This is a genomic window from Flavobacterium suzhouense, assembly GCF_042684765.1.
GTDB classification, from domain to species: domain Bacteria; phylum Bacteroidota; class Bacteroidia; order Flavobacteriales; family Flavobacteriaceae; genus Flavobacterium; species Flavobacterium suzhouense.
This window is the reverse complement of sequence record NZ_JBHUMD010000026.1, coordinates 1-115,343: the sequence shown is the minus strand read 5'-3', so window position 1 is coordinate 115,343 and position 115,343 is coordinate 1. Positions and strand designations below refer to the sequence as shown.

At 40.8% G+C, this 115,343-nt stretch carries 92 protein-coding genes and 1 pseudogene (1 of these 93 running past the window's edge); 61 read left to right on the top strand and 32 right to left on the bottom strand.

All coding sequences use genetic code 11. From position 1 onward, the window contains the following. Positions 1-1,434 carry the 5' portion of an SIR2 family protein gene (locus ACFSR3_RS11320; protein WP_379821076.1) on the bottom strand. It extends 123 nt beyond the left edge of the window, so the window shows 1,434 of its 1,557 coding nt (coding positions 1-1,434); it begins with the start codon at positions 1,432-1,434; the stop codon falls past the left edge of the window. Positions 1,435-1,802: 368 nt separating this feature from the next. Here ACFSR3_RS11320 and ACFSR3_RS11315 point away from each other — a divergent pair, with 368 nt between their 5' ends. Beyond that, positions 1,803-2,873, top strand: a complete 1,071-nt coding sequence (locus ACFSR3_RS11315) for an HNH endonuclease domain-containing protein (RefSeq protein ID WP_379821075.1) — start codon at positions 1,803-1,805, stop codon at positions 2,871-2,873. A 213-nt stretch (positions 2,874-3,086) separates the two neighbouring features. On the opposite strand, the gene ACFSR3_RS11310 is transcribed toward ACFSR3_RS11315, so the two are convergent. From ACFSR3_RS11310 to ACFSR3_RS11295, 4 genes are all read right to left on the bottom strand, one after another. Next, entirely contained in the window at positions 3,087-5,006 is a 1,920-nt protein-coding gene (locus ACFSR3_RS11310) for an AAA family ATPase (protein ID WP_379821074.1), read from the bottom strand. Next, entirely contained in the window at positions 4,987-5,532 is a 546-nt protein-coding gene (locus tag ACFSR3_RS11305; protein WP_379821073.1) for a hypothetical protein, read from the bottom strand. Before ACFSR3_RS11305 ends, ACFSR3_RS11310 begins: the two co-directional genes overlap by 20 nt. A 1-nt stretch (position 5,533) precedes the next feature. Continuing rightward, complete coding sequence (locus ACFSR3_RS11300; RefSeq protein ID WP_379821072.1) at positions 5,534-6,736, bottom strand: hypothetical protein; 1,203 nt, start codon at positions 6,734-6,736, stop codon at positions 5,534-5,536. Positions 6,737-6,871: 135 nt separating this feature from the next. Further along, the gene (locus ACFSR3_RS11295) at positions 6,872-7,159 is read right to left on the bottom strand and encodes a helix-turn-helix domain-containing protein (RefSeq protein WP_379821071.1); all 288 of its coding nucleotides are present in this window, start codon (positions 7,157-7,159) and stop codon (positions 6,872-6,874) included. Between the two features lie 631 nt (positions 7,160-7,790). On the opposite strand from ACFSR3_RS11295, the gene ACFSR3_RS11290 reads away from it, so the two are divergent. The 3 genes from ACFSR3_RS11290 to ACFSR3_RS11280 are packed head-to-tail and all read left to right on the top strand — an operon-like array spanning position 7,791 to position 14,819. Beyond that, positions 7,791-10,799, top strand: a complete 3,009-nt coding sequence (locus ACFSR3_RS11290; protein ID WP_379821070.1) for a SusC/RagA family TonB-linked outer membrane protein — start codon at positions 7,791-7,793, stop codon at positions 10,797-10,799. A gap of 16 nt (positions 10,800-10,815) precedes the next feature. After that, complete coding sequence (locus tag ACFSR3_RS11285; protein ID WP_379821069.1) at positions 10,816-12,186, top strand: RagB/SusD family nutrient uptake outer membrane protein; 1,371 nt, start codon at positions 10,816-10,818, stop codon at positions 12,184-12,186. Next, positions 12,186-14,819: an alpha/beta hydrolase family protein gene (locus tag ACFSR3_RS11280; protein WP_379821068.1), complete on the top strand. Its 2,634-nt coding sequence runs from the start codon at positions 12,186-12,188 to the stop codon at positions 14,817-14,819. Before ACFSR3_RS11285 ends, ACFSR3_RS11280 begins: the two co-directional genes overlap by 1 nt. Positions 14,820-14,877: 58 nt before the next feature. On the opposite strand, the gene ACFSR3_RS11275 is transcribed toward ACFSR3_RS11280, so the two are convergent. The 4 genes and pseudogenes from ACFSR3_RS11275 to ACFSR3_RS11260 all read right to left on the bottom strand — a co-directional run bounded on the left by ACFSR3_RS11275 (position 14,878) and on the right by ACFSR3_RS11260 (position 17,157). Next, positions 14,878-15,153: a DUF6520 family protein gene (locus ACFSR3_RS11275; RefSeq protein ID WP_379821067.1), complete on the bottom strand. Its 276-nt coding sequence runs from the start codon at positions 15,151-15,153 to the stop codon at positions 14,878-14,880. A 55-nt stretch (positions 15,154-15,208) separates the two neighbouring features. After that, a complete protein-coding gene (locus tag ACFSR3_RS11270; protein ID WP_379821605.1) occupies positions 15,209-16,255 on the bottom strand; it encodes a hypothetical protein in 1,047 nt (348 codons plus the stop codon). 78 nt (positions 16,256-16,333) lie between these two features. After that, positions 16,334-16,726, bottom strand: a pseudogene (locus tag ACFSR3_RS11265) (MauE/DoxX family redox-associated membrane protein); the annotation flags it as partial. 143 nt (positions 16,727-16,869) lie between these two features. Then, positions 16,870-17,157 carry a hypothetical protein gene (locus ACFSR3_RS11260; protein ID WP_379821065.1) on the bottom strand — a complete coding sequence of 96 codons (288 nt, stop codon included), beginning with the start codon at positions 17,155-17,157 and terminating at the stop codon, positions 16,870-16,872. Between the two features lie 640 nt (positions 17,158-17,797). Here ACFSR3_RS11260 and ACFSR3_RS11255 point away from each other — a divergent pair. The 8 genes from ACFSR3_RS11255 (at position 17,798) to xseB (ending at position 27,931) form a co-directional block, all read left to right on the top strand. Further along, positions 17,798-20,053 (top strand): hypothetical protein, encoded by a 2,256-nt coding sequence (locus ACFSR3_RS11255; protein WP_379821064.1) that lies wholly within the window; start codon positions 17,798-17,800, stop codon positions 20,051-20,053. Between the two features lie 4 nt (positions 20,054-20,057). Beyond that, positions 20,058-21,221 (top strand): hypothetical protein, encoded by a 1,164-nt coding sequence (locus ACFSR3_RS11250; protein ID WP_379821063.1) that lies wholly within the window; start codon positions 20,058-20,060, stop codon positions 21,219-21,221. Positions 21,222-21,347: 126 nt separating this feature from the next. Then, entirely contained in the window at positions 21,348-21,743 is a 396-nt protein-coding gene (locus tag ACFSR3_RS11245) for a plasmid mobilization protein (protein ID WP_379821062.1), read from the top strand. Beyond that, on the top strand, positions 21,731-23,014 hold the full coding sequence (locus tag ACFSR3_RS11240) for a relaxase/mobilization nuclease domain-containing protein (RefSeq protein ID WP_379821061.1): 1,284 nt from the start codon (positions 21,731-21,733) through the stop codon (positions 23,012-23,014). The genes ACFSR3_RS11245 and ACFSR3_RS11240 overlap by 13 nt, the downstream gene beginning before the upstream one ends. 11 nt (positions 23,015-23,025) lie before the next feature. Then, entirely contained in the window at positions 23,026-25,011 is a 1,986-nt protein-coding gene (mobC, locus tag ACFSR3_RS11235) for a conjugal transfer protein MobC (protein ID WP_379821060.1), read from the top strand. A 16-nt stretch (positions 25,012-25,027) separates the two neighbouring features. Then, entirely contained in the window at positions 25,028-26,014 is a 987-nt protein-coding gene (locus ACFSR3_RS11230; RefSeq protein WP_379821058.1) for a PDDEXK nuclease domain-containing protein, read from the top strand. Then, positions 26,007-27,722, top strand: a complete 1,716-nt coding sequence (xseA, locus tag ACFSR3_RS11225) for an exodeoxyribonuclease VII large subunit (protein WP_379821057.1) — start codon at positions 26,007-26,009, stop codon at positions 27,720-27,722. Before ACFSR3_RS11230 ends, xseA begins: the two co-directional genes overlap by 8 nt. Next, the gene (gene xseB, locus ACFSR3_RS11220; protein WP_379821056.1) at positions 27,704-27,931 is read left to right on the top strand and encodes an exodeoxyribonuclease VII small subunit; all 228 of its coding nucleotides are present in this window, start codon (positions 27,704-27,706) and stop codon (positions 27,929-27,931) included. The genes xseA and xseB overlap by 19 nt, the downstream gene beginning before the upstream one ends. Before the next feature lie 5 nt (positions 27,932-27,936). Here the strand turns inward: xseB and ACFSR3_RS11215 are convergent, their stop codons facing one another. Further along, entirely contained in the window at positions 27,937-28,707 is a 771-nt protein-coding gene (locus ACFSR3_RS11215; protein ID WP_379821055.1) for an XRE family transcriptional regulator, read from the bottom strand. Positions 28,708-28,794: 87 nt separating this feature from the next. Between ACFSR3_RS11215 and dinB the strand changes: the two genes are divergently transcribed. Genes dinB through ACFSR3_RS11195 form a run of 4 tightly spaced genes read left to right on the top strand, consistent with a single transcriptional unit; the run spans position 28,795 to position 35,094 of the window. Then, positions 28,795-29,952, top strand: a complete 1,158-nt coding sequence (dinB, locus tag ACFSR3_RS11210) for a DNA polymerase IV (protein WP_379821054.1) — start codon at positions 28,795-28,797, stop codon at positions 29,950-29,952. Positions 29,953-29,971: 19 nt separating this feature from the next. After that, positions 29,972-33,052 carry a DNA polymerase III subunit alpha gene (locus ACFSR3_RS11205; protein WP_379821053.1) on the top strand — a complete coding sequence of 1,027 codons (3,081 nt, stop codon included), beginning with the start codon at positions 29,972-29,974 and terminating at the stop codon, positions 33,050-33,052. Positions 33,053-33,057: 5 nt separating this feature from the next. Further along, entirely contained in the window at positions 33,058-34,440 is a 1,383-nt protein-coding gene (locus tag ACFSR3_RS11200) for an exonuclease domain-containing protein (RefSeq protein ID WP_379821052.1), read from the top strand. Positions 34,441-34,470: 30 nt separating this feature from the next. After that, on the top strand, positions 34,471-35,094 hold the full coding sequence (locus ACFSR3_RS11195; protein ID WP_379821051.1) for an alpha-ketoglutarate-dependent dioxygenase AlkB family protein: 624 nt from the start codon (positions 34,471-34,473) through the stop codon (positions 35,092-35,094). A 32-nt stretch (positions 35,095-35,126) separates the two neighbouring features. Here ACFSR3_RS11195 and ACFSR3_RS11190 read toward each other — a convergent pair whose 3' ends face one another. The 4 genes from ACFSR3_RS11190 to ACFSR3_RS11175 are packed head-to-tail and all read right to left on the bottom strand — an operon-like array spanning position 35,127 to position 41,900. Further along, positions 35,127-35,966 (bottom strand): hypothetical protein, encoded by an 840-nt coding sequence (locus ACFSR3_RS11190; protein WP_379821050.1) that lies wholly within the window; start codon positions 35,964-35,966, stop codon positions 35,127-35,129. Then, the gene (locus ACFSR3_RS11185; protein WP_379821049.1) at positions 35,966-39,187 is read right to left on the bottom strand and encodes an RNA-directed DNA polymerase; all 3,222 of its coding nucleotides are present in this window, start codon (positions 39,185-39,187) and stop codon (positions 35,966-35,968) included. The genes ACFSR3_RS11190 and ACFSR3_RS11185 overlap by 1 nt, the downstream gene beginning before the upstream one ends. Next, the gene (locus tag ACFSR3_RS11180; RefSeq protein WP_379821048.1) at positions 39,156-40,175 is read right to left on the bottom strand and encodes a CHC2 zinc finger domain-containing protein; all 1,020 of its coding nucleotides are present in this window, start codon (positions 40,173-40,175) and stop codon (positions 39,156-39,158) included. The genes ACFSR3_RS11185 and ACFSR3_RS11180 overlap by 32 nt, the downstream gene beginning before the upstream one ends. Before the next feature lie 30 nt (positions 40,176-40,205). Beyond that, positions 40,206-41,900, bottom strand: a complete 1,695-nt coding sequence (locus ACFSR3_RS11175) for a UvrD-helicase domain-containing protein (protein ID WP_379821047.1) — start codon at positions 41,898-41,900, stop codon at positions 40,206-40,208. 331 nt (positions 41,901-42,231) lie between these two features. On the opposite strand from ACFSR3_RS11175, the gene ACFSR3_RS11170 reads away from it, so the two are divergent. The 8 genes from ACFSR3_RS11170 to ACFSR3_RS11135 are packed head-to-tail and all read left to right on the top strand — an operon-like array spanning position 42,232 to position 47,428. Beyond that, the gene (locus ACFSR3_RS11170; protein WP_379821046.1) at positions 42,232-42,651 is read left to right on the top strand and encodes a single-stranded DNA-binding protein; all 420 of its coding nucleotides are present in this window, start codon (positions 42,232-42,234) and stop codon (positions 42,649-42,651) included. Positions 42,652-42,679: 28 nt separating this feature from the next. After that, a complete protein-coding gene (locus tag ACFSR3_RS11165; RefSeq protein WP_379821045.1) occupies positions 42,680-43,723 on the top strand; it encodes a DUF932 domain-containing protein in 1,044 nt (347 codons plus the stop codon). Between the two features lie 47 nt (positions 43,724-43,770). Further along, positions 43,771-43,959 (top strand): hypothetical protein, encoded by a 189-nt coding sequence (locus ACFSR3_RS11160; protein ID WP_379821044.1) that lies wholly within the window; start codon positions 43,771-43,773, stop codon positions 43,957-43,959. Positions 43,960-43,964: 5 nt separating this feature from the next. Further along, a complete protein-coding gene (locus ACFSR3_RS11155) occupies positions 43,965-44,612 on the top strand; it encodes a prtrc system protein e (RefSeq protein WP_379821043.1) in 648 nt (215 codons plus the stop codon). Then, entirely contained in the window at positions 44,557-44,775 is a 219-nt protein-coding gene (locus tag ACFSR3_RS11150) for a PRTRC system protein C (RefSeq protein ID WP_379821042.1), read from the top strand. Before ACFSR3_RS11155 ends, ACFSR3_RS11150 begins: the two co-directional genes overlap by 56 nt. Beyond that, positions 44,747-45,979 carry a hypothetical protein gene (locus ACFSR3_RS11145; protein ID WP_379821041.1) on the top strand — a complete coding sequence of 411 codons (1,233 nt, stop codon included), beginning with the start codon at positions 44,747-44,749 and terminating at the stop codon, positions 45,977-45,979. Before ACFSR3_RS11150 ends, ACFSR3_RS11145 begins: the two co-directional genes overlap by 29 nt. Next, a complete protein-coding gene (locus ACFSR3_RS11140; RefSeq protein WP_379821040.1) occupies positions 45,948-46,649 on the top strand; it encodes a PRTRC system protein B in 702 nt (233 codons plus the stop codon). The genes ACFSR3_RS11145 and ACFSR3_RS11140 overlap by 32 nt, the downstream gene beginning before the upstream one ends. Next, complete coding sequence (locus ACFSR3_RS11135; RefSeq protein WP_379821039.1) at positions 46,649-47,428, top strand: PRTRC system ThiF family protein; 780 nt, start codon at positions 46,649-46,651, stop codon at positions 47,426-47,428. Before ACFSR3_RS11140 ends, ACFSR3_RS11135 begins: the two co-directional genes overlap by 1 nt. 246 nt (positions 47,429-47,674) lie before the next feature. Here the strand turns inward: ACFSR3_RS11135 and ACFSR3_RS11130 are convergent, their stop codons facing one another. After that, a complete protein-coding gene (locus ACFSR3_RS11130) occupies positions 47,675-48,052 on the bottom strand; it encodes a hypothetical protein (protein ID WP_379821038.1) in 378 nt (125 codons plus the stop codon). A 216-nt stretch (positions 48,053-48,268) separates the two neighbouring features. On the opposite strand from ACFSR3_RS11130, the gene ACFSR3_RS11125 reads away from it, so the two are divergent. Next, positions 48,269-49,339 (top strand): hypothetical protein, encoded by a 1,071-nt coding sequence (locus tag ACFSR3_RS11125; protein ID WP_379821037.1) that lies wholly within the window; start codon positions 48,269-48,271, stop codon positions 49,337-49,339. 110 nt (positions 49,340-49,449) lie between these two features. Here ACFSR3_RS11125 and ACFSR3_RS11120 read toward each other — a convergent pair whose 3' ends face one another. Further along, on the bottom strand, positions 49,450-51,003 hold the full coding sequence (locus ACFSR3_RS11120) for a hypothetical protein (RefSeq protein WP_379821036.1): 1,554 nt from the start codon (positions 51,001-51,003) through the stop codon (positions 49,450-49,452). 354 nt (positions 51,004-51,357) lie between these two features. Between ACFSR3_RS11120 and ACFSR3_RS11115 the strand changes: the two genes are divergently transcribed. Both ACFSR3_RS11115 and ACFSR3_RS11110 read left to right on the top strand, forming a co-directional pair. After that, positions 51,358-51,687 (top strand): nucleotide pyrophosphohydrolase, encoded by a 330-nt coding sequence (locus tag ACFSR3_RS11115; RefSeq protein WP_379821035.1) that lies wholly within the window; start codon positions 51,358-51,360, stop codon positions 51,685-51,687. Next, positions 51,684-53,543 (top strand): DNA/RNA helicase domain-containing protein, encoded by a 1,860-nt coding sequence (locus ACFSR3_RS11110; RefSeq protein WP_379821033.1) that lies wholly within the window; start codon positions 51,684-51,686, stop codon positions 53,541-53,543. The genes ACFSR3_RS11115 and ACFSR3_RS11110 overlap by 4 nt, the downstream gene beginning before the upstream one ends. A 38-nt stretch (positions 53,544-53,581) precedes the next feature. On the opposite strand, the gene ACFSR3_RS11105 is transcribed toward ACFSR3_RS11110, so the two are convergent. Beyond that, positions 53,582-54,889: a site-specific integrase gene (locus ACFSR3_RS11105; RefSeq protein WP_379821032.1), complete on the bottom strand. Its 1,308-nt coding sequence runs from the start codon at positions 54,887-54,889 to the stop codon at positions 53,582-53,584. A gap of 246 nt (positions 54,890-55,135) precedes the next feature. After that, positions 55,136-56,284 carry a tyrosine-type recombinase/integrase gene (locus ACFSR3_RS11100; RefSeq protein WP_379821031.1) on the bottom strand — a complete coding sequence of 383 codons (1,149 nt, stop codon included), beginning with the start codon at positions 56,282-56,284 and terminating at the stop codon, positions 55,136-55,138. A gap of 194 nt (positions 56,285-56,478) precedes the next feature. Here ACFSR3_RS11100 and ACFSR3_RS11095 point away from each other — a divergent pair, with 194 nt between their 5' ends. From ACFSR3_RS11095 to ACFSR3_RS11060, 8 genes are all read left to right on the top strand, one after another. Then, positions 56,479-57,102: a DUF6088 family protein gene (locus ACFSR3_RS11095; protein WP_379821030.1), complete on the top strand. Its 624-nt coding sequence runs from the start codon at positions 56,479-56,481 to the stop codon at positions 57,100-57,102. Beyond that, the gene (locus ACFSR3_RS11090; protein ID WP_379821029.1) at positions 57,080-57,859 is read left to right on the top strand and encodes an 8-oxoguanine DNA glycosylase; all 780 of its coding nucleotides are present in this window, start codon (positions 57,080-57,082) and stop codon (positions 57,857-57,859) included. Before ACFSR3_RS11095 ends, ACFSR3_RS11090 begins: the two co-directional genes overlap by 23 nt. 97 nt (positions 57,860-57,956) lie before the next feature. Then, entirely contained in the window at positions 57,957-58,205 is a 249-nt protein-coding gene (locus tag ACFSR3_RS11085; protein WP_379821028.1) for a hypothetical protein, read from the top strand. Positions 58,206-58,255: 50 nt separating this feature from the next. Further along, positions 58,256-59,416, top strand: a complete 1,161-nt coding sequence (locus tag ACFSR3_RS11080) for a PfkB family carbohydrate kinase (protein WP_379821027.1) — start codon at positions 58,256-58,258, stop codon at positions 59,414-59,416. After that, complete coding sequence (locus ACFSR3_RS11075; RefSeq protein ID WP_379821026.1) at positions 59,409-59,999, top strand: 7-cyano-7-deazaguanine synthase; 591 nt, start codon at positions 59,409-59,411, stop codon at positions 59,997-59,999. Before ACFSR3_RS11080 ends, ACFSR3_RS11075 begins: the two co-directional genes overlap by 8 nt. Then, a complete protein-coding gene (locus ACFSR3_RS11070; RefSeq protein WP_379821025.1) occupies positions 59,999-60,652 on the top strand; it encodes a hypothetical protein in 654 nt (217 codons plus the stop codon). The genes ACFSR3_RS11075 and ACFSR3_RS11070 overlap by 1 nt, the downstream gene beginning before the upstream one ends. A 168-nt stretch (positions 60,653-60,820) precedes the next feature. Beyond that, positions 60,821-62,833: a hypothetical protein gene (locus ACFSR3_RS11065; protein ID WP_379821024.1), complete on the top strand. Its 2,013-nt coding sequence runs from the start codon at positions 60,821-60,823 to the stop codon at positions 62,831-62,833. A gap of 87 nt (positions 62,834-62,920) precedes the next feature. Continuing rightward, a complete protein-coding gene (locus ACFSR3_RS11060; protein WP_379821023.1) occupies positions 62,921-64,780 on the top strand; it encodes a DUF4365 domain-containing protein in 1,860 nt (619 codons plus the stop codon). 119 nt (positions 64,781-64,899) lie between these two features. Here ACFSR3_RS11060 and ACFSR3_RS11055 read toward each other — a convergent pair whose 3' ends face one another. The 6 genes from ACFSR3_RS11055 to ACFSR3_RS11030 form a co-directional block, all read right to left on the bottom strand. Beyond that, positions 64,900-67,239, bottom strand: coding sequence for an AAA family ATPase (locus tag ACFSR3_RS11055; protein ID WP_379821022.1), 2,340 nt, complete (start codon positions 67,237-67,239; stop codon positions 64,900-64,902). 822 nt (positions 67,240-68,061) lie between these two features. Beyond that, a complete protein-coding gene (locus ACFSR3_RS11050; RefSeq protein WP_379821021.1) occupies positions 68,062-68,424 on the bottom strand; it encodes a heavy-metal-associated domain-containing protein in 363 nt (120 codons plus the stop codon). Positions 68,425-68,467: 43 nt separating this feature from the next. Then, the gene (locus tag ACFSR3_RS11045) at positions 68,468-70,378 is read right to left on the bottom strand and encodes a heavy metal translocating P-type ATPase (RefSeq protein ID WP_379821020.1); all 1,911 of its coding nucleotides are present in this window, start codon (positions 70,376-70,378) and stop codon (positions 68,468-68,470) included. An 18-nt stretch (positions 70,379-70,396) separates the two neighbouring features. Further along, entirely contained in the window at positions 70,397-71,740 is a 1,344-nt protein-coding gene (locus tag ACFSR3_RS11040; RefSeq protein ID WP_379821019.1) for an efflux RND transporter periplasmic adaptor subunit, read from the bottom strand. 10 nt (positions 71,741-71,750) lie between these two features. Further along, positions 71,751-76,091 carry a CusA/CzcA family heavy metal efflux RND transporter gene (locus tag ACFSR3_RS11035; RefSeq protein ID WP_379821018.1) on the bottom strand — a complete coding sequence of 1,447 codons (4,341 nt, stop codon included), beginning with the start codon at positions 76,089-76,091 and terminating at the stop codon, positions 71,751-71,753. Between the two features lie 84 nt (positions 76,092-76,175). Then, positions 76,176-76,502 carry a DUF6660 family protein gene (locus tag ACFSR3_RS11030; RefSeq protein ID WP_379821017.1) on the bottom strand — a complete coding sequence of 109 codons (327 nt, stop codon included), beginning with the start codon at positions 76,500-76,502 and terminating at the stop codon, positions 76,176-76,178. An 83-nt stretch (positions 76,503-76,585) separates the two neighbouring features. On the opposite strand from ACFSR3_RS11030, the gene ACFSR3_RS11025 reads away from it, so the two are divergent. The 11 genes from ACFSR3_RS11025 to ACFSR3_RS10975 all read left to right on the top strand — a co-directional run bounded on the left by ACFSR3_RS11025 (position 76,586) and on the right by ACFSR3_RS10975 (position 85,044). Then, positions 76,586-76,918, top strand: a complete 333-nt coding sequence (locus tag ACFSR3_RS11025; protein ID WP_379821016.1) for an ArsR/SmtB family transcription factor — start codon at positions 76,586-76,588, stop codon at positions 76,916-76,918. Positions 76,919-76,936: 18 nt separating this feature from the next. Further along, on the top strand, positions 76,937-77,413 hold the full coding sequence (locus ACFSR3_RS11020) for a DUF6428 family protein (RefSeq protein ID WP_379821015.1): 477 nt from the start codon (positions 76,937-76,939) through the stop codon (positions 77,411-77,413). An 11-nt stretch (positions 77,414-77,424) separates the two neighbouring features. Next, positions 77,425-78,054: a protein-tyrosine-phosphatase gene (locus tag ACFSR3_RS11015; protein WP_379821014.1), complete on the top strand. Its 630-nt coding sequence runs from the start codon at positions 77,425-77,427 to the stop codon at positions 78,052-78,054. A gap of 2 nt (positions 78,055-78,056) precedes the next feature. Then, the gene (gene arsB / locus ACFSR3_RS11010) at positions 78,057-79,139 is read left to right on the top strand and encodes an ACR3 family arsenite efflux transporter (protein ID WP_379821013.1); all 1,083 of its coding nucleotides are present in this window, start codon (positions 78,057-78,059) and stop codon (positions 79,137-79,139) included. Positions 79,140-79,676: 537 nt separating this feature from the next. Then, positions 79,677-80,780 carry a fatty acid desaturase family protein gene (locus tag ACFSR3_RS11005; RefSeq protein WP_379821012.1) on the top strand — a complete coding sequence of 368 codons (1,104 nt, stop codon included), beginning with the start codon at positions 79,677-79,679 and terminating at the stop codon, positions 80,778-80,780. Positions 80,781-80,788: 8 nt separating this feature from the next. After that, the gene (locus tag ACFSR3_RS11000; protein WP_379821011.1) at positions 80,789-82,042 is read left to right on the top strand and encodes a cation:proton antiporter; all 1,254 of its coding nucleotides are present in this window, start codon (positions 80,789-80,791) and stop codon (positions 82,040-82,042) included. Positions 82,043-82,257: 215 nt separating this feature from the next. Further along, positions 82,258-82,569, top strand: a complete 312-nt coding sequence (locus ACFSR3_RS10995; protein ID WP_379821010.1) for an RNA recognition motif domain-containing protein — start codon at positions 82,258-82,260, stop codon at positions 82,567-82,569. A gap of 231 nt (positions 82,570-82,800) precedes the next feature. Then, positions 82,801-83,916 carry a DEAD/DEAH box helicase gene (locus ACFSR3_RS10990; RefSeq protein WP_379821009.1) on the top strand — a complete coding sequence of 372 codons (1,116 nt, stop codon included), beginning with the start codon at positions 82,801-82,803 and terminating at the stop codon, positions 83,914-83,916. Positions 83,917-83,977: 61 nt separating this feature from the next. Beyond that, positions 83,978-84,202 (top strand): hypothetical protein, encoded by a 225-nt coding sequence (locus ACFSR3_RS10985; protein WP_379821008.1) that lies wholly within the window; start codon positions 83,978-83,980, stop codon positions 84,200-84,202. Between the two features lie 49 nt (positions 84,203-84,251). Then, entirely contained in the window at positions 84,252-84,443 is a 192-nt protein-coding gene (locus tag ACFSR3_RS10980) for a cold-shock protein (RefSeq protein ID WP_379821007.1), read from the top strand. A gap of 313 nt (positions 84,444-84,756) precedes the next feature. Beyond that, positions 84,757-85,044: a hypothetical protein gene (locus ACFSR3_RS10975; protein WP_379821006.1), complete on the top strand. Its 288-nt coding sequence runs from the start codon at positions 84,757-84,759 to the stop codon at positions 85,042-85,044. Positions 85,045-85,628: 584 nt separating this feature from the next. Here the strand turns inward: ACFSR3_RS10975 and ACFSR3_RS10970 are convergent. The 3 genes from ACFSR3_RS10970 to ACFSR3_RS10960 form a co-directional block, all read right to left on the bottom strand. After that, positions 85,629-86,477: a helix-turn-helix transcriptional regulator gene (locus tag ACFSR3_RS10970; RefSeq protein WP_379821005.1), complete on the bottom strand. Its 849-nt coding sequence runs from the start codon at positions 86,475-86,477 to the stop codon at positions 85,629-85,631. Between the two features lie 974 nt (positions 86,478-87,451). Next, positions 87,452-88,042, bottom strand: a complete 591-nt coding sequence (locus ACFSR3_RS10965) for a hypothetical protein (protein ID WP_379821004.1) — start codon at positions 88,040-88,042, stop codon at positions 87,452-87,454. A gap of 18 nt (positions 88,043-88,060) precedes the next feature. After that, a complete protein-coding gene (locus ACFSR3_RS10960; RefSeq protein ID WP_379821003.1) occupies positions 88,061-88,483 on the bottom strand; it encodes a hypothetical protein in 423 nt (140 codons plus the stop codon). Positions 88,484-88,866: 383 nt separating this feature from the next. Here ACFSR3_RS10960 and ACFSR3_RS10955 point away from each other — a divergent pair, with 383 nt between their 5' ends. After that, positions 88,867-89,376, top strand: coding sequence for an ankyrin repeat domain-containing protein (locus ACFSR3_RS10955; RefSeq protein WP_379821002.1), 510 nt, complete (start codon positions 88,867-88,869; stop codon positions 89,374-89,376). A 6-nt stretch (positions 89,377-89,382) separates the two neighbouring features. After that, the gene (locus ACFSR3_RS10950; RefSeq protein ID WP_379821001.1) at positions 89,383-91,563 is read left to right on the top strand and encodes a catalase; all 2,181 of its coding nucleotides are present in this window, start codon (positions 89,383-89,385) and stop codon (positions 91,561-91,563) included. Between the two features lie 96 nt (positions 91,564-91,659). Here ACFSR3_RS10950 and ACFSR3_RS10945 read toward each other — a convergent pair whose 3' ends face one another. The 5 genes from ACFSR3_RS10945 to ku all read right to left on the bottom strand — a co-directional run bounded on the left by ACFSR3_RS10945 (position 91,660) and on the right by ku (position 96,830). After that, positions 91,660-91,788, bottom strand: coding sequence for a hypothetical protein (locus ACFSR3_RS10945; protein WP_379820999.1), 129 nt, complete (start codon positions 91,786-91,788; stop codon positions 91,660-91,662). Between the two features lie 152 nt (positions 91,789-91,940). Then, a complete protein-coding gene (locus ACFSR3_RS10940; RefSeq protein WP_379820998.1) occupies positions 91,941-92,321 on the bottom strand; it encodes a hypothetical protein in 381 nt (126 codons plus the stop codon). 121 nt (positions 92,322-92,442) lie between these two features. Next, the gene (locus tag ACFSR3_RS10935) at positions 92,443-93,240 is read right to left on the bottom strand and encodes an SDR family oxidoreductase (protein WP_449267419.1); all 798 of its coding nucleotides are present in this window, start codon (positions 93,238-93,240) and stop codon (positions 92,443-92,445) included. 239 nt (positions 93,241-93,479) lie between these two features. Next, positions 93,480-96,041, bottom strand: coding sequence for a DNA ligase D (ligD, locus tag ACFSR3_RS10930; protein WP_379820996.1), 2,562 nt, complete (start codon positions 96,039-96,041; stop codon positions 93,480-93,482). Positions 96,042-96,044: 3 nt separating this feature from the next. Further along, positions 96,045-96,830 carry a non-homologous end joining protein Ku gene (gene ku, locus ACFSR3_RS10925; protein WP_379820995.1) on the bottom strand — a complete coding sequence of 262 codons (786 nt, stop codon included), beginning with the start codon at positions 96,828-96,830 and terminating at the stop codon, positions 96,045-96,047. Positions 96,831-97,752: 922 nt separating this feature from the next. Here ku and ACFSR3_RS10920 point away from each other — a divergent pair. From ACFSR3_RS10920 to ACFSR3_RS10860, 13 genes are all read left to right on the top strand, one after another. Next, positions 97,753-98,415, top strand: a complete 663-nt coding sequence (locus tag ACFSR3_RS10920; protein ID WP_379821588.1) for an IS3 family transposase — start codon at positions 97,753-97,755, stop codon at positions 98,413-98,415. A gap of 26 nt (positions 98,416-98,441) precedes the next feature. Then, on the top strand, positions 98,442-98,672 hold the full coding sequence (locus ACFSR3_RS10915; protein WP_379820994.1) for a transposase: 231 nt from the start codon (positions 98,442-98,444) through the stop codon (positions 98,670-98,672). 151 nt (positions 98,673-98,823) lie between these two features. Next, positions 98,824-99,456: a response regulator gene (locus ACFSR3_RS10910; RefSeq protein WP_379820993.1), complete on the top strand. Its 633-nt coding sequence runs from the start codon at positions 98,824-98,826 to the stop codon at positions 99,454-99,456. A 144-nt stretch (positions 99,457-99,600) separates the two neighbouring features. Continuing rightward, positions 99,601-99,846 (top strand): hypothetical protein, encoded by a 246-nt coding sequence (locus ACFSR3_RS10905; RefSeq protein ID WP_379820992.1) that lies wholly within the window; start codon positions 99,601-99,603, stop codon positions 99,844-99,846. A gap of 12 nt (positions 99,847-99,858) precedes the next feature. Continuing rightward, on the top strand, positions 99,859-100,101 hold the full coding sequence (locus ACFSR3_RS10900; protein WP_379820991.1) for a hypothetical protein: 243 nt from the start codon (positions 99,859-99,861) through the stop codon (positions 100,099-100,101). 98 nt (positions 100,102-100,199) lie between these two features. Continuing rightward, positions 100,200-100,439: a hypothetical protein gene (locus tag ACFSR3_RS10895; RefSeq protein ID WP_379820990.1), complete on the top strand. Its 240-nt coding sequence runs from the start codon at positions 100,200-100,202 to the stop codon at positions 100,437-100,439. A gap of 120 nt (positions 100,440-100,559) precedes the next feature. Next, on the top strand, positions 100,560-101,549 hold the full coding sequence (locus ACFSR3_RS10890) for a hypothetical protein (protein ID WP_379820989.1): 990 nt from the start codon (positions 100,560-100,562) through the stop codon (positions 101,547-101,549). Continuing rightward, positions 101,542-102,492 (top strand): grasp-with-spasm system ATP-grasp peptide maturase, encoded by a 951-nt coding sequence (gwsG, locus tag ACFSR3_RS10885; RefSeq protein ID WP_379820988.1) that lies wholly within the window; start codon positions 101,542-101,544, stop codon positions 102,490-102,492. Before ACFSR3_RS10890 ends, gwsG begins: the two co-directional genes overlap by 8 nt. A gap of 23 nt (positions 102,493-102,515) precedes the next feature. After that, positions 102,516-102,644, top strand: a complete 129-nt coding sequence (locus ACFSR3_RS10880; RefSeq protein ID WP_379820987.1) for a hypothetical protein — start codon at positions 102,516-102,518, stop codon at positions 102,642-102,644. 107 nt (positions 102,645-102,751) lie between these two features. After that, positions 102,752-103,699 carry a hypothetical protein gene (locus ACFSR3_RS10875; RefSeq protein WP_379820986.1) on the top strand — a complete coding sequence of 316 codons (948 nt, stop codon included), beginning with the start codon at positions 102,752-102,754 and terminating at the stop codon, positions 103,697-103,699. Positions 103,700-103,704: 5 nt separating this feature from the next. Then, positions 103,705-105,918, top strand: coding sequence for a peptidase domain-containing ABC transporter (locus ACFSR3_RS10870; RefSeq protein ID WP_379820985.1), 2,214 nt, complete (start codon positions 103,705-103,707; stop codon positions 105,916-105,918). Beyond that, positions 105,911-107,236, top strand: a complete 1,326-nt coding sequence (locus tag ACFSR3_RS10865) for an HlyD family secretion protein (protein ID WP_379820984.1) — start codon at positions 105,911-105,913, stop codon at positions 107,234-107,236. Before ACFSR3_RS10870 ends, ACFSR3_RS10865 begins: the two co-directional genes overlap by 8 nt. Before the next feature lie 1,618 nt (positions 107,237-108,854). Then, positions 108,855-115,343, top strand: a 6,489-nt coding sequence (locus tag ACFSR3_RS10860) for a choice-of-anchor L domain-containing protein (protein WP_379820983.1), incomplete at its 3' end; no start/stop codon positions are given.

The following is a 115,343-nucleotide window of genomic DNA, read 5'->3' as shown; positions in this document are numbered from 1 at the left end:
GTTAAATACTAGAGTCGAATGTTTATTGGATGTAGCAATAGTTGAATCTTTATAAATATCTTCAATAGATATATGTCTTGTAAAATTCTTTGGTGTTTTCTTGACAAATTTATCTAAGATATCTCTTTGTATCTGCTCAATTTTTGATGAGTACTTTAATTTAGAATATATTTTTTTAAAACCTAAGATTGGAAAGTAAACGTTTTTTGCAATTGTCAAACGATCAATTACTTTTATTCTTTCTCTATTTTTTTCATCTATTATCTCAAAATAATTGTTTATAAAGTCGCTTACCGACATATGTTCAGGTATTAGCTTTTCTTTAAAAACGGTCTGCTTAATCGTATTAGCGGTTTCCCTGTTACCATATGTTATCACTAGTACCCGATCCTCATTATTAATTTCTTCATGAGAATCGACAACTATAACTTCTCGTATTGATTTTTTATCCGAAGACTTTGCTGTCGTAATAATGTCCGACATTATATTCTGAACTTTACGTATATCGACTGCAGATATTGGGTACTTAGCTTCAATTAGTTCTTTATACAGCGAAGAATATTTGTCTGTTTGAAGTTTCTTAACTTGTATTGGAATATCTTCGATTTTTAAATGATAATCAGATATTTCTTCATTCTGAGAATTAGCCTCATACTCGACAATAAGAAAGTTTTCCTTAATTTTTCTGAAAGCATCAGTATTGTACTCAGTATATTTAAAAACAGTTTTTAAAATATTATTCACGTTTTCATCCTGCGCTCCATACCCTAGAAAAATAACCGGATTATGTATAAAAAGAGAAAGTAGTTGAGCCCTTATAAGTTCATCCTGGCTTTTTGACCTACTATAATCTTCATTAGATATAATTATTTTAGAAGGATCTGATACACAACCGTGAATTTTATATAATGCACCATAAGGATTTGATAGCAAAATATCATTACCTATTAGTGGTTTGAATCCTATTATGTTTTCAAGAAGAGTATCATAATTGGTGGTGATAACAGCAGATATATTATTTTTAAGCTGTTTTAAAAGCTCTATTTCTTCTTTTTGTGCCGATTTAATATCCAAACTCTTTAAAACGGAAGCTATATATAATTTAAACCGGCTGATAGGTTTACCAGATTCGATCGATTTATAATATTCATCATTAATGTCCTTTAAAGAACCATTTCTATTCTCTGTAAGAAACTGATTAAAAAGCTGCTCTACATCAGACCCTATCTTGGGGAAATTAAAGACCCCGTTATCTACAATATGTTTGGCTTTAATATCTAAATATTTTTCCTCGTTATCATTAACAATTTTACATGCACTTTTTAATAACTCATCCCAATTGAAAGCATTATTTAAATATCTTAAACTCAAACCTGTTCCCACAAAAAGAACTGGATGGGTTTTAAACCCGCTAACAAATTCTCTAATATTCATATGCTAGTGTAATTAAAGGAAATAGAAATATCTTAGAATGTATACATTACTACAATCTAAGGAAACTCTCTGAAAATAATATATTAACAAGATTATTTTGGCTAAAATAAAAAATATAAATGAATAAGCGTTGTACGTAAAAACACCTGTTTTTATTAATAAGTACTTTTACTTATAGAAAGATTTTTCTTTTTCATTGCAGTTGTTTAAGTTACAACCCAAATCTCTAACTGAATTGGGCTAATTAAGTAAATCAAGCTAAACTAAAATTGAGTACAAGCTTTAATTAGTTTCCACCTATCCAAACAGTTTATTGTCATATTATCATAGTAAAACTTCTATTTCCAAAAAAACTTTAATTTTGGTCTATGGAGCTACCTTACGAAAACAATCTTGATATTGGCAGGCTTGCCGGTGTATTCAACAATACCTCTGCCACCTATAAATTTTATTGGTTATTATCCGTAATTGAAGTCTGTGAGGAAGGTAAAACCGATATTTCAAAAAAAGAACTCTTTGCAAGGATGCTTTGCAGTGCTTGGTATACGGTAAACTACTTCCATATTTCCTTCGGAAGCCAGGATCTAATACAAAGGGCCATACAGGCCATTACAGCTATAGAGAATATTCCGGTAAACATTCGTAAGGAAAACCTGCTACAGATACTTCTAAATACTCAAAACCCTAACACATTAAATCTGCTGAAACATTTTGATAAGAATGTTCCCCACTGGTTCCTGACCCCATGGATATCACGGAACCGGGGTGAAAACGACAACTCCTATAAAAATAGGATTTACAAAGAATCACAACAGTTCTCAAATCAGATGCCCTATGCCCTGTTTTCCGATAGTATCGCGATAAACCCTGTTTGGATATCTTACCTGCAAACCAATTCGAGGATACTAAAGGACTATTGCTATTGGAACCTTTCCCTGTTTCTTCAGGTACGAAATCCTAATGTGCCGAATATTCCGGGCAAGCTGATTAAGCCACCACTCCGCAACACTTTGGTAAAACAACGCAGGGACTACTGGGATATCGCTATTAATGAACTGGATGGTGTGGACTGCATATTTACCAATACCCGCCTTACAACCGGGAAATATGCTCTGGATCATTTTGTCCCCCATGCCTTCGTGTCGCACGACCTGATATGGAACCTGGTACCAATCGAAAGCACATTTAATTCGGTTAAAAGTGATAAGCTGCCAAGCATGGATTTACATTTTGATGGTTTTTACAGCTTGCATAAATCAGCATTTGAGATTATTTCGCACCACAGCCCAAAGTCTAAATTACTGGAGGAGTATTGGTATTTATTTCCATCGGATAATAACAGTGTAAATTTTGAATATCAGAAGTTCAGGGATGTAATCGCACCCCTGATAGCGATTGCTGCGAATAATGGGTTTCAAGAAATGACACGAAACCATTAATTTTCTTATTTGAAAGTAAATCTACTATCTTTATCTATTTAATTACACCATCTAATCTCCTTTTTAAATTCAATAGAATCATAATTACGAAAAAGCTCACTAGTATATTACGATGATTCTTAATGCTGTTTAAATATTCTCTAATAAAGTCAAGAATTATATATCTATATTTAGCTCCAAAAATTTTTCATAATATTTAAGCATATTTTTTTCTTAAGCTCCAATGTCGAATGCGTTCTTAATTAGCAATTTATTTTTCTTGTCAATTGTCTGAAAAATATATTCTTTAAATTGATCTGGATATTTATTTAATCCCGTAGTTACGATGATTTGTCCTTTATTAATGCTATTCCTTTCATCACCTAACTCATTAATTAAAAGCATAGCAGAAATAAAATTATCATTATCAATACCCATATTTTCTGGTGTATCTATTAGTAAAAATTTTGGAAACTTGATTTTGTCTACCAATGACAAATGGAATAGTGTAAGATAGTACATTAACCTTTTACTAACATTTGAACTCGCCTCTTTGTAGGTTCCACCATTGATAATCGGCATATAATCATCACTAGAAATTCGCGCTGAATTACAGTCATGTAAAGCCTTACTCATTAGCGATAAATATTTATTGCTGAATGACTTTACAATATCATCCATACTTTTACTCGCTTCAATCTTTTTCTCATCCATAATTCTTTTAGCATCCTCAACCTTAACTCCAAATGATGTCCGTTTGGATTCTAATTCTTCTCTCTTTAATTCAATTTTAATTTGTTGCCTAATTTGTGAAATTTTCTTTTCCAGCTCTAATATCTTGTCATTAACCTCCTTTAGTTCAATATTTTTTATCACTCTTCTACCTTTTGTCAGCTGACTAATTTCGCCTCTTATTTCTTCTAGTTTATGTTCGAATAATGAAATTTTATCACTCAAATATTTAATATCATCTTCATAACCTTTTAAAGCGATATCCAGAGTTTCTATGTTCTTTTGTTTACTCTTTAAAATATTAAAGTATTCTTCCTTGGTATAGAAAAATTTCTGGTATTGTTCATCTGTTACTTCATTGCCGCAGATACATCTTTCAGGTTCTCTATTTGCATTTTTAAGACAAATTGGACATGTATCAGGTGAGAATAAATTAAGATTTTCGTTAGTAATTATAATCTTTTTTAAATGCGTCACTTCTAACACTACATTTTCACGAACTCTTTTTACCTTCGAATATTCCAAAACAATATTTGATTTATCTTTTTTAAAACCAAAAACCTTCTCTTCATACTCAGAAAATTTTTGCCTTTTTTGGCTTAAAACCTCGGTACTAGTTTTTATTGAAGTAACATTATCGTTTATTGATTCTCGATAAGTTTCAAGTTTTTCAATCTGAGAAAGCAATTCATTTAAATCTAAATTCAAATTATATGAATTTTTCCCTTCGAACAATGTACTAGAATCCACATTTAAGTACTCAAAATTCTGGACAAGTGATTTCATCGTAGCTTGCTCATCCAATGCTTTTCTATAATTAGCTATCGAATTATAGTATTCTTCAAATGAATTGCCGGTAAGTATTTCAAAAATTGCTTTACGAATAATACCCGAGTCCGACATATAATTTTCATTATCAGGCCTTTTATAAATCTTATCAACGGGAGTTATTTGGTCATGATACATCAATCTAAACAAATCAAGAAAATTTAATTTGTAAAATTCAGAGCCTTGATATATTTCTACAACAGTAATATTCAATTTTCCCAATAACCAATCGGAAAATGTAAATGTATTATTAATACTTCTATTAATTGGCAGTGTAATTACATCTGTTGGACTAACGATATTTACTTCGAATTTATAAATGTAGCGAGTTACAATGTAGAGATGATCATCTATAATAATAGTTATCTCCACATAATTCGATTTATCGCTTGTTATTTCAATATGTTTTTCACTAGTATCTTCACGAAACCATTTAACATTTCCACCTAAACCAAAATAAAGCAAGCTCGAAAAAGTAGTCTTACCTGCTCCGTTCTCACCTTCAAGGATATTAATACCTGAAGTTAAGATCGGTGATGAATAGGAGTACTTCTCTCCAAAATATTTAACTTGTTTAACTAATAAATTGCTCATCCGGAATCCCGTTGTTATAATAGAGGCTTGACAACATAGTTGAAATATCAAGTATTGATATTCTTTGGACTAAAGCCTTTAATCTATTTATATTGCTTCTTTCTATTTTAAATATTTCTCCTTTTAAAAATTCTTTTCCAATAAGTTTCCTATCTAAACAAATATTAAGCTTGTCTAACTTCCTATCAGTAACTACAATAAAACCTTCATTTGCCAAAGTGAAAATAAGTTGGTTTATAGTTCTAATTCTTAGCAATGAATCTGTAAAGGATTGGCTTAATAACTCTCTATCAACTTCATTAATCTTCGATTTTGGATTTTTTAACTGTCTTTCAATTATATCAATAAGTTTTCCATTAGATATAAAATCAATAAGGAACGATATTTTTCTATGATCTCTCAAACTACTCTTTCCCTGAACACAATTAAGTCCATTCAGAATAATGAATATATTATAAGTGAGAAAATTATAATCTTCACTTTTGATGAACATCATCCTTCTTTTAGTCAGATCGTTTTCTTCCATTTTAGTCAAATGCTAAATAACAGCTGTCGATAAATTCAATAAAGAGCTCGGTAATTATACTATTTCTTTCTACCCCATAAGAAAAATCTTTTTTTAGATCTTCAAATTCCTTAATACAATTGATAGTTATTTCATTAATTATGGTTTCTATTTCTTCTTGACAAAATATAGATTTAGATTTACTTTCTGTTTTAGTAAATAATTCCGTTTCACAAAAATTGAATACTCTATATTTTAAGGCAAGATATTGAGAGGAAGATTTATGACCACTCTCAAAAACTTTAGCAATAGCAGCTTGGCGATTTAATTGTTTTAATCTTTCTTTATTAAAATCTGGACAAACTTGCAAAATTTTATCATTTAGATTTCTAAAATCTGTGGGCTTTTCTATTGTGTCCCACAAAATATGAACCTCATCTATTTGAAGAGATTTCGCCGTGTAAATGGCATTTTGAAAACTTATTTGTACATCTGCCTTCTGAACAAGCTTAAATAGCCTATCTTTTTCCAATGATTTCTTTTCAATCAATTCCATCAACTTGGATTTAATCGTTTCCTCCTGATTATTGTCCAAACTACTATAATATGAACAACTTCTAATTTTATCAATCACCGATTTTTCGACTTCATTGACTTCAGGAAAACCAAATATCCATGTGATTTGCATCAGAAAATTAACCCAGCTATCAAATGACAATTTACTTAAAAATTCAATTGTAGATTTTTCCTCACTATAATTTTCCGCATAGAAATCAGCTACCAAATCTTTGACTATTTGGGCAACTGTCTTAATTCTTCCTTCATCTAGAGATGCCAGTTCTTCTAGTAAAGGTTCTTTTGGTAAGATTACTCCGGTTTTTTTTGTTCTAGTACTTGAGCTTTCTTTACCTATTGAATTAGTACTTAAAAAACAAAATTTAATGTCAGGTGAAAACTCGTTAAATGTCCAAATATCTATGAAACTACAAAATGACTTTAAAATTTCTTCACTATTAAGAGTAAATTTACTATCGGGATCATAATTTTTGTTTTGCTCAAAAATTTCACCATCTTCGTTTTTCTGATAAACATCTTCATATAGCTCGATAGCTACTGCAACATTTTTCTCTATGTTTGCATTTATATTAGCTAATAAATATTCAATAGCTCTAAGTTTCTGTAATCTAAGGGCCTCAATTAACCCCGATGCCTCTCTATCAATCATAATGAAAGTTTACTATCCAAATCTTAAAAAAATCTATAAATTAACATTAAAAACTATAATCTTAAATATGACAAAATACGCTATCTGCATAAAATTGGAAGTGGTCTAACTCCAAAAAGATACTATCACATCTTTTCATTTTTTTATTTTCTTTGAAGCAACATAAATTTTGTTGTCTTTCATGTATTCAGAATAATTAAATTTAAAATCAAATAGTACTTTAGGTTCAATTCCCGCAGCCAAACTAATTTTAATCAATGTGGACAACATTGGTACATTTTCTTTATTTAATAATCTATATACTTGCTTCCGATTAACATTTGCTCCTGCTGCGATATCGACAATATCAAGTCCTTTAGCATCTATTAAGGTCTTAAGATGCTCTGCAAGTGAAATAAAATATTTATCCTCAACTTTCTTCATTTGTTAAAATTGACACATATGTCACATTTTTCATTGACAAATATGTCACGCAAATAAAATTTTACTATTTTTACTTAATATTCTATTATTGAATTTATATTTGCGATACTTCAGATTATAATTGAAGCATTCGCTTTGAAACCTGCTCACAAAAACTGGTAATTTTTAGCACGCGGGATGATAAGTGCCAATGCTCACGCCATACGGCGTGGGCTCACTTATTTGCGTGTGGGTATACCAGTACCTTGTGAGCGATAAGCTGAGTTGAAACCCACGCCTCCTTTTTTGGGATGGTTTTCATTTGTATTCAGCTTACTTCTCAGCAATGTTTCCCCAGTGTCGCGCTAAGCAATACTATAGTATGGGTGCGTGTTTAAAAATTCATTGTTTTTCTTTCTTTGGTCCTTATGCTTTGGACCCCAACACTCACGCCACAATACCTGGAGAAGGCTCCGGAACTAATGGAAAGAGAATAACTAGCCTGAATACTAACCTACAAACCATTTTTTGCCCATGACAGACCAGTAAACTATTGGACCAAACACAAATAAAAAGCCCTCTGCAGTTACTTGGCGGTGCTTGCAGAAGGCCGTGATAACAAAACTTTTGTTTCATTTAACAATTCAAAATTATGAAAATAATTTCATTGGATAAGGGCTGTTTTGCCTTTATTTTAGGGCTGCTGCTCTGGTGCAGCCACATGCATGCCAATTATCTTAGTCACGATATAACTATCTCCTACTGGCAGTCAGCCGTCTCGGGTACGGTATCCGACGCTGCCGGAACGTTGCCCGGTGTTACGGTTTTTGTAAAAGGGAAATCTATTTCCACCATAACGGACGAAAAGGGACAGTACAGTATAAATGCAGCCATTGGGGATACGCTGGTATTTTCATTTATAGGTTATAAAGAGATCGAATACGTTGTGAACGGTACAACACTTAATGTGGAGCTGGCAGAGGATTCTGCCGAGCTGCAGGAGGTGGTCATCAATGCCGGGTACTACTCGGTAAAGGAAAAAGAAAGTACGGGCAGTATTGCCCGTATAACCGCTGAGGAGATACGCGATCAGCCGGTGGCCAACGTACTCGGCACCATGCAGGGGCGTATGGCAGGGGTGGATATTACCCAGGATAACGGTATGCCCGGAGGAGGCTTCCAGTTAAGGATCAGGGGCACAAACAGTCTTAGGGCTGACGGCAATGAGCCGCTGTACCTTATCGACGGGGTGCCTTTTTCATCCGAAAGCATCGGTGCCCCCAATACATCCGGGGTATTCATTACCATGACAAATCCGCTCAATAGCATTAATCCGGCGGATATTGCAAGTATTGAGGTGCTTAAGGACGCGGATGCCACAGCCATTTACGGTTCACGTGGAGCCAACGGTGTGGTCCTTATCACCACCAAAAAGGGAAAAGCGGGTAAAACAACCTTCAGTACGGAAGCTTCGACGGCTTTCGCTAAAGTGGGCCGCTTTGCAGAACTGCTCAACACACAGCAATACATTGCCATGCGGGAGCAGGCAGTCGCAAGTGACGGACTGACAGAAATTCCCGAATGGGCGACGGATATCAACGGTACATGGGATCGGAACCGCTATACCGACTGGCAAAAGGAACTTGTCGGCGGCACGGCAAGGATTACGGACCTTAGGGCATCGATGTCAGGCGGTTCTGCCGGTACGCAATTTCTTCTAAGCGGGAATTACAGGACGGAGACCACCGTAATGCCGGGTGATTTTCAATACGACAAAGGTGCTGTACATTTTACCGCAAAACATAGGTCACAGGATGAAAAGTTTAGTATATCATTCTCGGGAAATTATGTTTTTCAGAAAAACAACCAGGCTGCCACTGACCTGAGCGGCGTGGCACTTACCCTTGCCCCCAATGCCCCGGCACTGTATGATGGCCAAGGTAACCTGAATTGGGAAAACGGCACCTTTGAAAATCCGCTTGCCGCCTTAAATTCAAAATTTTTGGCACGCACCAACAGCCTGACGGCAAATACTGTACTGTCCTACAAGCTGTTCAGCGGGCTACAGTTAAAAAGCAGTTTCGGGTATAACGAGATCCTCAATGAGGAGCGGCGAACAACGCCTTCCACGGTATTCAACCCTGCATACGGCCTCGACAGCAGTGTCTCGGGTTTGAATATAAGCCAGACTGCGCTGCGCTCGTGGATTATTGAGCCGCAGGTAGACTACAACATGAGGATTGGAAAAGGAACCCTGACGGCCCTGGTAGGAACATCGTTTCAAAGCCAGCGGACCAACAGGCTTTTTGAAAGCGGAAACGGCTTTTCCAGCAACAGCCTCATTAATGACCTTGCATCGGCTGCCAGTATCTCCGTATTGCGAAGCGACGAGACCATCTACAAATATCAGGCGGTATTTGCAAGGTTAAATTACAATTTCGATTCACGCTACATTGTAAACATTACCGGCAGACGGGACGGATCCAGCCGTTTCGGGCCGGGCAGGCAGTTTGCCAACTTTGGTGCTCTCGGCGCAGCATGGCTATTCTCGAACGAAAGCTGGCTGAAGGATAATACTATCCTTAGTTTTGGAAAATTAAGGGGAAGCTACGGTATTACTGGAAACGACCAAATTGGTGACTACCAGTTCCTCGACACCTATACCTCCACCGGTGTGGCCTATCAAGGTACAAACGGGCTGGAGCCTTCAAGGCTGTACAATCCGGCATTTGGATGGGAAACAAACAGGAAACTTGAGCTGGGGCTGGAAACCGGTTTTTTTAAGGACCGTATTTTTATGACAGCCTCATTTTATACGAATCGCTCCTCAGACCAGCTCGTCGGGATACCCCTTCCGGGGACAACCGGGTTTACTACCCTGAATGCCAATCTTGGTGCCACCGTGGAGAACCGCGGTGTTGAATTTACCCTGAGGACTGAAAATCTTAAATATGACGGCTTATCGTGGACCACTACTTTTAATATCTCGGCAAACCGCAATAAGCTGCTGTCCTTTCCGGGGCTGGTAGCATCTCCGTATGCCAATACCTATGTTATCGGTGAGTCGGTGAACATAAGGAAGCTATACCACTATACGGGTGTTGATCCCCAGAGCGGGATTTACACCTTCGAGGATGTAAACGGCGACGGGACACTGAGCTCACTGGGTGACAGGAGCAGGATCGTTGATTTTGCTCCGAAATATTTCGGAGGGCTCTTGAACCAGTTCACCTGGAAGGGGCTTCAGTTGGATGTCTTTCTGCAATTTGTAAAACAGGAACGTTTTGAGTTCAATGCAGGTGCGCCGGGTACTTGGGTAAACCAGCTCCGCGGCAACCAGACGGGATGGCAACAGCTTGGTGATGTGTCCTCACAACAGATACTGACCCTTGGGTATAACGGTGCCGCCATGGAAGCCTATGATCGGTATACCTCTAGCGATGCCGCGGTAGTTGATGCATCCTATTTAAAATTAAAGAATGTATCCCTTTCCTATGACCTGCCACTAAACGATGTAAAGCCCCTTAAGTGCCTGATTTTTGTTCAGGGCCAGAACCTCCTGACATTCACAAAGTATAAAGGAAGTGATCCTGAGTTTAAATTTGCGGGCCAGCTCCCTCCCCTACGCACAATATCCTCAGGGGTTCGTCTAACCTTCTAAATTTAAAAACCTGTTAATGATGAAAAATCGAATATATATTCTACTATTTTTAATTTGCTGTTACGGTTGTGAGGATTTTGTGGAAGTCGAACTTCCGGATTCACAACTGACAGGAACTACCGTATTTAATGATCCTAACACGGCAAATGCGGCACTCGCACACATCTATACCAGATTGCGCGATACGGGGTTCCTTACCGGGTCCAGCCTCGGAAGTACCACTGCCATGGGGCTCTATGCCGATGAGCTGAAGTATTTCGGGGGAGCGGGCACACCTAACTTGGAACTCTACAACAATGCGTTGCTGCCATCCAGTTCGGTTGCGTCGCAACTGTGGAATGAAAGCTACTATCTCATTTACTGCTCCAATGCCGTAATTGAAGGTGTTGAACAATCACAGGCTCTTGAAACCGAGGACCGAAACCGCTTTAGCGGAGAAGCCCATTTCCTTCGTGCGCTTGTTCACTTTTGCCTGCTCAACGCCTATGGGGATATCCCTTATGTTTCAACGACAAATTATGAGCAAAACCGTCTTGTCTCGCGCATGAGTGCTACAGAAGTTTATACACGGATTATAGCTGATCTGGATACTGCAATAGCTTTACTGCCAATTGAAGACCTTACAGGAGAGCGGGTAAGGCCGAACAAGGGTGCTGCCTATGCGATAATGGCAAGGGTTCGGCTGTATTTAGGGCAATGGGCTGAAGCAGCCGATGCAGCATCGGCTGTAATTAATGATTCCCAATATGCTTGGGAAACAGACCTTGACTTTGTATTTCTCAGGCAAAGCACGTCTACAATTTGGCAGGCAAAGCCGCTGCAGGAAGGTGATAATACCTATGAGGCTCGTGCTTTTATTTTCCTGGAAGGTCCGCCACCCACCATGTCTTTAACCCAGGAACTCATCGATTCTTTTGAAGCGGGTGATCTGAGGAAATCGCATTGGATAGGTTCCGTTACCGACGGGACTTATACATGGTACTACCCGTATAAATATAAACAGAATACAAATACGGGGACATCTGTAGAATACTCCATACTGTTACGCCTGGCCGAACAATACCTTATCCGCGCAGAGGCCAGGGCAAGACAGGGGGAACTGATCGGGGCTGTTACGGACCTCAATAAAGTCAGGGCACGGGCAGGACTGGGCGCTACCGGAGCAACAACAGCTGAAGACATCGTTACGGCCATTCTGGAAGAACGAAGGCATGAACTTTTTACCGAGTACGGGCACCGCTTCTTCGACCTGAAGCGTACTGGCGGGCTGGATGCTGCCTTATCGGAGGTAAAGCCCGGATGGGATACCCATGACAGGCTATGGCCGGTACCCGAAACCGAAATACTGGCAAACCCGAACCTGCTTCCGCAAAATACAGGTTACTGATGAACCGGTCTGTATCACCTTTAAAAGTTGTGTACAGCACTTTGGCTGTACTCATTTTTGGGTTAGTGTCCTGTCCCCTGTGGGGGCAGGCTCTTCTCAAAAAAAAGCTTACCGACGCAGATTACCACCTTTGGGGTACCTTACAGCCGGAGGCTGTTTCAGCCACCGGAAAATGGGCAAGCTATTATATGACCAATGACCGTGGAAACGATACCCTGTTTGTGAAAAGCACTTCCTCAGCAGCAAAATATGCCTTTCTGAATGCGACGCAGGGCTGCTTTAATGGCGATAGCCAGTTCTTGTTTACGGTAGCTGCCGGTGGTATGGAATTGCTTGATACAAATACGGGAAAATTAACGATGATGCCAGATGCAGAATGCGGTTCCTTTACTTGCAACCAACGGTATTTGGTCACTTATGAGAAGATGGATAAAAAAGAGAGGGCGCTCCTGATACGGACTGCCGGGGGAAGTGTACGCGATACAATCCGCAATGTAAGCTCTTATGCGTGGAATACTGCTAAAGATGCTCTTGCATATGTTGTTAAAAATGCAAAAGAATCTCGGATTTATATCCTTCCGTTTACGGGAAGGAAGAAAAGTATTACTGTGATGGAGGCTGGGACCTACAAAATCCATACGTTGACCTGGAGCAGTGATGACAATTGTTTACTATTTTACGGGGATGCCGATACCTCGACAGCGCAGGAGAATATCCTATGCAGCTACCAATTGAAAAACGGTCAGTTATTCCGGCTTACGCCTTCTCATGCAAAAGGTTTTCCAAAAGGCATGGCCATCGGTAAAGACCGGTTAAGAGCCCTGAAAATCTCTGATGATGGAAAGAAGGTGTTCTTTGGACTGAAGGGGCATAATGATATGCCATGGGTTGAAGATGAGTACGTGCAGCTATGGAACGGTAATGATAAAAGATTATATCCCGAGGCGAAAGCATACCGGTCGGATGAATTTTATGAACTTGCAGTATGGTGGCCCCTGTCAGGAAAAGTGAGGCAGATTACCGGTAAGGACGACTCGTTTGTAATGTTTGCGGGCAATCAGGATTATGCTCTCACGGGAAGCAGCGTAAACTACGATCCTCAGTATAAAGGCGTAAAGGACATGGATCTTTACCTTACCGAACTGTCTACCGGAAAAACAGAACTTCTGCTGCGAAAGCAGCCGACGGCTATATCACAGCTCAGGACATCACCCAATGGAAATTTCATTTACTACTACAGAGGGTCTGACTGGTGGTCGTATTCCGTATCCATGAAAAAACATTTTAATCTGACCTCAGGAATCGCTACCGTATTTGACACCGGCAGTATGGACCCTGCGAATCAACTGGAAGTCTATGGCATGGGAGGATACACAAAAGACAAGGAACTTCTTGTATATGATTACTATGATATCTGGGCATTGTCATCGGATGACAAGGCTTTCAGGAGGCTTACCAAAGGAAGGGAGAATAACATGCAGTACAGGTTAGTTCCCGAAAACCAATGGCAGGTTCCTTACAACTATTCAGGTGCCTCACTGGAAGATATAGACCTTTCAAAGCCAGTATGGCTGCGGACCTTCGATATAAACACGGGCGTTTGGGGTTACTCCGTACTTCATAAGACAACAACAAAAACACTTACCGACGGTTTTTCTTCAAGTCATTTGATTACTGCCGAGGATGACAGTTCATACATTTTTATCAATCAGAGCTTTGACTTACCTCCCCAATTGATTTATGGCGACCGTACAGGCCGGCATTCGATGGTATACCAATCGAACCCGCATCATTTTAAATACAGTTGGGGAAAATCCGTACTTATCCAATATAAAACTCAGAGTGAAAAAACATTGAATGCAGCATTGTATTATCCTGCAGATTATGATGAGAATAAAAAGTATCCCATTATTGTGTACATCTACGATATTGTATCTAGGGACATCAACTCATATGTAAATCCTGCACTACGAAATAATTACGGATTTAATATTGCACACCTTACCGCCAATGGATACTTAGTGCTGAAACCGGATATAATGTATGGAAAGGGAAACACCGGCAAATCAGCTGTTGAATGCGTAGAAGCTGCAGTACATGCAGCACGGTCCTGGGCTAACATAGATACTTCCGGGATTGGCCTCTTCGGGCATTCTTTCGGGGGTTATGAAACTAATTTCATTGTTTCCCATTCCGATATTTTTGCAGCGGCAGTCAGCGGCTCGGCTGTTTCCGATGTTGTCAGCGCTTACTTTTCAATTCATACTGACTCCAACACAGCGGATATGTGGCGGTATGAAAGGCAGCAATACCGGCTTGGCAGTATGCTCTACGATAACCCCGATATATATCTGGATAATTCTCCGATCTTATTTGCCGATAAGGTTAAGACTCCCTTACTTTTATTTGCGGGTAAAATGGATGGCAATGTCAGGCACGAGCAAAGTATAGAAATGTATTTGGCCCTGAGAAGGCTGAATAAAACAACGGCACTGCTCCTCTATCCGAAAGAGGGCCATGTTCTTTTCGATTCGGCTGCCCAGGAAGACCTTACGATAAGGGTTGGAGAGTGGTTTGATTACTTTTTAAAAAAGGAGTATTCCCACGACTGGATAACGAAAGGTGTAAAGTAAAAAATGATGCAGCTCTTCTAAAGAACTGCATCATTGCTTCCGTCGCTTTCACGGTATACTATGGAATTACCTTCCATAGCAGCTCTGCACACTGATTGGTACCGGTCAGTCTGTAAACATTCTGTTCAGGCGTCAGTGCCTTGCAGATTTGACCATTGTTCATGGTCTGGCAGTTTACAGAAACCTCAAAACACGGATTGGAAGTCTGGTGGACATATCCGGTAATGTTCAGCGCACCTTCTTTACTGTCTTCAACAGCCTTTGTACCCACAGCACCTGCACTTGCCAGCATAAACGCCGCTACAGGTAAAATCAATTTTGCAATTGCTTTCATAATATAAGAAATTAAATTAAAGATTTGATCTACTCTTTTTTACAGGTTTTCGATCTTACTTCCTGGTTTTATTAAATGATTTATTTATTTCGTAACGTTGCAACTCATGCCCCACAAGTACAAATAAATTGGAATTGAAAGGCATCATATCCCGGAGTTTGGACTCCTGTCCGTTATAGATATAAAAACTAAAAAGGTATTCCCCCTCGACAAAATCGTAGACATCTATAATGCTCGCAATTTCCCACATTCGATCGGCTTCAAACTTTCCCCTGGCAGTTGAATTGACAAGTAGTAAATTGTCATAGGTAGCTGCAATCTTATTGATTACGAGTCCGGGTGATGAGAGCTGTCGTTTACCTGAAATACGGTCATATGAAGTCTTTATACCTGCAATCCTGTTAGTATCAATAGTATTCCCACGATGGGATAATTGCAGCTTGTGATTGGTAACCGTAAACTGGTTCCGATAGTAATACAGGTATATAAAACTTTCGGAGCTTTTATTATAGAGCATAGTGCCATCAACATCAAACAGACCATCAATCTGTTTCTGCAGGATGTCATCTCTGTAGCGAACCGCATTCCTGTCATTAAGATCTATGCTTCCAATTACAGTCCTTTGATTGCCCGGCTGATACTGTTTGAAAATGATTTCATTTTCACTTGTTGCTAAAGCGTTAGTGAAATAAATATCGTTGGGCTGCATTACGATTTTAGCCTTCCAGTCCGATATACTTCCCTTAAAAATAACAGGTACCGTTCCATCGTACACGTAAAAGTTTTTTCCTTTAACCTGCACCTGTATGCGGGTAAATGGCAACTTGTCATTCTCAAGTTGAATAACATGTTGCTTCCTGCTCTTGAGCATGGTGTCAACCTCGAATATGTGCAGTGGCGCACGGCTGTCGCCAAGGTATAGTTGAGTATTATCAGTTCCGGCGAAGTAGAGGGAAGCAGTATGCAGTTTCATCTCACCTGACCGCTCTGCATATCCTGTAACATACTTTCGTATGAATGGATTATCTTGGTGCATCCTGCGCTCTGAATTTCCATACATGACTGTAAGTGCTGCTATACTCAATACAGAGATGCTTAACATGAAGACTAGTTTTTTGCCTGGATTGGATAATTTCGCTACCGAATCCGACCGGGATCCAGGATAAAATAGTATTGCAAGCAGAGCCAAGAGAACAAAACAACAATTAAATATGAAATGTTCCTTCCATCCCATTTTTTCAAGGATTCCACCACAGGAACAGGGAATGTCCGAACTGTAATTTAGAATGATAAAAATGTATACAGTAAATAATATCATTAATGTAAATGCCCCATAGAGGCCTCCCAGCCTGAACCGTTGAAAACATAAAAGGACGGCAAGGATAATTTCAAGCAGTAAAACACCGTATGAGATAATTCCCGCATAGATACTCAATAGTGGTGACTGACCAATCTGAGCCTGAAAATTTTGAAAATCAATGATCTTGCTTACTGCCGCGTAAACAAACAGAATGACATAGAGGTAACAGACTATTTCTATGAAGGCAGACCGAATTAAACATTGGATTTTCATTTGCTGTAATAATTTAGCTTTGTGTACTGGCTAAATTACTGTCATATAATAAAAAAGAGATTGCTCAAACCGTTCCGGAAATTATAAAAAGCAGGCTTTTTTAAAACAATAGGGCTACCGTAAAAAAGGTAGCCCTTAGTTGTTTACTTGGTACTGGCAAGGCTCTTCAGTTTTTCACTGAGTTCAGTCAGTCCTGCCTTGTCCAGAAAATCTTGGGAAATATCCCTGAGTTCCTGGCGGGACTCTTCCGGGGCGGAAGCAAACAGGCCGCCCTTGCCCTCCCCTTTTTCGGTAAGCCCCTGTTCAATGACATGGGTCAGTAGTAATACATTTTTTCTTGAAATGCGCATGTCGATTCGTACGGCATCATTCATCCCGGGGCTGCTTAAGATGGTATCAAATACCTGCCCCACTTCATTTGTTGTCAGCATACGTCCTGGTTTTTAATTAGACTTCTAAAAAACAAATTTAGAAAAGGGGCTTTGAATTATCATAGTCAAAATTTACACATCGTTATATAGCCTCCCGCTTCACTACACATTTAATTTATCTGCCCTTGCTAGCAGGATTATAGGTAACAGGATACGCAGCTAAAAGATGATATTTTCAACGGGTGCACAAACCTTCGGACCCGTCCTCAGTACAGTGCCCCTTAAGGTTGGAAGGGGCGAAAAAAAATCAACTCCGCACGCTCTATGGATTTACTTTCGCAAAGCCTTTCTTAGCTTAGAGGGATACCGAATAATTCTTTTTTCCAAATCTTCTGTATCCTCATATACTACTCTGACTATAATGGAAACAGTATTTAAAAGTGGACGTTCCTAAGGAAGATTGCCTCCTCTGTTGCAATCGGCAAGATGAACGGTTGTATCACACAACCGGGATCTTGCTGCCCTAGCCTCGGAACTCGGGACAGCAGAATATTTCATTTAGGTAGAAAAAAGAGTTGTAAAATTACCCTGAGTTGGCTTAAATATTATAATTTACGGCTCTCTATTTGGAATAGTAGTTAGTAAGTCCCAACATAAGCTAGCGACGAGTCAATTATTTATAAACCAATTTAAATTAATAATGCATACAACTTCTGTACCTCTATATGAATTTAAAATTTTAGCAGTTCGGCCGCATACAGATTGTAGTAAAAACATATCTAAAGTTTTACGCAACGGTATGCTTTATCAATTCTATAATCATTATACTTTTCTTAATTCAGAAGGCAATGCCGTTACACCTAACGATGAGATTGTTGCATATGAGCCTAACGATCTTGTGCCTAACGACCTTTATACTATAGATAACCTTCAAATCAATATTTCAGCGATAGTAGGCAAAAACGGTTGCGGAAAAAGTACGTTAATTGAATTGATACTTTATTGTACTTATATTTTGGGAATAAACCTAACAGATACTGATGGGAACACGCTCCTGCCGACACATTTCCAACAGCTTGAAAAGTACATTGGTGAAAAGAAATATTTGCTGCGCAAACAGAGAGAAGAGAAACGCAAAATATTGGATGCGATTTCACAAAATAAAGCAGATTCAGCAGATTTTGAAAAGAAATTAGACACCCTGATTAATCTTCCTGGAAAACCTTTAGATTTATTAAGGGATATAGACGATATGGAGAAGCAGCAAAGAGATGCTGAAGAAGAACATAAATCAATAATTGCAGGCTTACATTGCAGTATTTACTTTGAGATCAATGATGTTGTCTGGGAATTCAATACAGATACATTTAATCAAAAAATCACATCTGATATAAACGAAAATGACCTTGCGGGAAAAATTAAGGCTATAAATATTCATGATTTGGACAGCCAGGGTCTTCTTAATAATTTCTTCTACAATATTGTTCTTAATTATTCACATCATGCACTTAATTCCCGCTTTCTTGGATATTGGGTCAATACATTATTTCACAAAAATGATGGTTATAAGACTCCTGGGGTAATTAATCCTATGCGTACGGAAGGTGATTTTGAAATAAATACCGAAATTCACCTTTCCAAATATAGGCTACTAGGAAATCTTTTAGCTGAGGCTTTGCATAATAAGGGAAAAAAATTACTGGTAACAGAAAAGCAATATTTGCATAAGGTTCGATTCACCCACAAGCCTACAGGTGATAAAAATAAAATAAGTTTAGGAACTCCCGGGTCTCCGATAAAACAGGAAGATTTTATTATTGGAGGTCCTAGTGACCTGGTGAATGTGATTCTGAAAATACTTCCCTTATACTTTGAAGGTTCCTTCGATGATGTAGCTGTTCTTGACAAAGATCAACCCTATACGGTTGAACTTATCAACTATTTGGGAAAAAAAGTCTTAAAGATCTTTAAGAACTATCCGGAGTACAATCCAAAAGAAGAATTTACGAACATACTTGACTTTTTTGAAAAAGCATTGCCTATAATTAGGGAAGACGAATCACATGTAACTTTTAAGGTGCACAGGACTGCTTTTTTTCTGAAAAAAAACCTTTATTCCACAAATAAGGCCAAATGGGGAGAGGATAATAATTCAATTGAATTTACCCTGGATGAACTTCTTGATTGGATGGAGATAGAAAGTCCTGAAGATTCGCTCTCGATTTTTGAAACAATGCCTCCTTCAATTTTTGATATTGATTTTATTCTAGATGAATCCGACAACTACAAAGAATATGAAAAGGATGCAGAAAAGGATTTACCTCTACTGACTAGCTTGAGCTCTGGTGAACAGCAAAAGCTCTATATTATCAATACAGTAATCTATCATTTGAACAACTTATACTCTGTTCACTATTCAAGTAAAAAAGTCCAAAGGCTGAAATACAGTTATGTAAATATTATATTTGATGAAATTGAATTATACTTTCATCCGGACATGCAGCGTAGATTTATTGACTATTTACTTACCACCCTAAAACGCTATTCTTTTATCACTCAGGAGAGTGAAAAATGTATTAAAGCCTTAAATATTCTATTTTCAACACATTCACCATTCATATTATCCGACATACCACGTCAAAATATACTATTGTTGGAATACGATGTGGAGCTTAAACAGTCGGTGCCCCAAACTATCGACAAGCAGACCTTCGGTGCGAACATACATGAGTTGCTGGCAAACAGTTTTTTCTTTAATGACGCTAGCTTTATAGGAGAAAAAGCCGATAAAATATTAAAATCACTTATAAAAAGAATTGTTGAGCTTAGGGAAAATAAAATTAGAATAGGTGATGAAGAATTTAAGTCGCTCACTGAAAAGATTGCTATTATTGGTGAACCTTTTTTTAGAGAAAAATTGAAGGAAATGTTATGGGATGTTTATAATGTAAAATGATAAGATGATAAAGATAACCCATCAAGAATTAAGCCGCATAAACAAAGATTATACGGATAAGATATTGGAGCAATTCGAGGAGAAGAAAACCAATATTTTCAAAATTATCTCTCTGATGCAATCCAAGGACCCTGTTACAGCGGTTGATGTGAAAGGGAATGTAAAGGCATTGCTTAAAGCCTTAAAAGTAGTACTAAATTCTAAAGAGCTTAAAACACCGACCTTACAAACTAAAGAAACCGATTTCCTTGTTCATCACATAAATGAAAATAGGATTTTTGATGCAGAAACAATTAAAACTAAAACTACTCGCCTATTGGATGTTAGCAACCAGGTTAATGCAATATTTAATTCGGGATATCTCCGACCGTTGATCTCAAAAGCGGCAGTAGGTCTAAAGGATCTCAATCAGTACTTTACCAAGTATTGTGTTCTTGATACATTGATATACCTCTACTTTTTTGATTACGAGGATTATTATGGCATTTTAAATTCACACATTGCAAATAAACTTGGTATAAAATGTTGTCCCTATTGCAATCGTAATTATATAACATCGGTACAGAATATTAAAGGTAAACGAATCATAGGTCCAACATATGATCACTATTTTCATAAAAAAATATATAAATTTCTTACTCTGAGTTTTTATAACCTAATACCAAGTTGCTATATATGCAATAGCAACCTCAAAGGACAAATCGACTTTGGTCTTGATACGCATTTGCATCCGTATTATGATGAATTTGGAGCAGATGCTACATTCGATTTTAATCTTGATTTGGTAAACAGCGGAAATACTCCTGAAAAAATATTTGAACCTAAAATTAAAATTAATACAACAAGTCCTGCGATTATTCTAAAACTGAAGGGACTTGATAAAGATGCCAAAAACAAAAAAACAGGCAGTCTTAAAGTTTTCCAATTAGAAGAAATATACAAATCACATTTTGACACTGTGGAAGAAATCCATACGAAATTCGACAGGAACAGTCCATATTACATTAACTCCATAAAAGATAATCTAGATGCATTAGGCGTTCCCGAAGGCGAATTTTACAGATTTCATTTCCATAATTATTATAATATTGAAGATTTCCATAAAAAGCCCCTATCCAAATTAATGAGGGACATCTATGATAAAATGAAACAACTGCAATCGAAATAAAAATATTATTTACTGACAATTCATAAGGTTTTCTATGCATGATTTTATCAAGGTAACTTGAGCATAATTTGCCCATGATTGCCTCCTTTGTATTTCTACCCTAATTTTGATTAAAATGAAGGAGTGATGCAAAAGAAAGCGAAAAGTAAGAAAACTAGAATAAAATGGTTACATCTCAGATTAACAGAGAGTGAGCACAGGCTTTTGGCATCCCGCCGCAAGGGTACACAATGCCGTAATCTCAGCGAATATTTACGCTCAGTAATTTTTAATTTACCAGTAACGGCTACGTATCGAAATCTGACTCAGGATAGTCTATTACAGCAAATGGTTGTAACCAATCGAGAGCTTAATGCGATTGGAAAAAATCTCAATCAAATTACCAAAAAACTTCATCTTTTAAGTCCTGAAAAAGTTCCTGATTGGTATAAAAACTTTGAACCATTGCTGCAGATACTGGTACATAAGATTAATGAAACGAAAGAAAATCTAATACTTATTTCCACGAAATGGTTGCGGTGATTAAGGTAAGTAGTTCCATTAACCGTATCCTGAACTATAATGAAAATAAGGTGAGCCAGGAAAAGGCAGTGTACCTGGGCGGCAACAACTTTCCGGGGGAAGCTGCTGATTTACCATATACCGCACGGCTGAACTATTTTACAAGGCGTATGGAACTCAATACCAATACAAAGCGCAACAGCCTGCACATCTCCCTGAATTTTGATACCTCGGAAAAGGGATTGAGCGATAAAAAGATGGCCGAAATTGCACATTCCTATATGAAGGAACTGGGCTTTGGGGAGCAGCCCTACCTGATGTACCGCCACCACGATGCGGGGCATCCGCACCTGCATCTGGTTACCACTAATATACAGGTAGATGGTAAGCGTATCGACCTGCACCATTTGGGGATACGGAAGTCCGAGCCGGCACGCAAAAAACTGGAAGAGCATTTTGGGCTGGTTCGCGCAGAGGATCGTAAAAACAAAAAAACGCTCCCTGAGAAAATACTCCGCCCTATTAGTTATGGAAAAACGGAAACACGCGCAGCCATCCAGAACGTACTGGAGGCTGTACTGGACCGCTACAAGTATACCAGCCTGCACGAGCTGAATGCCGTATTAGGCATCTATAACGTAAGTGCCGAGCGTGGCAGTGAGGGCTCTCGAATGGAACGGCACAAGGGACTTCAGTATCGTATACTGGACGATAGTGGCCAACCTGTCGGCGTACCCATTAAGGCAAGCCTATTTTACAGCAGGCCTACACTGCAGCGACTGGAAGGCAAGTTTGCCCGGAACAAGATCACAGGCAAGGGACAGATACTCCACATAAAGAATAGCATTGACCGATTGGAAGCCAAAAAAAAGGGTGCCGGGATCGCGGATGTGGAACAGGCTCTGGCCAGGGAGGGAATTAGCCTTGTAACACGCCGCAACAGCGAGGGTTTTATTTATGGGCTCACCTATGTGGATCATAAGATGGGTGTGGTCTGCAACGGCAGCAGCCTGGGGAAACCCTACAGTGCTAAGGCCATGCAGGAACGTTTTACCTTGGATGCTAGTGCGGGTCAAACAAGGTTATCATCATTAGAATTAAAAGAACAGAGGCTGAATAAAATTGCTTATGACCTCTCCCTTCGTGACCCAGAGGACTCTTCGTCAGGGATTATACGTGAGATAGCCAAGCTGCTGGATAAGCTAATGGCTATGGAGCGCGCACCGGAATACGTGTCGAAGCATTATACCCGAAAAAGGAAAAAAAGAAAAAGGCGTGGGCCTTTGCATTAAATACTGCCGCTATGAATACAGGAGAAAATGAACAGGCATTGCGCAAGATTCTGGACATGACCCGGCTGATCAGCCTGGTACTTCTTTTTTTGCATTTCTACTACGAGTGCTATGGCTTTTTCAGCCACTTCGGGCTATATAGTGAATTTACCGACAGGATATTAGGCAATGTCCGTGCTACAGGATTGTACGGATGGTTTCACAAACCCAAACTGATTGCCCTAGGCTTTTTAGGTATATCCCTTTTGGGAGCGAAAGGCCGGAAGGATGAGAAGCTGAAAGTGAAGCAGGCACTTTGGCGTATAGTTATCGGTTTGGGACTGTATTTCGGTGCCATGGCAGTGATGGTTTTAAGTTTTGGCAGTATGGCTAGGGCCGTGGTGTATATGACGGTTTGTACTGCTGGATTTCTGCAGGTACTATCAGGAGGCATGCGGCTCTCGCGTATCATCACCCGCAAGCTGGATGGCAGGGACATCTTCAACGCCCTGAACGAGACCTTCCCGCAGGAAGAACGGCTATTGGAAAACGAATACTCGGTTAACCTTCCCTCCCGCTACCGCCTGAAAGACAAGGTGCGTAAAAGCTGGATCAACATCATCAACCCCTTCCGTGCCCTGATGGTGCTCGGTACGCCCGGCTCGGGCAAATCCTATTTTGTCATCCGCCATGTCATTACCCAGCATATCACCAAGGGGTTTACCATGTTCGTGTATGATTTTAAATTCGATGACCTCTCGCGAATTGCGTATAATGCCTGGCTCAGTAACAAGGACAACTACCCTGTACCTGCCCGGTTTTACGTGATCAATTTCGATGACCTGAGCCGTTCCCACCGGTGCAATCCGCTGGAGCCTTCCTCCATGACCGATATTACCGATGCGGCGGAATCGGCGCGTACCATCCTAATGGGGCTGAATCGGGAATGGATTAAAAAACAGGGTGATTTTTTTGTGGAATCACCCATAAATTTCCTGACCGCAGTGATCTGGTACCTGCGTAAATACAAAGACGGGCAGTTCTGTACCCTGCCCCATGTCATCGAACTGATGCAGGTGGACTATGACAATCTTTTTACCCTTTTACGTACCGAAAAAGAAATCGAAGTGCTGATTAATCCCTTTGTCAACGCCTACTTAAATGATGTTATGGAGCAGCTGGAGGGACAGATTGCCTCGGCTAAAATAGCCCTGGCCAGACTGTCCTCCCCACAGCTGTACTATGTGCTCTCGGGTAATGATTTTCTGCTGGACATCAACAATCCCAAGGATCCCAAAATAGTTTGTATGGGTAATAACCCTCAAAAGATACAGATTTATGGGGCAGTACTATCCCTATACGTGACACGTCTTGTCAAGCAGGTCAACAAAAAGGGGAAACTCAAAAGCAGCCTGGTATTCGATGAATTCCCTACCATCTACCTTAATAATATGGACAGCCTTATTGCCACTGCGCGGAGCAATAAGGTGGCTACCTGCCTGGGCATACAGGATTTCAGCCAGTTGCGTAAAGATTACGGTCGCGAACAGGCCGATGTGATCATGAACATTACGGGCAACATCATCTCAGGGCAGGTCACCGGGGATACCGCCAAGCAGCTCTCCGAGCGTTTTGGCAAGATCATGCAGGACCGGGAGAGCCTGTCCATCAACAGCAACGATACCTCCATCAGCCGATCCAAACAGCTTGAGTCAGCAATACCGGCCTCAAAGATTGCCGCCCTGAGTTCCGGGGAATTTGTGGGTATGGTGGCCGATGACCCCCTGAATAAAATTGAACTCAAGGCCTTTCATTGTGAAATACTGAATGACCATGAAGCCATTAAAAAGGAAGAAGCAGGTTATGAGGAAATCAAACCGGTACGCAAAATAGAACCATTGATGGTACAGCAGAACTATATGCAGGTAAAACAAGATGTGCAGGAGATCATTCAGTCGGAAATGGAGCGGCTTTTAGCTGATCCTGCACTATCACATCTGGTAGTACATAAGCAATAACTAAATATACAGGAGCATGATACAAAGACAGTTTGAAGAGGTTGCAGGACTCATAAATGCAGCCCGTAACAATGCGATTAAAGCCGTTAATAAGGAAATGATTGACCTTTACTGGACTATCGGCAAATATATAAATACAAAGATTGAAAGTGCAGAATGGGGAGAGTCAGTAGTAGCAGATCTGGCAACATGGCTGAAATCCAACCAGCCCGATCTCAAAGGGTTTTCCGGTTCCAACCTTTGGCGAATGAGGCAGTTTTTTATCACTTATAAAGATTTTCCAGTTCTCGCACCACTGGTGCGAGAAATTAGCTGGACGCATAATCTGGTAATTTTTTCCCGTTGTAAAACCCCGGAAGAACGTGAATTCTACATCCGTCTCTCAAAAGAGGAACGTTATAGCAAACGGGAACTGGAACGCCAAGTATCATCGGGACTTTTTGAACGTACGATGCTTGGCAATGTAAAACTCGCACCGGTGGTGCGAGAATTTCATCCTGAGGTTATTAATGCTTTTCGGGACAGCTATATATTTGATTTCCTAAATTTGCAGGAGCCTTATGATGAGAGTGACCTGCAGCAAGGGCTTCTGCGTCAGATGAAGAACTTTATTCTGGAATTAGGTAAAGATTTCTTATTTTTCGCAGAGCAATACAAACTTCAGGTAGGCAGCAGCGATTTTTATATCGACTTGCTTTTCTATCACAGAAGCCTGCAGTGCCTGGTCGCTTTGGAGCTCAAGGCCGATAAGTTCAGGCCGGAGCATCTGGGGCAGCTTAATTTTTATCTCGAGGCTTTGGACCGGGATGTAAAGAAACAGCACGAGAATCCAAGCATCGGCATTTTGCTATGCAAAGACAAAGATAACGAGGTTGTGGAATATTCATTAAGCAGGAGCCTTTCGCCTACCATGGTAGCCGAATACCGCACGAAGCTGCCCGATAAGGCAATGCTGCAAAGGAAGTTCAACCAAATAATAAAAGAGCAGGATACAGGTGAGTAATACACATCAGATTAACCCTATAAGGTTGTCCCAGTTAACAGGAGACATTGCCAGGACCATGGAGGATGCCTTCAGGGACATGCGTTTTTGGGTTATTGCCGATGTGACAAACCATACTTTCCGTCCTGATAAAGGGTACCACAATTTTGAACTGGTGGAAAAAGATACTGCTTCATCTGTCGTAATAGCAAAGATTGCCGGCAAAGCGTGGGGCAATGGAAGTCAGAAGATAGCTGCTTTCGAGCAGGCGACCGGTCAGCGTTTTACCAGCAATATTCATGTACTGGTAAATATTGCCGTTGAGTATCATCCCGTATATGGTATGAGTGCCAGTGTTTTGGAAATCGACAGCAGTTTTACACTGGGACAACTAGAACAACAACGGGCCGCAACCCTTGAAAGACTTATTGCGCAAAATACATTTATCCGTAAAGTAGGCGATGAATACCATACAGCAAATAAAGAGCTTCACCTGAATCATGTGATCCAGCGTATAGCTTTACTTTCTTCCTCTATTTCAGCAGGAGCTGAAGACTTTCGCCATACTCTCGAAAATAACGTTTATGGATACCGTTACAGGGTTGATGATTATTTTGCATCAGTCCAGGGTGACCAGAATGCAGGAAAGCTTATCGACCAGCTTATTGAAATCTATAATTCAGGAACACCCTATGATGTAGTCGTAATATTAAGAGGAGGAGGCGCACAAACCGACTTCCTTATCTTTGACAATTACCGCGTGGCAAGGGCTGTGGCAAAATTTCCTATACCGGTCATTACAGGCATCGGACATCAGAAGAACCAGAGTATAACGGACTTAATGGCGCACACCCAGACCAAAACCCCTACTAGGGCAGCCGAACTGATTATAGCACATAACAGAAATTTTGAAGAATTACTCTCGGGGTTCCAAAAAAGGATTATCATTAAAGCCCAGCAGCGAATAGCAGCTGGCAGCAACACTATTGCATCTCTGCGTTCGGAAGTAATTAATTATACTCAAAGAATATTATCGGAACGTAAACAGGATATGACAGGGTCCAGACATGCACTGGTTTCCCTGCAACGACAATATTTTGCCGATATAAAAGAAAAGCTATCCGCTAATAGTGTACTCTTGCTTACCAGGCCAAAATTATTGTTGACCAATGTGGAAAATGAACTTACGATCCTGAAAAAAGAAATCAGCCGCAGCAGTAATGATTTCTTAAATACAAAGAAAATATCCCTCAACCAAAATAGCATAGCCAATGGGCTTAGCTTAAATGTCCTTGTTAACAGGCTCACACAGCTTAGGGATACACTGCGTCAAAATAGCCAAAGACTGGCAAGAAATACCGACAAAGTATTAACCAATAAAGAAAAGGAACTGATTGATTTAAGCATTGAACTGCGTAGTGGTCCGAGAATAAGCCTAAACAATCACCGCAATGCACTTGCTGATAAGCTCCGTATCCTTGAAACTGCTGCCTACAGGCAGTTAGCAAATCATAAAGGCAACCTTGAAAGCCAATCGCTTGCCGTGCGAGTGATGGCTCCCGAAAATATACTACGCAAGGGATATGCTGTCTTGAAAAAAGGCGATGAAATAATTAGCGATCCGGCTAAAATACTGGCAGGTGACACCATCGAAATCATCATGAAGGAGGAAACAATCACCTCTATTGTAGAATATAAAAAAAACAACGAATGGAACAAAACCAAATAACCTATGAACAGGCTTATAATGAGCTGACTGAAATAACACGTGAGATTGAAAATGAATCAATCTCTGTGGATGAACTGGCCCTTAAAGTGAAACGCGCCTCTGAACTCATAAGCATCTGCCAGGCCAAACTGCGTGCTGCAGAATCAGAGGTCAGCAATATCATAAGCCAGATGAATGGCAGCCATCAGAAAGAAACAGGTCAGGAATAAGATAATTATCTTGAATTTATCTGTTTTAATGCCTTCACCTCTTCACGAATACCTAGCAGTAATTCGCGGATGGTCTGCGGGTTTAAATCCTCTGGTTCATATTCCTTAGTAGCAATACTACAGGCATATTCCCATATTTCAAGTACATCGGAAGCCTTTACTTTATAAGGTTCGTAGAAAGTATTATCGGAAATAAGCATAAGGCTGTTCTTGCCGTTTTTGTTCAGCCGTTTATAGACGATACCTTCATCCTTAGTTAGTAATATGTAGGTTTTCCCATCCCTTACTTCTCCAAGGCTCTCCAAATAACGGCCAATGATAAAAGACCCCTCCTTATGAGGAGGCATGGAATCCCCCGTCACTGGAAAAGCACGAAATTTTCCATTACTTAGGAACGGCAGGGTAATATGCTGAAGCCCTTCAATGAACTCGGGGTCGCTGTAGCCATTCAGGTAACCAGCCCTTGCCTTATGGGGAATGATCTCAATAGTGTTCTCCCCTTCCCTGTCTACAGTGATGGGCAAAAGGATACGGTTATCTTCTAACTGCATCAAACCATCAATATCTATTTTTCGAATATCGGCCGTCAATAAAAGATCAATACTGACATGGTAATAATGTGAGATTTTGATCAGTATCTCAAAGGGCGGCTGGGACTTGCCTTCCTCGTACTTGGCAAGCCTGTCACGTGTTATGGCAAGGTTTTCTGCCACGATCGCCTGGGAAACCTCTTTTTTCATCCTGAGGTGCCTGATATTGTCGGAAAATAAAGACATAGCGTTTTTGGGATTATTTATCGCAACAAATATAAAACTTTTTGGGAATATCTATCCTAATTTTGTTCAGTACAAATATGAATAGTTATGGTGCGATCGATTGTACATATGGATCTCGATACTTTTTTTGTCTCCTGTGTGAGGCTGCAGAACAGTGATTTGGAGGGGATTCCCCTGATTGTAGGGGGTGGTGACCGTGGGGTGGTGGCTTCCTGCTCCTATGAGGCCCGCCGCTTCGGCGTGCACTCGGCCATGCCGATTAAAATGGCGCTTCGCCTCTGTCCTGAGGCGCGTATTGTCAAGGGGGATATGGAACTCTTCTCGCGTTATTCCCATACCGTTTCCCAAATCATCGAGGAAAAGGCGCCCGTAATGGAAAAGGCTTCCATCGATGAGTTTTACCTGGATATTACCGGTATGGACCGTTTCCATGGCTCCTACAAATGGACCCATGAACTCTCCTCAATGGTCACCCGTGAGACCGGGCTGCCCATCAGTTTTGCCCTCTCGGTCAACAAGACCGTCTCCAAAATCGGGACTGGGGAAGGCAAGCCCAAAGGCAACCTGGAAATACCCCAGGCCATGGTACAGCCGTTTCTGAACCCTTTATCCATACGAAAGATTCCCATGGTGGGCAACGCCACCTTTACCCTGCTCTCCCGTATCGGTATCCGCAGTATCGGTACCCTGGCCGAAATGCCGGCAAAGGTGCTGCAGGAAATGATCGGCCTTAACGGGTTGGAGCTTTGGAAAAAGGCCAATGGTATCGACCATACCCCGGTAGAACCCTACCGCGAGCGTAAGTCACTCTCCACCGAAGATACCTTTCATCAGGATACCACCGATATGGTATTTTTGCGTGCTGTACTCTCGGGTATGGTGGAAAAGCTGGCCTACCAGCTGCGCAGTGAGGGCTGGCTGACTTCCAATGTGACGGTGAAGATTCGCTATTCCAATTTCGATACCGAAACCCGTCAGGTGACCATCGCCTATACCTCAGCAGATCATACCCTGACCCGTGCCGTACTGGAGGCTTTTGAGAAGCTCTATCAGCGCCGCATGAGCTTACGCCTTGTGGGGGTGCGTTTCGGCAGGCTGGTACGGGGTTCCTACCAGATCAACCTCTTTGAGGATACCCAGGAGATGATGTCCCTGTACCAGGCGATGGACAAGATCAAAAACCGCTTCGGGGCCAACGCCGTGATGCGCTGTAGCGGTGCATTTGTGAAACCTAAGGTGAATTAATTTATTTGTTAGTAGTAGTATGTACCTGAACTGTCATTCCTTTCACTCGTTACGCTACGGTACCATCCCGGTAACTGAGCTAGTTACCCTGGGAAAAAGCCTGGGTGTAACGGCTATGGCGTTGACCGATATCAACACGGTAACAGGCATCTATGAATTCTACAGGCTTTGCCGGGAGGCGGGTATCAAACCGCTGGTCGGGATGGAATTTCGGGAAGGGAATCAGTTACTGTATATCGCCTTGGCAAAGAATCGCTCGGGTATAGCGGAGATCAACCGCCACCGTACCTATCATAATCTGGAGCAAGTTCCTGTGCCTGCTCAGGCACCAGATTTTAAGAATGTAGTGGTTGTCTATCCGATGGATAAGGCGCCGGATACCCTTCGTGAGTTCGAATACATCGGGGTGCGCAGCGGGGAACTGTCCCAATTGATACAGCCGCATTGGAAAAACAGAATAGACAGTATGGTCGTAATGCAGCCGGTTACATTCCGTGACAGAACTGAGTACAACCTGCATCGTATCCTGCGGGCCATTGACCTGAATACCCTGGGTAGTAAGCTCACCCCTTCGGATTATTGCGGGCCGGAGGAACGGATGCTGCCACCCGAAGAGCTTATGGTGCGCTTTAGCTTCTATCCCAAATTGCTGGAGAACACCTTTGCCCTGATCGGGCAATGTGATTTTCACTATGAATTTAGCGTGCCCCGCAACAAAAAGCACTATACCGGAACTCGGGAAACCGACCGGAAACTGCTTACGAGTTTGGCCGAGCAGGGATTGGTACGAAGATATGGGAGTAATAATGAGGCTGCCCGCCTGCGCGTGGAAAAGGAACTGAAGGTTATTGATGAGCTGGGCTTCAGCGGGTATTTCCTGATTACCTGGGATATTGTCCGCTACAGCAACTCCATGGGCTTTCTGCATATCGGGCGCGGCAGCGGAGCCAACAGTATCATTGCCTACTGCCTGGGCATTACTGATATTTGTCCGCTCGAGCTGGATCTGTATTTTGAGCGGTTTTTGAACCTCAACCGTAAAAGCCCGCCGGATTTTGACATCGACTGGTCCTGGAAGGAGCGCGATGTGATACTGGAATATATATTCCGACGTTACGGGGCAGACCATGTGGCCTTCTGCGGTACCAATGTGGAGTTCAAATACAAATCCATATTCCGGGAGGTCGGCAAAGTATTCGGTCTTCCGAAGGAGGAACTCGATGCCCTCTCGGGTACTTCGATGGACCAACAAGATACCAATGAGGTGGTAAAATTAGTGCACCGTTACGGGATGCTGTTGGAGAAATACCCCAACCAGCGATCCATGCACTCCTGCGGGATACTGATATCAGAAGATCCCATTACGGATTTTACGGCACTGGAGCTGCCACCCAAGGGCTTTCCGATCGTGCAGTTCGACATGCATGTGGCCGAAGAGATCGGTTTTGACAAGTTCGATATCCTCTCCCAAAGGGGTATCGGGCACATTGACGAATCGGTACGGCTCATTAAAAAGAACCGCGGAATTACCGTGGACATACGCGATACCTCCCTTTCCAAGGACGAACAGGTATGTAATACCTATCTGGCACAGGGAAAGACCATCGGCTGCTTTTATATCGAAAGCCCGGCCATGCGGGGATTGCTCCGCCGATTAAAGTGTGATAATTACAAAACGCTGGTGGCAGCCTCTTCTATCATACGCCCGGGTGTGGCCCAGAGCGGGATGATGAAAGAATACATCTTCCGTCACAACCATCCCGATAAGTTCGAGTATTTCCATCCGGTCTTTGAGCAACAATTAGGTGAAACCTATGGTATCATGGTCTATCAGGAGGATGTGATCAAGATCGCCCTCCATTACGGGGGACTGGCCGCAGCCGACGGGGACATCCTGCGCCGTGCCATGAGTGGCAAGGGGCGTTCCAAAGCGGCGCTACAGAGAGTAAAGGACAACTTCTTTGCCTCCTGTGCCGCCAAAGGGCATCCTGAGGAGCTGAGCGCGGAGATTTACCGCCAGATCGAGTCCTTTGCCGGGTACTCCTTCTGCAAGGCGCATTCAGCCTCCTATGCCGTAGAAAGCTATCAAAGCCTTTACCTGAAGGTGCACTACCCCATAGAATTCATGGTGGCGGTCATCAACAACCAGGGTGGTTTCTACCGTACAGAGGTGTATGTCCATGAGGCTCGGATGTCCGGGGCAATTATCCATCCCCCCTGCATCAACAAAAGCGAGGTGGAAACCACCCTGTACGCAAAAGACGTTTATCTGGGTTTTATGCACCTGCAGGGGCTTCAGGGGGAGACTGCCCGTTGTATTGTATCCGAACGTCTTGAAAATGGAGACTATAGTTCCTTAGAGGATTTCATTAACCGGGTGCCGATAGGGATTGAAGGCCTGCAGCTGCTGATCTATATCGGGGCCTTCCGCTGTACAGGAAAGAACAAAAATGAATTGCTTGTTACCGCCCGACGTATCATGATGCATTTTAAGCCCACACAGCGTCAGCCGCAATTGCTTCCTGAACCGGTACAGCAGTACAGGCTCCCTGAACTGAAACGCTCCCCTTTTGAGGATGCCTTTGATGAGATTGAGCTTTTGGGTTTCCCGGTATCGGTGACCCCGTTCAACCTTTTGAAAACCGGCTACCGTGGGGATGTCATGGCACGGGATTTGGTGCAGTACCATAAAAGGCAGGTGAAGATGCTGGCCTATCTGGTCTCGCGCAAGCACGTACCCACCAAGATGGGGGCGATGTATTTCGGGACGTGGATCGATGCCAACGGGGAATTCTTTGATACCGCCCATTTTACCGGCAGCCTGAAACAGTACCCCTTTAAGGGCGGGGGCTGTTACCTGCTCTTGGGTACCGTGGAGGTGGATTACCACTTCCCTACCATCACCATAGCCAAAATGGAGAAGCTGCCTTTCATTGCCGATCCGCGCTACAGGGAAACAGAAGAGGAAAGTACCCGTACGGCGCAGCGATTGCGTGAGGATGTTTCGATGACCCATCGTGCCCCTTACCCGCAGGAACAGGAAATCGGCCTGCCAAGGCATAAGATGAATACAGTAACAACTCAGAAAAAGACAGGATAAGCAGGATGAGAAAGAACGAGTACGCTATAGTAGATATCGAGACCACGGGCGGTAATGCCTCGGGGAGCCGCATCACGGAAATCTGCATCATTATCCATGACGGGATAAAGGTGATCGACCGCTGGGAAACCCTGGTGAATCCCCGAAAGGAAATACCCCTGCCGATTTTTGCCCTGACCGGGATTAATAACGAGATGGTGGCCTGCGCGCCTATTTTTGATGACATCGCCGAAAAGGTACTGGAGCTGCTGGAAGGCCGGATATTTGTGGCGCATAATGTGAATTTCGATCATTCCTTTGTAAGGCATGAACTGGAGCATGCCGGGCTGAAATGGACCACACGTAAGCTCTGCACCGTGAGGGCTGCCCGTAAGGTACGACCGGGATTGCCCTCCTACAGTCTGGGCAACCTGTGCCGCGCTTTGGATATACCCCTTACACGTGCCCACCGTGCCGGGGGGGATGCGGATGCCACGGCCATCCTGCTCTCCCGATTACTGTTATGGGATGAGGCTGGGGAAATAGCAAAGATGATCAAGCGGAATTCGCACGACCAGAACCTGCCTCCCAACCTGCCTCAATCCGAATTTGAGCAATTGCCCGAAAAGCCCGGGGTATACTATTTCAATAATCAGGTGGGGAAAGTGGTATATGTCGGGAAGGCCAAGAATATCAAAAAAAGGGTAGCACAGCATTTCTCCGGACATAAGATTACACCCCAGCGCCAGAACTTTATGCGTGATATCCACTCCATCTCCCACGAGGTCTGCGGGACCGAGTTTATGGCACTGCTGCTCGAATGCTGCGAGATCAAAAAGCTGTGGCCGGAGCACAACAGGGCATTGAAGAAGTTCGAGCCGAAATTCGGGCTGTACCACTATGAGGCACGTAGCGGGTATAAGTACCTTGGCGTCGGGAAACTGGCCAAAGGACAAACTTGTGTGGAACACTTCTTTTCCCTGCATGAGGGGGTGAACCTACTCCTATCCCTGGCCGGGGAGTTCGGTATCGATCACCGGTTCTGCCACTACGGGACACCGGATACATGGGATTTCGTTATTAAAAAAGGTACTGCCAATCTGCCCGATATAAAACAGCACAATGCTAAAGTGGAACAGGCTTTGGAGCATATTGTGGGAGGCAAATCGAGTTTCGGTATTGTCGACAAGGGGCGCTCCGGTGAGGAACGCAGCTGCATCTGGGTGGAAAACGGGCATTTCTATGGTATGGGCTATATATCATCGGATGTGGGGATTACACAAGCTTTGGAGCTAAAGGAGTATGTAACTCCTTACCACAGCAATCGCTACATCATGCAACTCATTACAGGCTTTGCAGAGAAATATCCCGGAAAGGTTTTGCGCGCTGAAGTACCTGTCGAAGAATAAAGAGTAGAAAGAAAAGGAAGAAAATGAGATATGATGACACTATTTGAAGATACGGAATTGTTTACCACAGGCAGTGCCCCAAAACGCTATTACGACCTGCCGGATATGGAGCTGATGCAGTATGATGGTTTTGTACCGAAAGCGGAAGCGGATATTTTTTATGAAAAATTACTCCATAATACATCATGGCGGGAATATCAGATGCCGATGTACGATAAGATTGTTACCGCTCCACGTATGATTGCCTGGCATGGCGAACCTGAAGAGGCCGGTGAAGGCGCCCTGCCCTGGACTCCGGAGCTTCTTGCACTTCGAAAAAAGGTGGAACAGGAAACTGGGCTGTCCTTTAATGCGGTATTACTGAACCTGTACCGCAACGGCAGCGACAGTGTTGCATGGCATTCGGATAACGAACACCGCATCGGCAGCAATCCCAATATTGCTTCCGTGACCTTCGGACAGACAAGACCGTTTAGGTTTAGGCACAAGCGCGACAAATCGGTATCCCAGGTTGAGATACCTTTGAATCACGGAACATTGTTACTTATGTCGGGAACTACTAATACTTTTTGGGAGCATCATATACCGAAATCGGCTAAAGAGATGTTGCCGAGGATTAATCTTACTTTCAGGCAAGTAATTAATGGGAACTGATCCTATACCGTTTGTAATATTTTGGCATAGTCTTAGAACTTTTTCTTTTCATATCCCGGAGGGCGGCTCTTAAATAATACATTTTTAATCCCTTTATCTTGTTCCTTATCAAGTGAATCTACAGGCAAACTAACCACCTGACTAGAGAATAGCCCTGGCCCCTTATGCCTATACAAAATTCTATTCCAGGAATCTTTAGCCGGAGTAAATGCTATTGAGTCTCCAAATTCTCCCGTATTACATATTATTACATTGCAATAGACAAGCCTTGCAATTGCCTCTGCAAGAAAGTAATAAGAATCCGTATCCTTATTGTGTGATATTATTATTAGATGATGGATTCTTCCCTTATAGACCACAAATCTTTCAATATCGAAAAAATCAGAGCATATTGCTACACCGATATTACCGAATTCTCCCGCGCTTAAAATGTAAATCTCAGGGTGCTGTAACAAATTTGAACCTTTGAACATTTCCTCTTCTTCGTTTGAATAAAATGTTTTACCGAAATAGAAATGTGAACATGTACGTGAAGGATTCGATAAAGGCCATTTATCAGGAACAATAACTGTAGCACGATTGGCAACATCTTTACCATTTATAAAAAAATCAATGCCTGCAATCACGATTGTTGAGGATGAGTTTGCAAGCCTGCGTAAATCCATCTCATATCCGTGGGGAACAGAAAGTTCAGGTATTACGATTATATTAGGCCGTTCATAGCCATTCATCAGGTCAATGAACCCTTTTTTTAGTTCAGCCCACACCCTCTCTTCACTCTCGACGCTCATCTGAAACGTCCCTGCAGGCCATGCCACGCTACCTTCCACAACGGTCTGGATAAAGCCGATATTAATAAAGTCCCTTAGCATTATTCTACAGTATTTATCTTTTCTTCCATATCAAAAAAATCCTCCTTTTTCATTTGCACCAAGCTCACAGGCGTTAGCTGCCTCGGCTGTTGGCTAGATACCAGTAATTGTTGGTTCTTAAGTCTATCTAACGCATAATTTACCAAGCTGATGAAATCATCAATATTCTTTAATGGTGGGGGGTCAAACTTTGTATCATCATCAATCTTGAAATTGAGTTGAGGTAATCCTAGATTAAATCGGGTCTCAATATTCCTTTTCGAAAAGCAGGAACTAATTATAGTACGGGTATAGGTTGAGACTGCAATGTTTCGTAATTTATATCTTGCCAATTCAGACCACGCCTGCTGAAATCCTATTGGATTCCATTTGTCGGGCAAAATTGCATCTTTTGATAAAAGTGATACAAGCATATTTCCTAATGTATAAAGCAAGGACTGTTGAGGCTCAAAATTTTCTTCAAATGCAGGAATAAACCTGTTTTCAATAATCATATTTTCTTTGGCACGCATTTGAACTAGTACTTTCCCGCCCCCGAAGAGATTTCCTAGTTTCTCCCAAGTCAAGTTCTCTCCATCGTCGATCCAAGAGGAAGGTATTTTAAAATTATGGGGATGAACAAAAGTCATGAAATCACTATCATCATTAATGAATGCTTCAATGCTTTCATTCTTTTCCTTAATATTTATTGCAACTTGCCTTATAATCTCGAGAGCAGCCCACTCGCCAAGCCTAGGATCGAAAATGGGAACACCATTTTTTGCAGCCTTGTGCGAGTTTGCCTCTATAGCTGACCAAAGAATCCAATCATAGAGTGTATAGTTATTCTTAAACTTCTTGTCTTTTTTTATTATCCTAGTGAAAACAGGAATCTTAAGCGCTTTCTTTCGTTCGATATCTTTGTAAGCATCAAACAAAACTGCCTCATTTGCAAGAACGTCAAAATCTGCATTTGCTCCCATTTTTCTATATACCTTATATGGAATATTCTTTGGATTTAAAAGAACAATATTAAAATCCCTCGAATCCAATAACGAAAGTTCATCGACAATCCTATCTCGTAAAATAGGAATATTGTTTGAATCTTTCGGCAGCCTATTGAATAGCCACCAAGCCCAAACGTTTGAAGGGTAGTCATGATCGGTGATTATCTTGTTTTGACCTAACGTATCTTCAATATTAATAGCTTTTAAATCTTCATTTTTAGAAATTGATAACAAACCATCCTTAATAATATAGCTGATTGCCTTGTTTACAGTAATAAATTGATGAAAGGATACTTTTTCATAAAACTTCATTTCCCTCGTATCAAAATCTTTTTCAAGATATCTCAGTAAATCCCCGTTTAACATAGTAATGATGAATTTCCTCGCTCTATCTTTTTTCTTTGAGGATGAATTAATGCTAATTATGATACGAAGTGCTTCAAATAAAAGATTTGTAACAACTTGGAGGATGAGGGCATTTATAAATGTTTTTGATAATTCGCTTAGTTCTTTCCGCTCCGTCAACTTATCAATTTCCCCTATTAAAGCCTTTGGAGTACCAACTCCAGCCCTAAGCATAAATTCAACATACCTTCCCCATAACCGTACCTTATCATGATTATCCTGGATCGCCTTGGATAAGAGCTTCATTGTACCATTAGCTATTCTTTTTTCTTCATTACTTAGCATTTTCTTCTCTATCGCCAAGGATTTCTCATACTCATTTTTTTCCGAGATGAGTTGTACAGCGGTCGCTTTTACCTCAGGGTCATGAGACCTCTGCGCCTTAGATATAGCTATATTCTTTAAGCATATATTTTTATGTAGTCTGTATTCTTCATTACTATCTAATTTAATTTGCGGAACTAAGGTAGTCAGTATCCTTGCAGCAAAAGAAACCCTAGTGTCTTTTCGTAGTTCATGATCTGGAAATTCCGTAACTAGCAAATGCTCGACATCCGCAATTACATTTTTTTCCTCTTCAGGCCCAAGCAAATTAAATGCCGTACCGGCAATTTTAGAAACTTTGGACAACGTCTTGGTCATTAGGGGACTTGGAAAATCGGGATCTAATCTACATTCATCTTTAGCTTTTTCGAAAGACTCTAATTTGTCATCAGTATTTTCTTGGGCTTCTAAGTACTGCGCAAGTGCCTTTGGTTCGGTTTTGCTTGGATTGTACTTGACACCAGTACCGGACTCCTCAATTATCTTTTCATACTTTTTGATCCATGCTGTAAGTTCATCAAAAGAAGTTGCTAAGATCACATGGTCATCTACATATCTAAAATGGGCAATATTACGATTTTCCATTAGTTCTCGCTTTACCAACTCATCTATTTCCAATAAGGCTACGTTTGCGAGGAACCCGGCTACAAATAAGCCTGTAGGTACATGTGGAAACGAAAGATTAACCTGCTTTAACCCCACATCTTCCAACTCCCGCTCCGACCAACCGGAATAATCAAGAGTAAAATTTAGCAACTGATTTACCAGAGCCATTAATTCTGAAGAGATTATGCTTTCGGGCAGATAAGCTGCGAGGTTGCGCCTTATGGCCTCATTATCAATGCTGGGATAAAACTTCTCCAAATCTATTCCAGCCCAATAAAGCTCGTTTGTTCCCTTTTTCCAATAATTTTGATCAAGATAGGGAGACTTAAGTGGATGATTTGATAAGCTTTCATTTATTTCTACAATCTTTTGCTCGAAAGGATCTAGGTCTTCTATAAAGTCAGCCTCTCGTGTCATGTACTTTGTAGTGAGATTTACATGCCTTCTATATAATGGCCAGCTCTGTGACCATTTCCTGTAGGTAGCACTATTAGTATTCCTATAATAACCAAACTTTAAGGTCTCATCATAGAACATTGCTATGTATAATCTGTTACCATAGCTCCATGCCGGCATTTGAGAATCCAGATAGCGTCCAATTATATTTACAACTGCTGTCCATGCAACCTGATCCCGGACTGAAATCCAGAATGCTTGCCTAGTTCTTGGTCCATTATCTCCTTTACTTTTTGGAAAGGCAACAGGCTTGATCGGAGCCAAACTATAGCACCCTTGTTTAATGTCATTATGTATAGATCCCAACTCGTTTGATAGATCCAGTTCAAACTGCGCTACTTCTAATTCGTTGACCCATATGTCTCCTGGTTTGTAGAAGCTTTTTACTTTAAGCCATGCCCAATAAAGGTTGTTATGGTCTGTTATTTTGTTTAAGATATTCATTTAAATCTTTATATGGTCCCAAATTTATCTTTTGTACGCTCTTACCTATTGATGCAAAAGCACTAACAACACTTTTCATAAAAGTTTCACCGCCTTGGTCGCCGTCAGGTATTATATTAATCTGGTAATCACTTAACATATCTAAGTAATCCTTTCGAAAATTAGTTGCTCCTAATACGCCTATAGCCGTTTTGTGAAGCTGAATCGCTGAGATAGTGTCAGGAACCCCCTCACAGAGGAAAATTTTCCCTCTGGGCTTGGCTTCTATTAGTGCTGGAAGATTATACAGCTGTGGTTGGACACCTTTTAAGTTAACATATTTAATATTTATTTTACTGAGGTCTAATCTTCGTCCTTGAATGTAGGTAATCCTATAATTGAGGTCGATAAAGGGGAAAATTATTACATAATCCCACCAAATGAATTTATATTTTCCATTTTCATGCTTGCATAGACCGCATTTTTCAAGTGCAGCAAGACCCCATTTTTGACTGAGATCTTCAAATACAGTTTTTGGATTATTAATATCCTTTATCTCAAGTCTCGAGATTACTTCTGGCTTAAACCCCCTGTCTATAGTGAGATATTCTTTACCTCGTTTACTAAGATCTAGTGAATTCATTAGATATTCATAAATCTCCGAATTTGGTTCAAAGTCATTATTTGCTTGCTTTATAACGGAAGTTACCACTCGTAATTCACTCTTTTCTGATAAATAAGTAGAATACTGAAGATTATAGGTCTGAATGAACCACTTTAGAGCATTCTTGAAGTCTATGTTATAAAAAAGCTGAACCAGCGCAATTTGATCCCCTTTAGCTTCACAACCAAAACATTTAAAAAACCCATCCTTATCATTAAAACTCAAACTTGGATTCCTATCATGTCCAGTGAAGCATAGGGCTTTTTTTCCCTTAACTTCAATACCGAGTCTCTGAGCAATATCCAGTATTGAAATATCTTTAATTTTTTCTTTAAGTCTAGTCATTGTTTTTACAACCGTGAGATATAAACTATTTTAAATTGGCATTGTATCGAACAGGCTTCCCTCTTCCTCTATAGCTTGCTTATTGTTGCTTTCGATAAGAAATAGTTCGTGAAGTGACCTGGTGATGGCAACATACTTGAGGTTCAGTTCCTGGATTTTTTCCCAATCTTTATGATATAGCCTCTTAAATGGAAGCTGGTCATATCCAAGTATGAATACCCTTTCATTTTCAAGCCCCTTAGCCCTGTGGATAGTTGATAGCTTTATGGAATTGCTTGGTGCGGATATGAATTCCTTAATTTTCTTTAAGATATCCACCAGTGTCCTGCATTCCTCCTTCCAAAACTCATATTTCTTATTTAAGAACCGTAGCTTTTGCTCCAGGATGTCCTTTTGCTCTTCTATGTAAAGGTTGCGCTCCTTACTATCAATTATGGGTGCCGCGTTCTTATTTATAATAAACATCCATCGCTTAAGAACAGCCTCGGAAATGGACTCAAATTGCTTTGGCTGATGGGTGATGATTGCATTAAGTTCTTCCTGCTTAAAAATATTCTTTATTTCATTGATGATTTCCCTTGCCTCATCTTCGTGGATATAGACTTTAATATTCTCATCAATAAAATTAAAAACAAGGACAATGATCGGATCTCTAAATCTTGATATAATGAGATTACCGGGCTTTGCCAGTTTTACAATCTCACCGAAAGCAATTTTATGAATCTTACCCGCCTCCGGTTTGTTTCCTTTGATGTCGCTCCTTATTTTTTGTGCCAATGCCACGATATCTGCCGGACAGCGAAAACATTCTGTCAGGGGAAGTGCCTTGGCTTTTGTGATTTTTTGTATGTTATAGAATGATTCTATATCTGCTCCTGTAAATCCATAAATAGATTGGCGTGGATCTCCAACTGCCAGAATACGTCCTGACCGCTTTCCGTATTTCATAGCAATAGCTAACTGTGACCTGGACAAATCTTGACACTCGTCGATAAATAGAAAGCTGTATTTCTTTGAAGGTTCTAATTTCCAGTGGTATGGCAGGTACAACATATCCGTAAAATCGATAATCATTGTCCTTTCAGAAAGATCATTTCCCTCATTAAGGATGATACGGTGTGCCTCAAAATAATTGAGAGCCTCTTTATGAAAATCTTTTTTCTTTATATCAATGTCATTGAACAGGTTATAATGAATAGCCATCTCTTTAAAGCTCTCAATGTCATCTTTTGTCAGAGTGGCCCTATACTTCTGATTTATCTCCAGCAACTTACTCCTGATAGTAGAATATAAATTATTTAAAGCAAACTTAGCCTTATCATCAAAGGGTGTAATATCATAGTCGTTAATGGTAGCAATATTTTCAAAAAAGGGCCTGATCTTTTCCAGGAGTTCTTCATTTTTAAGGAGTTCACGGTATTTGTCTTCCCGAAGGTTTATCGGATGCCCTGTTCCGTTATTTTCATGAAGGATACTTCGTCCTAACGAGTGCATGGTCTTCACAACTACTTCAGGAAACCCTTTTTGGCTGAATTTATAGGCGATTTCATTGGCGATACTGTTATTGAACGCGCAGAATAAAATATCATTCCTGTTAGGAACAAACTTGACGCACTCCATAATCGTGGTAGTCTTACCGGCTCCGGCAACCGCATCTATAATACCATGTCCATCATCATTCTTTACAAAATCAAAAATCTGCAGTTGTTCCGCTGTATGCTTCATAAGGTGTTTATTAATTGGATTATAAAAATAAATAATTTTTAACACTATTGCCCATATTCCGAAAGTACTTCAAACATAATAGGCGGCGGAAAAGAACATTTTCAATGCGAAAACGGCCAAAAAGGGCAGCTAAGCTAGCAGGCGGCGGTTGCTCCGTGCGCATAATGGCTCCGGCTGCCGCGCGGGCCACCCTCCGGGACTTATAGCACGCCGCGCCCTTACCGCCCGCTTTGGGCTGGCTTTCTTTTTTTCCGTTTTTTCTTTTGGAAAATGTTATGCGGGATTGGGGAAAGCAGATTGAACATTTTGTCAAACTTAAAATCTTTCGATTATGGAAATTACAGGACGACTGACAGCGGATGCCCAGGTGCGTACGCTGTCTGACAACAGGCAGGTGGTGAACTTCTCGGTGGCGGTCAGTGACAGCTATAGGGCAAAAAGCGGGGAACGTATCACACAGACCGAATTCTTTGACTGTTCCTACTGGATAGCCACAGGCATAGCGCAGTACCTCACCAAAGGAACTATTGTAGAACTCTCAGGGCGTGTAAGTGCACGGGCTTGGGTGGACAGCGAAGGCAACGCTAAGGCGGGGCTGAACTTCCACACCTCCAAAATTACCCTGCACGGTGGCGGGGCAGCCACAGATAAAGGGCAGCCTGTAAACCAGACCGCAGCAGGCGAAGCACCCGTGTACGAAGCCGAAGTAGTACCCAATGGTACAGCCCCCGACGATGACCTCCCGTTTTAAAACCGTTTAACCTTTAAATTGTAATATCATGGCACATAATATAAATTTCAATGAAGCAAGAGGGCAACACGCCTTTATGAGCGTAAAGCAGCCTGCATGGCACGGGCTTGGGCAGATAGTGGAAAGCTACCCTACAAGCCGTGAAGCGATAGCCGTTGCAGGCTTGGACTACGAAGTAATCAAAGCACCGATATTCACAAGGGGTGCAAGCGGTTACGAGACATACCCCGTACCCGACCAGTTCGCCACCATGCGCACCGATACCAAAGCCGTTTTTGGTATGGTGGGTAAAGACTACCAAATCGTACAAAATGCCGATGCGTTTGCCTTTTTCGATGCTATTGTAGGCGATGGAGACGGTATATTGTATGAGACCGCAGGTGCACTCGGCAACGGGGAACGCATTTTTATAACCGCAAAGCTGCCCGGCTATATCCGTGTGGGTAACGGGGACGACATGACCCAAAAGTACATATTCCTGACTACCTCCCACGATGGCAGCGGAAGCATTACGGCAGCATTTACGCCTGTACGTATCGTCTGCCAAAATACCCTGAACGCAGCCCTGAAAACCGCCACCAACGTGGTGCGCATACGTCATACCGCAGGGGCTAAAGAACGTTTGGAGCAGGCGCACAAAGTGATGGGCGTTGCCGATACCCTGTCGTTGCAGTTAGAGGGTATTTTTAACGAGTGGGCTAACGTGCGTATTGAAGATAAACAGGTAAAGCAATTGATACAGTTGGCACTCTGCCCGAACAAAGAAACCTACAACCTTTTAAAGAAAGGGGCTACCGAAGAACTTTCAACAATGTACAAAAACGCCTGTGATACGGCATTCGAGTATGCAATGGCAGACGATACCCAAACGATGGCGACCACTAAAGGCACTTTGTTTGGTGCCTACAATGCCGTTACGGGCTACTACCAAAATGTACGCAGCTTTAAAACGGATGAGGACAAACTAAAATCCATCTGTTTGGGCGGTACGGCACAGGCAAGGGGACAAAAAGCCTTTGACCTGTGCGGGGGCTTTGCCAAAAACGGGGCGGTTGCCCTGCAATTTAACTGATAGTTAACCGCTGCACCGCCAAGCGGTGCAGCATAAAATTTATTATTATGAGCATATTAGCACAAACCACAGAACGCAAGGCAGTAACCACCCTAAAAAAAGTACTGCCGATTATGGAAAGGCTTGACCATGTTGCCATGAGCGCAGCGGATGCCTTTGACACCGCAACCGCCCTGAACCTGATTAGGCGCGTTATTGAAAGCAACCCCGAACCGAAAAGTAAACCCACAAAATAAACGTTATGCCAGTTACCAATTTTTTCGCCCATATCGCAGCCATCCCGTTCGAGGGCTGCCTGAACATTACCGTTAAAAAGGACGGGGAACAACTGACTACCTCCGTACTGCTGCAAAATGACGGTTGTGGGGATGCTGCCAAAAACCATATACCGCCCCTAATTTTAAGGGGCAGTGCAAAGGAACTTTGTGAGGGCTTTTTTGATGCTGTCAGCGCACCGCTAACTGAAACCTCAAAACTGCTCGTGAATATGGGGCAGTTTCTTAAAGGGCAGGAAGCCGCCAGGAAAAATGCAGCGATGGAAAAGAAGAAAACCGAAAAGGCGGACAAAGCCGATAAATCGGACAAGCCCGCCACGCCCGAGGAAATCAAGGAAATGAAATACAAGGGTATTATGGCGGAAGTCGATAAACTCGAAGCAGCAGGCAAATACAGGGAAGCGTGGTTAAAAGTTCCCAAAACTTCCGAGTTCCCCGACAAATCCGAGGAACTGCGCAACCGCAGGTCGAGCCTGTCGGCTCAGTTCAGCCCCGACCTGTTTGGCGCAGAACAGCCTGCTACCGATATAACGAATGTTGAACCTAAAACCGAACAAGATGCTACAGACCACACTACTGCCGAGGGTGTTCCTGATGAAAGACAAGGGGAATGAGTTTACCCTGACCGACCCCGACCCGAAATGGAGCGTGGAAGCCGTGATGCATTTCTACGCCAATACCTACCCGACACTAACGACTGCCAAGGCGGTCGGCCCTGAAATTACAAACGATACCCTGCAGTACCGTTTTGAAACCACTATGGGAACAAAGGGATAATGTAAAATTTAATGTTATGGATTATGCAACAATTAATAGCGGGGCAGTTACGGCTGCCCCTAAACAAAAGGCAAAAGCTGCTGCACAAAAACGCAGCCGAGTTCCTGACGGGCTTGCAGCGCAGGAAAGACACCGCAGAAGTACTTGCCGACCGCCCAACCTCAGCCCCTGTGGGGCTGCTGCCTATGGTTTTCTGAAAACCCGTTTTTTGCCACACTACACAGGGCAGGCAATCGCAGGCAGCAGCGAAAAAGAGGACTTTTACCGGAGTTTTAAACTGCTGTGTGAACATTACAAAATAACCCCTGTAGATACCGCAGCGTTTGCCTATCCCTACGGGAGGGAGGTTGCCCTGCACGAAGCAGGCAGGCTACTGAACCAAAAATTTCCACAGCATATCGGTTTGGAACTGTTAGAGGATAACAGCAGGGTTACGGTTCAGGCAACAGAAACCTGTTATACGGGCAACACGCTATTCTATATCCCTGTGCTGCCCCTGCATTATATGATGCAGGACAAAAAGCACCGTAAAGGCGCACGGCTGTTACTTTGTATATTCAGCTATCTGTTTCATACCGTAAATATTCCCTACTACACCGAGGACAGTTTTTTGTATTGGCAGTACGAAATGGTTACCGAATGGGTAACCAATGACCCCGATGATTGGGAGCAAACAGATTACAACGACTATGTAAGTCAGTTACGGGCTGCACAGCACTACGGGGAAATCATGCTCCGCAGGATATGGAATACGGTACACTTTGACCATTTTGGGGAATGGCTCAAAAGTTTTACGTCCTGTGATGATTTTGATAGGGAATGCCACCAAATCACCCAAAAATTTTACACCCTGTGGCAGGACTACCCTGAAACCTCCATCTACAAACACGCAGATACGAGCTCCCTGCCCGACTATGAAAACGATGACTTTGATGATTACGAATGCATTACGATGGAAAAATACATCGGCTTTGTCGCCTGTACTGATGGGTGGCTGTATGAAAACGTACAACAATCGGTTAACGCCTGTTTTAATGAAAGCACCTCCAAACAGGAACCTATTTTAAAACGCTTCTTTAATGGGCAACCGCAAGATAATGACACCCTTGATTTTGAATGCCGTTTGTTCCCACTTTTAAATGAATTGTGCTACCTCTTAAACAACTACGATTATGACACCAAACATCCCTCTATACCAACCTAAAGCCGCCCTTGTAGTTTTTACTGCAAGCGGTTTTACCGCCCCCTATATTGAGTATTACGACATGGACGAAACGGGCAGTCCCGTAAACCCGCACCCTTTAACCGTAAGGGAAGCACAAAGCCTTGCCAAAGCCCTTGATACACGAGAACAGGCAGGAAAGGCATTCCTGCGCCCCGAGGGCATACTGCCTGCTAACGTTTTACATATCGACCCCTCCGCTAACGGTAGCGTGGTATGGTATACCAAAGCCCAACGTCAAAAGATGTACTTTACCGAAAGCCTGGGATTGCAAAACGGCACGGTTGCCCTGCCTGCGCTCGTGTGGAAAGCCACTAAAAAGGAACTGCAACTTTTTGCGCTCAAAAGCAAGACCAAGCCCAAAGCAGAAACCCCGTTGTACCATGCCCCGTTCTTTAACCTGTACCAAAAGGGCAACGTGTGTATGGGTAATGTAAACGTTGCCATTAAATCGGCTGCCACCTTAGAGGAATTCATTACGGCATGGCAGGGGTATTTCTTTGAAAGCTATTTTTCCCACCACATCAATGACCACAACCCCGTAGGTGTTAACCTGTTTAACCTCTACAAAGAACTGATGGCAGACCCTGAAAAGCCATTCCCGACCGACACCCTAAGACCTACACCGTTAACCCTTAAAAAACTATTGTAATGGAAACGAAAAAAGCCCACTTTATAGCCCCCGAACTATTGAACCCGACCAACCCGATAAGCGTATGCCTGATTGGTGCAGGCGGTACAGGCTCACAGGTGCTGACAGGCTTGGCACGGATGTCCCACAGCCTGCAACAATTGGGACACGCAGGCTTTCAGGTCAGCCTGTGGGATGATGATGTAATTACTGATGCCAATCGTGGCAGGCAGTTATTTGCAGAGTGTGAAGTCGAGTTATCCAAAGCAACCGCCCTCATTACCCGTACCAACCGTTTTTTCGGCACAGCATGGAAAGCCGTCGAAAAGCCTTTTACCGTTAATACAGCGACAGGCAGGAATGCGATTTATATTTCCTGCGTGGACAGTACAGCAGCACGATTCTATATAGCCGAAGTATTAAATGATTTAAATTTAAGCTCAAACCGAGCCGATACGCCCCGCTATTGGATGGACTATGGCAACAGTAAGGACACAGGGCAGGTTATCCTTTCCTCTGTAGGAAAAATCAAGCAACCGAAATCGGAGAAGTTTGATACTGTGGAAAGCCTGCCGTTCGTAACCGAGGAATTTGGGGAACTGCTTCGCCAATCGGACAATGATAATACGCCAAGCTGTTCCCTTGCAGAGGCACTTGAAAAACAGGATTTGTTTGTGAATTCGGTTTTGGCGCAGATGGGCTGCTCGCTGTTGTGGCAGCTGTTTCGGAAAGGTCATACCGAGCAGCGGGGTATGTTTATCAATTTAGGGAATTTCAGGACTGTACCTGTAAACCTATAGTTTTTACATTGTATAAGTATGGCCGCAGGAATGCGGCTTTTTTATGGATGTCGCGGATGAGTCCTTAATGAGCAAAGGAGAATTGACCTTTGAAAACAGAGACCAACACTTCACAGGGCAACTCCATTCCTAAAGTACGCAAATCAAAAAATACCTAATGAGTGACAACAACTCCGTCGAGGCATTCAATATCCTCCAAATGAGGCATGTAACATCCTTGTTATAAATCACAAACCAAAAAAGCTGTCAATTGCTAAAACGGATCACCAAGGTACCTTCAGCACTAAGCCCCCCTTCCACTCCGTCACAAATAATTTGACTCGTTGCAGATACAGTAAGAGTTTGTAGATGATCCGCCATAAGATGTTCCATACCTGTAAATGTAAAGTACTGCCTGACGGCAATAGCCCCAGCGATATGATATCCTATGATCGTACGGAGTAAAGGATCCAGTTGGCGAAAAAACTCGAGCTGATACACGGAAAGTTCAACCCGCAGCGTTAGCCAGGACAGAAAATCATCAGCTACCCGTTTGGATTCTTTATGCAATGATTTTGCGTCCAGTTTATGGATACCTGCCTGTAAGCTTTTTATACCCTCTGCTGTAAATTCATATTTTTTCATCACTCCTTTTGGTAAAGGTAGCAAGCTAATGAAAGAACGTATTGTAAAAATCGTTCCGAAAATTGCAAAAAAGAGGCTATTTGCAAGGGTGCTCGAATGTATAACAAAGTATTTCAATTCTTTTTACATTTATACAACTTGTTTCATTGTGACAGGCTTACAACAGATTCTTTGTTTCAAGGATTGGATCTGGTGTTCAGAAAAAAAATTGATTTTATGGAGAAAGTATCTTTGACCCGAGATGAATTCTACGAAATGGTGTGGACAACGCCCACGAGCCATTTGTTGAAGAAATATGATATTACCCAACACAAATTCATCGAGCTTTGTAAAAAATTTGACATTCCCCGACCGGGAATCGGTTACTGGATGAAAAAAGCCAATAACAAACCGGTAATCCGTAAAGCCCTGCCTACCTCAAACAAATCGGGGAGCAGTATTGAACTGTATCTGAGAAGCGAGAAAGAAAAACGAAGCAGTAACAAGGTCGGTAGTCAGCTGATCACCTCTAAAAAAACAGATAATGAAGGATTCCGTTATCCTGAAAAGCTGAAAAACCCGCATCCAATGATCCTTGAAACCAAAAGGTGTTGGGAAGATAGCAAAGCAAAAGGATACAACAGGGATCGAAATATCCCTCACCTATCGATACGGGTGGAGCCACCTCATGTTAAAAGGGCGCTGCTTTTGATGGACACTTTTGTGAAACTTCTTGAAAAACGAGGCCATCGCATCGAATTTAAATACCACAGGCCGTATGCAGTACTATACGATGTTGATATTGAACTTGATCTAAGGGAAGCCGCTAAAAGGATTCCAAAACCAGACGCCTACCCTACCTTCGAGTTAGAGTACACCGGCCAGTTTGTAATGATGACCGGAAAATATTCGATTCATAAGGAGTGGCGCGACGGCAAGATCAAGTTGGAAGGCATGCTTGAGAAAATAGTAGACTGGATGGAGGCCCATGCCGGTGAATGGGCTGACTGGCGTGAGCAAAGTCGGCTTAAAGAGCTGGAACGCGCTAAGGAAAAAGAACAGCACGAAAAAATGCTTGCCCGGCAGCAGCAAGAAATCCTATCTTTTAAAACCCTGCTTGAGGATTCCAAAAAACATCAGGAAGCTAACGCCCTAAGGGAGTATATTACAGCTGCCCGCGCCAAGGCAATTGCGGAAAAGAAATCTGACAAAGCGCTTGAGGCATGGGTTACGTGGGCAGCGAAAAAGGCCGACTGGTTGGACCCCCTGACCAACAGCCCGGATGATATTATGGACCAAAAATTGTAAAGCCTAAACCAGTCGTGAAATAGAAGCGAATCGTAACGGTAGGTCGGCACGCTTTCAGCATTTACTGTAAGGTGATATTCCTATCCATTTTATCTAAATAGTCCTGCACGTTAATTCCATTCTTTGTAAGATTGGTCTCTAAAGCTGTCATAAGCTTTTCTGATTCGGTCATAAGGCTTTTGTACATCGTCCCAATTAAGGAGAGTTCCCCTGCAATCCATAAGTCTTTTAAGTCCCTGCGCAAGTTCGGAATCTCCAGTGCTATCTCTGTTCGTAATTGTTTCAATTGCTCTTTCTCTGCTGTCCTCAAAAGTTGCTGATAGTTTTGCCCGCTCTTGTTCAAGTCTTCCTGGGATTCCCTCCAACGCTGATCGTAGACGTTCTGTTTCTCTTTCAAAACTTGATTGTTCCTGCTCTTTAAGGAGTTCAAATCGGCTTGGAGCTGCTTCTCTATTTCGTGATAACTCGAGGATTCTTGCGTCAAGTCTCCTAATTTCGTCTTCAACACTGCTTTGTTCTGCTGCAATTGCTGCTGAAGATCTCTCAATGTCGTCGAAAGCGCTGATAAGCTGTTCAACCTCTCTTCCTCGGCTGACAAGTGCATCTCTCTGGCTAAGATATCGTTCCTCCAGTTCTCGTTCTGTATTTCTAACTTCTTCTTGCGTTGCGCCAAGGCTGAACTGGAATTCGCTTTCGCCCTTTCTAACTTCGTCAATTTCTCCGCTATATCGCGCTTCAACTCGTTCTCGATGGTACTTTCGTAGATAGTCCAATTCTGTCCTACTTGCTCCTGCAGCTGATTCAACTCCTGATAACTCCGCTCTAAGGTCTCTCTCAGTTTTGTTGTAATGTTCAGTTCCCAAACACTTTTCAATCTTTCGTATAAGATTGCTAATTTGGCTCTGTCGGCACGCGAAAGATTCTGGGAAAAGGCCGATCTGCTCTGCATCAGTTGCTGATATTCCTTCCCGATCTCCTCGGGAAAGTTGAAAGTAGGGGGTGTTATGTTCGACATGATTAAAAATCCATTTAGTGTTGGTTGTACTCTCTAAACTCTGTGCTATATGCTCCGGGGTGTCTTTGGGCGGTTTCAATACCACTATATCAATCCCCATACTTCTCACTTTTACTTTTGTCTCCTCTGTCAGTTTCAGTTTTTTTTCGGTAATAGCGATCAGAACCAGTGGTTTTTGATGAACATCAAAGAAGGTGATTTCAGGACGGTATAGTTCGATGCATCCATCAGGAACCTCCCTGCCCCAGCACAGGGATCCTTCGTTGTCTTCGTAGAAAATAAGGTTACCGCGAACTGAAGCGGCCTCTATAAACCTGGACTCCATCAGAAGTACTTTTGAATCGCCATCCGGAGCATATTTATAGACCTTCGGTACTTTAATTCTTTTAGTACGCGCCAGTATATCCATAACCAGAAAACGACGTGCCTGCTCGCTGCTGTAGGTACACTTGCGTACCTTGGATACGTCAGAGGCATCGTGACGGAAATAAGGCCTGTATCCTTCTATTGTACGGTGAACAGCCTGCATTTCTTCTCCACAGCCCAGACACCAATAGCCTTTTTTTCCCCTTTCTACCTCGAGGATATAACGTATGGTACCCTCAACATCCTTCGCGTATTCGTTTTGTTCTTCCGCTCGTACTGCCATAACTACTGCCTTAAGAAATCACTCTTACCTTATGTAAAAATGATTTCGTTTTTACATTTTATTGTTCAATAGAACCTTTATCTGTCCTACTTACAATAATACAAAAATTAACAATTGATCTTTACCGCCGTAACCAACAAACGAATCATTAATCTAAAAACAACCCGTAATTTAACACACGAAAGTATAGCAGATTAAAAAACCTCTACCTTTCCTAATAGCTTCAAAACCAATCATCGGAGCTATAAAACAAACCATTTCTAATAAAGATCTACTATCAATAAAAAACATATGTAGTATATTTACTGTGTTTCAGGTCTTCCCGTAGACCCGTTGAATTAAACCAGGCCAATTATGAATGACATCAACCAAATAATAAAAGCCCTCACTGATTTTCGTGATGAACGAGATTGGGCACAATTCCATAATCCGAAAGACCTTTCCCTAGCCATCTCCATTGAAGCGGCTGAATTACTGGAACTTTTCCTGTGGAAAAAAGCGGAAGACGCCAATATTGATAAGGTAAAGGATGAATTAGCCGATATACTCTCCTTCGCGTTTCTTTTGGCTGAAAAATACGACCTGAATATCAAAGATATTATAATGGACAAAATTGCTAAAAATGATCAGAAATATCCCGTGGCTAAAGCTAAGGGAACCGCTAAAAAGTATGATGAGCTATGATCATATATCAAAATAGCAAAGCATCATTTATTGAGGATGTACTGACTAACAATATCGATGGTATCATTAATGATTTTTTTAAAAGCAATATCGGTTACACCACCACCAAAAGCGAAATGAATGCATGGAAAAACTCCCTGCAGTACATGGATCGCGTGCTGAATCATGCTGACATTCCCGATGATGCAGGGATTGTAATTGAATACCAGATACCCCAAACCTCTAAAAGAATCGATTTTATTATCACCGGAGAGGGTGATCAAAATGAAAGTTATGCCATCTTAGTCGAGCTTAAGCAATGGTCGGAAGCTTCCATCTCCGCGAAAGACGGTATCGTGAGTACCTTTTTGGGAAAAAATAACAGGGAGGTAAGTCATCCTTCCTATCAGGCATGGTCCTATGCTGCACTTCTGGAAGGATTTAACGAAGCGGTCTATACCGAAAACATACAGCTCAAGCCATGTGCCTACCTGCATAATTATACGCCGGATAATGTCATCGACAATCCGTTTTACAGCGATTATATTGCAAAAGCACCTCTTTTTTTAAAACCGGATGCGCTAAAGCTACGGTCGTTTATAAAGTCCTTTATCCGCTTTGGTGACAGGAAAAAAGTAATGCTCCAGATTGACGGAGGACGTATCCGTCCCTCCAAAAGCCTGGCAGACAGCCTCTCCTCTATGCTGAAAGGCAATGACGAATTCATCATGATTGATGATCAGAAAGTTGTCTTTGAAACGGCGAAGCAGCTGGCGCAGCGTTCAAGTGAAAATAAGAAACACGTACTTATCGTTGAAGGCGGTCCCGGGACCGGCAAATCCGTGGTAGCCATCAATCTTCTGGTAAGCCTGACCAAACTGGGACTGCTGTCGCAATATGTAAGCAAGAACTCGGCACCCCGTATTGTCTATGAGGCCAAGCTGAAAGGAGCTTTTAAAAAAAGTGAGATTTCTAATTTCTTTAGTGGTTCCGGATCCTTTACCTCAACGGCGGAAAATATCTTTGATGCCCTGATTGTGGATGAAGCACACCGCCTCAACGCGAAATCGGGTATGTTTGCCAACCTGGGGGAAAACCAGATTAAGGAGATTATCCATTCCTCGAAATTCAGTATATTCTTTATTGATGAGAATCAGAAGGTAGCCCTGCAGGACATTGGTGAGATTGATGAGATCCAAAAATGGGCATCATATTATAATGGAGCGGTAACCAGGCTGGAACTGAATAGTCAATTCCGCTGTAACGGCTCAGACGGCTATCTGGCATGGCTTGACCATATACTTCAGATAAGGGAAACCGCGAACACTACCCTGGATAAAAGCGAGTATGAATTTAAAGTGTTTGATGACCCTGAAGAATTGCGTACTGCTATCTTTGAAAAAAATAAAATCAGTAATAAGGCACGACTGGTAGCGGGATATTGTTGGCCCTGGAAAAGCAAAAAAGATCCCAACGCCTTGGATATTGAATTCGAAGATTTCGGGTTTGGAATGAAATGGAATCTCGCCACTGATGGTATGACCTGGATCATCCAGCCCGAGTCGGTACATGAAATTGGCTGTATTCATACCTGTCAGGGATTAGAACTCGATTATGTGGGTGTTATCCTGGGCAAGGACTTGCTGGTCCGCAATGGAAAGATTATTACCAATGCCGCTATGCGGGCCAGTGATGACAAAACCGTAAGGGGATTTAAAAAATTAATGAAAGAAGATAGTGAAAAGGCTGCTGCCCTTACGGCAAGTATTATCAAAAATACGTATCGGACACTGATGACAAGGGGAATGAAAGGGTGCTACATCTATAGTGTGGATCCTGAGACCAGGCACTATTTTGAAAGGTTGTTACGCCACTAATTGTAACAGGATACAAGCGATCAAAACTGCTACACACATCAGGGTTTTGCACCGTAAGCCATTTGTTGCCTGAGTTCCATAAGCTCTGCTTCAAGCTTTGCCAGCTTAACCGCATTTTCATCCATGACAGGCGCAGCGAGTCGTTGTCGCAGACGCTGCATTTCGCGTCCTACCGCCTGCTGCTCTGTGACTGCATATTCCTCGGTTTGCTGAATGGAATGGTGTCCTAACATCTCCTTTACTATATGGATAGGCACATCATTGGCTAATGTAACCGTACTTGCAAAAGTTCGTCGGGCTTTGTGGGTAGTAAGCGCACAATTAATCCCACAAATATCTGCAATCTCTTTGAGATAAGCATTCATCTTCTGGTTGGAAGAAATAGGCAATAAAGAACCTTTTTTATGGCACATCGGGTGATTCCGGTAGCGCTCGATAATTTCGTGCGCTTTGGGTAACAACGGAATATGTATTGGCCTACCCGTCTTCTGCCTTTCTGAAATCAGCCATAACGTGCCATCGATTCCGATACTGACATTGGACCATTTTAAATTAAAAGTATCTGCATAGGAAAGCCCCGTATAGCACTGAAAGACAAAAATGTCCCTAACCAGAGACAGGCGTGGCAAATCAAAGTTATGATGTTCTATTTTATGGAGCTCCTCCCTACTCAACGGCTTTTTAAATAACCTGATCTTTTTTGTCTTAAATCGCTTGAAGGGGTTGTGCGTAATTATTTCCAGATCAATACCGATCAGAACGACCTTTTTGAAATTTGTGATGTATTTTAAAGCAGTGTTATTGCTGATATTTTTTACCGTCTTAAGGTAAAATTCGTAATTCTTGATGAATTCTAAAGTTATATCCCGAAAATCAATTTCATCAATCTGGTATCGGTAACGGAGAAATTCCTGTAAGTGCTTTTTTGAAATCTCAAAACGTTCGTATGTTCCAAAAGCATATTCCCCTCTTTTGACCAAAGCCAGCATTTCCTCGTTATGCTTCTGAAATTCCTGGACAACCTTTACTGAAGAATTATCCCTTCCGGTAACATGATCAATAAGTTTCTTGCTCGTTATCGCCTGCTTTTTAAAAAACAGCTCATTTCTAAACTGGTGGACCCTGTTTACTATCAGTTCCAAAAAGTGATTCAGTGTTTGTGCCGTCTCATCATCCCCGCTCATTCGCTGACGATTTTGATTCCACCGGCTTACCGGACATTTGCGGGATATGGAAATTTCTGCCGGTTTGCCATCCACTATTATTCTTAAGTAAATATATCGTTCAGCCTGATATTTTCGGGGCGTTTTAAGAAAAAAACTGACTGAAAAATTACCTGCTAACATAATCGGAATCTTGTTAAACTATACGTACATTCCAACAATAGAATCACCTATGGATTACAAAAATAAGGATCGAACCGACAACAAATGAATCTCAAAGCACAAGTTATCAACTTAATTATTAATAACTTACAGTAGATACGCTTTCGCGTCTGTGAGATTCTCCCCTTCTTCAATACAGTATCATTTAAAACCACAAATATTATTTATAGTAATTGAGATACATAGACCACCGTAGCTACTGCAGAATCATTTGAAGATAGCTGATTGTCCCATTTGTGCCCGAACATTTTCTAAAGTATCGTTTACATACAGCATCGTCGTTTTTATACTGCCATGCCCCATCAACTTACTCAATGAAAATGGAGTCATCCCAGTACCCGCCATTAAGCTTCCAAATGAATGTCGCGACAGGTGAAAATGTAAATTAGCAGTGATACCGCACATTGTTGCGATCCGCTTCAGACATCTATTGGCCGCTTGATTGCTTATCGTGGGAAAAATAACATCTCGATCCTCGGAAATGTATTTATTGACAATACTGGCGGACCGCTCCAGCAAAGGTATCTGCACCACTGAGCCTGTCTTCGACTGCCGTATAAAGAGACACCGCTCATGCAGATGTTCTCTACTAAGCCGCATTATATCACTAAACCGTAAAGCGGTATAGCACCCAAAAAGAAACAGGTCCCGTGTTAGTTCCAGTCCATTATCCATACTGTCAGAAATTGAAGATATGTGAAGTTCTTGTATAGCCCTTATTTCTTTTTCTGACAGTGGGATATGATGCGGAGATTCACGTTTTACCTTGAAATACAAATAAGGATTATCCCTGATGATCTTTCTTTTCAATCCATAATTGATCACAACTTTGAGAACCTTATGGTGGGTATAGATACCCCCGTCCCCTATGCCTTTGGCGCGTAAGAAAACCTCAAAACGCAATAAGAAATTCTGGTCAACCTTATGAAGGCCTATTTGCTGTTGAAATTCACATAATCTTCGTCGCACTAAAAGATAGTGTTTTCTGGTGCTTTGAGCAAGTATCCTGAATTGTACCTTATAACACTCATCAAGTAATGTATAAAAATCTGCTGTTTTAGATTTTCCAAAATGAAACCGTACCAGATCTGTTGAAAGTTCATTATCAGACGCCACCTGCTGCCACAAAAACTTTTCAATAGCGGTAATTTTATTTTTTATTATGGTATTACGTATACTCGAGCCGGCCTCAGAAAAGCAACCGGGAACAATTTGCCATTCTTCAGTAAATCCATACAGACCTACCGGAATCTTAATGCATCTTCCTGCGATCGTCACTCGTAAATACACCGGACACTTGTTGTCCTTCCTCTTTTTATCGGTCCGTAAAATGGCCTTTACATTGAAATATCCCATAAGTAAAACATTTTATATGCTGCAGCGAGTTATTATTATAAAATACTAAACGTATTTCAAGAAATTTTTCCTTTCACTCATTTTTAAAAAATTATCAATACCAATTTATTAAAATTATTATTATCAGTAACTTGAAGACAATTTACTTTATTATTTTATTTATTTTTTGTTACCTTTTTCAGTATATTTGTAACATGAAATCGACTCATAATTTAATCGCGAAAAAAATTAGTAACCGCCTTTCCGGAAGTATATTTTTCCCAAATGATTTCCGTGGATTTGGTTCAGATGATGCTATCAAAATGAGTCTTTGCAGACATAGAGAACGAGGGAAAATCGAAAGAATAGCACACGGAATCTATTATAAACCTTCTAAACTAGACAATGATTTTCCCACGTTGGAATCCGTAGCCATAGCTATTGCCAAAAAAGAACGGATTACAATAAAGCCATCGGGTTTAGCTGTACTTTATAAGCTTGGATTAGTTTCAACGGCTCCAACTGATTTGGTCTATATAACTAATGGTGAACCTCGCAATATAACTATAGGAGGCAAAAGATTAATGTTTAAAGCGACCACACCCAAAAAACTGGCACTCTCAACAGAGTTAAGCGGTTTAATTATACAGGCACTTGAAGAAATTGGGCAAGAGGGACTTAATGATACCGTCATTGCACGAATTAAGACACATTTAAAAAAAGTAAATCAGCAATCGCTAAAATCAGATCTAAAACTGGCTCCGGGATGGATCTACAACTTCCTTTATAAGTTAAATGAACAGTTAAAACATCAAAATGAAAACACTACTATACAATAATGAACATGCCTGGCAAGAATTATGTCATCATGCAGCACAACTCCCTAATGAAAATGACGAACTTTTGCCTGGACTGAAATGGGGAGATTGCAGCCAGTTGTATACACCGGCCTTTTGGAAAATGCAATATATTTCCCATAAGCAATCTGATGTCACAAATAAAATTTATAAGTTAGGAACTACAATCCTCGAAGAAATCGTTGTGTGTCTTCTCGGTGGTTTCGGAATGCCATCTGAATTGGGACTAGCAGCCTTTCATCGTTTAAAACAAAATAATCTTATAAAGCCCAAAATATCTTTCGAAGAGATTTACCAAGCGCTGTATGATCCTTTTACTTTTGCTGACGGACGTAAAGTAAGATATCGATTTTACAATCAAAAAGCACGATATCTGCATCAATTACTAAATAGAAATGATCTTGATCTAATACCAGTAGAAGATGATATACAGTTTAGAAAATGGTTATTGACAGTTGATGGAATAGGTTTGAAAACTGCATCATGGATAACACGAAACTGTCTCAATAGCGATAATGTAGCCATCTTGGATATTCATATATTACGAGCAGGGGTTCTAGCAGGCTTTTATGACGACACCATTGATAATCTGGATAAACACTACTTAACTCTTGAACAAAAATACTTGGATTTTTGTAACGCTCTTGATGTATCTTCTGCAATAATGGACGCAATTATTTGGGAATTTATGAAAAAAAATAATAAATTAGCACTCAATGCGTTAAAGCACTCCAACTAAACACCTTACTATGTCAGGAAGCAGCTCATCGGATGACTCTCCAATTGGAGGAGGTTCATCAAACTTTACAGACTGTGTCAATTTGACCGGACGTGGCATGATTATGTCTCCGGACCCGGCTATTTTACCAAGACTAACTATAGGCGATATTGTAACTGTAAATCTACGTTCAGTAACCGGTCCCTTGCAGGCACTTATGGTAACTGGAGAACTGATCGGCAATATCTTTCTACCTGGGAATCTCTCCGCACTGTTCATCAGTTGCATTAATGATGCCAACGAGTACAAAGGAAAAATAACTTCGTTAGATGGCGGTCTTTGTGAACTATTTATTACACGACGATGATAGTAGTTGGAGGAACCTACGATGAATACTGCTTCGAACCCAGGTGGGAAATGAAATTTGGTTCCGGACTCAGAGCATGCTGGGTTCTGGGACGTTTAAACCCTAACCGTGAAATAACATTCTTTACCTTTGGTGATCAGTCAACAATGGAATTTTTGAACGTTGTATCTGACGAAATTAACTTAAAGACTAGGGTTTCATCTATCCCGAAGACTATTCAGTTCCGGTACGATTATCCCTTGGCAGATCCAGTCGTAATTCCTCGCCCTGACACTTTAAATTCACATTCAAATCAGATAGAGGCTGAGGGGAATAGTATATTATACTATGGAATGATTGAGGGCAATGCAAAGGTATCAGGCAATAAAGTTATTTATGATCCCCAGTCCCCTTCAAATCCACTTCCCTTCTCTGCTACGGGTTCAAGCGCGAAGCATTTGGCCGTAGTGGTTAATATTTTGGAAGCAAAAAAAATTGTAGGAATAAAAGAAAATGACCTGAATGCTATTGAAGATTTCTTTTTTAATCATGAAATGGCCGAGGTGTTAGTTATAAAGATGGGCGCAAAAGGTGCTTTAGTTAAAACTAATACCGGGCAAGAAGAGATTATCCCTGTTTACGAAACGAATTCGGTTTGGCCGATAGGTTCTGGAGATGTCTTCGCGGCATCCTTTGCTCACTATTGGATAGATTCAGGAGATCCTATTAAAGCAGCACGAATCGCTTCATGGGATACCGCCGTCTATTGTAATACACGCAATTTTAACTTTATACCATTTGAGAGCAATCCTGAAATCAGGCCATTCAAGATACGTAACTATCCAAATGGACAAGTTTATTTAGCTGGTCCTTTTTTCACATTTTCAGAACGTTGGCTAGTGGACCAGATTTTTGGATGTCTTCAAGCGATGAATCTTAAAGTTTTTTCACCATGGCACCATGTCGGACTTGGTGATGCATCTACTGTAGTACCTCTAGATATAGAAGGACTAAACGAATCTAAGTTAGTGTTTGCAATTTTGGATGGATTGGATTCGGGAACTTTATTTGAAATTGGCTTTGCGATAGCGAAAGATTGCACTGTTATTGGCTATGTGGAAAATGAAAGCTCTGAAAGTATAAAAATGTTGGAAGGTACAAACTGTATAATTGAAAAAGACCTAACCACAGCAATATATAAGTGCTTGTGGGCATTAGCTAAAAATGAATAAAGGTATATTACTGTCAGGCGGTATGGATTCCATATCACTTGCCTATTGGAAACGACCAGAAATAGCAATAACAATTGATTACGGACAGGCAGCTGCAGAAACAGAAATCAGAACAAGTTCCGTCATCGCAAAAGAGTTAGGTATCGAACACCATATAATAGAAATAGACTGCAGCAGTTTAGGAAGCGGTGATTTAATAAACAGTAAAGCTATAAAAGAATCTCCATCTTCCGAATGGTGGCCCTATCGTAATCAGTTACTCATAACATTAGCATGTATGAAAGGTATTAGTTTGGGTATAATCGAACTGATGATCGGATCAGTGAAATCTGATGGCTTTCACAAAGATGGAACATCTGAATTTTACGCTCGGATGAATTCGCTAATGGAGTATCAAGAAGGTAATATAAGGATTTCAAGTCCATGTATTGAAATGTCTACAGTTGAATTAATACAGAAGTCAGGAATTCCAAAGTCGCTGCTTCATTGGGCACATTCCTGCCATACTTCCAATGAACCCTGTGGTAAATGCAGAGGTTGTAATAAATATGGGCAAACCCTCAATGAATTATATGCAGAATAATGAATAATCCAAGAATCAAAACTGTAGAAGACGATGTGCCAACATTCAACTATTCAATAAAAGAAGTTATTAAACTCTCAAGAGAAATCCAACCTCTGCATACAAACTTTGATACTGTAATAAATAACAGAAAGTCTTCAAGAGTCTTCAATAAAATAACCTTGCAACAGATCGGTGACATTTTATGGTATGTAGCCAAGGTGAGAAATACGTTTTTACAGGATAATGGCTATATCCTTACTCATAGAGGAACGGCATCTGCAGGCGCTAGGCACCCCATTGATCTTATAATTAACTCTCCAGTATTGTCAGAAAAAGATTTTTACTATTATAATCCCTTTGAGCATTCTTTAAATAATTTAGATAATATTAAAGGTAGCGCGTTTCTTGAGCACATAAACGATATTGTTAAAACCGATAATGCTACAATAATTTGGTTTGTGGCCCACAAATACAGGACACATGCTAAATATATAGATGCCGACTCACTATTGTGGAGGGATGCCGGTGCCTTAATTAATGGAATTCAAATGGTATGTACCGCTATGAATCTACATAGTTGTGCAGTTGGAACACTTGGAGAGCCTTTTATCTCAGATTCTTTTAAAAATCAGGAAGGTATTTTTGGCGCAGGAGGATTATTAATTGGCTGAAATACATTTTCAAATCTCTTGTATGCTCTTTCTAGATTCTCTTTTGTCTTTCCAACATCTAGTAGCTCTAGTAATATTCTAAATTTAGTACTATATATTAAATAATTTAAAATATAAACAGAATACGTTTAACATATATTTTATATTTACGTTACTAATATCGTAAATATGAAATTAAAAAAGCTTTACTCCTTACGTAAGGATTTTACTGTAATAGGATTGACAGGGCGGGTTGGTTCGGGATGCTCTGAAATTGCAAAAAAACTTGCCGAAGAAAACTTTACCGATACAATAATAGACCTCGTTAATGCTAAAAAAGAAGACGCAGAGGAAATCAAATACCGTATATGCGCTGAATTCCTGTCCCATTCTGGAAACTGGACTCCATTCAAGATTATACATTACAGAGATGCTCTACTACTCCATCTTTTCTTTGAAGCTACTCGAAATAATCCACATAATCCGAAGGATTGTATTTCATCATTTATTAGTATTATATGCCAAAATGGAGAGAAAGAGGACTTTTCAAATCGATTTGACAAATCTAAAGATACTTCACTGGTAGATAAGATTGAAGAATATCTGCTTGGGAAAACCACATGGTTTGATTATTTTAAATCACTCACTTTAAACAATATGAATGATTGTATTAGTAATGGAGACAAGGAATTTCACACCTTCTTTTTTGGCTTTTTTGAAAACTTTTCCTATGGGTTCTATGAAATATTAAATCGTTATGACATTACTAAAAGGACCCGCCTTATCCACGATTTTTCTAATAACCTAAGGGATTACGGTACGGTCTGTATTCCATCAGTCAAGGAAGAGGACGATATGGCACTAGAACATATTTATACAGTTGCTATAACAATCAATAGAATAATAAAAAACTGGCGATTCCACAATGACAATATCGCTAAGATCGTAATCGATGCTCTTAAGAATTCTCTTGAACTGATGTACTTCAAAGAAAAATTCTCAGCTTTTTATATGGTTGCTACTAACAAAGACGAGAAAGAGCGATTTGAATATATATTGACGCAGGTCCAAAATAAATATCAGGGTGACTATACAGCCGACCAAATTAAACAACATGCTAAAGAAATACTGAAGCTTGATGAGGCAGAGTATGATGGTGGCGAATTTAATGAAGGCGTCTTCTCTTCACCAGATACAGAAAACTGCATTCAAAAAAGCGATTATCACATCTTCTTTTCCAATAAATATACTGGTTTCAATGAAAAAACGGAGTCAGAAAAGGAAATAAATAGAAACTACGCCAATCTGAATCTGCGTAGACAGCTTGTAAAACTAATAGCTCTTATACATCAGCCCGGAATTATTACCCCAAGTGCTATTGAAAGATGCATGCAGATAGCCTATAATGCTAAATTTAATTCTGGTTGCATCTCCCGACAGGTAGGCGCGCTAGTCACAGATAATGTATTTACTGTTAAAGCAATTGGGTGGAATGATGTCCCTCAGAATCAAATGCCTTGCAGACTTCGCAATGCGAAAGACTTGGCTTCTGAAGACATAAAAAACCCCTCTCATTTCAGCGAATTCGAAAAGGGAAATATTGATGAATCGGCATTTTATAAGGACGGCAAAAATTACAAGCAGAAGTTTACTGAAATCATAGAAGCGGTAGATTTGAAAAATTTGGAAGGCAAAAATTGTTCTTATTGCTTTAAGTCTTTTCACAACGCCTTTGAAGGTGAAAAAAATCAGGTTCATACTCGTTCTCTGCACGCCGAAGAAAATGCCATGCTACAGATCAGTAAATATGGAGGACAAGGATTAAAGGGCGGAAATCTTTTCACAACTGCGAGCCCATGCGAACTTTGCTCTAAAAAAGCATTTCAGCTAGGTATTACTAACATCTATTACATAGATCCCTATCCTGGTATTTCTATAAAACATATTTTGAAAAATGGAGTACAGGAAGAAAAGAATCCTGCGTTGGTAATGTTTCAAGGTGGTGTTGGTAGAGCATTCCATAAACTTTATGAACCATTTATGGCTTACAAGGATGAATTATCAATACTTACTGGAATTAACCCGAAAGTCAGTCAACAGCAAAAAATAGAGAAACTAACTGACGATGAGTCACTACAGCTAAAGATAGCAGAATTGATTACACAACACGCTGCACAAAAAACTGATAAAGGCGTTATGTAAAATTCTCTCATATTTTTATATTTCTTATGCGTGAAACTTTATTTGTGGATAATAATGTATTCAGCAAAAAAAAAACTCGTAGTACTTATGTCCAAAAAAATAATAAAGGCTAAACCCGCAGCCTATCCCTTGACTAATACTCCTGAGGTCGAGGCTGTAAGAATGCTGGAATATATTATCGACAAGGAGCGTCTTAAGACCAGCCTTAGTGTCCTTGATAAAGTGCCCAACATTGACGGGCACATCGAAGTGGTTACTGAACATCAACATCCGATCGGCAAGCTTGAGGTCCAGGTAAAGTACCTGCCAAAAAAAAGCTATGGCAAGCCAAGGTACCAGTGTGACCTGCAGTTCCTATCTTACTGCGAAAACAGTATAATGCCGGTACTGCTTATTGTCGTCAATACCCAAGATGAGAAGGCATACTGGATACACCTCAGCAGGAATTTTCTCCATGATATAACGGGGAAGATCAGGGGAAAGACCGTAAGCGTCGGTATTCCAATGGAAAATGTGATATCTCGCGCACAGGACAGCTATCTTGCTTCTTGGATATCCATCATAGAGGATTACAAGACCAGGCTGATCAATTATGATGGGGTAAAAAGCGAACTCGAGAGGATCACGACGGTGCACGCCGCTATGAAGAAGCTGAGCAATCCTGCAATCGGGCTGGATAAGTCTGAATTCAAGGAAATCCACCTGTTCTTAGATTACTACAACCACTTTCTGGATCATGACTTTTCCATAATTAAAGAAGTTTTCTATAAGGAGTACTGGAAGATAGGCGTTGCCTACTCCAGATATGAAGAAAGGGGCTTGTCCTATTCACTGTATCCCATATCCTATTCCACCAACGATGTCCAGATCAAGCATATTGCAAACGATGAGGTAAGATCTTTGAAGAATATTTTGAACCGCGTCAGCAATCACACTACCAATCCCATCAAGTACAAGCCAAAGGAGCTTGCATACGAGTACATCATCTCCGACCTGAAAAAGGTCGTGGACAATGAGATGCTCCTACCTATAAATGAATTCATTGCGGTTGAATACATTATTTCCTTCCTCGACAGGTTTGACGAGGTGACCGGTTTTAATCCAGGACAGAAAAGTTACCAACTTCAAGAAATCAGATATCTTCTTGACACCTACCTCCCGCTGTTTATAGAGCAGTACCTAGAAAATGACGATCCACACGAAGAGATTACATTCGAACTTGACCATTTCAGGTGGCACGTGTTCGAAGAGGAGATTGTCCAAGTACATGAAAAGCTGAAGGAAAGGCTTGCCTCAGGGTCTGCTAAGGTCACCCTGACCAATTTGAAGATTACTTCTTCAAGCTTCAATATGGAATATTTATGTAATCTTATCCAGCACCTTGAGAATAGCGGATTCAGGGCCATTACCCGTCATTATCCCATCAGGAAATATCCTCAACTGGAAAGCTATTTTACCTGGCAGGTATATAACGATTCGGATGTAAAGCAGGCAACCGAGACGATTTTCAATAACCTTCCGCCCATTTATGACCGTTTTGTTACAGAGTATTTTCCAAACCTGGCTTCTGAGCTTTCGTTCTATTCCTTTTTTGACCGGCTTGTGGTAAACATAGAACCATTGGATCCTGATAATATAAGGGGAGGGTACGGAATACAGATGATCTATCTCAAAACTCTTGATGGCGAGAGAAAAAACCGTGCGGATGTTTACATGCTTGGAAAGGATGTGCCTGTGGTCAGCTTTGAAATATTCAGAAGGGAAAAAAATGTTTCCATTGATGGGCATCGCTATGAGATAGTTTCCTCATCGAGTTCCCACCTTGACAATATATTCCGTGACCTTCCCATGCTCGACTACTTATATGACACGCTAAAAAACCGTCTGGAAAATTATCTCAAGCCATTCCACAAGAGCAGCTACATTTTTAAGTTTACAAAAATCTAGGCACGGCGGTAAAGCAAACCTATAAATGATTATATCAAAGCCCATCCTGCAAAATATGGTAAATTATCTGAACGATGATTGCAGGCAGGCGGAATATCTAGACGTTTGTTCACCGTCACTTAAATTTTTTCATTAATCCATCGATCGAGGAACTCATTTGTGTCCTGAATATAATCTAAAGCGTCCTGCCTCGCTTTAGTATGTCCCGGATGTCCCGCCATGTTTCTGATATCCCGCAAGTCTTCAAGAAGGTCTACACGTAAATTTGCCGGAATTGTGAAAGTGCTTGCCAAGATTGTATTCAATTGTCCACGCTCACCAGCGGTTGAACCTCGAAGGGCGCTGGCCGATGTTGATGTTCCTGTCAAGACTTTTTCAAGTGCCGCCTGCATAGCCCCGAAAGACCATCTTTTTGTCGGATTGATCATGGTAAAAATTTGCAATAGCTCATTCTCAACTGTCCTTCCATATTGAAGGATGACAGGAGAAAAATCATCATGTCCGTCAATGTTGTTTAAGAGAAATTGTCCGGACACAAGATACTTGACACTTATTGGTGATATCGCTGTTATGTCAAATCGCCCCTGAATTACCTGACTGTAGATAACGAGGTCTATTTTGTTGGTATATTCATCGATCTTCTGCTGTAAGTCGGCAATCTTGTCCGCGTTTTGATCACTGCTCGATTTTAAATCTTCGAATTCCTTTAAAAAATTATCGCGCTGTATATTGAGAAGGCTAAGTTTCAAATCAGTACTCTCCTCGAAAAAGCCTCCATCAAATTTTGTAAAGTCAATACTCCCGTCATCTCCGATTGATAAACTCTCCACCTGTTTCTTTTCATCGGTTACTTTATGAGGGTTCCGGAGATAAAATAGTTTTACTTTGTCAGCACTTAAACGTTGGTTCGCGACGAGCATCTGAAATTTCCTAATCAGGTATTCACTGTGCGTTTCAATGATAAGCTGAATATTGAATTTTGTATTGGCTTCAGAAAACATTTCTGCCAGTACGGATTGCCATTTGGGATGAAGATTAGATTCTGGTTCCTCCACAAGCAGAACAGTAGGATCGTAATAATCGTTGTATGTTTCGCCTTCTTCGTCGTATTCATGTACTGTACGTCTGCTCTTCTCGGCCAAAACACTTATCTGGATTAAGATCAATACCAGCTGCTTTATGCCGTAACCAAAATCAACAAGTTCCCTCTTGTTTCCGTCAAAAGTGGTTATTGTAACTGAGATTAGCTGGTACTTCGGATCATATCCAATATCAATATTTTTTCCAATCTCAAACTCGTTAAGGTACTTATTAATGAATTTTGTATCCAAACCATTATGGAAAGTATAGTCCTTAAGAAGGTTTATAAAGGGAGAGCCTATGTTTGCATTGTATATCCTTGCGTTTTCCTCCTTGATATTAGACAGGTAGTTAATCGTGTTAATTCTTTGGACCAAGGCATTCCAGCTTTTTTTAAAGCAGTTTTCAATAATGGAAGACTTAGTACCACTATCTTCTGTAACATTCCAGATTAACTTATTCCTGAAAATTCTCAATGTGTAGTAATAAAGGATATCCTCAATTTGTGGAGGAGGGAAAAAAACTTCTTCAGCATCAAAATCATACTGTCCAACATCCTCCATTCCTTTAGCTTCTTTTCGGTCGCCGATTTTATTATCTATGAAATCATTCCAGGAATCGGCATCAACATCTGCCTCAAGGGAATTTACCAGAATAGAAGGTATAAAATTGACTCCCTTGATACGTTGATCAATTTTGTCCAATTCAACCCAGCCATTCCTCTTTTCAAGGTACATGAGATAAAATTCTTTTAGGTGTATAAGGTACTCCTTTAGCTTTTCGAGATTCATGAACCATTCCACATAACCTACAAGCGGATTGTACAGCGGAAAGAAGCCAAAGTCGCTGAAGGAAAAAATATCCTGCTTTTTCTTTGGTTTATCCACCCTTTTTTGTTGACGCGCTTTAAGGTCTTCTTCATGTTTTATCTTATGGGACTCCTTCTCTTCTTCACTTGCCTCCCTGTACATAAAAGAAAATACAATATTATTATCCTTTTTATCAACAACCTCCATTGAACGCAGGCTGGCCTGAAACGTATTCTTTGAAATGGGAACTGTATAGCTTAATGAGATGTACAGGTTTTTCATTCCAAGGAAAGTAAAGGGGAGCGACACGACAAGATCCCGGTCATCCTTATTATAAAGCACATTATCGAAATCTCCCAAAAGGTGCTCTTGCTGATTTAAATCCAGATGCAAAGGAAATTGATTGTCCTTACTGCTGTTCTTAAGCATCTGCAGCGACTTTATTACTGAGCTCTTCCCAGAATTATTGGCTCCTGTCAAAATATTTATTGGCGAAAGCTCTTCCAAAAAGCCAACCTGCCCATCAAAGATTCTAAAGTTTTTTAATCCGACTATGTCTATAGGTCTCATAATTTATAGGGAATATAGGAACTTTAAAAAGCAGTCACTAGGGTTAAACATTTATTATTTCCGTAATTTTTTAATTCTTTTATAATTGTCATCATATGCTTTAAAGCTTTGAAATCAATGGAAAGTTAATTTATACATTGTTAACTAACCACCAAGCCATTATACTATAAACAATAAGATTACAATAATAGACTCCCTTTATGAATTAACAAAAAATAAAATTGTCTCAAAATTAATACTCCCGACCAAGGGCTTTGTTATTACCAACAGATATTAAATGAAGATACTCAAAAATTTTAAGTGAAAGTTAATGCTATGACTATCGATTAGCAAATTAAAGTTATATAAATGTCTTTAAACCCCAACAGGACATCCAAACCGCTAAAACGAAAACTTATCTTACATAAAGTAGGCTAATTTCTTTAAATCCTGCATGAAATGGTTTGAAATTTGTCCCGTTGGGGTCACAAACAAAAATCCCGAAATCATATTGATTTCGGGATTTTTTGTTTTAATAAACTTACAAATACAGTTGAAATTCAAGCTAATCTGTAAGTTTATACTGCCGGTTTATATGTCCTGAGTAATTGACTACTCAGGATTCAAACCACTTTAAAACATCAATAGACAATAATGTAATTATAGAGAAGATGGAAGTAGGATCCCCTCCATAAAACCTGCATTATCGTCAGTTTTCCTATCTTTTCAATTTGAGTAAATATGATATCATCGGTGCTGCAATAGCGTTATATTTTATGCGCCAAGGCAATAAATAAAGCCCCAGTTCGGGGGCTTTATTGTTTAATGGGATGTATAGCGGAATTATGCCTTCTTGCAACACCCATCCAGACCTTCATATGCCACAGGATCTGCCTTAATCTCATCGGCATCGTAACCAAGCTTGCTTATGGCTGTCTTGATTTTTGCAAGGTCTGTCTTCTTTGAGTTATAGGTTACCTTAATGGTCATTGCTTTATCATCAAGGACTACCATTTGGACACCTTTCTCCTTTAGCAATGCCTGGTTGAATTTCGGCCCGCAGGTCTCACATGCCTTGCAATGGTCACAGTAGATGGCGGTTTTTATTGTTGCCGTCTGGATTGTCTTCTTTTCCTGTGCTGACATCGTACCGGAGAATGCGAACATTAAAAAGGCTAATGATAAAATTTTAAATATTGATTTCATGTTTTTTTATTTTTAGGTTGTTTAGGCAAATATAGCAATAGTTTTAAATGTGCGACTTCTGTATGCGCACTGCATTTAGGATAGCTAAGAGCGCTACACCCACATCGGCTATCACCGCTTCCCACAAGTTAGCGATCCCACCTGCCCCTAAAGCGAGCACAATTATCTTCACCGACATGGCAAGGATAATATTTTGCCACACGATCTGTTTGGTCAGCTTTCCGGCCCGGATGGCAGTAACAATTTTCGAAGGCTGGTCATTCTGGATTACGATATCGGCCGTTTCAATGGTAGCATCGCTGCCCAGCCCGCCCATGGCGATACCGGCATCAGCAAGGGCTACGACCGGTGCATCGTTAACCCCATCCCCAACGAAAGCGATCCGCTTACCCTGGTCTTTTAGCTGCTGTACCCTCTCAACCTTACCTTCCGGAAGCAAATCACCATAGGCATTGTCAATCCCAAGCTCTTTTGCCACCTGTTCAACAACGGCCTTCTTGTCACCGGAGAGCATTACGGTCTGTATGCCGAGCTTGTGGAGCCCGGATATGGCAGATTGTGCATCCTCCTTAATCTGGTCAGCAATCGTAATATGGCCGCCGTATTTATTATCTATAGCAACTACAACAATAGTGTAGACAATTGCATCTACGGCTTGCGGATAGTCAATATTGAACTTCCTCATCAATTTGGTATTGCCGGCAAGAACTTCTTTCCCATCGATGGTACCCTTAAGGCCATGCCCGGAAATTTCCTCTACATTGGAGATGCTGGCATCCTGAAATGTTTCCTTGCCGGCATGCTCAACAATGGCCATGCCGATGGGGTGCGTTGACTGGCTTTCCAAAGCCGCGGCAGCTCTAAGGAGTTCCCCTTCGGTCAATCCCTGTACAGCAACTTCCTGTACTTTGAAAATGCCTTCTGTCAGCGTCCCTGTCTTATCCATAACCACGACATCGACTTCCGTCATAACATCAAGAAAATTGGAGCCCTTAAAAAGGATGCCTTTGCGGGAAGCGAGCCCAATTCCTCCAAAGTAGCCCAGGGGAATGGAAACAACCAGAGCGCACGGGCAGCTGATGACAAGGAATACCAGCGCACGGTAAAACCATACTTTGAAAATATAATCCTGTACAAACAGGTAAGGAAGGAAACATACTGCCAATGCCAGCGCAAATACAATGGGCGTGTAGACTTTGGCAAAACGGCTGATAAAAAGCTGTGTCTGCGACTTACGTGAGGTGGCATCCTGCACCATCTCCAATATCCTGCTGAGCTTGCTGTCCTGGAACAGCGCTGTTACCGTTACCTCAGCTACCATATTCAGGTTTATCATCCCGGCGTAGATCTTTTCGCCTTTGCCCTTAGTATCGGGTTTGCTCTCGCCTGTGAGGGCAGTAGTATTAAAGGAAGCTTTATCGGAGGCAAGCTCGCCATCCAATGCGACCTTCTCCCCGGGCTTCACACGGATGACCTCACCAACCTGCACTTCTTTAGGGTGTACGGTTTCGCTCTTGCCGCCGCGGATTACCGTAACCTCTTCGGGCCGGACGTCAAGCAGGGCTTTAATGCTTCGCTTGGCACGGTTGACCGCACTGTCCTGAAACCATTCCCCGATAGAATAAAAAGCCATTACGGCAACACCTTCGCTATACGAGCCTATGGCGAATGCCCCTATCGTTGCCACGCTCATCAGGAAGAACTCATTGAAGAAATCCAGCCTTACGGCTTTCCGCCAGGCCATATAAAGAACGTTATATCCTGACAGGAGGTATGCAACGCAATAGATAATAAAATTGTACGGGAATGCGGGAATATAATCATATCCATATTCAAGGGCCAGCATCCCAAAAAGGATAGCGATCGCCGAGAGCAAAGGCCAGTGTGCCAGCCAGCCCTCCGCTTCCTCCCCTGCGTTTACAGCAGCCGCCTGTGTCAATTTAGTTGTACTCATAAATTAATGCTTTAGTTATTAATGCTCATGCCCCCCACCGCCTTCACTCTTGAGAAGGTGGCTTTGGATATAATAGGCCCCCTTAAGTACTATCTTGGCATCTTTCTCAATCTCCTGCAGTATCGTCACCTGTACATAGCCCAGCTGGCTTGTCCCGGTCTTCACCTCGATACGCTGGAAATGATAGGTCGTGCCTTCGGATTCCTTATGCTCGTGCCCGTCATCATGGGAGTGGCCTTCTGCCGCATCATGGTCGTGATCGTGGCCGTGCCCATCATCGTGGCTGTGCCCTTGCTGCTCGTCATGTTCAGTGTCGCCATGTCCTTCTTCAAGTACAAAGATGTACTCCCTGCCATCAGCCCTGATGACAGCATCAGCCGGCAGCGCCTGTACCTGGCGCGTACCCACGTCGATAAGGGCATTGACATACATACCCGGTATGAGGGACTTTGACGGGTTTAAAATTTCCGCGTGGACAGCAACCGATTTTGTATCGTTCTCAAAGGATTTGCTGACATTGAACACCTTGCCGGTGATCTCACTGTTGTCCTGGTTGGTCAGCACAAATCGGATGTTCTGTCCTTCCTTCACCTTTTGAAGGTCCTTCTCATATACCAGAAGGTCAACATGCAGCTTTGAATTATCCACGATGGTAAACAGCGGCTTTCCTACTTCCGCATTGCTGGCCAGCTTGACATTCACCTCGGTCACATAACCTGAAAGCGGAGAGGTAAGCGCCATTACCGATGTGGCCGATGACTTGCTCAGGTTCAATACCGAAAGCTGCATGTCAAGGGATGCCAGCCTGGCCTTTTCAATATCATAGTCAGATTTTGTGCGCTGGAAGACTTTTTTGGAATTCACATTTTCCTCGCTGAGTGTTTTTTGCCTCTCATATTCCAGCTTTAGGAACTCTAGGTTGCTTTTTGAGGTGAGGTAGGCTTCCTGGAGCTGTGCAAATTCCGGGCTCTCCAGGGTTGCGAGCACCTGCCCCTTTTTAACGAATTGCCCTTCAATAACATTGATGGATTTTACAATACCGGTCATGTGTACCGAAACATCTGCCTGGTTTTGCGGGGGGAGCTTTGTGTAGCCGTTGGCATTGACAACCTCGCTGAGATTTTTCATTGAAAAGGTTCCCAATTCAATAGAGGATGCCTTGAATTGCGCTTCGTTAAGTTCGACCTCCTTCATTATAGCGTCCTCTTTACCGCTTACTTTCTTTTTGGCTTCTTCCTGTTCGTGCTCGTGGTTATGGGCATCATCCTTTATCGTATTGCGCAGCAGGAAGTAATCAAAGGCAAAGACAGCGGCAAGCCCCAGAATGATATACAGTATATGTTTAAGCTTAATATTTTTCATTATCAACAGATTATTGGTTTAACAGAAATTGAAGGTAGATCACCGCTTGGTTATGGTTGTTTACCGCATTTATATAGTTTGTCCTGATATCAAGCGCGGTTTCCAGGCCCTGCATGTATTCCACATAAGATATATCGCCGTTCATGTATGCTTTTGAAGAATTGTTGACGATAATATCAGCATTGGGCAATGCCGTAGCATTGTAATAGTTTACCAAAGACTCAAATGTGGTAAGCTGTTCCAGCTGCTGCTGGAACTCTCCCTGCAACTGCGCCTGCAGGTAATCTGCATTCATTTGCTGAACCTCTACATTGGTCTTGGCGGCCCTGATACGGGCTGACCCGCTTCCGGCAAAAATGGGAATACCGACACCGACCGAAAACCCCTGGAACTGCAATGAGCTGTCGTAGTTAACCGGCGAACCGTTCACATCCTGCATACCGCGCATGGACTGGATGAAATAACCGGCCGTAAAATCCGGCATCAGGACAGAACGCTCTACCTTCGACCCTGCCTTGGCAACCTCCAGTTCCTGCATTGCGAGCTGCACATTGGCATTTTTCTTTACCTGGGCTGAATCCCGTACCGCTATGGCTGCAAGCGGGGTAAAGGCTGTTTCTGTAATGGTAAAGTCATCTTCAAGGTTCAGTAATATCCGCATCCTGGAATGTTCCACCTTTATCATGGCTTCGTTTTGCTTTATCTGTTGCAAAAGCTCCTGCTGTTTTGCGATTGCCGTGGTATTTTCGAGCGATCCCGTCTCCCCTGTCCTGAATTTCAGGTCGGCGGCACGCACAAATTTCTGCATGTAACCATTTTGCTCCTGTAGTATCTTGTTAAGCTCGGTATAGTACAGCATCGTATTCCATGACTGGCGCACCCTGTAGGACAGTTCCTGTTTTGTAACGGCAACGCGCAGCTCCGCTGCTGTTGCGGTTTCGTTCAGCAGTTTTTTGCGTGCCCCGAACTGGAACGGGCTGAATGTCTGGGAAATACTAAAATATTTATCCTGAGCTGCCGTATTCACCTGCCCAAAGGTTCCGGTGATTTCTGTTTTTGGCAGGTCAAACGCTGTTCCTTTCAGCTGCGACTGCATCCGACTCTCCAGCACCGAAGCCTGTACGCCCTTATTATTTTGGACGGCTGTCGTAATTGCGGAATTCACATCGAGCGATTTTGTTGTCTGCGCGTTGCCCGAAATAGCAAACAGCAGCACTACAATGGCAGCTCCTCTAATTTTTGGCTTGTAGCCAAAGCCCTTTTCAAAATAATAATAAAGTATCGGCAGGACAACCAATGTCAGCAATGTTGCTGTTATAAGACCCCCAATCACCACTGTAGCTAAAGGCTTCTGTACTTCTGCCCCTGCGCCGCTGCTTAGCGCCATCGGAAGGAAGCCCAGTGAAGCGACCGATGCGGTTAGGATAACAGGTCTTAACCTTGCCTTTGTGCCCTCATGGATGCGTTTATAAATATCAGTCATACCTTCGGATTTTAACTGGTTGAAATAAGCTATCAGTACAATACCATTGAGCACTGCTACGCCAAAAAGGGCTATAAACCCGACCCCTGCAGAAATACTGAAGGGCATGTTGCGCATCCAGAGCGCAAACACTCCCCCTATCGCCGAAAGGGGTATTGCGGTAAAGATCAGGATGGATTGCTTAACGGATTTAAAAGTAAAGTACAGCAGTACGAAAATCAGTGCAAGGGCTGCAGGCACCGCTATCATAAGGCGTTTGTTGGCTTCGACCAGGTTCTCAAACTGGCCTCCATAGGTGATATAATAGCCTGAAGGCAGCTTCAGGCTCGTGCCAAGCTTGTCCTGTATTTTATTGACGACCGATTCCACATCGGCCCCACGTACATTAAACCCGATCACGATCCTCCTTCTGCCATCTTCCCTGCTGATCTGCATCGGTCCGTCCTCATATTTAATATCGGCTACCTGTTCCAAAGGGATTTGGCTCCCCGATGGCAGCGTAACGTAGAGCGACTTGAGGTTGCTGATATCCTGTCTGCTTTCTTCTGCTAGCCGCACCACCATATCAAAGCGCTTTTCGCCTTCATAAACTATTCCAGCGGTTTCCCCTGCGAAACCCATACGGATAACCCTGTTCAGGTCCCCGACATTGAGCCCGTAAAGCGCAAGTTTATCCTTATTGTAACGGATTGTTATCTGGGGTAGCCCTGCTACCCGTTCTGCCTTAGCATCGGCAACGCCCTCAATGCCTTTGATCATTTCGGTAACCTCCTCGCCTTTGCTGACCAGCATATCAATGTCCTCACCGAATATTTTTATGGCAACATCGCTCCTTACCCCGGTCATAAGCTCGTTCATACGCATCTGCACCGGCTGCGAGAATTCGGTTGTAGCGCCGGGGATATCCTCCAGGGCCTTCTCCATTTTCTCCATGAGCTCCTCTTTGGTCTCGGCAGAGGTCCATTCATCTTTGTCTTTGAGTATAATGATCATATCGCCCGCTTCTATCGGCATCGGGTCGGTAGGGATTTCAGCGCTGCCTATCTTGGTAACGATCATTTTGATTTCGGGAAATTTATCGCGAAGTATTTTTTCAGCTTTTGTGGTGGCCTCAATTTCCTGGGACAGGGAACTTCCTGAAGCTATTATAAGGTGCGTGGCAATATCGCCTTCATCCAGGGTGGGAATAAATTCACCTCCCAATGAGTTGAAGACCAAAAGTGCAGCGGCAAATAATGCTACCGAGAACCCGAGTACCGCTCCCTTTATCTTCAGGGCCTTGTCAAGCAGGGGACGATAAACGTTATACGTTGAAGAAATGATCTTATCGCTGAAGTTAGGCTTATGCCCGGTTTCTTTCTTAAGCACTAAAGCGCTCATCATCGGCACATAGGTCAGCGAGAGGATAAAGGCACCAAGGATCGCGAAGGACACGGTCTGCGCCATAGGCCCGAACATTTTGCCTTCTACTCCTACAAGGGCAAGTATGGGCAGGTATACTATAAGTATGATGATCTCGCCAAAGGCGGCGCTGCTACGAATCTTAGAGGCGGCCGCATAGACCTCCTCATTCATCTCGGCAGCTGTAAGCTTTTGTTTTTTCCGTACTTCCAGCCTGTGGATGATGGCCTCCACTATAATGACGGCACCATCTACAATGATACCAAAATCGATAGCGCCAAGGCTCATCAGGTTACCGCTGACCCCGAATAATTTCATCATGGAAATCGCAAACAGAAGCGCAAGTGGAATAACAGAAGCCACTACCAGCCCCGCACGCCAGTTGCCCAAGAGCAACACGAGGATAAACACTACGATCAGGGCGCCTTCGATTAAGTTAGTCTGAACCGTCCCTATGGCGTTATCGACCATTACAGTCCTGTCGATGAAGGGTTCAACGGCAACCCCTTTAGGCAGTGTCTTTTTGATCTGCTCCATCTTATCCTTCACACGCTGTACAACCTGGCCGCTGTTCTCGCCCTTAAGCATCATTACAAATCCGCTTACCTCCTCGCCTTTGCCATCTTTGGTTACCGCGCCGTAACGGATGCTGCTTCCAATCTGGACCTTTGCCACATCCCGTATCAGGATAGGTATGCCATTGACATTCTTAATGACGATCTTATTGATGTCATCGATACTGCTTACCATTCCTATACCCCTGATGAAATACGCATACGGTTTTTTGTCAATGTAAGCCCCGCCGGTATTCTCATTATTGGATTCCAATGCCTCGAATATTTCAGAGACCGTGGTATTCATGCTCTTTAGGCGGTCTGGCTGCACTGCAATCTCATATTGCTTGAGCTTACCACCAAGCGTATTTACTTCAGCCACACCTTTTGTTCCGGTTAGCTGCGGCTTAATGATCCAGTCCTGGATGGTACGCAGTTCGGTCGCATCGTATTTATCCTCATAGCCTTTCTCCGGAAAAACTACGTACTGGTAAATTTCACCCAGCCCTGTACTAATAGGCGACATTTCAGGTGTGCCAAGACTTTTTGGAATAATATCCTCAGCTTCTTTGATGCGCTCTGAGATTTGTGCCCTTGCCCAGTAAACATCTACATCATCCTCAAAGACAACGGTTACAACACTTAACCCAAAGCGGCTGATGGAGCGGAGCTCCACTACTTTAGGGATTGATTTTACGGATTGTTCTATAGGGTAAGAAATGAGTTGCTCCACCTCCTGGGTCGCAAGTGTTGGTGAGCTGGTAATAATTTGCACCTGATTATTTGTTATATCAGGCAGGGCATCGATCGGAAGGTTATACAGGGCGTACGAGCCTACAACAACCAATACCAAAGTGAATAAGCCAACAATAAATTTATTGTTGATGCTAAAATGAATGATCTTATCTAACATTGATAGTGCATTAGTATAATGATGTAATTACTACTCGCCGCAAGCAAGCATGCGGCATTTCCCGGCTCATTGCCGGCAAAATCATTAGACTAACTGAGGTGGCTGCCAAATGGAGCCGTGGAAATCAGATGTTACCGATTGATAAAAGTTGGAAACTTGATCTTGAAACGGGATTCCTGGATCAAGAAGCTCAAAGTCAATCGGAGCATACAGCACGATTGCCGTAACGCAGCTGCCGCAAACGCAAAATGGCGTGCAAAGCTCCGCATCATGGTCATGCTTATCCTGTGATTGGGATTCTGACCTGTGTTTGCCGGCCTCCATGGCGTGCGATTCACTGCAAGGCAACACCATAAGCCCCAGTAAATACACTGAGAATAGAATGGTTAGGATGTGCCTTATGTTTTTCATCGGAGTAAAAGTATAAAAAAATTTAAAGCCACGATAAAAATATTAAATTTATTATCGTAATATTGCAATATAAAAATATTACGATGGGAGCTACTAAAACTGATCACTTTACTGATAAACAAAATGAGCTGGCAATTTTGGCAAAGGCTATAGGACATCCTGCCCGGATTGCCATCCTGGAATACCTAATGAAAGTCGACACCTGTATCTGCGGGGACATTGTCAATGAAATGCCTTTGGCACAGCCTACCGTTTCACAGCATCTTAAAGAACTTAAAAATGCCGGGCTGATTAAAGGAAACATCGAGGGTAATGCTATATGTTACTGCATTAATGAAGAAGGATTTGAAAAAATCAAAGGTTTTTTTCAGGACATAGCCGACTACAGCCAGAACAAAAAAACTAACTGCTGCTAAGCAAAAAATAAATCTATTATGAAACTATCTGAAATTAAAAATCACCTTAGTAATCTCGAAGCGTTAAGCTTTATGCTTCCTGATGGCTCGTTTGTGCCGGAAAACTTCCATGTAACTGAAGTAGGGCTTATCACTAAAGATTTTATTGATTGCGGCGGTACCGTCCGTAAAGAGACCGTCGTTAATTTTCAACTTTGGGAAGATGCTGATGATGAAGATCACAGGCTGAAGCCAGGAAAATTATTAAAGATTATTGGCTTGTCCGAAAAAGTACTGGGAATTGGGGATTTTGAGATCGAGGTCGAATATCAGGATAGTACCATTGGGAAGTATGAGCTGGGTTTTAGCGGTAATAGTTTCCAACTTCTCAATAAGCAAACCGCCTGCCTCGCATCTGACCAGTGTGGCGTACCTGACACCAAGAAAAAGGTTTCCTTATCGGAAATTTCATCAAACTCTGCTAACAGCTGCACTCCGGAAGGGGGATGCTGCTAATATCTATAACTATGTCAAATAAAATCACACTCTACCCGGAAATTGAAGCTGTTGTCAATGGCTTTGAATTTGAGAACCTATTACCAGAGCGCAAAGAAGTTCTTCAGCCATTAATCAACTTTATACAAGCAAAAAGCTCAGAAAAGGAAGAGATACGGTTGAACCTGATCTGCACCCATAATTCCCGCAGGAGCCACCTTGCCCAAATCTGGGCGCAGGCCGCAGCTGCCCACTACCAAATTCCTCAGGTGTATTGTTACTCAGGCGGAACGGAAGCAACTGCAATGTTCCATGTAGTGGCGGAAACACTTGAACAAACCGGCTTTAAAGTACAAGCTCTTTCCACAGGCAGTAATCCTGTCTATGCTGTGAAGTATGCTGAGAACGAGCATCCTGTAGTGGCGTTTTCAAAAACATATTACAATGAATTCAATCCGGAAGAAGGTTTCGCAGCGATAATGACCTGCTCGCAAGCCGATGGAGGGTGCCCCTTCATTGCGGGTGCTGAAAAAAGGATAGCCATTACTTACGAAGACCCAAAGGAATTTGATAACTCGCCGCAGCAGGTTGAAAAATACAACGAGCGTAGTCTTCAAATAGGGCTTGAGATGTTTTATGTATTCTCGCAAATCAGGAAATAAATATGTCTACAAACAATTGTACTCCTGTACTTAAAAAAAAGAATCTTGGATTTTTAGACCGCTATTTAACTCTTTGGATCTTCCTCGCTATGGCAATCGGTGTTGCCATCGGTTATCTGTTGCCTGAAAGTAGTGGGTTTATAAATTCTTTCTCGAAGGGAACAACTAACATTCCTTTGGCTATAGGGCTTATCCTGATGATGTATCCTCCCTTGGCCAAAGTAAATTACAGCAAGATGGGTGAAGTGTTCACAAACATTAAAGTGCTGGGTGCCTCACTGCTCTTGAATTGGGTTATCGGTCCTATACTAATGTTCGCTTTGGCGTTATTGTTCCTCAGTGGATACCCTGAATATATGATAGGAGTTATCCTCATTGGTTTAGCGCGATGCATTGCAATGGTAGTGGTATGGAACGACCTTGCGGACGGCAATCGTGAGTACGCTGCAGGCCTGATAGCACTCAACAGCATTTTTCAGCTACTGCTCTACAGCATTTACGCCTATATATTTATCACCATACTTCCTCCCTATTTTGGCTATGACGGATTCGTCGTTGATATAAGCATTGGACAGATTGCAGAAAGTGTTGGGATTTATCTGGGAATACCATTTGCTCTCGGTTTTATAAGCAGGTATGTTCTTATTAAACTGAAAGGAGTCGAGTGGTTTGATAAAAAATATGTCCCATTGATATCACCGATAACGTTAATAGCATTGCTATTTACCATAGTGGTAATGTTCAGCCTTAAAGGCGAACTCATTGTAGAAATACCTATGGATGTAGTTAGGATTGCAATTCCGTTGGTAATATATTTTACGATTATGTTCATTATAAGTTTTTTCACAGGTAAGTTCTTTGGTGCGGATTATTCTAAAAGTACTTCAATTGCCTTCACGGCAACGGGAAATAACTTTGAGTTAGCCATAGCAGTAGCCATTGGCGTGTTTGGAATTAACAGCGGTCAGGCTTTCGCAGGTGTCATTGGACCCTTAGTGGAAGTGCCTGCTCTTATTGCCTTAGTTAATCTCGCTTTTTGGTTCAGGAAAAAATATTTTCTTAATCAAGCGCAAAAGCATGTTTAAGTCTAAATGGCTTCATATACCAATGACTGGATCAGAGAACCTATATTATCGAAATTGAAGTATACCAATCACCGTATATGTTATAAAATTATGTTGGATCCTCAACTATACTAAATAAACCGCTAAGAAGTAAAATACATAAAAAACCTCTTAATAATTACCGTTAAAGTAGGCTAATTTCTTCAAATCCTGCATAAAATGGTTTGGATTTTGTACATTTGGGGTTACTGTTAAAGAAGTGTTAAATCGAATGATTAGGCACTTCTTTTTATTTTTATCCAATAAGAATATAATGAATTTGGGGTAGCCATAACTTTTCAAGCTATACTGATGTTGAACGTAAAGTGTTTCTTCTGTCTAATCTCTTAATTAATGATAACAATTGCAATTATGGCATAAATATTGCCTTATATTTGTGTACTTCAACAAAGGAACACTTCCGAAAAAAGTATTGGAATCCAATACTATAGAATGCCCTCTCACCGTCCCGTCATATAGATTGCATAGTGAATTTAAGGTTGTAGCTATGTCGTTATCATGACAAAACGTTTGAAATTCCCTCCCAAATCCGCTTTTTTCACGGCAGTCAGGCAACGGGTAGATGCCCACTTTGCCGAAACAGGAAAGCATAAACATGCTAACATTGCGATGTGGGTCAAAACCCTCATTTTTCTTGGTGGTTTCTTTGGGTGTTATGCAGTTGTTATTTCCGGTGTCCTGCCATCCTTAGCCATGCTTGGCTGTGCCGTGCTTCTAGGTATGTTCAGTGCCTTTGTAGGCTTTAATATCTGCCACGATGCCATACACGGTTCGTTTTCGGCCAATAAACACGTCAACAAAGCACTCGGTATGGTATTCAACCTTTTGGGTGCCAGCCCTTACATCTGGAATATTTCCCATAACGGCGTACACCATACTTTTACCAATATACCCGGCCATGACGAAGACCTTGTTATTGCCCCGGGGCTGATACGCATTGAAGAAGACGATCCCAAAAGAAAAATACAGCGTTTCCAGCATTGGTACGCATTTCCCCTTTATGGTTTAGCCAGCCTGTCATGGGTTTTCCGTAAAGATTTTATGAAGATTTTCCAAAAAAAGATAGGTCAGGTTACGGTAAAGCACCCGGCAAAGGAATACTTTAACTTATTTGCCTCTAAGGGCTTATATTATTTTTTATTTATAGTACTGCCATTACTTGTCCTGAACATCACATGGTGGCAGTTTATCATTGGTTTTGTTGCCCTGCACCTGGCACAGGGGCTCACCATGGGGCTTGTGTTCCAGCTGGCACACGTGGTAGAAGAAACGGATTTTCCGGATGCCAATACTTCGGGTACAATGGAGGAAGCATGGGCAGAACACCAAATGCGCACTACGGCTAACTTTTCCTCTGACTGCCGTATGGCAGCGTTCTTCCTTGGTGGGCTGAACAGGCAGATAGAGCACCATTTATTTCCAAAGGTTTGCCATATACATTATGCCGAGATTGGTAAGATCGTAAAGCAGACCGCACAGGAGTATGGGTTACCCTATATTGAAAGCCCTACGTTCTTTTCTGCGATGCGCTCGCACTATCGTGTACTGAAAAAATTCGCACGTGAAGCTAACGCTTCAAAAGTTAATTACAAAGCGGCTTAAACACACCTATGGACCTGTTACAACTGATAACCCTGTTGCTGGTGATAAGCGCCGGTGTTTCCTATCTCAACCAGCGTTTTGTAAAACTGCCCGGCACCATAGGGGTGGTTGCCATATCTGTGGCGGTTTCCATTGTTATTGTAGTCATCGGCAAAACCAATAATGAGCTTTCTGATAAGATTAGGGATGTCTCAGCGAGTATGGATTTTTCAAGGATACTGCTGGATGTGATGCTGGGTTTTTTGCTTTTTGCAAGTGCGCTCCATTTTGATTACCAGAAATTGCGCAAACAGCAGTGGCCTGTTTTTGTGTTAAGCACATTGGGGGTTTTCATGTCAACAACTATTTTTGGGCTGTTGCTGTATTATCTGTGCAGCCTGTTCGGCATTGAGCTTCCACTTGTGTACTGCTTTATATTTGGCGCATTGATATCACCGACTGACCCTATAGCGGTAGGGGCAATACTGAAACATTCCAAAATATCCGAAAAGCTTTCGACTGTGATTGCGGGTGAATCTTTGTTTAACGACGCTGTGGGCTTATTGCTTTTTGTATTGCTGCTCGAATTTGTGCAGCAACCCGAAGCCATGATAAGCATCGGCACGGTTGGCAGCTTACTACTGCATGAAATCCTTGGCGGGATAGCCATAGGGCTGGTGGCCGGATACACAGGGTATAGACTGATAAAGTCGATAAAGGACTTCCAGACCATTTTGTTGCTATCCGTGGCTTTGGTCTTAGGTATATCGTTCCTTGCTAATTACTTCCATGCCTCCATACCGCTTGCAGCGGTTTCGGCCGGCCTTATCATCGGCAATAACAGCTTCCATACCGATAAAGTATCAGATGATTTCCTGCTAAAGATGTGGAAAATGATCGACGAGGTGCTCAATACGATACTTTTTGTGATGATTGGCCTGCAGCTGGTCGCCATGCCATTTTTAGAGGAATATTGGCTGCTTGGCCTTTTTTCCATAGTTATTATACTGATCGCACGAACCGTTAGCGTTTCATTGCCTGCACTCTTCCTTTTGGGTAAGCTAAACGTAAACAATGTACTTATACTGGCCTGGGCAGGCCTGCGCGGCGGAATTTCCATTGCCATGGCCTTGTCGCTTCCCGATTCGCAATATAAGGAAGGTATACTTTCAGGCTGCTATTTTATTGTGATGTTTTCTACTATAGGCCAGGGCTTGTCCATCAATACGCTGATTGCCGCCCTTGACCGCAAAGGCCTAAAAAGGCAGGCAAAGCGGCCTTAGAAAAAATCTATTTTACTGATTTTCAATTTTTTATTTTTAAATTTTCTCAGATAAACAGGCGTTACTAATTATATTTAGCTTACCTTTGACCCATATTGGTTCTCTGCCAATGCTCACGCTGATAAGCAAATTTGTCCATCTTGTAAAATTTGTCCCTTCTTACTCTTCAGTCCAGGCGTTCCCAGTTGCCTTATTTAATTTAAACAATTTACATTATGAACATTTATGTAGCAAACCTGGGGTATGGTACCTCAGAAAGTCAGGTGCGCGATGCTTTCGCTGCCTACGGAGAAGTAACTTCCGTAAAATTAATCACTGACCAGGTTAGTGGCCGTCCAAAAGGATTTGGTTTTGTAGAAATGCCAAACACTTCTGAAGCGGAAACAGCGATTGAAGAACTAAACAATTCAAGGCTGGACAGCCAGGTGATTGTGGTAAATGAAGCCCGCCCTAAACCGGCAAATTCAGGTTTTGGTTCTAACCGCGGAGGCGGTGGCTATTCAAGGTCTAACGACAGAAGATACTAAACTCATGTATACAGATAAGAATGGCTTAGGCCATTCTTGTTTTTTCCTGCCTTTTGAATTTTCTATTCCCATAATAGTGACAGTTTTTGTTTATAAAATTCATCTGGTATTGAACGGACGCTACCCGGATTTATTCCCCGCATCGTACCATCCCGAGAATTTCAGGTCTTAAATACCTCTTTGGTATTTAGGCTACTACTTTAAACAAAAGCCTTTACGGCACACTTTATCATGACATTTGAAAATTTAAATATTTCAGCTCCCATACTTAAAGCTTTGGGGCAACAAAATTATACAACACCAACTCCCATACAAGAGCAGGGCATACCGGTAATCCTTTCAGGTAAAGACCTGATAGGCTGCGCCCAGACCGGCACGGGTAAAACTGCTGCCTTTGCAATCCCTATTTTACAACAACTGGCAGGCCGGCCGGCAAAAAAGCCAAAAGCCATAAGGTCGCTTATACTTACGCCCACACGTGAACTGGCAATACAGATAAGCGATAACTTTACCGCTTATGGGCAATATCTTAGTTTAAAGCATACCGCCATTTACGGAGGCGTGTCGCAATTCCACCAGGTAAAGGCATTGCGGAACGGCATCGATATACTCATTGCCACGCCAGGCAGGCTGATGGACTTATTGCAGCAACAATACATTGACCTTTCAACCCTTGAAATATTTGTGCTGGATGAAGCCGACCGTATGTTGGATATGGGGTTTGTGCATGATGTAAAAAAGATTATCACAAAGCTACCTGTTCAAAGGCAAACGCTGCTTTTTTCGGCTACCATGCCCGCAGCCATACAGCAACTGGCGGACAGTTTGCTTAAAAAACCTGAACATGTAAGTGTAGCTCCTGTATCATCTGCCGCTGAGACAGTTAGCCAAAGTGTGTACTTCGTTGATAAAAAAGACAAGGAAAAGCTGCTCTCCCGTATTCTGAATAATACCGGAATTGCACGCTCACTGATATTTACACGTACCAAACACGGCGCAGACCAGCTTGTGAAGCTGCTGGCCAAAGAAGGAATCTTTGCCGCAGCCATTCATGGCAATAAATCACAGAATGCCAGGCAAAAGGCATTACAGGGGTTTAAGGTAAATCAGCTTAGGGTGCTGGTGGCAACAGACATTGCCGCACGCGGCATCGACATTGATGAGCTTCCGCACGTGATCAACTATGACCTGCCCGAAGTAGCTGAAACCTATGTGCACCGCATTGGCCGTACAGGCCGCGGCGGCAATACCGGTACCGCTGTATCATTCTGTGGTACTACGGAAAAAGCAGACCTGAGGAGTATAGAAAAGCTGATAGGATTTAAGTTGCCCGTTGCAACTCTATAATCTTTCCGAATGAAGATTGAAACTATGCAGTATAATTATCAAGTTTAATATCATTTTACATATGGCAGATTCTTTTTTTAAGAAAGAAAACAACAAGAAAAAAACTTTAATAAAGAAGCAAAAGGCGCAGAAGCGACAGGAAAGGAAGACGAGTAACAATAAGGGCAAAGGTTTTGAGAGTATGATTGTCTATGTCGATAGGAATGGGCATTTTACGGATACGCCGCCGGATGCCTTAACACCTACCTATAAGCCTACACCTAAAATCTCGTCGAATAGATCGTGATTCGTTACAAATCGATAAATTAAAATTATTCAAATTAAATATTAAAAAAATGCAAGAAGGTAAAGTAAAATTCTTCAATGAAGAAAAAGGTTTCGGATTTATCACTCCTAATAACGGAGGCAGCGAGATCTTTGTGCACGTTTCGGGTCTGAAAGAAAGTATTCGTGAGAATGATGAAGTCCGTTATGATGTGGAAGAAGGCCGTAAAGGGCCAAATGCAACAAACGTGGTCATTGCATAAAGTACTATAACACTAATTACAGAGCACCTGCATATAAATAAGCAGGTGTTTACCTTTTAACAACCATAGGCAGTAGTAGTTTAATTGTTACTGTTTGTTATCTGGTAGTTAGGGCTGGTAATAACGAAATAATATATTACGCATGGGCTACCCTGCACATACAGCACATATCTATCATAGCCATCTACCTATGAGAAAAGTGCAACACTGAAAAATTAGCGCTTTCAGGATTTCGAAAAAGGATATGAAATAACGGCACAATGTAATTCTGGGCATTTAATGGCGCACCTTAACAGACAAACAACAACTTGCTATGAATAAATCCGACAAAAAAATAATATTAAAGAAATTGATTGAAGAGTTTTTCCGCGAAACCGAACCTATTGTTCTAATAAGGTTGCGCGATAAAATTTACGGTGAGATATGCCATTTGCCTATGTCATCCAATGATAAGTATAATCTCGAAGAAGAGATGTACTTGTGGAATTATAAAAGTGATCAATACATTCAAAATATAAAAAGCAACTCGTTGCGCACAAATGTTGCAGCGGATTTTGAGGCAATGTTACAAAAAGTGGATATTTCTCTATTAGGTAATTAGACCCCACAGATCATGAGAATTAACATCTAACGATAGCAATCCCCAACAGGACAGCCAAACCGCTGTTTTGCATGTTTTCTAAAAATTATCCTACAGATAATAGGCTAATTTCTTTAAATCCTGCATAAAATGGTTTGGATTTTGTACATTTGGGGTCACTCTTAAAAAAGTGTTAAATCAAAAGATTTAGCACTTTTTTGTTTTTATAAACTTACAAAAATATCAAGTTATTAAATTTTTTATAAGTTTATAGTTATGGTTTGATGTCCCAACTAATTATCTCAACAGGATTAAACAATTAACTAACTGCGATATAATAAAATCTGATTATTCGCATGAAGATTTAAAACCTGGCAACAAGATCTGGACTACAATTCGTGGCAATTCGCAAAAGTTTTACAATTACATGAATCTCATAGTGAATGCGGCAGACTCTGACCCGTTTAAGACTCCACCGGCCAATATTAACGGAAATATACTTAACAAAAATAAGGATGGCAGTAAGACCACTGGGTATTTCAAGCTGTGCCAAAAGGTTATATGGAGTATATATGGGATACGACAGCACCCATTTTCAAAGCGTTTTATTTTCTTCTAAAATACCGGGTGTAGGCATACCTGAAGGTACTTTCATCGTTGTATCCCAACTTGTCATAAATATCCTTGGCCTGAAAACCTTTAACGCTGATAAGCTCATGGGCTGCCTGCATTCGGAGTTGGGTATAATAGCGATGGATATTCTGATTAAACTCTTTCTTAAAGTGATTCCTTAGTGTTCTTTCGGTAACGTGAAAATGGTCAGCAACACTCCTGACACTCAACCCCTGGTTACGATAGTTCTGATCTAAGTAGTGCTTAACACTATGCGCAAGGCCATCAGAATGGTTTTCAAGACGTTTGAAATAGTACTCCAGAAGCAGGGCGATATTCATCCCCAGGTTGCCATCAACAGCATTTACTCCAAGGTGTGAAAAACGATAAATGGCTTTGATCCACTTTTCAGCCTTATGCCCCGCACTACATTTGAAAATCTCCGTTAGCCTTTCCTGTGATGTACTGTTTTCGCTAAACCCGGCAGCAAAATAATCTTCATATACTGCCCGATACCACTCACTTTCGATAGTAATTATCATAAAACTGTTGATGCCTTCTCCTAGATTTATTGTTATCTCTCCCAAATTTCCATCCGCTACAACAAATTCTCCGCCTGCAAAAGGAACTACATTTGCTGAAGTAAACTCTGCCCAAACCCTACCCTCTAACATAATAAAAAGCAATATCTGCTGGCCCTCAATTTTAATGGAAACCCTTTCCCCGGATGCGCTGCAATTCATTTGCAAGAGGTCGGCTGTAAAAGGATTATACTGGTAGCGCATGCCAAAGAAATCAGTATTGCGCCAGACACAGTGAATACGCTGCCTGGCAAAATCCATTAAAAAATTGCACCAGTTTGGGGTTGAAGGGTCTTTCCCCATATTTACAAATTCTTGCCGGGGCGATTTAAATTTATACTTAGACGTCATGAAAATTTTATGGATCTTTGAACGAAGGATAAATTTTCCGGTGAACAATTATTAAAGCTTGATTTATCTCATAGTAAATTTAAGGGTTAAGGTGCAAGGAACAAAAAGCCATAAAAATATGCAAAGGGCACTGGGGGAGGTGCCCTTTGCTGATAGATACAGCCAAAGGCATGCATTTATTTGGCCACTAAAGTAGTATTACGGGGTCTACATGAAAAGGAATAAAAGGTAAATAATATATAGCGTAAGTTTATTTTTACTTTTTTTTCCGTTCTGCCTTTTGCCGCTCAACAGCCCCGGTCCAAACATAAAAAGCGATGCCTTCCCTTACCACCTATTGGCTTTTAAAGAGCTCAATTACGATCATAAATAATTGATATAAAAACCTTAAAACTGAAAACAGTTTCCAGACCACGTTGCCATAAAAGCTAATTGAAAACATCCTGACAGGCATAGTTCTATATAAAAGAAAAGGCAACAATCTTTTGGATTGCCGCCTTTTGAATCGATAATTTTCTTAGCCCCCACTAAAAATTTATCATTCCCAAAAATAGGGTTTTAAAATATATAAATACCTAAAATGCATATTTTACTACCGGTTTATTCTAATATAACGTGCATTAGTCTTATACGTCGCCTGCGGAAGCCTTGGAAAGAAAAACATATCAAAGGCCGCGTTTTGCCCTTTAAGCCTTTCAGTACCAAAGCCAAAATACAATCGGTGAATTACATATCTCCTGTGCGTTTTACCATTGGGCAAGGGAAATGTCAGCCTAAATTGATTTTCTTTTTTTACTGCGGCTGTCTTTTTAAGCAATTCCGGCTGCACTTTTTCTTTTCATCAGTACTGGCTCAGAGACGAAAAATGCCCTGCTAAGAAAGAATTAATTTTGAACTATCGGTGCTCTGAGTGACTCCAAAACAGCAACAATATCAGTATAAAGTTCTGTATCGGACGCTACTCCGTTAGCATTAGCTGCTGCACCTACATAGCCTACAAATTTAGTGTAGTCAGCATCGCTTGCTTTTGTGCCCATACGCGGGTTTACCGCAGGATTATGCGCAGAGGCCATGTCGAGTCCGGAATAGGTGTTGACAGGATTGGTTCCCCCGGTATTGAACGAAAAGAAATCGGTCAGGTTATCCGACAGCTTGGCAATATTGGTAGCCTGGGTAGTTCCGGTTTCAGCTAAAAGAGGAGCGAAATGTACCTGTAGATTCCCCGGTGCATCCGCCTGGATATCAGCGACAATTAATCCTACCGTTGAATTGACCACCTTACGGAAACTCAAGCGCCCCTGCTCTATCATCTGGCCTTCATTATCCGGGTCGGCAACCATGGTAGTCCCCCCCAGCCTCTCATAGATTGTGGCTTGTTCAACACCTTTCGGGGTATCATCGTCATTGCTACATGAGGTGAAGGCTACCGAAGAAATAAGCAACGTGCTTAAAGTGATTTTTGTGTAAATTTTCATAATAAAAGTATAGAATGGTTAATTAAAAAATTGATTGATTTTTCTGGACAGTTTATACCCGGCACTGCTTTGATCTACGGGACAAACCTCTTTGGCTGCCATGCCAGGCGGCAGGATATAGCGTTTGGCGCGATAGTGCCTCCTAGACATAAGCTCGTCAAAAACTTTCTGTGAGTCGGTGACTTTATTATTGTGAAAATACACTACGACATTTCTTTTCACAATAATGGAGTCTGAGGTAAGACCTTTAATAGTTCGTAAATCGGAACAGATTTGTTTTGCCTGCAGGGAGTCGATATCAGACTCAAAGTCAATCCTGCTAACCTGTAAATTAGGATTATCGTAAGAAGCAGGCTTTGCAGTTATAATATGGAAGATCAGAACGGCAAGCAGTAGTATCATTATCCCGCTGAGGATAAAAAGGATTTTTTTGATTTTCATACTGGTTATAATGATTCGGTTTGTAAATCATTTACGACAGTTTTCCCTCCACGGTTTTTAAAAAATAATATACTTATATAATTTAGAGACATTCTAATTTAAAAAAGACATGAAGTAAATTTTAGTTATATGCCATAAAATATATTAAGAGTTGTATAAAATCATAATGTACTTGTTAGCCGTTTTTAACCTTCATTCACACGCCTTTACCCATGCTGCTATAAGCTATCCGTAAAATTGTGGTGACAGTTGCTACAAACCGCAATCTTTAAAAGCCTCACATCGAAAACCACTTAAGAAAGATTTATGATAACTTAAGTATAATATTAAGTACACTATAAATCAGCCTTTTGTAACTTGGATTACCATTAAAAAATTATGCCATGGATACAATTACACAAGCCCTTTTTGCAGCAGCAAGGCAGGGAAACCTGCCGGTGCTCCAAGAGATATTCACACATAAACCTGACCTGAATATACAAGATGACCGGGGTTTTACCCCCCTTATCATCGCCGCTTATAATAACCAGCCCGGGGCAGTAGCCCTTTTGCTTGAGGCGGGAGCCAATCCTGATGCCAAGGACAAGGGTGGCAACACTGCCCTGATGGGTGCCAGCTTCAAAGGATATCCCAACGTGGCAGAACAGCTACTACGATATGGGGCCAGCATTGATGCGCAGCACGCTGGTGGCGGGACAGCTTTGATGTTTGCTGTCATGTTTGGGCGCAACGCCATGGCCGATCTCTTACTAGCCCACGGGGCGAATCCTCATCTGACTGATATGCGGGGCCTTACTGCGCTTGAACTGGCAGTACAGCAAAACAACCACAAGGCAGCGGAAAAGCTTCTTGCAATCACTAAAGAATCTAAAATTGTACACCTTACTAAATAACCATCTATGAAAAAAGACAATACCAAACCAGGCAAAAACAGTGAAAAAAAAGATCTGAAATCTCAGGATCTGGAACGCAACAGGGAATATAATGAGGGTCACTACATTACCACCGATCAGGGTGTCCGAATAAACAATGACCATAACACTTTAAAAGCGGGAGAGCGTGGCCCTTCGTTGTTGGAAGATTTTATCATGCGTGAAAAAATCACCCATTTTGACCATGAACGTATCCCTGAGCGTATCGTCCATGCCCGAGGCTCTGGTGCTCATGGTTATTTTGAGGCATATGGTAACGTTGGCGAATATACCAAAGCTGCCTTTCTAAATGACACAAGTGTGCAAACACCTGTTTTTGTGCGTTTCTCTACGGTAGCGGGATTCAGGGGATCAACTGACATGGCCCGCGATGTGCGTGGGTTTGCCATAAAATTTTATACTCAGGAAGGCAATTTTGATATGGTAGGAAATAATATTCCTGTATTTTTTATACAGGATGCCATGAAATTCCCCGACCTTATACATGCCGTAAAACCTGAGCCTCATAACGAGATCCCTCAGGCGGCGTCAGCGCATGATACGTTTTGGGATTTTATATCGCTAATGCCTGAAACGATGCATATGGTCATGTGGGCCATGAGCGACCGAGCCATACCGCGCAGTTTAAGGATGATGGAAGGCTTCGGTATCCATACGTTTCGTTTTGTAAACGCCCAGGGCAAATCTACTTTTGTAAAATTCCACCTCAAACCCAAACTCGGCACCCATGCAGTAGTGTGGGACGAGGCGTTAAAAATATCAGGTAACGATCCTGATTTCCACAGGCGTGATCTCTATGATAACATCGCAATGGGCAATTTCCCGGAATGGGAATTTGGTGTACAGCTTGTTCCGCAAGAGGACGAACATAAATTTGATTTTGACCTTCTGGATCCAACCAAACTAATCCCTGAAGAATTGGTGCCGGTGACCCCAATAGGAAAACTGGTACTGAACCGCAACCCCGATAACTTCTTTGCCGAGACTGAACAGGTCGCTTTCCATCCCGGTCATGTAGTACCGGGAATCGACTTTACCAACGACCCGTTATTGCAGGGCAGGCTGTTTTCCTATACTGATACACAACTTTCAAGACTGGGAAGCCCCAACTTTCATGAGATTCCCATAAACCGTCCTGTTGCCCCTATGCACAACAACCAGCGCGACGGGCACATGCGACAGGAAATCAACGTGGGCCAAACCCATTATAGCCCTAATTCCTTAAACGATAACTATCCGGTTCAGGCTAAAGAATCAGAAGGGGGGTTCGTTAGTTACTATGAGCGTATGGAGGCGTATAAAGTACGTGAGCGAAGTGAAAGTTTTTCCGATCATTTCAGCCAGGCCAGCCTATTCTTTAACAGCCAGACACCTGTGGAACAAAACCATATTATCAATGCATTACGTTTTGAGCTGAGTAAAGTGGAAACGGTTGCTATACGTAAACGTATGCTCGGCCTTTTAAGCCAGGTAAATAAGACACTGGCAAAAAAAGTGGCTGAAGGATTGGGACTCACTGTTCCGGGCACACCGGAGAAACCCATGAATAAAGGTGTTGGTGCAGATGCCGATCAAAAAAAACATGAGCCAAAACGTATTGGTAAAGGTTATGAGCCCAGCGATGCCCTGAGCATGATCAAAAATCCTACGGTTACCCAAACCATTGAGACTAGGCAGGTTGCCTTTTTGTGCGGGGACGGGGTAAGCGAAAAATCCCTTACTGCCCTTAAAAAAGCACTGGAAGCAAAAGGTGCAGCTGCGAAAATCATAGCTCCTACCCCAGGCAGTGTAAAAACAGATACAGGAAAGGAAATCAAGGCTGATTTTGCGTTTTTCTCTTCTTCTTCCGTAGTGTTTGATGCGGTGTACATTCCCGATTCAAAAAACAATGCTGCATTGCTGCAAAACAATAATGTAATTGAATTTATCAATAACGCTTACAGGCACTGTAAGGTTATCGGTTTCGACAATGGAATGGAGAACCTTATCGAAAAAACAACTATTGTTCCCGGGCAGGAACTACCTAAAAGCACTGAAATGCCTGGAGTATTGATTAACAAGGATAGTATAAAAGCTTTTACGGATCAGTTTACCGACCTATTAGGACAACACAGGATTTGGGAGCGTGAAACGTATCTGAATGAATAATAAACTAAACATCTGTAAAAAGGGGCTGTCTCAATACTGAGACAGCCCCTTTTTTTTTATCACATCCCTGGAATAGTATGTAATATGAAAAATCTCTTAGAATATACTCCAGATGATAAGCCCTAAAATGCAAAGTACCACCGCTGCCTCAATAACATGTATGATACGGTTTTTCTTTCTTATGGATTGGCGCGCTTTTGCGTGTTCTCTGCGTGAGTTTTTCATTTCCTTTATATTTTGATTAATATTTAATTCTCAATGTCTCCTTTTTGCGTTGCACTACCCTTCTACTAGTATCAAAAAAGTAAAAACAGGAAGCACTGCAAATGAGTCAGAGAGCCAGCTTTTATGAACACTTCTTTACCAGGCTTTCCTTATTATTGATGCGAGTAATTAAGTTCTACTGTGGTACGCTCCATTGGTGGGGCTATGCCTTCCTTCAGCAAAACCAACTCTCCCTCGACAAAACACCAGAGTTTATACGATTTTCCCGATGCAAAAACATTGTCGAATGTAGCTTTTAAATGGGCATCAAAATCATCGGAAACGAATTCAGTAGTATGCCATAACGTTAGGCCATCCAGACCTTGTGCAATACGGATGGAACCATCAGCAGACCGATAGGCTGCTTCTGATAGTATGGTTTCTTCCGCCGTTATGCGGTACTGGATACTGGTTGCCTCATCCTCCCGGTCTCCATGGCAGGAATAAAGGGATAAAGTGAATACTATAAACAGCGTAAAGTGGAATACTTTCATAACGGAATGGCTTGGGATTAAATGCAAACAATATAAAAGTATAGGATTTTACTTAACACTATTTACAAGATTCTGCAAAAATGTTACACGCTGTGTGGGCACAAATCGTTTCGTTGAATATTTACGGCTGTCCTCCACCTCCTGCCGCGCCGAAAATCTGACCGGTGGAATAACTTCCCGTATTGTCGGCCAGCTCAACATATAGTGAGGCCAGCTCCGCAGGCTGGCCAGGCCTTCCCAATGGTGTGTCACCCCCGAACTGTTTCAGCTTTTCCATGGTTGCTCCGCCGCTTACCTGCAGGGGTGTCCAGATAGGGCCCGGTGCTACACCATTGACACGGATGCCTTTCGGTCCGAGCTGTTTTGCGAGCGAACGAATGTAATTGGTGGTAGCAGCCTTGGTTTGGGCATAATCAAACAATTCCGGACTGGGATCCTGTGCCTGCACCGAAGTGGTACCTATTATACACGCACCCGGTTTTAAATGGGGTAAAGCCGCTTTTGTAATCCAGAAAGGGGCATAGACATTAGTTTTCATGGTAGCATCAAAGGCTTCAGAAGTGATATCCAGTATCGACTCCTGGGTTTGCTGGCGCGCGGCATTATTCACTAAAATATCAAGCCCGCCCAAGCCTTCTACCGCTTTTTGTACAAGTGTCTCACAGAAGGATTCATCACGAAGGTCTCCCGGTAGGGCAATTGCTATACGCCCCTCCTCCTTTATAAGGGCAACGACTTCCTGAGCATCCTGTTCCTCATCAGGATGATAATTAATAGCTACATCAGCACCTTCACGGGCATAAGCTATTGCTGCTGCCCTTCCTATGCCCGAGTCGCCCCCGGTGATAAGCGCCTTTCTGCCTGCAAGCCTGCCCGAACCCTGGTAGGAACTTTCCCCATGATCGGGACGTGGTTCCATGTTCGCGGCCAATCCAGGCCAGCTTTGTTGCTGTTTCTTAAAGGGCGGTTGAGGATATTTGACCGTAGGATCCTCCAGCTGCGCTGATGTGCCTTTTTCTGCTTTATCTTTTTTCATAGTGTAATTTTAGTTGATCTTCTAAATTACAACAACCCTCACTATCATAATAATAAAGCTCAGTTAAAGGTTTTATAAACTATTGCTGCGCTATTTATAAGGATATTTCTCTCCTGTATCCTTTACTTTTTCAATTTATCCAATACCGCCTTAAGGTCTATGGCATCATTAAAAAAATCGTTCCATAGGTCTCCTTTTTCCCTTATACGTTGGGGCATGGTTTTAATGTTGTAGTTTTTAATATCAAAATCATGATCGAGCTCGCTCCACTGCAGAGGCGCACTGCAGGTCGCTCCTTCGCGCGGGCGCAACGAATATGCGCAGGCCATCGTTTTGCCTTTGCCGTTCTGAAGGAAATCAAGGTAAACTTTGCCTATGCGCTTTTTAGGCATCCGTTCCAGGCTCGTAATATCCGGCAGGGCTTTGTAAACGGTTTCGCTTATTAAACGCGAAAACTCCCTGGTTAACCGATAGGTATAATTTGGCTTTACGGGGATGAAAATGTGTAAACCCTTACCGCCTGAAGTTTTGAGATAGCCTTTTATGTTGAGCTTATCCAATATTTCCTTTACTTTCTTTGCCGTAGTGATAAGATCCTGCAATGATGCTTTATTGGGATCAAGATCAAAAATGATATAGTCAGGATTATTAATACTTCCAATACGGCTGCTCCAGGGGTTGATCTCAATACACCCCAGATTAGCCATATAAAGAAGTGTTTCTTTATCATTACAGATCAGGTATGCAACAGATTCACCGTCCGAAGAAGATGTAAGCTTTCTGGTCTTAACCCATTTTGGAGTTTTCCCAGACATATCTTTTTGAAAGAATCCTTGATTTTTAATACCGTCAGGATTTCGTCGTAACGATTGGGGACGATCTTTTATATATTTTAGAACATAGTCAGCCATAACATCATAATATGCAATGACATCGCCTTTAGTGTAGCCTTCTTTGGGCCAGAATATCTTGTCAGGATTTGTGATGTCTACTTTGTCAGATTTAAAATCCTTCTTACTAACATCATTATGTTGTTCAGTATTTTTTGTGTTTTTGAGCGGTTTTTCCCGTAGTACTTCCTTAGCTTTTTTATCCGTTCGTAACGCAACGAATACCGGATGCCGCATACTCCCGCCCGCAGTCCATTCAGTAAATTTCACCTGTGCCACGAGTTCAGGTTTTACCCAATGTACATTAGGAATTTTTGGTTTTTCAGCGAAATGGCAGGTTGTGGTTTCAATGTTCATCAGTGAACTATGCAGTTTTTCCAATGATGCCTCATTAAATCCCGTACCTACTTTACCCGAATAGATCAATTTGCCATTATCGTAATAACCTATCAGCAGCGAACCAAATCTGTTGCGGGTGCCTTTAGGTTCGGTATACCCACCAATAACCATTTCCTGCTCTTTGGTGACTTTTATCTTAAGCCAGTCTTTAGAACGTTTGTTTACATGGTAGGAAGAGTCCAGTTTCTTTGCAATGATTCCTTCTCCGCCTCTCTTTGCAATTTTATTTAGTGCCTGTCTACCTTTGCCAATAATATGATCAGAATACAAAATAGTTGTAGATTCAGGTAATATTGCTTTTAAGATATGTTTTCTTTGTAATAATGATAATGCGGTAAGGTCATAACCATTGAAATATAATATATCAAACACATAGTATTTAAGTTTACCTCTACCGGGACTTTCCTCATAATCCTGCAACCACTGAAAATGACTTTTACCTTTGGAGTCTTCAACTACGATCTCGCCGTCCAGCATAATATCATCCTTAATAACTAGAAATGAATCGACTAGCGATTTATATTTTTTATTGAATGAAAGCCCATTTCGTGACACAAGGTTGACTTTCCCACCATTAATCTGTATTAAAGCTCTATATCCATCGTATTTATTTTCAAAAATCCAGTCACTATCATCAAATGCTTCATCGGTTAACGTCGCTAGCTGTGGCTTCCATTCTTTAGGGAATGTTTTCCTCCGTTTCGCATCAGCGAGATCTTCAGCAGTAAAAGATAGTTCTGCCTCATTGTTTTCAGTCAAAATGTGGCTTTTATCGCCACTGTTGGCTTTAGCTCCTTTCTTATTGCTTTCCCAGGTATCAGAGCTTTTATCTTCTTCAATTTCCTTTAATGTTCTTCCTGTTAGTACGGAGTGCTGGTCAAAATTTTTCTTATTGGCAAAATCATCTTTACCTTTCATAAGCAGCCATTCCTCCTTTTTACCGCTCATTCGTACAAGGTGATATGAACCTTTCAGCTTTTTACCCTGCATGATTATTTTAATGTTGCCCTCATCGTGCATTTTTTGTATCAGCTTCTTACTTTGGGAAACTGTATCGGCGCCTTCGGCCATATAGTTACCAGTATCCCAAACCATCACCGTGCCTCCTCCATATTGGCCTTTAGGTATAGTACCTTCAAAATCGATGTAATCCATGGGGTGATCTTCAACTTGCATAGCCAGCCTTTTCACCGAAGGATCGGCGCTGGGGCCTTTTGGCACGGCCCAGCTCACCAGCACACCATCAATTTCAAGCCGCCAGTCAAAATGCAGGTGTGAAGCTTCATGTTTCTGCACAACAAAATGCAATACTTCCCCTGATTTCTTCACCTTGCCTTTGGGCTCAGCCGTTTTTTTAAAATCCCTCTTCTTATTGTATTCCGATAACTTCATCATGGCTTAGTTTTTTATTGCTGCAAGACTGGCTTTTAACTGCTCAAGCAAATCATCTTTCGCTTCAGCCGTTTTTTTTCTTCTTCGTGGTGCAGGCTCTTTTGCTCCGCTTTTAGCCGATGCCTTTTTCTTGATCATCTTTATCAGTTCTGCCTTATAGGTATCTTTATATTTTGTAGGGTCAAAAGTACCTGTCAGCTGATCAATGATATTCATAGCCATGGACAGTTCTTTACTGTCAATTTTTAAATTTTTAGGAATAAGGCCTGCTTCTTCCGGATCCCGAAGTTCATCTTCAAACCGTATCTGTATCAGCAATATGGCATCCTCTTCTACCTTTAGGATTCCAAGGTGCTCGGTAGTGCGCATTACAAATTTGCAAAGGCCAACCTTTCCTGATTTGCGCAGTGCCTCCCTTAAAAGGGCATAAACCTTTTTTGCATCTTTGGCCGGTTCGGTGATGTATGGCTTTTCAAGATATTTAGCAGGAATCTCTTCTTCTTTAATGAACTCAAAAATATCAAGAGACTGTGTTTTTTCAGGAGCGGCTTTGGCAAAATCGTCCTTGTCTAAAATGACATAATCGCCATTTTCCTTTTTATATCCTTTTGCAATATCTTCCCAGGATACTTCCTTGCCATCCTTTTTGCAAACGCGAACGTACTGAATTGCACATTTATCCTTTTTACGGACCATATCCAATGCTAAACGGTGTGATTGGGTACCGCTATAGAGTTTTATCGGGATATGTACCAGGCCAAAACTGATGCTCCCTTTCCATAATGCCTTCATAATTTCCTTTTTTTAAATTCATCCTATGAATGTAAAAAGAACGAAAGGCAATTCATAACTATTTAATATTCCATTAATTAAAATCGGTAATTCTAAGACTGTAACACGAAGAGACATTGCCTGTGATATTCATGGAATAATAAAATGTTAGAACATTGTTGCTTGAAATGCAATAAGCGCACGTGCTTTCCATCATTGTATTTTTAAATATTTTTGCCGCTATACAAAACTCATCAGCCTGAAGATATTCACTCATTTTTTCAGGTCCTTATCCGCTGTTACTATATTGTTGACTTGCCGCAGCTTTGATACAAAAAATTACTATGACCCCAACTGGACATCTAAACCGCTAAAGCGAAAACTTATCTTACATAAAGTAGGCTAATTTCTTCAAATCCTGCATAAAATGGTTTGAAATTTGTCCTGTTGGGGTCACACATTAAAAAGCTCAAAATCAATGATTTTGAGCTTTTTTTTGTTTTAGTAATCTTACAGAAGCGTTAGAATTGAATAAATATCTATAAGTTTTTACTTATGGTTTAGATGTCCCGAGTAGTTACCCGGACGGGACTCAAACCGGTTATTTTTCATAAGTCAGAATCAATACAATCATCCTCTGGAGTAGCTAACTTTATTGGGACATATAACTTAAGACTTTTTGTTATAAAACAAATATCTTAGAAACATGAAAAAACGCTATTACAGTCCTGAACTAAAAGAACAAGCTGTTCGATTAAGTTACCAGCGGGAAAATATCTAAGAATTAGCTAACCAATTAGGCATCGAAGTCCAAAGAATCTATAAATGGCATAAGGCAGCCCAAACAGCTATTTTACTAAACCAGAAAAGCCCATACCCGATGATGCGCTAGAGCTTAAAAAATACGCAAAGTCCTTAAAGAAAAGGGACTTTAACTTGAAATATTAAAAAAGGCCTTGCACATCTTCTCCAAAAGCGATGGAAAGTCTATGGATTTATAGCCAGTTACAAAAATTTATACCCCACCGAGTGGATGTGCAAAGTTTTTAAAGTAAGTACGAGCAGTTTTTATAGGTGGTACACGGCTGGTAAATCAAAACGGGCATTGGAACATAGCCTGTTTACAGATTTAATAAAAAAGGAATTTGAACTAAATAAACAGCGTTATGGCTCCACAAGAATAGCGGAACATCTAAAACGTAAAGGGTACTGTATATCCAGACGTAGAGTAGCTAAAATTATGAAAACGAACCATTGGGTAAGCAAACATAAAAGGAAGTTTAAGGCTACCACAGATTCCAATCATAACTATACTGTTTGTAGAAATTTATTGAACAGAAACTTTACTCCAAGCCGATTAAATGCAGCTTGTGTTAGCGATATCACTTACATTCAAACCCATCAAGGCTGGCTGTATCTGACAACAATTATTAATTTATTTGACAGACAAGTAATAGGTTGGTCATTAAGTACAAGCCTGCATACCAAGCAAACCATTATTCCTGCTTGGAAAATAGCTGTAAGTAAGCGCAATATAAATATGAATTTAATATTTCACTTGGATCGAGGAATACAATACGCCTCAAAAGCATTTAGAACATTATAAAATCTATCCCTCTGGTAACCCAATCCATGAGTAGAAAAGGGAATTGTTGGGATAATTCCGTAGCTGAGTCTTTCTTTAAAACCTTAAAAGTAGAACTTATTTATGACGATGATTTTAAAACTATAGAGCAGGATAAAACTGCTATCTTTGAGTACATCGAAATATGGTACAATAGGAAACGGTTACATTCCTTTTTGGAATATAAAACTCCATATAAAGTAGAACAAGAATTTTATCAATTTAATAATGTAACATAGGTCTTAGAAAAATTGTCCACTTTTTGTTGCAAGTCCATTATACCCATGTAATAATTTTATGGCATTTTAAAAAAACTGTAGATTTATTTTTGAAAAAAAACAATATAACTCCAAATTTGCGTTCTCCAATACCAATCTACTACAAATTACTATGAACATCCTAATTGTTGACGATCATCCAATGATTGTTTCCTTTTATGAAAATGCTCTTAAGTCCTATTTTCATAAAATCCTGAATATCTATAAAGCCTACAATTGCCAAGAAGCTTATAATGGTCTTTTTGCAGATTATGACATTGCGATAATAGATGCAAGTCTTCCTCCCTATGTAGAAAAAGACTTGCATTCAGGTGCTGATATTGCATTACTAATTGGTAAAGTTAACCCGTCTTGTAAAATCGTAATCATAACTGGGTTTGATAAAAAGCTGATACTTTATAATTTATTCAGACAAATAAGGCCTGATGCCATAATTGCAAAAAATGATATTTCGGCAGAAAATTTTATTGAGATAATAACTGATGTTCTTGACGGGAAAAAATATCAAAGTCCTACGGTAAAAAATAGTATTTCTGAAATTTGGGCAAATGATATTTTGGCGGATGAGCATAACAGGGATATTCTTTTTAATTTATCAAATGGTTATAAGATAAATGAACTTAATACGATTGTTCCTCTTGCTGAAATAACCATAAGGAAAAGGCTTAGCCTGATTAAAAAAGCTTTTCAGATAGGTAGTAATGATAATTTATTGACTGAGATAAAAAGAAGAGGGATTTTATAACGATATAAAACCTATACTTTTTGTTAAAACCAATCGAGAGCATAATTTTTAACAGTATTTTTCTGTTATTTTACTAAGCGACTAATGGGTATTGGTGCACAAATACTAATTTGTAGCAATATATTAATCATTTAAATTAAAAAAATGGAAAAACTTAATTCAAAGCTTTTTGAAAGCTTAAAGCTTACCGATAAGGAAGCTCAGAATCTGACAGGTGGTTCATATACTTCTTCTAAAACGGACACTTCAACACAAACAAATCAGTATGATGTAATTTTTAAAACGGTTGATAAAAACGGATCTAACCCTGTCCTTGATACGGATAATACAGGATCAGACTCGTTAGATAAGCCTACGAATGGATTCACACTTACACCATTAATTCCTTAATCAAGATCAGATATGAAAATTAATTCTAAATTATTTGAAAGTTTAAAATTAAACGACAAAGAAGCGAAGAATCTAGTTGGTGGAGGCGATTACACTTTAAAGGCAGATGACACATCAGTTCGTGGCGGACAATATGATGTAGTATTTGATACTTTGGATAAAAGTGGAGGAAGCACCGGATGGGATACTGAAAACACGGGCACTAACACTAAGGATAAGCCTACTGTTATTGGAATTTCACCTTTACAACCTTAATTAAAAGCTTATGCGGCTTGCACTAATGCAGGCCGCATAAATATTATTAAAAACAATGATGCATTGTTTTCAAAGCATCTGCTTAAAAATTTAAAAATATGAAACTTGATTCTAAATTATTTGAAGGTTTGAAATTAACCGATAAAGACGCTAAAAATCTAGTAGGTGGGGGCGATTATACACTAAAGGCCAATGATACGGCAGTTGAAGGAGGACAATATGATATCACGTTTAATACATTAGACAAAAATGGAGGTACATCAGGATCTGATAGCGTAAATACAGCTATGGTAAACGATAAAGGCATTGGAATAGGACTTTCTCCCTTACGCCCTTAATTTGGTTTTGTAGGGTTTGTTTATTTTGACGGCAAACCTTTTAACTTTAGGTCCGGAATAAATAATTAGATTGTATATAATAAAACTAATAGCTCCTAAAAGGATTGCTCAAATATTCTAATGTCGTTAATCAAAAGGTTTTTACTAATTTTTACTTTGTGTCTATCCTATTTTGCAAATGCACAAAAGAATGACTACAAGGCGTATAGCCACTACTTAATTCTTTCGGATATAACTTCTAACCTGGATTCCAGTATTTTCTATATTGAGAAAGCAATAAATGTAGCCGAACCATTTGCTGAGGATTTTCGTCAACTAAGCTTCCTTTATTTTAAGAAAGGTAATGTAAAGAAGGCTAAAAAAGCATTTTTTTCGGCAGTTAATGCTGGTTATCAATTAGAAAAAGACGATAAGTTTAACGATAAGGCTTTTAAGCTGGATTATGATTCGAGTTATCTCAACACAGCAGATAAAACAAAGTTTGGAATGTTTGTTCAGGACTTGTGGAATTCCAGGAAGAAGGCTATCAGAAAATTGAGGGATAATTATTTGAAAAGGAATTTAAAAACTGATGATGAAATTTTTGAGGCAATGCTTCAAAATGAAAACTATTTTCAATCATTACGGTTTATGTTTTATGATAACAAGGTTAATGATTCGGTCGCTTTTCCTTATATAGCAAAGTATGGGCCATCGCCAAATAGCTACTACATGCTTGACTTATTAAAAAGCGATTTATTTCCACATAGAAGAAACTGCGCCAGGTTCAATGGACTGACTATTACTATGCTTCTGAACCATGGAGTTTCAGGATTTTTAAATAAACAAGATGCTGAAGAATTCATTACAATTTTGTGGAATTTGGTTATTAGAGGTGATTTGAAGCCTCGTGAATATGCAGCTGCATACGATCAATATGTACAATTTTTTATTCAGCCTGATAAAAATATGCTTGGAACGACAAGGTACAGGGATGAAGAAGGAAATTCAAGAATTATGGATTTAATTGACCCTGGGCATGTAAATGAAATAAGAAAAAAATACTGGTTGGATTCAATCCAGAATTATTGCGAACAATATAATGTTAAACTTCCCAAAAACTATGAGTGAAAAAATGATCCTCATTTGTACTGATGTGTCAGAAGCAAGCTCTGATGTAGTTTGCTCGTGGCTTCAATATAACAACAAGAAATTTTTACGAATATCATATGAAAACATCATAACAATCAAGACTGTATTCATTAAAGATGATAAAGTTGATTTCTTGTTTTCGATAGATGATACAGATTATCATTTGTCAGATTTTAAATCTTATTGGTACAGAAGATCACGTCTGAAATTTGCGCCATTTAGTGTTGTGGAATACATTCATGAAGGAGTTGACCTTAGCAACAGGATGAATGCATTTCTTGAAGAGGAATATTTCAAACTAATTGAATTTTTCCAATATGAAATTAATAAAATTGCTGTACTAAACAGATATGAGGACAACAATATCAACAAGCTTCAGGTCCTGTCAATGGCTAGAGATTGTGGTATTAATATTCCTGAGACCAGTATACTGGATAATGCAATAAGTCCGGATGTAAATCAAAATGAGTATATTACTAAAGCGATTTCTGATTTTATCCTGTATGACGATAAAAGCAATTATTTCTGTACTACTGACTATATATCTGTAGACGGTCCGTTTAGTTATTCACTTATACAAAAAGAGGTTAAGAAAAAATTTGAAATAAGAAGCTTTTTCATGAAAGGCAAATTTTTTAGTTCTGCCATATTCTCCCAGGAAAATGAAAAAACTAAACTTGATTTCAGGAATTATGATTTTGAAAATCCCAATCGCGTTGTGCCGTTTTCCATGCCTGCATGGCTTGAAGAAAGGCTTGCCCAGTTAATGCAGCGGATAGGACTTAATTCAGGAAGTTTTGATTTGGCATATACTCATGATAACAAATATGTACTCTTTGAAGTAAATCCGGTTGGTCAGTTTGAACAGGTTTCTTTTCCCTGCAACTATAGTATTCACAAACTAATAGCACACGAATTATGATGAAAAAAAATAAACTTCCCTTAATGATTAACAATATTAAAAAATCCCAGATCAAAGAACTGGATAATCATCAGGTGGAAAGCAAAAGACTTCAGACCAAAAAACATACAGTGCGTGAAATATTTTCAAGAACTTCTTATTTTCCAAAATAATACAAACAATGTATCAAATATTTAAAAATGTCTTTTTTACAAGCGGCTATAACAGGGCCTTAGTTTTTGACAGTCTAACCTCAAAGGTACATTTCTTACCTATGGAAATGATGGAACAAATTGATGAAAAAAATTATACTATAGACCCTACTTCCGGTGAATTATTGTTAAAGTGGCTTAACGAACATAACCTTGCTTTTGAAACCAGTGCTGATTTGGTTGACTGTTTTAGTCATGTGAACGACGATATCGAAATTCCCTATAAATTTGTTACAGCAGTAATAGAAATTTCAAATATAACTGTTGGGCATTTGCAAAAGCTAAACGCCGAAAATGTTAATGGAAATATAGGTCAGTTTAACCTTATACTATCTGAAAACACATCGATTGATTCATTAACTGAAATTTTGAATTTTATTAATGAAAATGAAGCGGATACTTTCGAAATAACATTTGAAAATGGATTTAAATATAGCAGTGAACTTCTTAATTTGCTTGATTCTACTGCCAAGATACTAATTATCAACAATTATGCTGATGTTACCCTTCCGAGTATAAAAAGAAAAGGGAATCGTTATATTAACCCTATTGATCCGGTTAACCTGCATTTATCTCTTAACTACCTGTCGTATTTTGAATCTTTAGAAAATAATATTTACTTCAATAAAAAGATATTTATAGGAAAGGATGGCGAAATTAAAAACTCTTACGAGACAGAAGGTGTCGTTGGACATATTAACAACGATGATGAGATAAATCTTTCTGAACTCCTTGAGTCTGATGAAATGACGAAATTATGGCACATAAATAAAGAAGAAGTTGCAGTATGCCGTGATTGTGAATTCAGGAGGTTTTGTGTAGATTCCCGAATACCTGTTTTTACAGACAATTATTGGAAGTATAATGTAGAATGTGCATATAACCCTTATATTAGCAAATGGAGCCATGAAGATGGTTATATGTCATTAAAAGATAGTGGTGTAAAAATTGATTCTAATCAGGTTACGATGGATCTTCAGAAATTAGCTAAAATTAACCAAAGCCTTTGGGAATAACTTTCATGACAGTAAATTTTCCATTTTACAAACAGTCCGAGAGTAAGGATTGTGGGCCTACTTGTCTCAAAATAGCTGCAAAACATTTTGGCAAAAGTATTAAAATTGATAGGTTAAGAGAATTAGCAGAAACTAATCGCCAGGGAAGCTCTCTTTTTGCCTTAAGTGAAGCGGCTGAAAGTATAGGATTCAGAACTTTGGGCGTAAAACTGGATTTAGAAAAACTTAACGAAGCTCCTTTACCTTGCATCCTTCACTGGAATAAACAACATTATGTTGTCCTTTACAAAATTAAAAGAGGCAGATATTATGTTTCAGATCCTGCATTTGGGCTATTAGATTACAGCACTAAGGATTTTTTGAAATACTGGATAGGAAACAATGCTAATGAAACAACTCCGGAGGGTATTGCACTTTTGTTAGAGCCTACCCCAAAGTTCTATGATTCAAAAGATGATCCTGAAGAGAAAAACAAATTGGATTTTAAACTTCTTTTTAAATATGTATTTAGATATAAGTCGTTTATTAAACAACTTGCATTGGGACTTGCTGCAGGAAGTCTGCTTCAGCTTATATTTCCTTTCCTAACGCAGAGCATTGTTGATGTTGGTATTCAAAATCAAAACATTCACTTTGTTTATCTGGTTTTATTTGCCCAACTCCTGCTTTTTTTCGGAAATACTGCTTTAGAAATAATTAGGGGCTGGATAATACTTCATTTATCTACGAGGATTAATATTTCGCTTATATCAGACTTTTTTATCAAACTTATGAATTTGCCAATTTCATATTTTGATGTAAAAATGACCGGTGATATTATGCAGCGTATTGATGACCATAGCAGAATTGAACGGATTTTGACAACTTCGTCACTCAGCGTTCTTTTTTCTATGGTGAACATGCTGATAATGGGATGTGTACTCGCTTTTTACAACATAGTTATTTTTGGTGTTTTTTTTACAGGCAGCCTGTTTTATTTCGGATGGGTAATTTTGTTTCTAAAACGTCGGGAAGAACTGGATTATAAGCGCTTTTCCGAAATTAGTCAAGAGCAGAGCAAAGTCATAGAGTTGATAAATGGTATGCAGGAGATAAAATTACACAATGCTGAGCGACAGAAAAGATGGGGATGGGAATACATTCAGGCAAGACTTTTTAGAGTGTCTATGGAGGGTTTAAAGTTAGAACAAAAACAGAGTGTGGGTTCTAATTTTATTAATGAACTGAAGAATATTATTATTATTTTCCTTTCAGCAAAACTTGTTATTGACGGACAGATTACATTGGGAATGATGATGGCTATTACAACTATTGTAGGTAGTTTAAACGGACCGGTCATGCAGCTTATTGGTTTTATGCGTGAAGTGCAGGATGCCAAAATATCTCTTTCACGACTTTCTGAAATACATCAGAAACAAGATGAGATCGAGGATGATTTGCTAAAGTACCAGGATTTCCCTACAGATAGAGATATAGTTTTTAAGAATCTTTCCTTTAGATATACAGGTTCAGATGACATTATTCTTGAGGACTTAAACTTAGTTATACCTTCTAACAAAGTGACTGCAATAGTAGGGCCAAGCGGGAGTGGGAAAACAACACTGATGAAGTTACTGTTAAAATTTTATCAACCCACCAGGGGGGACATTTTTTTGCAGTGTCAAAATACCAAAAGCATAAATATTTCGGAGATATCCCAAAAAACATGGAGATCTCATATTGGTACGGTAATGCAGGAGGGATATATTTTTAATGATTCAATCGCTAATAACATTGCCATTGGCGTTGAGACTATTGATAGGGACAGGTTAAAATATGCTGCTGATGTAGCTAATATCAGGCCTTTTATTGAAACACTGCCATTGGGATATAATACAAAGATTGGAATGGAGGGAATTGGCATGAGTACCGGTCAAAAGCAACGACTTTTAATAGCGAGAGCAGTATATAAAAATCCGGAGATGCTGTTTTTTGATGAGGCAACTTCGGCATTAGACGCTAATAATGAGAAGGAAATTATAGAAAAGCTTGATAATTTTTTTAAAGGTAAAACCGTGGTCGTAATTGCACACAGATTAAGTACTGTTATGAATGCAGATCAGATTGTTGTTCTGGATAAAGGAAAAATTACCGAAAAAGGTACGCACGACGAACTGGTAAAATTAAGAGGAGAGTATTATGAACTGGTAAAAAACCAACTACAGTTAAGTTATGCCTAATAGTGATATAGAATTAAGGAGCGAAGAAGTTCAGGAAATATTGACTAAAATGCCTTCCTGGATAGTCAGATGGGGGAGTACTACTATTTTAATAATAATTTCTTGTCTAATTTTGGCTACATGTTTCATAGAGTATCCTGACATCGTTATGGCGGATATTAATATTACGACTTTAGTGCCACCAGAAAAATTAATTGCAAGAAGTTCAGGAAAGCTGGAGAAGATATTGGTTACAAATCAGCAAACGATAAAGAGCAATACACCTCTTGCGGTAATAGAAAATTCAGCAAATTACAGGGATGTGTTTAAGCTTAAAAGTATTACAGACACTCTTAGTATTTCAGAAGATAATTTTGTTTTCCCTTTTTTTAAACTGAATGGATCACAACTGGGGGATATTGGTGGTGACTTTGCCATATTTGAAAAAGATTACCAGGCTTTTACATTTAATAATGATCTTAAACCTTATCAGATTGAGGGTGAGGCGCAAAATTACGAAGCTGTTCAAATAAAAGAACGGCTGAGTTTGTTGTTACAGCAAAAAGAAATTGCTGAACGAGAAATGAAAATTAAAAAAGATGAAATTGAAAGGTATAGAAAACTATATCAAAAGGGGGTTATTGCAACACAGGAGTGGGATACAAAAAATCTCGAATATTTGCAGTTTGAAAAAGGTTTACGAAACTTAAATGCATCTATCTCACAGGCGAAGTCGTCATTAAATGATCTTGACAAAAGCGCAAAAACAACAAAAATAAATGAAACAAAAGACAATATTGATCTATTTAGAAATATGGTTCAATCCTACGCCCAACTAAAAAAGAGTATTGCTGATTGGGAAAAGACATATGTTTTACGTTCTTCGATAGCTGGCGAGGTTTCTTTTTTACAGATCTGGAAGGAAAATCAGAGTGTAAATTCGGGAGATAATATATTTACAGTAATACCCACCGAGGAAATTAATTACATTGGTAAAGTTAAGGCTGTTGCACAGAATTCCGGTAAACTGAAAAAAGGACAAAAAGTTAATATTCGTTTAGAGAATTATCCGGACCGCGAGTTTGGTGTACTCAAAGGAAATGTAGAATATATTTCTTTGATTCCCGATAAAGATGGGAAGTTACTAATCGATGTGTCTTTGCCAAATGGATTAAAAACCTCTTACAATAAAGATATATTTTTTAAACAGGAAATGAAAGGTCAGGCTGAAATCATTACAGAAGACTTGCGCTTGCTGGAACGCGTATTGTATAATTTCAGGGATGTGTTTCGCCAAAAGAATGAAGTTCATATTGAAAATAAAAACAATTATCTTTAGTTCATCTTTTTAAAATGGCCTGATCGAAGTATCGAAAACATTAGCCATAATAGTCATCTATTCGAACAAAGTCTTTCTCATAAATATGAGAAAGACTTTGTTCGAATAGATAGTTTTGGTTTTTAACATCTCAAAACATAACCAGATCTCGCCGATTGCTTTAGCGTGACCATCTCGCGCAGGTTTTTGGAAATGACATTTGTTATGAATTCCCAAAATTGTAAAATTTTGTCCTCTAATAGCACTCGTGTGCTTACAGAGATCGTGTTTACAGACATGTTTAGCTTTATTACTTTTAATATATTTCTATTGTAAATTTCGTTAGAGGGCATATAATTGAATTTAAACTTTAAAAAAAGGGGCTCTGAAACTATATTTCTTATTCAGGAATGCAAGATTTGTATAGAGTTATTATTAATCTGCCGATGCAGACATTGATGCCCCAAGAATGAGCATTACTACCATATAAAGCATCTGTATGAAAATTATGTAAACCTGAAAATTACCATGGAAGCCTGTGAATCTGCTAATCTGGACACATCGGCCCGAGACAGGGTCTTAATCAACAAGGCCTTTGCTTTGGACCAGCTGTCCTCTATAGAATACTTCATGGAAGTAAGCTACTACTACACCACCCATAACAATTTTCTGGAAACGGAGAAAGAGTATCATGAGGCGGTAGCGGTATTGTTGAAATAGCAGTTGTAAAATAACACAAATTCCAATGGTAATCCCTAACAGGACATCCAAACCGCGTTTTTAGTTGTTTTTAAAATTTATCTTACAGATAATAGGCTAATTTCTTTAAATCTTGCATAAAATGGTTTGAAATTTGTCCTGTTGAGGTCACAAACGAAAATCCCGAAATCATATTGATTTCGGGATTTTTTTGTTTATTAATCTTACAAAATATTAAAATTATCTGATATATCTCAAGTTTATACTGATGGTTTAGATATCCTGAGTAGTTGACCAGACAGGATTCAAACCGGCTCTGTTACATTTCTTTTTAAATCCAAGAAATTCGGGTAGCATATAATTTTATACTGCCAGTTTGCAAAATGATTTAAACATAGTTAGCCTGGATCTTTCATTTTAATATAAATTTTACCCACTGTCCAGCTCGTCTTAACTAAGAGTTTTCTCTTTTTTATTTATGATTCAATAAATGTGATAAACTCATACTTCCAACACAACATAGTATATGCTCAGTCTGTATACCTCGCAACTCGTTATTCTTTCCTACATCAATATAAATATAAGTTTGAAATATACAGCTGGATAGATTATTGACTTGGCATAACCGTCCCTTTTGGTATTCATTTTTGGATGCACTGCTAGATCTAACAGAATAATTTCACAATATAAACACGCCCAACTAAAAAAACTATTCTTACATAAAAATACAACAAAAATAACAATAACTCAAAAAATAAAACAATTAAAACTTTATACAACAAATAATTATGCAAATTATTGATAATTATAAATAAAGTAATAAATAAATTTACACCGAACTAAAGCTAATTTCAGTTATGAAAAAAATTACACTAATCCTTGTTTCATTACTTTCTTTTTGCACTTACGGACAGCTTGCGTTGGAGAGTTTCGAATCTCCATGGACAGGAACACCGGCAGCACCTCGGGTGGATGGGCTGTATACAATCAAATTGGTAATATTACCTGGAAACAAACGACTTTAGGTGATACTAATACGCCACCAAAAACGGGTTCCTATGCGGCATACCTTCAAAGGGAAAATGTATTACCGGGCACACCGATTCCAACAAACTGGTTAATCACACCGCAATTTAATGCTCCAAATGAAGGTTTGCTTCATTTTTTCTCACGGTTAACGCTTGTTGGAGATCAGGGAGGGATATACAAAATTAAGATTGCAACTGTCAATGACCCTTTATTACCCATTCAAAATCTTACATGGGTAGACCTCGTTCCTCCGATGTCAGAACTAACCCTCAACCCAGTTCAAACAAATTACATTGAAAAAACATTTAATATTCCTGCAACTTATACAGGCCAGCAGATACGTATTGCTTTTGTTATGGAAGGGGACCAACAGGACCGATGGATAATAGACGATGTTGAAGCTATTTCATTATGTCATCCTGTTACAAACCTGATGGCTAATAACGTTACTCTTAGTGGTGCTGAATTAAACTGGACAAGTCCGGCTGGCGTAACATCATGGGAAATACAAATAATCCCTGAAAATGAAGCTTTTAACGGTAGTGGAAATGAATATAACGGTCCACTGCCTTACATAGCATCAAACCTTCAGGAAAAGACTCCTTACAAATACTATGTTCGCTCTTTATGCGGTGATGGAGGAAAGAGCAGTTGGACAGGACCATATCAATTTACAACAGCTGCTGTTGGAGAAAAATGCGAGAACCCAATTGTAATACCTTCAGTACTTCCTTATAGTACAATAAACACGACACTGAATTTTGGTGATTATTATGACGGCGCACCAGGAACAGGTTGTGGTACAACGGGTAATTACCTTAGTGGTAATGATGTTGTATACTCTTACACCCCTACCGAGAATGGAATAATAAACATAACGCTTTCTAACACCGGAGGGGCGGCAGGAGTATTTGTTTACAATAGCTGTACCACTATAGGATATAGTTGTTTAGCAGGAGTTTTATCATCGGCTACAGCGTCCGGTGTTATACCAAGTTTTTCAGTTACTGCCGGTACCACTTATTACATTGTTGTATCCAGTCTTGTGTTAAACACAAACTATACCCTGACATTACAAAAAGTAAGTTGTGCAGCCCCAACAGGATTAACTATCGGAACCACTACTCAATCATCAACAAGTGTTTCGTGGGCTGCGGGGACAGCAACATCATGGCAGCTTTATGTTCAGCCTACAGGAATGGGCATACCTGCTGGTACAGGACAAAATGTAACACAAAATACTAACTTAACTCTTTCAGCAACGACTGCGGGTGTACCTTTTACATCGTCTACATCTTATGAGGTTTATGTTAGAGCTAATTGCGGCGATGGTACCTACAGTATTTGGACCGGACCTGTAAACTTTAGCACAACCCAGGTACCTGTAAACTTAGGCTATACCGAAAATTTTGACGGCTCAGTAGCACATGGATGGACTATCCTTAATGCTTTACAGCCTAACAAATGGGCTGTTGCAGGAGCGACTTCTAATAGCGGAACTAATTCATTATACATATCAAACAACAACGGTGTTAATAATAATTATACTATAACATCAGCTTCGGTAGTTCATGCTTACCGTGACATTATCATTCCTGCCGGCACCCAAAACATTGGCCTCACATTTGACTTTAAAGCCGGTGGTGAAAGTGGAAACGTCTATGTAAGAGCCTGGATAGTTCCTACTACATTTATGCCAACACCCGGAACACAGTTGACTAGTGCCAACAGTGGTGGACTACAGTTTGGTGGTAATTTTAACTCCTCTCCTGAATGGAGTACTCAAAATACCATTTTAAACGTAGCTTCTATAGCAGGGTCAACCAGAAGAATTGTTTTTGAATGGAGAAACAATGCTACTTTTGGAATACAGCCAGCAGCTGCTATTGACAACATAAAAATAGATGCACAAACCTGTTTACCTCCCACTGGACTAACACCTAGCAATGTAACCAGCAACAGTGTTACTTTTAACTGGACTGCTCCTACCGGAACATCACCAGCAGGTTACGAATATTACTATTCTGTTACAACAGCTCCTCCTTCAGATGTAACTGCAGGTATGGGAAGCGTAAGCGCACCTACAACTACTGTTGTCATTCCTTCTTTAACACCGTCTCAAACATATTATGTATGGGTAAGAAGTACATGTGGTTCAGTTAAAAGTTTTTGGACCGGACCTGTAAGTGCAACATTAACCCAGGTACCTGAAACTTTAGGCTTCACTCAAAATTTTGACGGCGCAACTAATGGTTTTTCTAAAACAAACCAGCTTAATGGGAATGGTTGGGCTGTAGGTAATGCAACCAGTAACAGCCCTTCAAAATCATTATATGTATCTGCAGATAATGGAATTACAAACTCTTATAACCCAACCGTAACTACTGTTATTCATGCTTACAGGGATTTTGTAATCCCAAATAATGCAGCAGAAATAAGAGTATCATTCGACTATAAAGTAGGAGGAGATTCTAATGACTATCTAAGAGCCTGGATAATTCCTGCAGCCACGGTTCCGGTTTTGGGTACACAAACGGTATCATCAGCTGTAAACTATCAATTAGGCGGTAACTTTACATCAGCTCCTCAATGGACTACAGCCACTTATGATGTACCTGTAACTGCTTATCAGGGACAAACCAGAAGAATTGTTTTTGAATGGAGAAGTAATACTTCGGGTGAATTTGTACCCCCTGCCGCTATAGATAATATTAGTATAACGGTATTGCCATGTGCTAAACCTACAAACTTGTCGGCAATAAACATTACCACTACAAACGCAACATTAGACTGGGCAGAACCTTCTTCGGCAACAAACTGGGAAGTTGCTTTTATGCCATCTGCTAATGCCGCTACACCTACTACAGCAGGAATTCCTGTAACCACAACCGAATACACTCCCGCAGTAGGAACATTTGTATCCGGTGTTCAATATGTATTTTATGTACGATCTGTATGTGGTGGTTCTGCAGGCAGCAGCGAATGGTCAGGGCCTTTCTACTTTGGACTAAAAGCAGCAAATGATGAATGTTTAGAAGCCGTTACCGTACTTACAAACCCCGATAAAACTTGCACAAACTTTGCTAATGGTTCTGTAACCGGAGCAACAGCATCGCCAGAAGCATCAAGTTGTGCAGGAACAAAAGATGATGATATTTGGTTTCAATTTGTAGCTACAAACACTAAACACATTATCTCATTAAACAATGTAACAGGCAGCACTACCGATTTATCACATGCTCTATACTCAGGAAACTGCGGAGCATTAACACAGCTTTATTGTAACACGACAGCGCTGTTATCAAGTGTTGCCCAAAACCTGACTATAGGACAAACCTATAAAATAAGGGTATGGTCAACAACTTCAGATCCTAACCAAAACTCAACCTTCCAGCTGTGTATAACTACACCTCCGACACCTCCGGCCAACGATGAATGTATTAATGCTGTAGCACTGACTGTTAACCCAGACCTGAATTGTGGTGTTTACACTGCAGGTACTGTAGAATCTGCAACGGCATCTCCGCAAACATCATCCTGTTCAGGTACAGCAGACGATGACGTATGGTATAAATTTACAGCCACTAATACAACACATCGCATTAGTATTGGGGATATACATGATCCATTGCTAAGTAGTGTTTCCATGAACTTTGTTTTGTATTCGGGAACCTGCGGAACCTTAGCACAAATGGCGTGTAACCCTAACAACCAAACCGAACTTTGGACCAGCGGCCTTACCATAGGTCAGACATATTACATAAAAATATATACTAATGGATCCTATCCTGGTTTCACAACAACTTTCAAGGTTTGTGTAGGTACCCCTGCTCCACCACCAGCTAATGACAACTGTAATACTGCAACGGTAGTAGGTGTAAATCCTACGCTAGATTGTGTTATAACAGCTCATGGAGCTATTCAATCGGCAACGGCATCTCCGGAAAGCAACAGTTGTTCGAACGTAAATGATGATGATGATATCTGGTTTGAATTTGTTGCAACAAGTACTTCACACATAATAGATCTTAAAAACTTTGTTGGAAACGGTGCCGGAATAATATCAAACGTAACTAACCTTTACCACGTTTTATACAGTGGAACCAATTGCGGAACATTAACTCAGGTATTCTGTAGCGCTGCCAATAATAGTTTAGCTACAAACCTAACAGTTGGACAAACCTATAAAGTAAGAGTATATTCAGAGACTATAACTCCAAATCAGGATTGTCAGTTTGATATTTGTATAACTACGCCTCCTGCAACAGTTTTAAATGATAATTGCAGTACTGCCACAGTAATTCCCGTAAACCCGGACTCATACTGTAATGTTCATGCATCCGGAAGCATAGCAGGTGCAACGGCATCGCCACTTGCTAATCAGTGTGCCGGAACCGCAGACGATGATATTTGGTTTGAATTTACTGCGACTAATACCCAACAGCTTATTTACATTAACAATATAATTGGAACTACAACAGGATTATATCATTCAGTATATAATGGTGATTGTTCTGCTTTAAACCTTTTGTTTTGCAGTAGCAGCACTAATAGTAATTATGATAATTATGTTGTAGGAACAACATATAAGGTAAGGGTATATAGCAGTACTGCCTCCCCTAATCAAACAGCGTCATTTGACATTTGTGTAAGAGTTCCTAACAAACCTATTACTGTAGAAGACAGCACTTATACTGCGGAACAACTGGTTAAAGATATTTTATTCAACACTCCTTGTGCTACAGTCTCTAATGTAACTTCAAAAACGGGACTGAACTATGGTAGTGTTCCAAGCCTTGGCTATTTTGATGCGTCAAACTCATACTTCCCATTTGATTATGGGGTTGTACTAGCAACTGGTAATGTTAATTTATCAGAAGGCCCTTATACTTCAAATTCTTTTGCAAATCCATACGAATGGCTTGGAGATAGTGATTTAAATAATATAATCCTGCAAAATGACATCAGTCAGGACAATGGTATTAACAATGCTACTGCTCTTGAATTTGATTTTATACCTTTAATTAATAAGTTTGAATTTGAATTCCTTTTTGCATCTTCGGAATATGGCAACTTCCAGTGTAACCTTGGTGATGCTTTTGCTTTTATCCTAACCGATCAAAATGGAAATTCTCAAAATCTTGCTGTAATACCAAACACAAATGTTCCTGTTAGAGTAACTACTATAAGAGATTCTCAGTATCGTCCTGACTGCGGCTCGGTAAATCCGGAATATTTTGGACAATTTAATGAAGGTCAACCTTTAGCCTCTGCTATTAACTACAGCGGACAAACTCAGTCTATGGTAGCTTCAGCAACAGTTATACCAGGACAAAACTACCATATTAAACTTGTAATAGCTGATTATAGCGATACATCAGTTTCATCTGCCGTATTCCTTGGCGGAGGTACATTTAATGTGGGAATTGTTGATCTTGGAACAGATTTACTGGTGTCTGACAATACCGCCCTTTGCGATAATGAAACCAAACTTATAGCATCAAATCTTACCCCAGATCAGTATGATTTCAAATGGTATAAAGATGGTCTGTTGATACCTGACGCAACAGATGCAAATTATGAAGCATCCGAAACCGGAAATTACGGTCTTGTGGCTACTATTAACGGTTACGACTGTTCTTTTGAAGGTGCACTGAGAGTGGAGTTCTACCCATCTGTCAATGAGATGACCGGAAATCCTGTAAACCTTACCGCATGTGACGCTTCAGGGTTCAGTACTTTTGACCTGACTCCAAATGTTGATGCATTGCTTGCACCGTTAACAACTCCTGCTGATTATAGCGTTACAATTCACTTAACTCAAGATGATGCCAACAATGGTGTTAATGCTATTGATTCAGCAACCTATACTGCTTTTGCCAATACTACTGAAAACCTTCAGACACTTTGGACCAGAACGGTATATAACACAACAACTTGTTATGGCATTAAACCTTTTGACCTGATTGTTCAGGATCTTACTCCTGTATATACTATCACGCCTGACTTCTCAATTTGTGAAGGAACTTCAGGAACTATCGAGGTTGTAATTACAGATACTGATTCAAACCCGGTAACTTATACCTGGACTAAAGACGGAGCTCCGCTTGCCGAAACTACTGCTTCGATTACAGTTACTGAGGCCGGTGCCTATACTGTAGTTCTTGACAGAACAGGCTGTACTGCTACTTCTACAGTTAATGTAGCGGTAATACCTACACCGGTTGCTGATGCTCCGGCTGACGTTACTGCTTGTGGCAGCTATGAGCTTCCTGCTCTTAGCACTAACAACAACTATTACAATGCAGCTACTAATGTACTTGTTGTTGCAGGTACTGTTATTACTGAAACTACCACATTTAATATAGTCGCTTCCAGCGGAACTACCCCTGAATGTACT

Bases quoted from the DNA above. Each gene is read 5' to 3' on its own strand.
- ACFSR3_RS10940 (WP_379820998.1), bottom strand. From the start codon at position 92,321: ATGAAAGTATTCCACTTTACGCTGTTTATAGTATTCACTTTATCCCTT.
- ACFSR3_RS10970 (WP_379821005.1), bottom strand. From the start codon at position 86,477: ATGGATTTTGCCAGGCAGCGTATTCACTGTGTCTGGCGCAATACTGAT.
- mobC (WP_379821060.1), top strand. From the start codon at position 23,026: ATGAATACAGGAGAAAATGAACAGGCATTGCGCAAGATTCTGGACATG.
- ACFSR3_RS11315 (WP_379821075.1), top strand. From the start codon at position 1,803: ATGGAGCTACCTTACGAAAACAATCTTGATATTGGCAGGCTTGCCGGT.
- ACFSR3_RS11005 (WP_379821012.1), top strand. From the start codon at position 79,677: ATGACAAAACGTTTGAAATTCCCTCCCAAATCCGCTTTTTTCACGGCA.
- ACFSR3_RS11305 (WP_379821073.1), bottom strand. From the start codon at position 5,532: ATGGAAGAAAACGATCTGACTAAAAGAAGGATGATGTTCATCAAAAGT.
- ACFSR3_RS11200 (WP_379821052.1), top strand. From the start codon at position 33,058: ATGAGAAAGAACGAGTACGCTATAGTAGATATCGAGACCACGGGCGGT.
- ACFSR3_RS10905 (WP_379820992.1), top strand. From the start codon at position 99,601: ATGGAAAAACTTAATTCAAAGCTTTTTGAAAGCTTAAAGCTTACCGAT.
- ACFSR3_RS10950 (WP_379821001.1), top strand. From the start codon at position 89,383: ATGAAAAAAGACAATACCAAACCAGGCAAAAACAGTGAAAAAAAAGAT.
- ACFSR3_RS10875 (WP_379820986.1), top strand. From the start codon at position 102,752: ATGATGGAACAAATTGATGAAAAAAATTATACTATAGACCCTACTTCC.
- ACFSR3_RS11095 (WP_379821030.1), top strand. From the start codon at position 56,479: ATGAAATCGACTCATAATTTAATCGCGAAAAAAATTAGTAACCGCCTT.
- ACFSR3_RS11045 (WP_379821020.1), bottom strand. From the start codon at position 70,378: ATGAGTACAACTAAATTGACACAGGCGGCTGCTGTAAACGCAGGGGAG.
- ACFSR3_RS11185 (WP_379821049.1), bottom strand. From the start codon at position 39,187: ATGAATATCTTAAACAAAATAACAGACCATAACAACCTTTATTGGGCA.
- xseB (WP_379821056.1), top strand. From the start codon at position 27,704: ATGGAACAAAACCAAATAACCTATGAACAGGCTTATAATGAGCTGACT.
- ACFSR3_RS11025 (WP_379821016.1), top strand. From the start codon at position 76,586: ATGGGAGCTACTAAAACTGATCACTTTACTGATAAACAAAATGAGCTG.
- ACFSR3_RS10880 (WP_379820987.1), top strand. From the start codon at position 102,516: ATGATTAACAATATTAAAAAATCCCAGATCAAAGAACTGGATAATCAT.
- ACFSR3_RS11310 (WP_379821074.1), bottom strand. From the start codon at position 5,006: ATGAGCAATTTATTAGTTAAACAAGTTAAATATTTTGGAGAGAAGTAC.
- ACFSR3_RS11080 (WP_379821027.1), top strand. From the start codon at position 58,256: ATGAAATTTGGTTCCGGACTCAGAGCATGCTGGGTTCTGGGACGTTTA.
- arsB (WP_379821013.1), top strand. From the start codon at position 78,057: ATGTCTACAAACAATTGTACTCCTGTACTTAAAAAAAAGAATCTTGGA.
- ACFSR3_RS11190 (WP_379821050.1), bottom strand. From the start codon at position 35,966: ATGCTAAGGGACTTTATTAATATCGGCTTTATCCAGACCGTTGTGGAA.
- ACFSR3_RS10985 (WP_379821008.1), top strand. From the start codon at position 83,978: ATGGCAGATTCTTTTTTTAAGAAAGAAAACAACAAGAAAAAAACTTTA.
- ACFSR3_RS11205 (WP_379821053.1), top strand. From the start codon at position 29,972: ATGTACCTGAACTGTCATTCCTTTCACTCGTTACGCTACGGTACCATC.
- ACFSR3_RS10895 (WP_379820990.1), top strand. From the start codon at position 100,200: ATGAAACTTGATTCTAAATTATTTGAAGGTTTGAAATTAACCGATAAA.
- ACFSR3_RS11020 (WP_379821015.1), top strand. From the start codon at position 76,937: ATGAAACTATCTGAAATTAAAAATCACCTTAGTAATCTCGAAGCGTTA.
- ACFSR3_RS11015 (WP_379821014.1), top strand. From the start codon at position 77,425: ATGTCAAATAAAATCACACTCTACCCGGAAATTGAAGCTGTTGTCAAT.
- ACFSR3_RS11165 (WP_379821045.1), top strand. From the start codon at position 42,680: ATGGCACATAATATAAATTTCAATGAAGCAAGAGGGCAACACGCCTTT.
- ACFSR3_RS10975 (WP_379821006.1), top strand. From the start codon at position 84,757: ATGAATAAATCCGACAAAAAAATAATATTAAAGAAATTGATTGAAGAG.
- ACFSR3_RS10955 (WP_379821002.1), top strand. From the start codon at position 88,867: ATGGATACAATTACACAAGCCCTTTTTGCAGCAGCAAGGCAGGGAAAC.
- ACFSR3_RS10935 (WP_449267419.1), bottom strand. From the start codon at position 93,240: ATGGAACCACGTCCCGATCATGGGGAAAGTTCCTACCAGGGTTCGGGC.
- ACFSR3_RS10980 (WP_379821007.1), top strand. From the start codon at position 84,252: ATGCAAGAAGGTAAAGTAAAATTCTTCAATGAAGAAAAAGGTTTCGGA.
- ku (WP_379820995.1), bottom strand. From the start codon at position 96,830: ATGAAGGCATTATGGAAAGGGAGCATCAGTTTTGGCCTGGTACATATC.
- ACFSR3_RS11120 (WP_379821036.1), bottom strand. From the start codon at position 51,003: ATGGCAGTACGAGCGGAAGAACAAAACGAATACGCGAAGGATGTTGAG.
- ligD (WP_379820996.1), bottom strand. From the start codon at position 96,041: ATGATGAAGTTATCGGAATACAATAAGAAGAGGGATTTTAAAAAAACG.
- ACFSR3_RS11030 (WP_379821017.1), bottom strand. From the start codon at position 76,502: ATGAAAAACATAAGGCACATCCTAACCATTCTATTCTCAGTGTATTTA.
- ACFSR3_RS11085 (WP_379821028.1), top strand. From the start codon at position 57,957: ATGATTATGTCTCCGGACCCGGCTATTTTACCAAGACTAACTATAGGC.
- ACFSR3_RS11290 (WP_379821070.1), top strand. From the start codon at position 7,791: ATGAAAATAATTTCATTGGATAAGGGCTGTTTTGCCTTTATTTTAGGG.
- ACFSR3_RS11115 (WP_379821035.1), top strand. From the start codon at position 51,358: ATGAATGACATCAACCAAATAATAAAAGCCCTCACTGATTTTCGTGAT.
- ACFSR3_RS11055 (WP_379821022.1), bottom strand. From the start codon at position 67,239: ATGAGACCTATAGACATAGTCGGATTAAAAAACTTTAGAATCTTTGAT.
- ACFSR3_RS11195 (WP_379821051.1), top strand. From the start codon at position 34,471: ATGATGACACTATTTGAAGATACGGAATTGTTTACCACAGGCAGTGCC.
- ACFSR3_RS10995 (WP_379821010.1), top strand. From the start codon at position 82,258: ATGAACATTTATGTAGCAAACCTGGGGTATGGTACCTCAGAAAGTCAG.
- gwsG (WP_379820988.1), top strand. From the start codon at position 101,542: ATGAGTGAAAAAATGATCCTCATTTGTACTGATGTGTCAGAAGCAAGC.
- ACFSR3_RS10890 (WP_379820989.1), top strand. From the start codon at position 100,560: ATGTCGTTAATCAAAAGGTTTTTACTAATTTTTACTTTGTGTCTATCC.
- ACFSR3_RS11105 (WP_379821032.1), bottom strand. From the start codon at position 54,889: ATGTTAGCAGGTAATTTTTCAGTCAGTTTTTTTCTTAAAACGCCCCGA.
- ACFSR3_RS10960 (WP_379821003.1), bottom strand. From the start codon at position 88,483: ATGAAAATCAAAAAAATCCTTTTTATCCTCAGCGGGATAATGATACTA.
- ACFSR3_RS11250 (WP_379821063.1), top strand. From the start codon at position 20,058: ATGATAAAGATAACCCATCAAGAATTAAGCCGCATAAACAAAGATTAT.
- ACFSR3_RS11130 (WP_379821038.1), bottom strand. From the start codon at position 48,052: ATGAAAAAATATGAATTTACAGCAGAGGGTATAAAAAGCTTACAGGCA.
- ACFSR3_RS11065 (WP_379821024.1), top strand. From the start codon at position 60,821: ATGAAATTAAAAAAGCTTTACTCCTTACGTAAGGATTTTACTGTAATA.
- ACFSR3_RS11175 (WP_379821047.1), bottom strand. From the start codon at position 41,900: ATGAAGCATACAGCGGAACAACTGCAGATTTTTGATTTTGTAAAGAAT.
- ACFSR3_RS11000 (WP_379821011.1), top strand. From the start codon at position 80,789: ATGGACCTGTTACAACTGATAACCCTGTTGCTGGTGATAAGCGCCGGT.
- ACFSR3_RS11240 (WP_379821061.1), top strand. From the start codon at position 21,731: ATGGTTGCGGTGATTAAGGTAAGTAGTTCCATTAACCGTATCCTGAAC.
- ACFSR3_RS11160 (WP_379821044.1), top strand. From the start codon at position 43,771: ATGAGCATATTAGCACAAACCACAGAACGCAAGGCAGTAACCACCCTA.
- dinB (WP_379821054.1), top strand. From the start codon at position 28,795: ATGGTGCGATCGATTGTACATATGGATCTCGATACTTTTTTTGTCTCC.
- ACFSR3_RS11270 (WP_379821605.1), bottom strand. From the start codon at position 16,255: ATGTTAAGCATCTCTGTATTGAGTATAGCAGCACTTACAGTCATGTAT.
- ACFSR3_RS11050 (WP_379821021.1), bottom strand. From the start codon at position 68,424: ATGAAATCAATATTTAAAATTTTATCATTAGCCTTTTTAATGTTCGCA.
- ACFSR3_RS11070 (WP_379821025.1), top strand. From the start codon at position 59,999: ATGAATAATCCAAGAATCAAAACTGTAGAAGACGATGTGCCAACATTC.
- ACFSR3_RS11040 (WP_379821019.1), bottom strand. From the start codon at position 71,740: ATGAAAAATATTAAGCTTAAACATATACTGTATATCATTCTGGGGCTT.
- ACFSR3_RS10865 (WP_379820984.1), top strand. From the start codon at position 105,911: ATGCCTAATAGTGATATAGAATTAAGGAGCGAAGAAGTTCAGGAAATA.
- ACFSR3_RS11100 (WP_379821031.1), bottom strand. From the start codon at position 56,284: ATGGGATATTTCAATGTAAAGGCCATTTTACGGACCGATAAAAAGAGG.
- ACFSR3_RS10990 (WP_379821009.1), top strand. From the start codon at position 82,801: ATGACATTTGAAAATTTAAATATTTCAGCTCCCATACTTAAAGCTTTG.
- ACFSR3_RS10965 (WP_379821004.1), bottom strand. From the start codon at position 88,042: ATGAAAATTTACACAAAAATCACTTTAAGCACGTTGCTTATTTCTTCG.
- ACFSR3_RS11255 (WP_379821064.1), top strand. From the start codon at position 17,798: ATGCATACAACTTCTGTACCTCTATATGAATTTAAAATTTTAGCAGTT.
- ACFSR3_RS11140 (WP_379821040.1), top strand. From the start codon at position 45,948: ATGACACCAAACATCCCTCTATACCAACCTAAAGCCGCCCTTGTAGTT.
- ACFSR3_RS11170 (WP_379821046.1), top strand. From the start codon at position 42,232: ATGGAAATTACAGGACGACTGACAGCGGATGCCCAGGTGCGTACGCTG.
- ACFSR3_RS10910 (WP_379820993.1), top strand. From the start codon at position 98,824: ATGAACATCCTAATTGTTGACGATCATCCAATGATTGTTTCCTTTTAT.
- ACFSR3_RS11060 (WP_379821023.1), top strand. From the start codon at position 62,921: ATGTCCAAAAAAATAATAAAGGCTAAACCCGCAGCCTATCCCTTGACT.
- ACFSR3_RS11260 (WP_379821065.1), bottom strand. From the start codon at position 17,157: ATGCTGACAACAAATGAAGTGGGGCAGGTATTTGATACCATCTTAAGC.
- ACFSR3_RS11285 (WP_379821069.1), top strand. From the start codon at position 10,816: ATGATGAAAAATCGAATATATATTCTACTATTTTTAATTTGCTGTTAC.
- ACFSR3_RS11110 (WP_379821033.1), top strand. From the start codon at position 51,684: ATGATCATATATCAAAATAGCAAAGCATCATTTATTGAGGATGTACTG.
- ACFSR3_RS11135 (WP_379821039.1), top strand. From the start codon at position 46,649: ATGGAAACGAAAAAAGCCCACTTTATAGCCCCCGAACTATTGAACCCG.
- ACFSR3_RS11280 (WP_379821068.1), top strand. From the start codon at position 12,186: ATGAACCGGTCTGTATCACCTTTAAAAGTTGTGTACAGCACTTTGGCT.
- ACFSR3_RS11090 (WP_379821029.1), top strand. From the start codon at position 57,080: ATGAAAACACTACTATACAATAATGAACATGCCTGGCAAGAATTATGT.
- ACFSR3_RS11300 (WP_379821072.1), bottom strand. From the start codon at position 6,736: ATGATTGATAGAGAGGCATCGGGGTTAATTGAGGCCCTTAGATTACAG.
- ACFSR3_RS11180 (WP_379821048.1), bottom strand. From the start codon at position 40,175: ATGACTAGACTTAAAGAAAAAATTAAAGATATTTCAATACTGGATATT.
- ACFSR3_RS11215 (WP_379821055.1), bottom strand. From the start codon at position 28,707: ATGTCTTTATTTTCCGACAATATCAGGCACCTCAGGATGAAAAAAGAG.
- ACFSR3_RS10915 (WP_379820994.1), top strand. From the start codon at position 98,442: ATGAGTAGAAAAGGGAATTGTTGGGATAATTCCGTAGCTGAGTCTTTC.
- ACFSR3_RS11230 (WP_379821058.1), top strand. From the start codon at position 25,028: ATGATACAAAGACAGTTTGAAGAGGTTGCAGGACTCATAAATGCAGCC.
- ACFSR3_RS11245 (WP_379821062.1), top strand. From the start codon at position 21,348: ATGCAAAAGAAAGCGAAAAGTAAGAAAACTAGAATAAAATGGTTACAT.
- ACFSR3_RS10870 (WP_379820985.1), top strand. From the start codon at position 103,705: ATGACAGTAAATTTTCCATTTTACAAACAGTCCGAGAGTAAGGATTGT.
- ACFSR3_RS11155 (WP_379821043.1), top strand. From the start codon at position 43,965: ATGCCAGTTACCAATTTTTTCGCCCATATCGCAGCCATCCCGTTCGAG.
- ACFSR3_RS10900 (WP_379820991.1), top strand. From the start codon at position 99,859: ATGAAAATTAATTCTAAATTATTTGAAAGTTTAAAATTAAACGACAAA.
- ACFSR3_RS11275 (WP_379821067.1), bottom strand. From the start codon at position 15,153: ATGAAAGCAATTGCAAAATTGATTTTACCTGTAGCGGCGTTTATGCTG.
- ACFSR3_RS11150 (WP_379821042.1), top strand. From the start codon at position 44,557: ATGCTACAGACCACACTACTGCCGAGGGTGTTCCTGATGAAAGACAAG.
- ACFSR3_RS11075 (WP_379821026.1), top strand. From the start codon at position 59,409: ATGAATAAAGGTATATTACTGTCAGGCGGTATGGATTCCATATCACTT.
- ACFSR3_RS11035 (WP_379821018.1), bottom strand. From the start codon at position 76,091: ATGTTAGATAAGATCATTCATTTTAGCATCAACAATAAATTTATTGTT.
- ACFSR3_RS11295 (WP_379821071.1), bottom strand. From the start codon at position 7,159: ATGAAGAAAGTTGAGGATAAATATTTTATTTCACTTGCAGAGCATCTT.
- ACFSR3_RS11125 (WP_379821037.1), top strand. From the start codon at position 48,269: ATGGAGAAAGTATCTTTGACCCGAGATGAATTCTACGAAATGGTGTGG.
- ACFSR3_RS10945 (WP_379820999.1), bottom strand. From the start codon at position 91,788: ATGAAAAACTCACGCAGAGAACACGCAAAAGCGCGCCAATCCATAAGA.